Below are 100131 nucleotides of genomic sequence, written 5' to 3'. Positions count from 1 at the left end.
CTCCGCGAGCTCACACTCGACCCCACCCGCGACTACCAGCCCACCGGACGGCCGCCCGGCCCCACAAAGCAATAGCCGGACCTACAACTTCGTAGGTCCGGCTATTCCAATGTCCTGAGACATCACACAGTAGCGGGGGCAGGATTTGAACCTGCGACCTCTGGGAGAGATCGAGCGCCACTGAATGACTCGGATGATCGCGGATCTCCTCGGGTTTACGCGGGGAGAGCTCGCGGTTCACTACGGATTGTAGCGCCCTGTCATGGACGTGATCGGTCTGTAAGTGTCTAGTTTGTGGCAGTCGGTCCGAATGGCACGGGGGTCCGGGCGTCTGCTGGCCCCCGAGCTCGGGGCCGGCTGCGCCTGACGCTAGGCCTCCATCGGCTGGGAATCGAGGACCTCGGAGAGGTCTCCCTCTCCCTCGCGGGACGAGCGACCGACAGACGTGGAGGCCGTGACACCAGCAGCTCCAACCTGAAGTGAGCCAGATCACGATGAAGATGGAATGAATTGCCGCGGTCGAGCCTTAAGTTAGTTGAACTCTCAACCACATCCTTCACCTGGAGCAAACCGTGTCCTTCTTCCGTCGCAAGCCCACCACCGCCCCCGCCGACGCGACCCCGGTCGCCGTCGCCGAGGCCACCCCCGGGTCGGTGCTCACCGGTGACTACACCATCGACGCCAGCCACAGCCGCCTCGGCTTCTCCGCACGCCACGCGATGGTGACCACCGTCCGCGGCCAGTTCGGCGACTTCGACGGCGCCGCGCACGTCGACGCCGAGAACCCGGCAGCCTCGAGCGTGGCCCTGACGATCCGCGCCGCCAGCATCGCCACCGGCACCGCCGACCGCGACGGCCACCTCACCTCGGGCGACTTCTTCGACGTCGAGAACCACCCCGAGCTCACCTTCACCTCGACCTCGGTCGAGCGCGACGGCACCGAGTGGACCATCACCGGCGACCTCACCATCAAGGGCGTCACCAAGTCCGTCACGATCCCCTTCGAGGAGACCGGCACCGCCGTCGACCCGTTCGGCAACACCCGCGTCGGCTTCGAGGGCGCGACCACGATCAACCGCAAGGACTGGGACCTGACCTGGAATGCCGCGCTCGAGACCGGCGGCGTCCTCGTCTCCGAGAAGATCAAGCTCGAGTTCGACATCTCCGCGATCAAGAACGCCTGACGTACGGCGTCGACACCGACAAGGCCCCGGGCTCCCGTCAGGGACCCGGGGCCTCGGCATCCCTACCAGGGCAGCCCGCGCACACGATCGGTCGAGCGCGATGCGATCAAAGGTCAGTTGGCGTGTGTCAGTACTCGCGGACGCCCTCGAGGCAGTCCGGACATGCCTTCACCAGGATGGTCGAGAACGGCACCTCCCAGAACTTGACCCACGAGCTCGCGTTGCGGCCGCACACGGTCGTCCCGGTGCCCATGGCCTTGGCATGGATCCGCCCGGTCGTACCCGTCAGCCGGCCCTCGCCGTCGACGAACGCTCGGCGCTCGGGCGTCGTCGCGAAGAAGTCGGTCAGCGTGCTCGGGGACGGCGCGAGATCGGCGGATCCCAGGACCGGGAACTCACGACCGCGCCGTCGAACGCTGGGAGCTGCCTCTCTCATGACGGGACCTACCTCAGCTTCCGGACGAGCTTCTTGTTGGCGAACTCGTCGAGTCCGAACCGACCCAGCTCGCGCCCGACGCCGGAGGCCTTGACTCCGCCGAAGGGCAGGTCGGGGGCACTCTTGACCGTGGTGTTGATGCCCACCATTCCGACCTCGAGGCGGTCGGCCACCTCCCGTGCCCTCGCCTCGTCGCCGCCGAACACGGCTGCGCCGAGGCCGAAGGGCGAGTCGTTGGCGACAGCGATCGCCTGCTCTGCCGAGGCCACCCGGTAGAGGACCGCCACGGGGCCGAAGAGCTCTTCCCGGTAGGCACGCATGGTCGGCTCGACGCCGGAGAGCACCGTTGCCGGGTAGTAGGCGCCGGGGCCGTCCGGCACGGTGCCACCGAGGTGAACCTCGGCACCCTTTCCCACGGCGTCCTGCACCTGCTCCTCGAGGTCGGCTCTTCCGGCGACAGAGGCCATCGGGCCCAGCCTGGTGTCGGCCGAGGACGGGTCGCCGAGCGTCCACTGGCGCGCCTGGGCAACGAACTCCTCCAGGAACTCGTCCCACACTTCGTCCTCGATGAGGATGCGCTTCGAGGACGTGCACGCCTGGCCCGCGTTGGCGAACCGACCGGTCGCCGCTTCACGAGCAGCGCTCGGCACGTCTGCGTCCGCCAGGACGATGAACGGGTCGGAACCACCGAGCTCGAGCACGCACTTCTTCATGTGCGCCCCCGCGACACTGCCCACGGCCTGCCCGGCTCGCTCGGACCCGGTCAGCGAGACCCCCTGGACGGCAGGATGCGCGATCATCTGCGCGACCTGGTCGTTGGTGGCGAACACGTTCTGGTAGACGCCGACCGGCGCACCGGCGGCGGAGATGAGGTCAGCGATACGGAGGGCCTGCTGGGGACAGTTGCTCGCGTGCTTGAGGAGGATCGTGTTGCCGAGGAGCAGGTTCGGGGCCACGAACCGCGCGACCTGGTAGTGCGGGTAGTTCCACGGCATGATCCCGACGAGCGCGCCGATGGGCTCCGTCACGACGGTGGCGCTGCCTTGGCCGGCGATGTCGAGCTGCTCCTCGACGAGGAAGTCCGGGCCCGTGGTGGCGTAGTACTCGAAGATCGACGCGACCAGCGCGATCTCGCCCCTGGCCTGGGTGACGGGCTTGCCCATCTCGGCGGCCATCAGGGCTGCGAGATCGTCGGAGTGCTCGCGGTACTGGTCCGCGATCCTCTGGAGCAACGCGGTCCGTGCGCCGAGGTCGGCGTGCCGCCACGACAGGTAGGCGGAGTGGGCTGCCTCGACGGCAGCGTCCACCTCGGAGTCGGTCATGCTGTCGAACTCCTTGACCACGGCACCGGTGGCCGGGTCGACCGAGACGTACTTGCTCACTGTCCTGCTCCCTTCAGCACGATGCGACCCGTCACTCCACCGGCGGCGAGCCGGTCGAGGGACTCGGTCACTCCGACGAGGTCGAGCTGGGCGTCGTGGACCGGGATGCGGGGGATGTCGCCCCGCTTGGCGAGCTCGACCACCTCGTGCAGCTCGGGCAGGGTCCCGACGAAGCTGCCCTGGATGGTGATCATCTTCAGCGCCAGCAGCGCCGTGGGGATCGTCAGCTCTCCCCCGAAGAGGCCGACCTGCACCATCTGCCCTCCCTTGGCCAGGGCATCGAAGGCGACGGGAGCGGTGCGCTCGTTGTTGACGAAGTCGATGACGGCTGCGACGGGCCCACCAGTCGTGGCCTGCAGCTTGGCGGCCACGTCGTCGCCGACCGAGGTCAGGGTGTGCGACGCCCCGAGCTCCTGGGCCGCCGCGAGGTTGGTCGCCGAGGTGTCCACGGCGCAGATGGCACGGTGGCCGAGGGCGCTCAGGGTCGCGACGGCGGTCAGTCCGACTCCCCCGACCCCGATGACCACGATCGGCGCGTCTGCGGGGAGCGGCAGGACCTTGCGCGCAGCGCTGTAGGCGGTCAGCCCGGAGCAGGCCATCGTGGCCGCCCAGCTGAGGTCGAGCCCCTCGATGTCGACGAGGTAGCGCGGGTGCGGGACGAGGACCTGCTCGGCGTACCCGCCTGCTCGTGCGACGCCGATGTTGCGGCCCCGCGGACACGCGTTCTCACGTCCGTCCAGGCATGGCGGACACTCACCGCAGCCCACCCAGGGGTAGACCAGCCGGGTGCTGCCCACCTCCACGCCCTCGACGTCGGGTCCGACGGCGGTCACGACTCCCACGACCTCGTGTCCCATGACCAGGGGGTAGGGAACGCCCCGGTCTGTCAGGCGCATCTGGCCGCGTCGGCCGAGGTCGTAGTAGCCAGCTCGCAGGTGGGTGTCGGTGTGGCACACCCCGGAGCGGACGACCTCCAGCAGCACCTCAGTGCCCGAGGGCGTGGGCGTGGGGAGCTCGATCTCGGCGAGGTCGGTGGTGGTGGGCTCGGGTACGGCGAATGCGCGCATGGTTCCTCGCAATGTTCGTTGGATGGACGGGATCGACGACAGGTCGAGCCCAGAGGAGTGGCGGCCGCCACAGAGGCGGCCGCCACCCGAGTGGTCAGGCAAGTGCCGGCTGGGCGGCGGGAGCAAACTCGAATCCCTTGAAACCGGTTCCCTCGACCTCGTCGAGCTGGGCGCGGTAGTTGGCCAGTCCGCCGATGTAGAACATCACCGTCTTGGTCTTCCCGGGCACGTTGGCTCCGAAGATCCAGGAGTCGACCTGGGGGAACAGGGTCATGTCGGCGATCGTCTGGCAGGTCTCGGTCCAGGCCTGCTCGGCCTCGACCGACGGCTCGACTGCGGCGCCGCGCTCGCGGGCCTCAGCGACGAGCTTGCCGATCCACTCGACCTGGGTCTCGATGCTCGGGGGCAGGTTCGTGAAGGGGCCGTTCGGGCCGAGGATCATGAACATGTTGGGGAACCCGTTGGTGCTGACCCCGAGGTAGCTGGTCGGGGCGTCCGCCCAGGCCTCGTTGATCGTCTGCCCCCCGCGACCGCGCAGGTCCATGGCCATGTAGTTGCCGTCCACGGCGTCGAACCCGGTGGCCAGGATCAGCACGTCGAGCTCGTGGACCTTGCCGTCGGCCGTACGCACTCCCTCCGGCGTGATCTCGACGATCGGGTGCTGCTTGAGGTCGGCCACCGACACGTTGTCGCGGTTGAACGTCTCGTAGTAGTGGTTCGCGCACAACGGGCGGCGGGCGTAGAGGTCCGTCGGGGTGAGGATGCGCGCCTTCTCGGGGTCCTTGACGATCTGCTTGATCTTGGACCGGATGAAGGCCGCCGCCGCCTCGTTGGCCTCGGGGTCGGTCGCAATGTCGCAGAAAGTGCCGAACATGAACCGGAAACCGCCGCCGATGTCCCAGTTCTCCTGGAACACGCGCTGGCGCTCCTCCTCGGAGACGCTCATCGCCGGGACGGCGCTCTCCTCGAAGCCGAAGGCCACCACCGAGCTGCGGACCTGGTCCCAGATGGAGTCGAAGTCACCCTTGATGGACGACACCTCGTCGGCGGTCATGGGCCGGTCGCCCGCCGGCACGCTGTACTGCGGGGTCCGCATGAACACCGTCAGGTGCTCGACCTCCGGGGCCACCGCCGAGATGACCTGCTGACCGGTGGAGCCGTTGCCGATGACACCAACCCGCTTGCCCGCGAACTCGTGCTCGTCGGGCCAGGCGCCGGTGTGGATGATGTCGCCGGCGAAGGTCTCGATGCCCGGGATGTTCGGCATGTTGATCTTGGAGAGCAGACCCAGCGCGGTCACGACGTACGTCGCGGTGACGGTCTCGCCCTGCTCGGTGGTGACCGTCCAGCGGTTCGTGGCCTCGTCGAAGACGGCAGCCGCGATCCCGGTCTCGAGTTGGATGTCCTTCGCGAGGTCGAAGCGCTCCACGACGTGCTCGAGGTAGGCCAGGATGTCGGCCTGCTTGAGGTAGCGGGTGTTCCAGTCGTAGTCCTGGAGCAGGTCCTTGTCGAAGGAGTAGCGGTAGACGAAGCCCTCGGTGTCGGACAGCGCGCCGGGGTAGCGGTTCCAGTACCAGGTACCGCCCACGCCGCCGGCGCGGTCGTACGCACGCACCGAGAGGCCGAGCTCGTTGCGCAGCTTGTGCAGCATGTAGATCCCGCCGAAGCCGGCGCCGATGACGATGGCGTCGTAGTCGACGTGGGTGGTGGCGTCCGGGCGCGGCCCGGTCGTGGTCGTGGTGGTCATGGGTGTCTCCGTGTCTGTGGGTGGGGAGCGCAGGGGTGTCCGGCTGATCAGCCGGCGAACCACTTCGCGATGGCAGCGATCTGGTCGTCCGCGGCGGCGGTGTGGCCGGCGTTGAACGGGAACACGTGCTGCTGGCCGTCCACGACGGACAGGGTCACGTCGACGCCGGCGTCTGTGGCCAGGTCGTTGAGCCGGGTGGCGTTGTCGAGCAGGGACTCCGCGCCACCTGCGGTGATGTAGAGCCGCGGGAAGCCGGTGTAGTCGCCGTACAGCGGGTTGGCCAGGGGCGCAGAGGGGCTGGTCCGGTCGCCGAGGACGCCGGCGATCATGCCCTCGAGGAGCCCGACCGTGATGAGTGCGTCGGTGGCGTCGTTGGTGACCAGGGTCTCGCCCTTGTTCTCCATGTCGAGCCACGGGGACAACGCGATGACAGCGCCGGGGAGCGGCTTGCCCTGCTCCTTGAGGGACAGGGCCGCGGCGACGGCGAGGTTGCCGCCGGCCGAGTCGCCGATGGTGGTGACGTCCTCGGGCGCGATGCCGCTCTCGACCAACGCCTCGAACACGGAGACGGCGTCCTCGAGGCCGGCCGGGTGCGGGTGCTCGGGAGCGCGGCGGTAGTCGAGGACGAAGGAGGTCACGCCGAGCGCCTTGGCGAAGTGGCCGGCGAGCTTGCGGTGGCTGGAGGCCGAACCGACGGCGAACCCGCCACCGTGCGTGTAGAGGAGCACCTTGGAGCTGTCGGCGCCCTCGGGGTAGCACCAGATGCCCGGCACGCCGCCGACGGTGCCCTCGGCGTACGTCACGTCGGTGGGCTCGGCGGTGGGCTGGTGCCACTCGTCGAAGATGCTGCGGAACAGGCGGATGGTGAGGTTCTCGGTGGTCCCGAGGATCTCGGACCAGTCGGCGTACAGCTCCTTCAGGGGGTCCTGCTCGACTCCGACGACGGACTGCTGATCACTCATGTCACTTCTTCTTCCTAGGATGGGCTGGGTCTTGGCCACGTGCTGTCTGTCGCGGCCGGCGGGCTTCCCGCCATCCCCAGTGCTGGTGTGATCAGCGACACTAGGTTCGTCCGAAGGGCACAACCTGTTCCGATGTGGAACACCTCACTCGGACCCGTCGCGGGAGAGGCTCGCGGGACCACCGACCCGAGGAGCGACCCCATGACCGACCCCACGACCGACCAGGTGAAGCAGGTGACCGTCGGCGACGTCAAGATCGCCTACGAGTGCTTCGGCGACCGCGCCGACCCGCCCCTCCTGCTCGTGATGGGCCTGGCCACGCAGATGCTGGGCTGGGACGAACGGTTCTGTGCCCGGCTCGCGGACCACGGGTTCCACGTCATCCGGTTCGACAACCGGGACGTCGGGCTGTCCACCCATCTCGCCGACGCCGGCGTCCCCGACCTGGGCGCCCTGGTGAGCGGCGATCCGACCGCCGCTCCCCCGCCGTACACCCTGCTCGACATGGCCCGCGACGTCGACGGGCTCCTCGATGCCCTCGGCCTGGACTCTGCGCACGTCGTCGGCGCCTCCATGGGCGGGATGATCGCCCAGCAGCTCGCCATCGGGCACGCTCACCGTGTCCGCAGCCTGACCTCGATCATGTCCACCACGTCCCGCGACGTCGGCGCGGCCCGGCCCGAGGCGATGGCGGCACTCTTTCTCCCGCCGCCGACGGACGCGGACACTGCCGCGGAGCGGGCGCTCGACGTCTACCGGGTGATCGGCTCCCCCGGCTACCCACTGGACGAGGTTCGCCTCGCGGAGGTGGCGCGCCGGGCCTTCGCACGCGGCCACGACGCTGCTGGCGTGGCGCGGCAGTTCGCCGCGATCGTGGTGTCACCGGACCGTACGCCCGGCCTCCGCGCGCTCGACGTCCCGACCCTGGTCATCCACGGTGAGGACGACCCACTGGTCCAGGTGGACGGCGGACGGGCGACCGCGGACGCGGTCCCGGGTGCGCGGCTCGTCGTGGTCGCGGGGATGGGGCACAACCTGCCCGAGCCGCTGTGGGCGCAGCTCGTCGACGAGATCGTCGCCCACGCCAGGGCCGCCGAGGAGACCCGCGAGGGGGTCAGCCCGCCGACGCGGTGACGGCCTCCGGGGCGTGGATGTCCCGCTTGAGGATCTTCCCGGTGGGCCCCTTGGGCAGCGCCTCCATCACCCAGACGTGGCGCGGATACTTGTACGCCGCCACCCGGGCCTTCACGTGGTCGCGGAGCTCCTCGGCACTGACGACGTACGCCGGGCGCAGCGTGACGGTCGCGGCGACCTCCTCGCCGAGGGTGGGGTGCGGCACGCCGACGACCGCGGCCTCGAGGACTGCTGGATGGGCGTACAGGACCTCCTCGATCTCGCGCGGGTAGACGTTGAAGCCACCGCGGATGATCAGGTCCTTCTTGCGGTCGACGACGTAGTAGAAGCCGTCCTCGTCGCGGGTGGCCAGGTCGCCGCTGTGGAACCATCCGTCGACGACGGCGTCCGCAGTGGCGCGGGGCCTGCCCCAGTAGCCCTTCATCACGTTGTGGCCGCGGATCACGATCTCCCCGACCTCACCGGGGCCCACCTCGTCGCCGTTGCGGTCCACGAGCCTCACCTCGACGCCGTCGATCGGGATCCCGATCGAACCGACCTTCGCCCGGCCCGGGCGGTTGAACGTGGCGGTGGGCGAGGTCTCGGACAGGCCGTAGCCCTCCAGGATCGGCGCCCCGAACGTCTCCTCGACGCCGCGCAGCACCTCCACCGGCAACGAGGCGCCACCGGAGACGCAGACCCGGAGGCTGGACGTGTCCGCGCCCTCGGCGCCCGCCTGGAGCATGGTGACGTACATCGTCGGTACACCGGCGAAGACGGTCACCCGGTCGCGCTCGACGAGCCGCAGTGCCGCTTCGGCCTCGAAGCGTGGCACCAGGGTCAAGCAGGCCCCGACCGCGACGGACGCGTTGAGGCAGTTGCTCTGCCCGAACGCGTGGAACAGCGGCAGGCTGCCCATCACCACGTCCTGCTCGGTCAGGCCGATGAGTCCGCCGAACCCGAGCGCGTTGAGGCGCAGGTTGGCGTGCGTGAGCTGGGCGCCCTTGGGCGAGCCGGTGGTGCCGGAGGTGTAGAGGATCACCGCGGTGTCGTCGTCAGCCCGCGCCACCGGCGCGAGGTCGGCGTCGAGGTCACCCAGGCCGGCCACGAGGCCGTCGTCCGCCACCACGACCTCCGCGCCGGTCCCCCTCGCAGCGGCCTGCGCCTCGGGAGCGGCCTGGGTGGACACGAGCACCAGCCGGGCACCGGAGTCCCGCAGGTGGTGCTCGACCTCCCTCGCCTTGAGCAGCGGGTTCATCGGGACGACGATCGCTCCGGCACGCAGCACTGCGTAGTAGAGGACCGCGAACGGCACGATGTTGGGCAGCATGAGCCCGACGCGGTCGCCGGGCTCGACCCCACTCCCGCGCAGCCAGCCCGCGGCGCGGGCGCTGAGGTCGTCGAGCTCGGCGTGGCTGAGCACCACGTCGTCGAGCCGGATCGCCGGACGATGGCCGTGGCGATCCGCTGAAGTGGTGAGGATGCTGACGAGGTTGGTCATCTCCGACCACCTTTCTCGAGCAGGAACTCGATGATCGTGGGGATGGTGGTCCGGGCCGCGGTCCGTCCCACCAGCAGCCCGACGTGGCCGCCGTCCAGCCTTAGCTCGTGCTTGTCCGCCGAGCCGACCAGGTCGAGCAGCGGGGCGGCGGAGGCCTCCGGGACGATGTGGTCCTGGTTGGCGAGCACGGTGAGGAACGGCACGGTGATGTCGGAGAGGTGCACCCGGTCGCCGCCGATGACGAGCCGATCGTTGACGATCGCGTTGTCGTCGAGCATCCCCGCCAGCTGGCGCGCGACCCCGCCGGGCAGGGGCACGTGGTCCTGGGCCCAGCCGATCAGGGCCTGGTAGGACGCCACGTAGTCGTCGCTCCACAGTCCTTGCCACAGGTCGACGTACTGGGTGACCGCTGCCGTCGGCTTCAAGGACCGGAACCCCTGGTAGATGACCTGCGGGGGGACGTTGCCGTCGGCGTCGAGCAGCGAGTCCACGTCCAGGCGGCCCTGGGTGGTGAGGTTGCCGAAGGGGCCCAGGTGGTCGAGGTCGACGGGGGTGGTCATCACCGTCAGGCTGCGCAGCGGCGCGTCGCGGTGGTGCGCCGCGTACAGCAGTGCGAGCACGCTGCCGAAGCAGTAGCCGAGCAGGTTGACCCGGTCCGCGCCCGAGACCTCGCGCACGCGCTCGACCGCCGCGGGCAGGTAGTCGTCGACGTAGTCCTCGAGCCGGTTCGCGGCGTCGCGCTCGTCGGGGACGCCCCAGTCGAGCAGGTAGACGTCGAAGCCGGCCTCGAGCAGGCGCTCGACGAAGCTGTTGCCCGGCCGGAGGTCGAGGATGTAGCTGCGGGAGAACAGGCTGAACACCAGCAGCAGCGGCGGCCGGGGCTCCGGGCCGCCATCGCCGCCCTCGTCACTGCGGTAGCGCCACAGCTCGCTGCGACCGTGGCGCCAGACCACGTCCTTGGGGGTCTGTCCCACGGCAGGACGTGCGGCCCCGGTGGCCATTCGGGCCCCGTTGCGCGCTCGCAGGCCGGCGCGGACCACCTTCTGGCTCGCCCGTCCGGCGATGCCCGTGGCGTCGTGCGTCGTCACTGTCCGCCGCTCCGCTCACGTCCGGGGTTCGCCTGCTCGAGCTGCAACGAGAGACGCCGCACGTCCCGGTCCAGGGCTCCGATCTGCACCCGGAGTCGTTGGACGTCCGTCTGCGCCGGCAGGTTGACGAGGTGCCACGCCGCGGCTGTCACCCCGCTCAGCCTGCGCCCTACCGTGCGCCGGACACCGAGCGCCAGCGCCGTCGCCCTCGCGAACTCGCCGCTGCGCACCCACCTCTCGGCATGGGGGGCGACGACCCGTTCCGCGACGTCGTAGGTTCTGCGCCAGGTGGGCGTGTGGGTCATCGGTGCTTCCTCCGGGGTGCAGGCCACATCAGCGCACGCGGGCGCCACCGGCGGGTTGCCGTCGGTCTCCGGTGCTGGGTGGCAGCGACCCTAGGGCGACGCGGAGGCACCGTCGTGTTCCGATCTGGTACAGCGTCCGCGTCGCATGCGGTCGGCTTCTCGCGGCCGCTCGCGATACCTGAGGTGCAACAGTCCTTGGTGCATTGGTATCAGGAATGCAGCGTCAGCCCTCCCGCTGGTGTGACCGTCGTTACATACTGATGAGGTGAACCGCCGCAACGAGTCGTCCGCCGTGACACCCGTCGGTCATGCGCGGGTCGACGACGCGCTGGTCCGCTCCGCGAAGGAGACCCTGATCTCCTTGGGCCTGCTGCACAGCGTGGACTCGCAGCCGCTCAGGGTCCCCGACGAGATCGACCGCAGCTGGCGTCGATCCATCAGCGCCGGGGCCACCCGCACCACCGGGGCGTTCCAGTTCGTCAACGAGTTCGACGCGGACAGCGAGCTCTCGCGCGCAGCCCGGCCCGTCCTGGACCGGCTGGCAGAGACACTGCAGGACATGGGCACGGCCATCTTCCTGGCCGACCGGTCGGGACAGATCGTGGAGCGCCGCGTCGCCGGCGGTACCGAGCAGGACCGGTTCGACCGGGCGAACGCTGCGGAGGGTTTCGACTTCTCCGAGGAGACCATCGGGACCAACGGGCTCGGCACCCCCATCCACGACGGGACCGCCGTCTTCGTGCGCGGCGCCGAGCACTTCAACGAGGCACTGGAGACACTCGCGTGCGCGGGCGTCGGGATCCGCCACCCCGTCACCGGTCGGGTCATCGGGTCGCTGTCCCTGGCCGCGCCCGTCGACGCGGCCGAGATGATGATGCTCGCGATGACCCGTCAGGGCGCCCAGCAGATCGTCGACAACCTCAGCGCCACCGTCGGCAGGCGCGAGCTCATGCTCGGGCACAGCTACCAGCGCCTCCGGGCCAAGGGCCCGGTGATCGTGCTCAACAGCGACACTGTGATGACCAACGTCACCGGCCTGTCCTTCCTCAACGTCGAGATGCACGCGCGGCTGTGGGACTCCCTCCTGGCGCGTAACTGGGACCGGGGGCCACAGGAGCTGGAGCTCGACCTCCAGTCCCTCCACGCCCGGGTGCTCGCGCACCGCCTCGACGACACCGACGACGCCGCGTTCGCCGTGGAGATCCTCGACCGCAAGCAGGCCCGGCCGACTGGCAGGCCGGCGCGGTCGACACCGGTGCGCGACCCGTATGTGGTCAACCTGCAACGTACGGCGGCCCGTTCGTCGGGCGCGCTCGCGGTGACCGGGCCCAGCGGGTCCGGCAAGTGGTACGTCGTGCGGGAGTGGTTGCGCGCCGAGGGCCACGACGCGCTGCTCGTCCTCGACGCCGGCGCCCTCGGCGGCCATGACGGCCATGACGGCCATGACGGGTGGCGACGCCAGGCGAGCGCCGCTCTTGCCGAGGGCGGAACGGTCGTGCTTCGGCGACTCGAGGACATGGACGTCAGCCTGGTCGGCACGCTCAAGACGTTGGCCGACAGCGCGAGCCCCGGACGGCTCGTGCTCACCGCTGACCTCACCAGGTGCTCGGCGCCGGCCCTGCAGGTGCTGTCGCAGGTCGCGGTCGGTGTCGAGGTTCCGGCGCTGGCGAGCAGGGGTCAGGAGCTCTCGTCGATCGTCCAGGCCCTGCTGGCAGAGATCGAGCTCGCCCGGCGACCAGTGATCTCGGCGGCAACGATGCAGGTCCTGATGCGTTGGAGCTGGCCGGGCAACGTGGCCGAGCTGCGCCAGGCCCTGCTGGGCCTGGCCGCCGAGCTGCCGGGCAAGGTGGTCAGCCCTTACCACCTGCCCGAACGCATGTGGGACGCCGCGAACCGCCGGTCCCTGACCCGGATCGAGGCCGCCGAGAGGAGCGAGATCGTCGCCGCCCTGCGCCAGGCCGGGGGCAACCGGTCGAAGGCGGCGAGCATGCTGGGGATCGGTCGTACGACGCTCTACCGCAAGCTGACCGCCCTCGGGATCGACGACGAGGCGCTGCTCTCCTGACCTCGCCCCTGCGGGTCGGGACTTATCGGTCGCCGGCCTCGAGGAAGTCCGTCACCCTCCGTGCGGTCGACTCGGGCCGGGACAGCACGAACATGTGGCCGCCACGCGGGATCACCTCCAGGGTGGACCTGGGCGTCAGCGCATGCATCAGGCGCGCGTTGTGGACCGAGAAGACCGGGTCGTCGTCGCCGTGCATGATCAGGGTCGGTTGGCCCAGCAGCGGGAGGAAGGGCACGCTGGTCCAGCCGAGGAGCGCCAGGAGCTGTCGGCGGTAGGCGCCCGCGTCCACCTTGCGGACCAGGCCCAGTCGCGACAACAGCTCGGGACGTGCCACGAAGTCCCCGCCGTAGACGCGTCGGACGAGGGTGTCACGGTTCGCCTCGCTGCGGTCGGGGCGCCAGAAGCTCGCGACCGTCGCGGGAGCGACGGGGAGCGCGAGGAACCCCGGGCTGGTGCCCGCCAGCACGACCCGGCGCACGCGCCGGGGATGGGTCAGCGCCAGCTGCTGTGCGGTGATGCCGCCCCAGGACAGTCCGACCACGTCGAACCGTCGGACGCCCAGCTCGTCCATCACGCGGCTCACGAACCGGGCGTAGGTCGGTATCGACGGCCAACGTCCGAGGTGCTCGGGCTCGACGTCGAAGGCGATCGTGGTCCGAGGGATCAGCTCTCGAAACTCCCCCCATCGCGCCTGGTCCAGCCCGACCCCGTGGCACATGAGCACCGGCACCGATCCGCGGGCCGTCTGCACCGACACCTTCACCACCCGGCCGGAGACCGTGATCTCGCGTACCTCGTCTGCCCGACCGTTCACGTCCTGCACCCGCTTTCTCGCCCGGGCGTCCGCGAAGACCGCTCGGCACACTCGACGACGACATGGAACGGCCGAGGTGGCGCTCCTCTGCGGGCGCCACCTCGGCCGTGGGCTCGGTGCTACGCCTTCTTCTTGGCCGCCGGGGCAGCCTCGACGACCGGCTGCGCAGCAGCGAGCAGCTGGTGCCCGAACTCGCGCTGGTTGGCGATCACCTTCTCGAAGGCGTTGTAGACGTCGTCCACCAGCGCCGAGGGCTGCGGGAGCCGCTCCGACCAGGCGGCAACGCCCGGCCGCGAGGCCTTCGGGGTCAGCGACTGGGTCGCCTGCGCCCAGAAGCCGACGGTGCTGAGGGTCGCGGCCTGCGCGGTGCGCACGCCGTCGAGCACCTGGTCGGTGACCTTCTGGACGTACTCCTGTGCCTGTGTCATCTGCTTGCTCCTCTGTGAGATCGATGGGGACGACTTTGCAAACTATATGCAGCACTCGCTCAATGCGTCAACTAGTACGCACGTGCTCGGTATAGTTCACACATGGCAGATCGATGGACTCCGCAGCTCGAGGCACTGGGCCACTACATCAAGACCCAGAGGCAGCTGGCCGACCTGTCGCTGCGCCAGATGGCCGAGCTCGCAGAGGTCTCCAACCCCTACCTGAGCCAGATCGAGCGCGGCATGCACCAGCCGTCCGTGCGCGTGCTGCGATCGATCGCGCGAGCCCTGAACATCTCGGCGGAGTCGCTGCTCACCCAGGCCGGCCTGCTCGACGCGGTCGCCAGCGAGGACGGCGGTGCGGCGTCGGGGGTGGAGGCCGCCATCAAGGCGGATCCGCGCCTGTCCCAGCAGGCCAAGCAGACACTGCTGGCGGTCTACCGCACCTTGCTCCCGGACGACGGCGATGCCGGAGGCACAGAGGGCTCGTCCACCTGATCGACCTCCAGCAGGGCGTCGAGCACCGCGCGTACGGCGGGGCTGCGCTCGTCCGCCCGCCACGCGGCGCGGAGATGGACGTCGGGAAGTCCTCCCCCCTCGCTCGCCGCGACGGGGACGAACGTGACGTGCGGATCGCCCTGGTTCGCCGCCACGGACGACAGGGTGAGCGAGCAGCCCACCTCGGCACTGACCAGCGCGAGCGCGGTCTGCGTGTCCGGAGCCACCTGTACCACCTGGGGCACGAACCGCTGCGCCTCGGCCAGCCGACGTAGGCGATCCGTGAGCACGGATCCCTCGTCGGGAGGGAGCGTGACCAGGCGCTCGCCCCGCAGCTCGGCGAAGTGGACCTCCTCCTGGTCGGCGAGCCGGTGGGTGGCCGGGACGGCGAGCACCAGCCTGTCGCCCATCACCACCCGGGAGTCGATGCCGTCGGGGAGGACGTCCCAGCGGCCCAGCGCGATGTCCGTCTCCCGAGTGGCCAGCTTCTGGATGGCTGGCAGCGCAAAGTTCTGACTCGACAGCTCGAGCTCGATCCCCGGGCGTTCCGAGCGGACACGGCGGGCGAGGGTGGCGACCAGCGGGTGGGTCGACACCCCGGCGAACGCGACCCGGACGAGCCCGACCTCCCCGCGCTCGGCCGAGCGGGCGGCCTCGGTCGTTCGTCGGAGCGCCTCCAGCACCTCACGCGCGGGCTCGAGCATCGCCTGACCCGCTGGCGTCAGGGAGACCGACCGCGTGTTGCGGTCGAACAGCGTGGTGCCGAGCTCCCGCTCGAGCTGCTTGATGGTGCGGGTGAGGGGCGGCTGGGCCATGTGGAGCCGTTCGGCAGCCCTCCTGAAGTGCAACTCCTCGGCCACGGCGAGGAAGGCGCGGACCTGGGACGCATCCATAGCGTCACGGTATCACCGAAGTAGATATGAAGTATTGGACGAGCAACAATCAACCGTCCATAGTCGTGTCCATGTACACCGGAAACCCCGAGGTCCCCGACGACGTCTTCACTGACGTGCTCAAGCAGATCAGTGAGTTCGTCCGCGAGCGGGTTGTCCCGCGCGAGATCGAGATCATGTCGACCGACGCCATCCCCGACGACCTGCGTCACCAGGCCGCGGAGATGGGACTGTTCGGTTACGCGATCCCCGAGAAGTGGGGCGGACTCGGGCTCGACCTGGTCCAGGACGTCGAGGTTGCGATGGCGCTGGGCTACACCTCCCTGTCGTTCCGCTCCATGTTCGGCACCAACAACGGCATCGCCGGGCAGGTGCTCGTCGGGTTCGGCACGGAGGAGCAGCAGGACCGGTGGCTGCCCGGAATCGCATCCGGCGAGGTCGTCGCGTCCTTTGCGCTCACCGAGGTCGGCGCAGGCTCGAACCCCTCCGGCCTTCGCACGACCGCCACTCCGGACGGTGACGACTGGGTGATCGAGGGAACGAAGCAGTTCATCACCAATGCCACCGAGGCCGGCCTGTTCGTCGTGTTCGCCCGCACCGCACCGGCCACCGAGTCGAGCACCGGCATCGCGGTCTTCCTCGTCCCCGCGGACACTCCCGGTGTCGAGGTCGGTGTCAAGGACGCCAAGATGGGCCAGGAGGGATCACGCACGGCGGAGGTCACCTTCGACAGGGTGCGCGTCGGCAGCGACGCCCTCGTCGGCGGCGACGGTGACGTCGGCTACCGCGCGGCGATGACGTCCCTGGCCCGTGGACGCATCCACATCGCAGCGCTGTCCGTCGGCACCGCGCAGCGCGCCCTCGACGAGTCGGTGTCGTACGCCGCGACGGCGACGCAGGGAGGTAGGGCTATCGGTGACTTCCAGCTCATACAGGCGATGCTCGCCGACCAGCAGGCCGGCGTCCTGGCCGGTCGCGGGATGGTCCGAGAAGCCGCCCGGGCCTACGTGACGGGCGAGGACCGCCGCATCGGCCCGTCGGCCGCCAAGCTGTTCTGCACCGAGATGGTGGGCGAGGTGGCCGACCTGGCCGTGCAGGTGCACGGCGGCTCCGGCTACATGAGGGAAGTGCCGGTCGAGCGCATCTACCGCGACGTCCGCCTGTTGCGGCTGTACGAGGGCACCAGCGAGATCCAGCGCCTCATCGTCGGTGGCGGCCTGGTCCGGGCCGCCCGGAAGACGACGTGATGCTCCCGCTGGACGGGGTCACCGTCGTCGCGCTCGAGCAGGCCGTCGCCGCCCCGCTCGCCACCCGCAACCTTGCGGACCTCGGCGCCCGGGTCATCAAGGTCGAGCGCGTCGACGGCGGCGACCTCGCGCGCGGCTACGACCATGTCGTGCACGGCACGGGCGCCCACTTCGTCTGGCTCAACCGGGGCAAGGAGTCGATCGCGATCGACCTCAAGACCGACGAGGGCCGAGCGGTGGTCAAGCGGCTCGTGCTGGACGCCGACGTCTTCGTCCAGAACCTCGCGCCCGGTGCGGCTGTGCGACTCGGGCTCGGCGCCGCCGAGCTTCGCTCGGAGAAGCCCGAGCTGGTCGTGGCGAACCTGTCGGGCTACGGCGCCGGCGGCCCGTTGGAGCAGCGCAAGGCCTACGACATGCTCATCCAGGCCGAGGCCGGCCTGATCTCGATCACCGGCACGCCCGACGACCCGGTGAAGACTGGCATCCCCACCGCCGACATCGCGTCGGGGATGTACCTCAGCCAGGCGGTCGTCGCGGCACTCCTCCGCCGCTACCGGACCGGCGACGGCGCCACCATCGACGTCTCGATGCTGGAGGCCACCGTCGAGTGGATGGGCCACGCCCTCTACACGCAGCTCCACACGGGGACCGCGCCCGCGCGCATGGGCGTGGGGCACAGCGCGATCGCGCCGTACGACAGGTTCCCGACCACGGACGGCGAGATCCTCATCGGGGTGCAGAACGACAGCGGCTGGCGCGCGCTGGTCACCCGGGTGCTGGACGCGGCCGAGCTGGCCGACGACCCCCGCTTCGCCACCAACGTCGCACGGGTGGCCCATCGCACGGAGTGCGACGAGGAGGTCGCGGCGCGCACCCGAATCTGGACGACCCAGCAGCTGGACGAACGCCTGGCCACGGCCGGCATCCCGGCCGCCCAGATCAAGTCGATGGGGCACGTCGTCGCCCACGAGCAGCTGAGGGCGCGCGACCGTTGGCGCAGCATCGACATCGAGGGCGGGACGACGTCGGCGCTGCTGCCCCCCGCCACCTTCGAGGACGTGGAGGCCGCCATGGGTGCGGTCCCGGCCCTGGGCGAGCACACGCGTGCCCTGCTCCTCGAAGCCGGTCTCGACCGGTCTGAGGCGGAGGCGATCCTCCGCCGCGGCACCGCGTCCCAGCCCGACGGCAGCGCCGTCGGGGTCGCGTAAGGCGACCACCCCCACCCCGAGCCCTACCCGTCGAGGAGACATCCCCATGGAAGCATTCATCGTTGCCGGTGCCCGGACACCGATCGGACGGTACGGCGGCGCCCTGGCCGGCACGCGACCCGACGACCTCGCCGCCCTGGCGCTGGGCGAGGCCGTGACTCGTGCGGGGGTGGACCCTGCGCACGTCGACGAGGTCGTCCTCGGCGCGGCCAACCAGGCTGGCGAGGACAATCGCAACGTCGCTCGCATGGCCGCCCTCCTGGCAGGGCTCCCCGACTCCGTCCCCGGTCACACGGTCAACCGGCTGTGCGCCTCGGGGCTGACCGCGGTGGCCACCGCGCGGACGATGATCGCCGCCGGGGACGCAGACCTCGTCGTGGCCGGCGGGGTCGAGTCGATGACCCGGGCGCCGTGGGTGACGGAGAAGCCGGCCAAGGCCTGGGCGAAGCCCGGCGCGAGCTTCGACACCTCGATCGGGTGGCGCTTCCCGAACCCGCGCTTCGGACCCAGCACGACGTTGTCGATGCCCGAGACCGCCGAGCGGGTGGCCACGAAGTGGGGACTCACGAGGGACGAGCTCGACGAGTTCGCCCTCGAGTCCCACCGACGCGCGGTCCGGGCGATCGAGAGCGGTCACTTCGTCGACGAGATCGTCGCAGTGGGCGAGGTCGACACCGACGAGGGTCCCCGCAGCGACACCAGCCTCGAGCGCCTCGCGCGCCTTCGTCCCGTCAACGGCCCGGGCGGGGTCGTCACCGCCGGCAACTCGAGCTCGCTCAACGACGGAGCGGCGGCGCTGGTGATCGCGAGCGAGGCGTACGTCGAGAAGCACGGCCTCCAGCCTCGTGCCCGGGTCGTCGCGTCGGCATCTGCCGGGGTCGCCCCCGAGATCATGGGGATCGGCCCGGTCCCCGCCACCCGCAAGGTGCTGGAACGGGTCGGCTGGTCGACCTCCGACCTCGACGCGGTCGAGCTCAACGAGGCGTTCGCGTCGCAGGCGTTGGCGTGCATCCGGGACCTGGGGCTCGACCCCGAGGTCGTCAACGCCGACGGTGGAGCCATCGCTCTCGGCCATCCCCTGGGAGCCTCGGGCGCCCGCATCCTCCTCACCCTCCTCGGACGGATGGAGCGGACCGAGGCACGGCGCGGTGTCGCCACGATGTGCGTCGGCGTCGGGCAGGGCACTGCGCTGCTGGTGGAACGGCCGTGACCGCCACGCTCGAGGTGGAGGAGCAGACCGACCGCGTCGTCGTGCACCTCGCACGCCCAGAGGTTCGGAACGCGATCAACCACCAGATGGTGTCTGAACTCCATGCCGTGTGCGACCTGCTCGAGGCCAGGCCGCGCGTGCTGCTGCTCGCCGGCAAGGGCGGCCACTTCGCCGCCGGCGCGGACATCGCCCAGCTGCTCGAGCGCCGTCGGGACGATGCGCTCCGGGGCATCAACTCGTCGCTCTTCGACCGGATCCACCGGCTGCCGATGCCAGTCATCGGGCTGCTGGACGGCTACGCGCTGGGCGGCGGCGCCGAGCTCGCCTACGCGTGCGACTTCCGGGTCGCGACTCCGCGCGTACGCCTCGGCAACCCCGAGCCCGGACTGGGCATCCTCGCCGCTGCCGGCGCCACCTGGCGGCTGAAGGAGCTCGTCGGGGAAGCCGTGGCCAAGGAGGTCCTGCTCGCAGGCCGGGTGCTGACGGCGGAGGAGGCGCTGAACGTCCGACTGGTCAACGAGATCGCAGAGCCGGACGTCCTGCTCGACGCCGGCCATCGCTGGGCCGACCGCATCGTGAGTCAGGCCGGACTCGCCGTACGCCTCACCAAGGCCGCGTTCCACGCGCCGCGCGACGCCCATCCCTACATCGACGACCTCACCCAGGCCGTCCTGTTCGACACCGACGAGAAGCAGGCACGCATGACGGCGTTCCTGGAGAGGAACAAGAAATGACCGTCCCCACCCAGGTCGGCGTCTACGGCGGAGGCCGGATGGGCGCAGGCATCGCGCACTCCTTCCTCGTCGCAGGCGCCCACGTGAGCGTCATCGAGTCGTCCAGCGAGGCCGCCCAGGCCGCGCAGGAGCGGGTCGCGTCGTCCGTGACGCGCGCGGCCGAGCGTGGACACCTGCGCGAGGAAGCCGGTCCCACCCTGGCGCGGCTGACCGTCGCCACGGACCCGTCGGGCCTGGCGGGCTGCGGGCTCGTCGTGGAGGCGGTCCCTGAGCAGACGTCCCTGAAGAAGCAGGTGCTCGCCACGATCGAGGCCGCGGCCCCGGACGCCTGGATCGCCACCAACACCTCCAGCCTCTCCGTCGACGAGCTCGCCGCAGCCCTGGTCCGACCCGAGCGGTTCATCGGCCTGCACTTCTTCAACCCGGTGCCGGCGAGCCGGCTCGTCGAGATCGTCGTGGGTGCCGAGAGCGGCAGCGACCTCGTCGAGCTGGCCGGCACCTGGGTCGGCGACCTGGGCAAGACCGCGATCACGGTGACCGACTCCCCCGGCTTCGCCTCGTCCCGCCTCGGTGTCGCCATCGCGCTCGAGGCCATGCGGATGCTGGAGGAGGGCGTCGCGACGGCGGAGGACATCGACACCGCCATGGAGCTCGGCTACAAGCATCCGGTCGGTCCGCTGCGGACCACCGACCTCGTCGGCCTCGACGTACGGCTCGCGATCGCCGAGCATCTTGCCCAGGAGGTGGGCGAACGGTTCGACCCACCTGCCGTGCTGCGAGACCTGGTCGCGGCAGGTCACCTCGGTCGCAAGTCCGGGCAGGGGTTCTACAGCTGGTGACAGCGCCGACGACGAGGAGTGTCCACCCATGAGGATCACCGGTGCAGTTCTCGAGGAGGTCGGCCGAGCCGGACCGTGGGCCGAGACCCGTCCGTTGACGGTGGGTGAGCTCGACCTCGAGGAACCGGGTGCGGGCGAGGTCCTCGTCCGGATCACGGCTGCCGGGGTGTGCCACTCCGACCTGTCCGTGGTCAACGGCGACCGGGTCCGCCCCGTCCCGATGCTGCTGGGCCACGAGGCCAGCGGACGGGTCGTCGCCCACGGCCCCGGCGTGTCCGACCTCGCGGTGGACCAGCAGGTCGTCATGACCTTCCTCCCCCGCTGCGGGGAGTGCGCGGCCTGCGCAACCGGCGGCCGCCTGCCATGCCTCCCCGGCTCGGCCAGCAACATGGCCGGCGAGCTGCTCGGAGGAGGGCGCCGACTGAGCCGGGACGGCGCCCCGGTGTACCACCATCTCGGAGTGTCGGCCTTCGCCACCCACGCGGTGGTGGACACCCGCTCGGTCGTCGCCGTCGAGGACGACGTGCCGCCCGACGTCGCTGCCGTTCTCGGGTGCGCCGTGCTCACGGGTGGCGGCGCTTTGCTCAATGCCGCACCACCCGGTCCCGGGCAGAGCGTCATGGTCGTCGGGCTCGGCGGCGTGGGCATGGCGGCGCTGCTCACCGCCCTCGCGCTCGGCCGCGGCGACGTCGTCGCGGTGGACGGTGTCGCCGCCAAGCGCGACCACGCGAGGGAGCTGGGAGCGACCACCGTGCTCGATCCGGGCGAGCTCGCCTCGAGCGGAGTGAGGTGCGACGTCGTCGTCGAGGCGGCCGGCAACGCCCGGGCGTTCGAGTCGGCGGTCGCCGCCACCGCCCCGGGAGGCCGTACGGTCACCGTGGGCCTGCCACCCCCCGACGCTGTCGCAGGGGTCTCTCCCCTGCTCCTGGTGGCCGAGGCTCGCACGGTGATCGGCAGCTACCTCGGGTCCGCCGTGCCTGCCCGGGACATCCCGGTCTTCGCACAGTGGTGGCGGGAGGGTCGGCTCCCGGTCGAGGCACTGGTCTCGTCCCGCATAGGACTCGACGACATCAACCGTGCCATGGACGAGCTGGCTGCCGGCACGGCCCTGCGACAGATCATCGAGCTGTGAGGACCGGAGCGGCGTGCAGTGGCCGCCCGTCCAGGAGATCCACTAGGCGCCCGGGTCCTGCTCCCACGAGCTGAACAGCAGGGTGGAGGAGAGCGCGTTGAACGGCAGCGGGATCCCGTGCTCGAGACCCTTGAGGTGGGCGGCCTTGAGGTCCTTGAGCAGCACCGCCAGAGCGGTGTCGGCGGTCCACTGGGAGACCGAGTCCCAGTTGCGGGCCACCCAGCTGTCGCCGGTCGACACCTCGAAGAGGCTCAACAGCTCGGACCCCGGGAGGTTGTAGTGCGCTCCCAGCTTGAGGCCCTCGGCCACGGCGTTCATCGTGATGCCCAGCACGAGGTTGTTGACCAGCTTGGCGGCCTGGCTGTTGCCCGGCTTGTCGCCGTAGTAGAACGTCTGTGACCCGACGGCGTCGAAGTACGGACGCGCGGCGTCCACCCTGTCCCGGGGACCGGAGGCCATGATCGACAGCGTGCCCGCCTCGGCACCGGTGGCACCTCCGGACACGGCAGCGGCGATGAGCCGCACGTCTCCGGCATCCTCGACTCGCTGACCGAGCTCGTTCATCGAGTCGGGGTCGAGCGTGCTCATCACGATGATCGTCATGCCCTGAGGGTCGGCGGACAGGAGTCCGTCCTCCCCCAGGATGACGTCGACGTTCTGGGCGTGGTCGCGCACCATCGACACGATCGCCTCGTCCGCCTTCTCGGCCACTTCGGCGACCGTCGAGGCAATGGTGATGCCGGCGGCACGTGCCTTGTCGCGGCTGCCCTCGAAGGCGTCGTAGCCGATCACCTCGAAACCGGCCCTGTTGAGATTGACGGCCATGGGGAGCCCCATGGTTCCGAGTCCTACGAACCCGATGCGCTTGCTCATCGTCTGCTCTTTCGTGGTGGGGGGTCAGCTGGCGGAGGAGTCGCTCGCGGTCCGTTCGGCCATGACCTGCTGCAGCAGCGTCAGGCCGTTGAGGACGCGGGGGAACCCGATGTAGGGGATTCCGTGGATGAGCGCACCGACGATCTGCTGCTGGGTGAGTCCGACGTTGAAGCCGACGCTGATGTGCAGCTTCAGCTGTGGCTCGATGCCCAGGGCAGCGAGCATCGAGATCGTCACGAGGGTCTGCTCCTGCTGTGTCAGGGAGTCACGCGAGTAGATGTCGCCGAAGGCGAAGGAGACGATGTAGTCGGCGAGGTGCTCGTCGATGCTCTGGTAGGAGTCGACCAGCTTGGCGTGGTCGTACGACCCGGCGTGCTCGGGCGAAACGAGCTCCATCATGCGGTCCAGGCCGCGCTGGTACCGGTCGGTGGTGGGGTTGGTGTCGGTCATGGTTCTCTCCTGGTGGTTGCGGGGCGATCAGCGGTCGCTCGGTGCGCCGGCGAGAGCGCGACGTGGAGACGGCTCGGGGGCAGACGTACCGACGGGGGTGTCCGACGCGGAGTGCGCACGGGGCACCAGGACGCTCAGCACGGCGCCCACGAGGGCGAGGCCGGCGAGGACGTAGAAGACCGAGCTGACGCCGACGCCCGCGGCGAGGAAGAGCCCACCGAGGAGCGGCCCGCTCACCCCGCCCAGTCGGCCGAAACCAGCAGCCCAGGCAACGGCAGCCCCGCGCATGGGGGTGGGGAACTGGGTGGCGACCAGCCCGTAGATCAGGATGGACGTGCCGGTGGTCCCGAAGCCGACGACGGCGACGCATGCGAGGCGTACGCCGAGCGGCAGGTCGAGGGACATCAGCGCGATGAAGGCCGCCCCGATCACGAAGCACGTCGCGACCACGGGACGCGCCCCGAAGCGGTCGGCGAACCGAGCACCGGTCAGGGCTCCCACGATGGCGCCACCCGCCAGGACGAGCAGGAAGGACAGGGAGCCCCTGGTGTTGAAGCCCACCTGCTCCATCAGGACCGGCAGCCAGGTGTTGAGGTAGTAGTTGAGGAACTGGCCCAGCGCGCTCATCAGGCCGACCACCACGGTCGCCAGGACGAATCCGGGACTGAAGAGCCCGGCGAACCCGACGCGGGGGGCGTCTTCAGCTTCGGCTCGCGGAGCAGGCATCGGGATCCCGGTCCGTTCGGAGACCTCTCGAGCCTTCTCGAGCTCGCCACGGGCGACCAGCCACTGCACGGACTCCGGCATCTTGAGGATCGCCAGGGGCAGCAGGGTCACCAGCGGAAGCGCACCCACCATGAAGAGTGCCCGCCAGCCGATGGCCTCGAGGAACAGCATGGTCAGCAGCGCTCCGAGGAGGCTTCCCAGCGGCACGCCCGCATAGCTGATCGCACTGGCGAGGTTCTTCCTGCCGGGCGGCGCGATCTCGGTGACCAACGTGGCGGTGGTGCCGATAAGAGCGCCGATCCCGAGACCGGTGAGGAACCGGAGCACACCGAAGGACGTCGTCGTCGTCATCAGCGCCGTGACGAACATGCCGACCGAGAACCAGGCGTACGCGATGAGCATCACCTTGCGGCGACCGATGCGGTCGCCGACCGCGCCCGCCATCAGGGCGCCGGCCATCATGCCCAGCAGCGCATAGCTGCCGAGTGTCCCGGCGAGCGTGGGTGTCACCTCGCCGATGTGGCTGGAGTCTCCGAGGAAGGTGGACAGGACCGCGCCGTAGATGACGAGGTCGTAGCCGTCGAAGACCATGCCGACGGTCGCGAGGGAGATGACCCACCTCACCGTGCGTCGACGGCGGATGTCCTGGTCAAGGGTGGTGGTCGAACTCATGGGGACTCGTCTCCTGGGCTGATCCGTTTCGGATGGTGTGGTCGCATGACCCGGCGAGCCGTTGTCCCCGAGAGCAATGTGACGTGGACGACTAGGTGCGCGGGAGACCCCGCCTTACGTGTACCGATGTGGAACACCCCGAGCCGGAGGGCTCAGTGGCCATCGCAGCGGGCGCTATCGACTGCCCGACTCCATGTACGTCTTGAAGCCGACCCAGTTGCGACGCTCCCAGGTCGGCCCGACCAGGGCCAGCACCGGCGAGAGCAGCCGCATGGGTCCGACGAGACGCATGTCCCAGTCCCACCTGAGCCGCGTCCCGCCCTCGACCTACTCGAAGGTCAGCGTGCCGTCCACCCACATGTACGACGAGATGACGCGGTTGTGGAGACGGCGTGGTCGCTCGTACTCCCCGATTGTCAGCGTCATCTCGCCCTTGGCGCCCGTCCCCCTGGGCTCGGCCACGAACCGGGCGCCGGGGCCGACCGGTCCCGCGCTGACCTTCTCGGCACGGGTGATCCGAGGGTTGTACCTCGGTTCGTTCCGCTCGTCGGCGACCAGGTCGAAGACTTCATCGACGGGCGCATCGATGGTGACCTCTCCTGCGACGCGGGTCATCGCCGCACCTCGTGCCCACTCGTGACCTGGACCATGACACACATCCCGTCATCCGCAGGAGCGCCCGCGTGGCCACGAACTGCGACCCGGGGCACCGCGCTCCCTCCTGTCAACGGTACTTCCGCGCACTCCGGGCGGGCAGAGCCGAAGGTCCCGTCAGCGCCTCAGTCACTGACGACGGTCGGCGGTCGGACACATGAGGGCGGCCCGAGGGTCTCCCCCTCCGGGCTGGCCGATTGAGCAACGTATCCACGGCCGGCTCGCCGTCCCGACCACGCCTCTCACCCCACGTCCTGCATCTCCAGCAGAGTTTTTTGCCTTTTTGCGAAACGCCGCCGATCGCCGCGGACACCCCCGGTCATGCTTCTGTGCACCTAGTCGTACCGCCCGCCCGCCAACATCACCCGAATCGAGACGGCCACCAGCACACACCACCTGGCATGCAGGTGCACACCTCGGTCCGCAGTTTGTCCTCCGACTGATTGTCCACAAGGCCAATTCCACAGAACCCGCCTCGATCTGCAAGAGGTGTATGTCGGATTGGGGTGAGGACGGGCGGGAGGGCCTTGGACACCTACATGATGCGTGGAGATTCAAGACTCAAGGTGCGTGCAGAGGGCTGAGGGTGCAGTGCCATGCAGCGTGCATGCAGTCGTTGCGGTCACGGACAGGACGGTGATTCTCGACGCGCGGTCGCCCGGGATGAAGGCGAACTCTTGAACCCGGTCCACCGAGCGGCCTGTCCTCGCCAAGCCGGTCAACCGCCACATCGTCTCTGCCTCCAGGCAGTTCAGGACGAGTGCTCGCGCCGACCTCGCCTGGCCCGACGACCGCCAGCTCGAGGTTGCAGGACCGGTCTCGGGACTGCGCGCTTGACCATGCTGTGCGTAAGCCAGTCAGCGTTCAAGGCCCTCGTGCTCGGCGCTCAAGAATTCGCCTGCACGATCATCGGTTCGCGGGTCGAGCGTGAGCTGGAGTCCGACAACGTCTGGCCTGTCAAGGATCGCGGCATCCATCGGGTTGACATCGGCATGTTAGGACGGGCGCCCCTTCGGTCGACGCGAACGCCGCGCACCCTCCCCCGCCCGTCCTGGGACGGGCGAACCTCGGGCGGGCGCAAAATGGTGCCTTCCTCGTTCACAGTGGGGACATGAAGACGTCGCTTGGGCTAGGCACCGGACCTGTCGCCGACTCGAACTGGTAGAGCCCTCGAACGACAAGAACGCAGGTCAGACCGGTGATGCTGAATCAGCAGGACCGTGGGCAGCGATGGACGGCACGTCGACTCCCAACGCCCGTCGGATTGTGGCCCACCCGTCACGTCCACACCGGCTTCGTTGTGTGTGTCCTTCATCGCGCAGTTTGAGGTGACCTGGAGGCACTGCACAGCGCCCAGATAGACGCAGCCGGGGAAGCCGCCATCCGCAGTGACGAGTAATGCTTGTTCGTTCGACGCTCAACTAGACGTTCGCACTCCCGGTATCGGACGTTCCGTCGGCGGACCACTGGGCAAGGACGAACATGACGTGAAGCGCCAAAGCAGCCTCGTCCGGTGAGACATCCTGCATCAATCCATGTGCGGACCGGTTGCGCAGGTTGATGCCAGTGCGCTGGGTCAAGAGGACGGCGAAGTACCGTCGAAACTGTTCGGGGACCCGCCCCTCAAGGAGGCTCAGGAGTTCCCCGAGACCTTTGTACGCGCCCATCGATCTGCCGTCGAGGGACGGCTCTCGGTAGACGGAGAGGCCAACGGCGCGGGCCATGCTTCTGACGACGCGCTCAATCCGTACCAACAGACGCTGTAGACAGGCCTCGTAGTCGCTAGCCAGGAAGTCCTCGTAGGCCTTCCCCACGCCTTCTGAGGTCGGTTCATCAACGAATTGACCTTGGACCAGTTGTTGCACCTCAGCAGCCGTGAGCCGTCCCTGGGCTCCCAGGCGCTGCAGGATCTCGCGCAGAAAGCTCCCCCAGAGAGTGATCGACATGCTGTGGTGCCAGGTAAGCGCATGGTTGAACTTCTGTTCGTCGCTCGTGACGTGGGCGAGAGGCATTCCCTCGGTGTTAGTCACGACGGTGGTGAAGAGATGTACAAGCGGGTACGCGCGCATCTGTTCTCTGACTAGGTCCGCATCTGCGTCAACGTCCGTGATGGGACAGTGGGCGCCGAGCTTCACGAGTGACTCTTGTGCACTCGACGTTTCGACGAACGTGGCAAGGAACCCCTCTACGACGTCACTGGGGATCGATAGCTCGGTCGCCATCTTCTCCATGCCCAGTTCTTCCGGCGTCCTCGGCTGCTGCAATAGCTCGCGCAGGTCTTCGGCCGCCGCGGTGAGTCCTTCGTTCCGCGCGAGTTCTAGAGCCCGCTCAAGGTGAGAGAGGCCAACGAGTCCTCCCCGCTCGTCAGCTTGCTGCTTCCACATGTGAACGGCTTCTGCGGCGATGCGTCGTCTTTCGTCAGCATCCTTGGCCCGCTGCATTCGAAGCAGTTGCAGCGCCTCGACGATGAAGGGATCGTCGGCGTAGCGAACCCGCGCCTCCCCAATCAGCGCGTTCAGCTCTGCTGGTCGGTCAGGCTCCCGCAAACCAGCCAAGGCCTCGATCAGCGGAACCGCCACGCCAGGTGCCCATTCCTCGTCCGCCACTGTCTGGCGAACGGCATCGACCATCTCGCTCACGGTTTCTTGGACCAATGTCGCATCGCGAAGCTCAACGGCCAGTTCCAGGGCGCGGACGAGCGCATCTGACCGATGAAGCGATGCCAGCGCATTCTGGCCCCACATTCGCCGGAAGGCCGCGTTCGCTGTCCTCGCATAGAGGTCCGGTCGGGGTTGCGCCTTCACACACCAGAGGAGGTCATTTAGCCGTGCCACCACGACATCGCTTGTGGTAAAGAGCTGAGTCGCGTCAACCCATGCCGCGACAGTCTCTGGGGTCACGGCCGTCAGGGGCTCGGGATAGGCGTCGCCGTCTCCGCTAGAGAACATTGATCCGTAGATATCATCAATAGTCTCTGGGCGAGAGGCCGAGCGCCGCGCGTGGTAGTCGAGTGCCCGAATGAACGCCTGGAGATGGTCTTCCACCTCCTCCGGGAGCGCAGCCTTCACCCTGCCCGAGAGCTCGTAGATCTCGCAGGGCTCCCTCAGCGCCTCGGCGATGGCGGCTACCACGTCCGGCGACCAGTCAAAGTTCAGGCTTAGCCCGTCGCCATCCGGATCGGACGCCGCATCCTCGTCAGTCATTCTTGCTCCCTCCGCTAAAGGAGATTACGTCGAGCCAGCTCGCCCACCCATTGGGTTCGCAAGTGTCGCGAGGACTGTGGCCGATGTTGCAACCTAACCTTCGGCCGAGACCGAGGCAGCGTGGTCACTGGACAGCGGAGGCTTTGTCATGGCTGACCGCGGGGGCGTCAATCCGCCGCTTGCGCATCGCCCCAAACTCCCCTGTCTCGGTAGGGTCTGCCAGTCGGGTCCTGAGTAGGACCGAGGTCGATCCGAGGAGGCAACTACATCAAGTCCGCGGGTGGGATGTCGGTGCGGTTGTAGATGCTTGCTCCATGACTACCGAAGAACCCGCAGGTTTGATGGCGGCAGGGCCGGTCCGAACCTGCGCGTTCTGTGGCTCTGGTGCGACGCTCACACGCGAGCACGTTCTTCCGCAATGGCTGTGGCGAGACGCGGCTGGACGTCGACGGAACCCGGAAGCGGTCTCGTTGGAAGGCGCTTTTGGGCGTAAAGAGTTGCTCGTCCAGACTCCCGCAGGGATTGCCGGCAACTACTTCACGAAACGGGGTCATCCTTGGCAGACCCCAAACCGGCGGGTGGTACGGGCAGTCTGCGCGACGTGCAACAACGGCTGGATGTCCGTCCTCGAGACGGAGTTCAAGACGATCCTGACGACGAAACTGTGCCGCCCTCGTTGGCGCTTGTCTCGCGACGAGTTGTCGACCGTCCGACGCTGGGTCATGAAGACTGGTGTTCTGCATGAGTTCACAGACGGCGAGATGAAGCTTGTCGATCAGCCAATCTTGAATGCTCTGATGGCCAACAAGGAGCCTCCAGGCACTTGGTATGTCGGGCTCGCAGGGGCTGCAAACGACCTGAGCGAGGGCTTGGACTCGTGTCCCGTTTCGCTACACATAGAGCCGGTCCCCGACCAGAGCGGCCGAACTGTCGGGCACGCTCACCCAGCTTCGGGGGACCATGAGCTCGTGTATGCGATGCAGCATCTACTCACGTTCTGTGGCCTGATCTTTGTCCTGAGGTATACGCCGCTCCCACTTGTGCCGCCGGCTCGGCTCGATCACGACTTGCCGCATATGCCTGGCGGTGCTCCGCTGACGATTGCCAAGGAGCGGCCACTCCAACAGGTGCGGCGCGCTGACCTGCCCCGATGGAGCGACATCGACGCTCGGAACACCGATCTGTGGTTCCACGCAATGTCCGCGGACAAGGCGATGATTCTGATGTGTGGACAAGACCACCTGTTGAAGATCGGTTCTCACGCGACTTCTAAGGAGAGTGACTTTGCAGGGATGGAAGCGGTCCTACAGGGGTTGGTCCATGGCGCTATCTCCGTGGGGGACCTGCAGCGTCGTATCCGTGCGTCATAGCGCCGCTTGTCGGCACGGGTGAGTCACAGGATCGATGAATGTTTCGGGCGGGCAGCGATGCGGTCATGGCAGACGTGGGATCACTGCGAGATCACTGCGAGAGCTCTGCGAAAGCGATCCTGCGATTGCGGGTCGCTGACACCACGGCTGCCTCTCGGTCGCCGTATGCAACAACCACGGGCCGGTAGTCGTCCAACCCGACGTAGGTGATGTGCGTCGGGGGCCCCCAGGCTCCGCCACGCCCGCGGACCCGCGTCCGCATCTCGCCCTGCTTTCGAATCCACACCACACGCAGGGCCCCGTCCCGCTCGAAAGCGGCGGCGTTGAACCACATGCGCGACGACGCTCGCCCTATTCTTCTCGGAGGGCCCCAAGCCCGCCCGTCTTGCACCCGTGCCATCAACCATGAGTCGCCGTCTGACGAGGGCAAGGAACTCCACACGACTGCGGTTAGTCGACCGTTCGTGGTCAGGGTCTGCCAGAGTTCGTCCCGGTCGGGCTGCGCGGCGATACTTCCGGCCGGCGTCCAGCGCCCTGACGCCGTCCGTGACGAGGTGTACGCGTGATGCTCAAGCTCGTCCGTCTCGACCCAAATGGCAGTGACCCGGCCGGAACCGCGGTTAGCCACTTGAAGATCAGCAACGCCAGCCGACTGCATGACGAACTCGGTGGCCATCCACTCTCCGTGCGCGGAGAGCAACCGATGCTTCACACGGAAGGAACGCAACCCGTCCTCCCACATCACGTCCGTCCACAGCACCGCGACGGATCCGTCCCGCGCAGCACCCGTCGCGATGCTCAGCGGCCTCGCGTCCTTGCCGGTGAGGAACTTCGGTTTCGACCAGGCCGCACTTGAGCCGTCGCGGCGGACGGCCACGACTCGATTGCCTGCCCCGGGAAGTCGCTGAAGCCAGACCACGACCTGCCGACCGCTCTTGCTGACCACGAGCTTTGGACCGGAGAGGACCCGCCCTGGTAGCCCCGGAGCCAGGAGCATGCTTGGGCCAAAAGTCCCATCGGCCTCCTGCGTCCTGACGTGGGGACCAGCCCCGTCATCTGGCAGGTACGCGGCGACCAGGCGACTATCTACCGCGAGCTCGATGTCATAGCGGCTGACGTCGGCCTCTATCACCTGCTCGATGCTCCACGTCCCGCCAGCGGGCCTAGTTCGGATCACCAGTGCCCAATCTAGTGACGAAGCGCTGGTCGCGACCCACGCGGCCGTCAAAGCGCCGTCAGCCGCGGCGAACAGGCGCGGGGCGTTGCCGTTTACTCCTGGCCGAGTGAGGATCTCTCGCTGGCTCCAGTCTTCTTCACCGGCCACCGCTTCGGGCGCGGGCAGGAAACTGGCTAGAACGACACCGATGACAACCCACGCCCGACGCCTTGGGATCATCGCCCCAGCATCCTCGCGGCTGCTTCTGCTGGCAAGGAACAGATAGGATCGGCGTCGGCAACCGAGTTCCTCGCTCCACCCCACTTCTGGCGTCACGATTAGGCGTCAGCTCGAAGCCGCGCTGCGTCACTCCGCCGCCATTGGGCGTCAACACCTGTCATAAGTCATCGCTCGTCCTCGGACGGGCGTGGTGCGAGCAACTCGAGGATGTCAGCCGTCACGGGGTTCACCGCCTCGTCCGGTTCGATGTAGTGCTCCTTGGTGATCTTGGACGAGGTGTGGCCGAGCATCTCGGCCGCCAGGTCCGCTCCCCCGGCCCGGTCGAGGACAGTCGCGACGGTGCGTCGGAACGAGTGAGGGGTCACTCCTTCGATCCCGGCCTCCTCCAGCACCGCGCGCAGGCGGCGCCGGATGTTGTTGGTCGTCAGCGGCGTGCCGTTGCGGCTGTAGAAGATCAGGTGATCGGGGGCATCTGATGCGATGTTGACCAGCCGCGCGCGAAGCACTTCGGCAGCGAACGATGGCACGGAGACGGTCCTGGTCGACTTCATCGTCTTGGGGTGCGGCTGTCGATGCGTGGGCTTTCCCGTAGGCGACACGATCGTCCCGCAGAGCCGAACCGTCGCGGGCGACCTCGTCACGTCCACGTCGCACTTGCGGATGGCGAGCACCTCGCCGATGCGGGCGGACGTGCCGAGCATGACTTCGATGATCTGCTCGAGCTGTCCGTCGGGCGGAGGGCCAGGCAGGCCGGACCCTCGACGCCAGCCGCGTACGGCGCGACGAATCTCGTCGACCTGCTGGGTGGTGAGCGACATTGCTTGGGCGTGTGGCTTGCGGAGGCGCGCGGTGTCGCGGACCGGGTTCTCGCGCATCGCGTCGTAGCGGACAGCGAGCCCGAAGGCCAGGCTCAGTACCGTGCGCGCCTGCTTCGCCATGCTGTAGCTCCTGGTCTTGGCGAGCGTCTTGATGAACTGGTCGACCTTACGGACGCTGACCTCGCGCAGCGCGTAGTGCTCGAAGGCCGGCAGGACGAGCTGGCGCATGTTGCGCTCGTAGAGGGCACGGGTGCTGGGTGCGAGCGCGTCCTCGAGATCCAGGTCGGCGAGCCACACGTCGACGAGGTGCCGGAAGGAGCTGGCGGACGTGAGGTCGCCCTGTCCGACCTTCTGCTCGGTTCGTTCGGCGAGCATCTCCTTGAGCTTTCGCTCGGCTGCCTTCGGCGTGTCCGCTGTTGCTTGGACGCGGCGCAGCTGGCCGTCGTAGTCACGGAACCGGGTCAGCGCTCGGGCTCGACCGTCGTGGGTCTTGTCGACGTGGATCTCGCCGAAGGTGCCGATCGGGGTGCGAGGTCTAGCCACGATCTCTCACCCACCGCTGGGCCCACGCCCCGGCTCGGCCTCGCGCTGCCTGAGCAGCCAGGTCAGGACGTCGGAGGTGGCGAAGCGGACGCGACCGCCGACCTTGATCGCACACGGTCCCTTGCCGTCGGTGCGCCAGTCGCGGATCGTCGTGACAGGCACGTCGAGGTACTCGGCGAGCTCCTCGATGCTCAGCAGCGGCTCTAGGCCGCTCAGCGTGCTGTGGGTGGTCTCCATGCTCGTGAGGTGCGCCCAAGGTCCCGAGTGGTCCCGTGCGGGTCCGTGACAACCCATGCCGATGCTCGCGGATGCGGCTCGAGGAAGCGCAGCGACGGGGTTTATGGCCGGTTTGTGGCAGTCGGATCAAATCTCAAATGCTTTCAGGCTCGGAGATCCGTGATCTCCGAGCCTGAAACTTTGTAGCGGGGGCAGGATTTGAACCTGCGACCTCTGGGTTATGAGCCCAGCGAGCTACCGAGCTGCTCCACCCCGCGTCGGTGAACAGAACATTACATCCACCCTCGGCGAGGCCCAAATCGGGGGTCCCCCTGACGGGGAACCGGTCACTCGAGCAGGCGCACCGCCTGGTCAACGAGGTCGCGGCCCTCCTCCATCAGCTGCGCCCAGCGGACCGTGTCGCCGGCCTGCTGCGCCTCGTCGGCCTCGGCGAACTTGTCCTCGGCCTGCTGCAGCAGCTCGCCCACGCTGGCGTCACCACCGGGCGTCGGGTTCTCGCCCGGCGTCTCGGTCGGCTGCTCCGCAGGCTCCTCGGAGGGCTGTTCCGTCGGCTCCTCGGTCGGCTCCTCCTGCGTCTCCTCCGAGCCGTCGGACGGGCTTGAGGTCAGCGCGTCCTCGATCGCGCCCCGCAGGGTCTCGTCGATGCCGACGCGACCCTCGTAGGAGACGAGCACGAAGCGCAGGATCGGGAAGTTCGACTCGCCCTCGCGGCGGGTGTAGACCGGCTGGACGTAGATGAAGTCGTCTCCGATCGGCACGGTGAGCAGGTTGCCCGGCACCCGGTCGGCATCACCGGTCGTGTAGGGCAGCAGCGCCTGGCTGACATCCTCGTTGGTCGAGAACGTGTTGGCGATCTGCAGCGGCCCGCCCGTGGGTTCGTTGGGCAGCTCCAGCACGGATATCCTGCCGTAGTCGTCACTGGTGGCGTCGCTGTTGACCGCCATGTAGGCCGCGAGGTTGTTCTCCTTGTCGCGGGGCACGTAGACCGAGGTCAGGGACCACTCCTCGCCCTGACCGGTGTCGGTGAAGAGGCGGTAGGGCGGCTGCAGGCGGCTCGTGAGCTGCGGGTCGCTCGGCACCTCCCAGCGGCTCGATCCCTCGAACCACGCCGACGCGGAGGTCTCGTGGTAGCGCTGGAACTGGTAGCGCTGCGCCTTGAAGAGGTCCTCGGGATAGCGCAGGTGCTCTGCGAGCGCGTCGGGGATGGCGTCCTTGGGCTGCACGACGTCGGGGAAGACCGCCTCCCACGCCTTGAGGATCGGGTCCTCGGTGTCCCACTCGTAGAGCTCCACGGTGCCGTCGTAGGCATCGACGGTCGCCTTCACCGAGTTGCGGAGGTAGTTGATCTCGTCGGTCGGCAGCGTCTGGAAGCCGTTGTTCTCCTGCAGCGCGTCGTCGGTCATGGTCTCGAGCGACTCCCGCTGCGACAGCGGGTACTTGTCGGTGACCGTGTAGCCGTCGAGGATCCACTGGATGCGCCCGTCGATCACCGCGGGATAGGGGTCGGAGTCGACCGTGAGCCACGGCGCGACCTTCTCCACCATCTGGCGGGGGTTGCGGTCGTAGAGGATCTTGGAGTTCTCGTGGACCCGGCTCGAGAGCAGCAGGTTCGGCTCGCTGAACCGCACGGCGTAGAGCAGCTGGTTGAAGAGGTTGCCGATCGGCACGCCCGCCTCACCGTCGTACGTCGTCGCCACGTCCTCCTCGCTGCGGTCGCCGCGCGGCAGGTCGAACTCGACCGGTCCACCGTCGGGGTCGAGGCCCACGATGCTGTACGACGGGCTCTGCTCGCCGAAGTAGACGCGGGTCTCGTAGCCGTCGTCCCCGGAGAGGCTGGACAGGGTGTCCTGGCCCACCTCGGCGCCCTCGGCCCACTGGATGCCGGTCTCCTGCGACGAGTCGTCCTCGGGCCGCTGGTTGGCGAAGGCAGCGATCACGCCGTTGCCGTGGGTGTAGGCGGTGTGGAGGTTCGACCAGTTCTGGTCGTTCTCCGCCAGGCCGCTCTGGTCGAGCTCGCGCACGCCGAGCACCACCGCGCGGTCCGTGCCGTCGACCTCGTAGCGGTCGACGTCGAGCACGTTGGGCACCGAGTAGTAGGCGCGGACCTGCTGCTGCTGCTCGAAGATCTCGCTGACGATCTGCGGGTCGACCAGCGGGATGCCGGCGGTCATGCCGTCGAGCGCCTCGAGCCGGCCGTCGCCGGCGACGGCCGTGCCGCCCACGTTGCGCACGTCGATCTGGTCGAGCTGGTAGGCCGCGCGCGTCGCGTCGATGTTGGCCTTGATGTAGGGACCCTCGCGGTCCGGGACGTTGGGGTTCACCCGGATCGCCTGGACCACGGTCGGCACGATGAGGCCGAGGATGATCGCCGACAGCGCGAACAGCGCGACGCCGACCGAGGGCAGCAGCCAGGTGCGGCGCCAGATGTTGGCCAGGAACAGCAGGGCGCACACGATGGCGATGCCCGCGAGGATCTCCTTGGCCGGCAGCACCGCCTTCTCGTCGGTGTAGCCCATGCCGGTGAAGATCGAGCCCGAGTTGGTGACCAGGTCGAAGCGGTCGAGCCAGTAGTCGACCGCCTTGGCGATCACGAACATCGCCAGGAGCGCTGACACCTGGATCTGCGCGGCGCTGGTCAGCCGCTCACCCGGACGGGCCGAGAGGCGGATGCCACCGAAGAGGTAGTTCATCAGGATCGTCGCCATCAGGCCCACGACCGCGAGGGCCATCACGTAGTCGACGATGTAGTGCCAGAACGGTAGCTCGAAGACGTAGAACCCGACGTCCTTGTTGAAGTAGGGGTCCTCGGTGCCGAAGGACTGGCTGTGGCGCCACAGCGAGTAGGTGCGCCACTGACCGGTGGCGGAGGCTCCGGCGAACAGGCCCAGGACGGCCGCGGCGCCACCGATGACCCACCCCATGCGGGGCGCCAGCAGCTCGCGGTAGCGGTCCATGCCGTCGTCGGGCATGCCGGGCATGCCCGGCCACAGCACGGGGCGGAAGCGGTAGGCCATCGCCATCGTGATCGCGACGGTCGCGGCCATCAGGCCGGCGAAGACCAGGAAGAGGCCGATGCGCGTCAGCAGCAGGGTGGTGAACACCTCGCGGTAGCCGACCGACCCGAACCACAGCCGCTCGGTCCAGAAGGAGGCGAAGCCGCTGAGCAGCATGAAGCCCACGACCAGCACGATCGAGGTGATGACCAGGGCGCCGGGGCGGCGCGACGCCGTGGCGGCGGGGCGCTGGGCGCCGGGACCGCCCGGTCCCCCGGGTCGCTGCGGTCCGTCGGGACCGCTCGGTCCGGACGGTCGGTCGAAGGGATTGCTCATGCCTGCCCCTGCTCGGGTGAGTCGTGCGGTGAGTCGTGCGGGTCGTGGAGGGTCGCGTGGAGGAGCTCGAGGAGGCCGGGCACCAGCTCGGTGCCGTCGACGACGGACTGCTCGTCGTCGTGGGCGCGGAGCCGCAGCGCGCAGTACGACGCCCCCGCGCGGGTCACGCCGGCCACCATCCGGACCTCCTGACGGTCGGGGTGCTCGCGGGCGAAGAGCTCGGCAGCGGTCGGGTCGTCGGGCAGCTCGTCGTCGGCGCCGGGCGGCAGGACCAGCCGCTCGATGACGGCGGCGCAGCCGGAGACGCTGTCGGGCCACGCGATCGTCTGCAGCGCCTCCTCCAGGGCCTGGCCCGGCGGCAGGCCGTCCTGCTCGATCGGGGTGAAGGACCCGTCGTCACCGGGGCCGTCGATGGACATCGCGGCCGCGAGCGCCGGCTCCTGGGCGACGAGCTCGGCGGTGTCGACCAGGGCGTAGAGCCTGGCCGGCTGGTCCCAACCCGCCTGCGCGACGTGGGACTCGATCTCCAGCACGGCGGCGGCGAGCGCGGGGTCCTCGGGCAGCGGCTGCGGCTGCGGCTCGAGGTCGGGGGTGGTCATGACGCGGTGTCCTCACAGCTCGGGAGCGGGGCGTTGGGGTCCTCGACCCAGGTGGCGAGGGTCTGGACGGCGCGGTTCATCGTGGTCGCCCTGGCGAGCTGCATGTCACCGGGGTCCACTCCCCCGATGCCGTCGCAGTTGTCGGCCGGGACCAGGAAGAGGTCGGCACCGGCGTCGCGCGCGGCGGCGATCTTCTGCTGGATGCCGCCGATGGGTCCCACCTCGCCGGCGGGCGTGATGGTGCCGGTGCCGGCGACGTCGAAGCCGTCGGTCAGCGACCCCGGCGTGAGGGTGTCGTAGATCGCCAGCGACATCATCAGCCCGGCACTCGGGCCGCCGATGTTGTCGGAGATGTCGACGCTCACGCGGTAGGGGAAGTCGAAGCTCACGCCCGGCGTGATGCCGACCCGCAGGTCGTCCTCGACCTGCTCGGGGGTGACCTCGACGCTCAGCTCGCGCTCGCCGCGGCGTACGAGGAAGCGGATCGGCTCCCCGGCACGCGCCCGGTCGACCGCGTCGACGACGTCCTGGGCGTCGGTGACCTCGGCCCCGTCGACCTCGAGCAGCACGTCACGCACCTCGAGCCGGCCCTCGGCGGGCAGGCCGGGCGTCACGTCGAGGACCTCCACGATCGGGTCGACCTCCTCGCCGAGCTGGGTGAGCGCGGCGGCGATCGCGGTGTCCTGGGAGGAGACCATCGCCACCGCGGACTGCCGGTCGTTGGACTCGTCGGTCTCGTCGGGGGCGTAGATCGACGAGCGCGGCCAGACCGCTGCGTCGGGGTCGAAGTAGGCCCGCAGCAGCTCGGGGAGGGTGACGTCCTCCTGCGGCGTGCTGACGTAGACGGTGGTCATCCGGAGCTCGCCGTCGTCGTAGTAGGCCTCGTGCCCGTCGACCTGCACGGTCTCCTCGCCGTCGCGGGACGCGAGGATGTCGACGGTCGGGCCGGGGTAGTAGGTCACGTAGGGCAGCGGCACGAAGGCGGCGGTCCCCCACAGCACGGCGAGCAGGCACAGCGCGAGCAATCCCGCCCTGGTCCGGTGACTCATGGGCGCAACTCTCTCAAACGACCGCAACCGCGCGACAACTAGGACGCGCGGCGAGTGGTGCCGGCAGCGCCGGGACCGTGGCTCGGCCGCACCGCGATGCCCGTGCTGCGGTCGCGCGCAGGTGCGGCCGTACGCCGGGTGCCGGCGGGCAGGTCCTTGGCGAGGGCCTTGCCGAGGCGCTCGACGGCGACGTCGCGGTCGACCTCGCCGCGGCCGTCGCGGCTGACCCACGAGACCCACAGCATCGCCGCGCCCGTCAGCACGACGGTCGGCACGAGCCACAGCAGGATCTCCACGAGCCGAGCCTAGGCGCCCGCGCGGCCGCGGCGGGGCAGGCGCTACGGCGTGCCGACCCACTCCTCGCTCGCGTCGTCGAAGACCTGGTGCTTCCAGATCGGCACCTCGGCCTTGAGGGTGTCGATCAGGTCGCGCGACGCGGCGAAGGCGTCGCCGCGGTGGGCGGCCGTGGTGGCGACGACCACCGCGAGGTCGCCGATGCGCAGCTGGCCGACGCGGTGGACCGCCGCCACACCGCGTACGTCGTGGGCGGCGGCGACACGGCGGCACACGTCCTCGAGGCGGGCCAGGGCCGTCGGGTGGGCCGAGTAGTCGAGGGCCGTCACCCCCTTGCCACCGTCGTGGTCGCGGACCTGGCCGACGAAGAGCGTCAGCCCGCCGGCGCCGTCGTCGCCCAGGGCGTCGAGGACCTCGGTCACGTCGAGCGGGGTGTCGCGGATGTCGACGAGGCGCAGGAGGTCGGTCACGGGCCCGAGTGTAGGACGAGGGACGCGCTGCGGGGGGCCGCGCGGGTCTGGGCGAGGTGGGTAACGTGGGAGGCATGAGTGACACCCCCGGCGGCCCCGGTTCCGGTCAGGGCCCCGACGACAACAACCCCTTCAAGGGCACCCCCTTCGAGCAGATCTTCTCGCAGATGGGCGGCTTCGGCGCGGGTGGCGGCATGCCCGACCTCAACGCGCTGATGTCGCAGATGCAGTCGCTGTTCGCGCCGCACGACGGCCCGGTCAACTGGGAGACCGTGACCGACCTGGCGCGCCGCGCAGCCGCACAGGAGCCCGACCCGGCCGTCAGCGCCGCCCAGTCCGCAGCCGTCGCCGACGCCGTACGCCTGGCCGACCACTGGCTCGACACCACCACCGAGTTCCCATCCGGCGTCAGCACCACCGCCGCGTGGTCGCGCGCGGAGTGGATCGTGGAGACCATCGACGTGTGGAAGGTGCTGGTCGAGCCGATCGCCGGCTCCGCCACGACCGCCCTCGGCGACGCGATGCCCGAGGAGATGCGCCAGCTCGCCGGACCGCTGATGGCGATGCTTGGCAAGGCCAGCGGGGCCATGGTGGCCTCGCAGGTCGGCAGCGGCCTCGGCGCGCTCGCCGGCGACGTGCTGAGCGCCTCCGACATCGGCCTCCCGCTCGGCCCGATCGGCAAGGCGGCCCTGCTGCCCACCAACGTCAAGGCGTTCGCCGACGAGGTGCCCGACGTCACCGACGACGATGTCCTGCTCTACCTCGCGCTGCGCGAGGCGGCCCACCAGCGGCTCTTCGCCGGCGTGCCGTGGCTGCGCGACCACCTCATCGGCGCGGTCGCCGAGTACGGCGCGGGCATGGACTTCGACACCTCCGGCATGGAGGAGAAGCTGCGCGAGGTCGACCTGGCCAACCCCGCGGCGATGCAGGACGCGCTCGCCGGCGGGCTGTTCGACCCCGAGCCCTCCGCCGCCCAGAAGGCCGCCCTGCAGAAGCTCGAGGTCACCCTCGCGCTCGTCGAGGGCTGGGTCGACGAGGTCGTCAGCCAGGCCACCGCCGAGCGGATGCCCGCTGCGGCCAAGCTCCAGGAGACCGTACGCCGCCGGCGCGCGGCCGGCGGCCCGGCCGAGCAGACCTTCGCCACCCTCGTCGGCCTCGAGCTGCGTCCCCGCCGGCTGCGCGACGCCTCCACGCTGTGGGGCTCGCTGCGCACCCGCCAGGGCGCCGAGGCCCGCGACGGAGTGTGGATGTCGCCGCACCTGCTCCCCACCGCCGCGGACCTCGACGACCCGCTGGGCTTCCGCGAGGACTCGGTCGCGCCCGGCACGCTGTCGGACGAGGAGTTCGACGCCGGCCTGCGCGACCTGCTCGACGGCCCCGACACCCGCGAGTGAGCCTCCACGACGACGCCCGGACCGTGCTGTCCGGGTGGACGCCGCCGTCCGCGCGCGACCGCGAGCTGCGCGACCGCTTCGTGGGGCACCTCGACGCCCGCCCGGACGGGATGGAGCGCGGCTGCCTGCCCGACCACCTCACCGCCGGCACCATCGTGCTCGCCCCGGACGCGAGCGCGGTCCTGCTCAACCACCACCGCAAGGCCGGTGGCTGGTTCGCCTTCGGTGGCCACTGCGAGCCCGGCGACACGACGCTGGCCGGGGTCGCGCTGCGCGAGGCCCACGAGGAGTCCGGGCTGGCCGCGCTCGACTTCGACCCGGTGCCGCTGGACCTCGACGAGCACGCGGTGGAGTTCTGCGCCCCGGGGACGGTCGTGCACCACCTCGACGTGCGGTTCCTCGCCACGGCTCCGCGCGATGCCGGGCACGCCGTGAGCGAGGAGTCGCTGGACGTGCGCTGGTGGGCGGTCGACGACCTGCCGGACCTCTACCCCGACATGCGGCGCCTCATCGGCGACGCGGTAGCGCGGCTGCGCGGCTGAGGCTCTACTCCTCGTCGTCCGAGCCGGGCGGCGGCTCGAGGCGGGCGCCGGCGCTGTAGCCCTCGAGGTAGCCCTTGGCCTTCTCGGCCTTGGGATAGCGGTCGACCCACGCCCAGAACTGCGGGGTGTGGCCCGACTCCAGCAGGTGGGCGAGCTCGTGGACCAGCACGTAGTCGACCACCCAGCCGGGCATCTTCTGCAGCCGGTCGCTGAGCCGGATCGAGCGGTCGCTGGGGGTGCACGAGCCCCAGCGGGCGTTCTGGTTGGTCACCCACCGCACCGACGCCGGGACGGCCAGGCCGCCGAAGTAGTGGTCGTTGAGCTTGGCCGCGCGGGCGACGAGGTCGTCGTCGGAGCGCACCTTGCGCCGCTCCTGGCGCTCGATGCGCGCCACCATGTCGGCCACCCACGTGGCCTCGTCGCGCTTGCTCATCGTCGCCGGGATCAGCACCACGATCCGCTCGCCGTCGCGGTAGGCCGAGACCGTACGCCGACGGCGGCGCGAGCGGCGCACCTCCACCTCGGGGGTGCTGGGCGGCGTGCTCATGGGCCGAACCTAGCCTCCCGCACCCACAGCGCGGCGGCGAAACGCTCCGGTCACAGCCGTGCGGCCGCCCAGTCCAGGAGCCGGCCGCGCTCCCAGGTGGTGACGATGCGGTCCGGGTCGATGCCGACCTCGGTGGCACGCGCCGCACCGAAGTCGAGCATGTCGAGCTGCCCGGGAGCGTGCGCGTCGGAGTCGATCGAGAACAGGCAGCCGAGGTCGCGGGCGAGCTCGAGCAACGCCGTCGGCGGGTCGCGTCGCTCGGGTCGAGAGTTGATCTCCACCGCGACCCCCTCCTCCGCGCAGGCGGAGAAGACGGCGCGCGCGTCGAACTGGCTCTGTGGGCGGGTCCCGCGGTTGCCGGTGACCAGGCGCCCCGTGCAGTGGCCCAGGACGTTGGTGTGGGGGTTGCGCACCGCGGCGACCATGCGGCGCGTCATGGCGTCGCGCTCCATCTTGAGCTTGGAGTGCACCGACGCCACCCGGACGTCGAGGCGCCCGAGCATCTCCGGGGTCTGGTCGAGCGCACCGTCGTCGAGGATGTCGACCTCGATCCCCTTGAGCAGCGTGAAGCTGCCCCCGAGGTGGTCGTTGACGGCGTCGACCACGTCGAGCTGGCGTCCGAGCCGTTCGGCGCTCAGGCCGTTGGCCACCCGCAGCCGCGGACTGTGGTCGGTGAGGACGAGGTAGTCGTGGCCGAGCTCCATCGCGGTCATGGCCATCTCCTCCAGCGGAGAGCCGCCGTCGGACCAGTCGGAGTGGGAGTGCAGGTCACCTCGCAGCAGCGCGCGCAGCTCCTCCCCGCCCGGGGCCAGCGGGCCGGCGGTCCGCTCGAGGGCGACCAGGCGCTCGGGGACCACGCCGTTGCATGCGTCCGTGATGACGGCTGCGGTGCTCGGTCCGATGCCGGGCAGCTCGGTGAGCGTGCCCGCGGCCGCGCGACGGCGTACGTCCTCCTCGGGAAGCGGGAGGATGGTGCGGGCGGCCTTGCGGAACGCCTCGATCCGCCGCGTCTCCTCGCGCTGGCGCTCCATGAGGAAGGCGATGCGGCGCAGCGTCGCGACGGGTCCGAGGTCGTTCGTGGTCATGTCAGCCCTCCGTCAGCGGCCGCGAAACTGCGGGGCGCGCTTCTCCTTCGCGGCGGCGATGCCCTCCTGGAGGTCGGCGGTCGCCAGCGTCATCGGCTGGGCGAGCGCCTCCCACTGCAGCGCCGACTCGAAGTCCGCATGACCGCCGTCGGCCAGGGCGACCTTGGTCAGGCGGGCCGCGATCGGGGCGGTGGCGGCGATCCCGGCGGCGGTCTCGAGCACCTCGTCGAGGAACGCCCCGGGGTCGATGACACGCGAGACCAGGCCCAGGCGCAGCGCCTCGTCGGCCTCGACCACGCGACCGGTGAGCAGCAGGTCGCGCGCGTGCGCCGGGCCGACGACGTTCGGCAGCAGCCACGTGCCGGCCATGCCGGCGTGCATGCCGAGCTTGTTGAAGGGCAGGCCCAACTTCGCGCCGCTTGCGGCGTAGCGGATGTCGCAGGCCAGCGCGAGGCAGAGGCCGGCGCCGATCGCGTGCCCGTTGACCGCGGCGATGGTCGGCACCTCCAGCTTCCTGATCGACAGCCAGGCCCGGTAGAACGGCATCATCCGCGCACGCAGCTCGTCGACGCTGGCGTCCGGCTCGCTGGCGATCCACGAGGTGTTGCCCCCGGAGCAGAAGGCGCTGCCCTCGCCGGTCACGACGACGGCGCGCACCGAGGTGTCGGAGGCCAGCGAATCGATCGCGGCGACCCACGACGAGGTCATCTCGTCGCTCATCGCGTTGCGCATCCCGGGGTTGTCGAGGGTCAGCACGACGACCCCCTCGGACGGGCGTTCGAGGCGCAGGTGGACGAGGTCTTCAAGGGCGTCGGACATGGGTCGAGGGTACTGATCGCGGCCGTCGGCGCGAGAGGGGGTTTCACGCTCAGCGCGTGGGGTGCGTGAGCGTGGGCCACGCGTGGCGTAGGGTCGGCGACGGAGCCCTGGCAACCGCCGGGTTCCCCGGCGGGCTTCCCCCTCGACCACCCCGCCGCGACGACCAAGAAGTAACGAGCAAGGAGGCCGTCATGGCGGAGACCTGGAGCGGTGAGTTCTACTGCGTCAAGTGCAAGGAGAAGCGCGAGGCGGAGGGCGAGATCAAGGTCAACGACAAGGGCACCAAGATGGCCAAGGGCGTCTGCCCGGTCTGCGGCACCAACCTGAACCGGATCCTCGGCAAGGCCTGAGCCTCGGCCCAGCGCTGACAGCGGCGGCGACCACCCATCCGGTGGCGCCGCCGCTTCGCATTTCGATCGCACGCGTCCTGTGGAGGACGCCCCTGGCGGCACCCGCAGGTGCGAGCGTGGAGCCATGCACGACGTGCTCCTCCACGACCGGCCGTACGCCCTCACCCTGCGCGCGCAGCTCGACTGTCCGCCCGCGTGGACCGCACCCGTGACCGCCGCTCTCGCGGCCGCCGGCGTCCACGTCGACCCGGAGGCCGCGGTGGGCGTCGGCGTGGGCCCGGGCCGCACGGTGTCGGCCACGGTCGACGACTGGACCGTGGCCTCGCTCCCCCACCTGCTCGTCGGCGCGACGACGTACGCCGTCGAGGTGGGGCCGTGGGCCGCGCCCGGGCTGGGGCCCTGTGCGCGGTGCGTGGCCGCCTCGGTGCTCGACGAGGGCGACCCGACCCGGCTCCCCCCGCTGCCACGCCCGCTTCTGGCGCTCGCTGCCGGGGCGGTGGCCCGCGACCTCCAGGCATGGTCCCGCGGCGAGCTGCCCCACACGTGGCTGACCTCGTGGCGCTTCGACCACGAGCCGCTGCCAGCCGGACGGCGCTGGACCCGCCACCCCTACTGCGGGTGCGACTGGTTCGACACCGCCTGAGCGGCGCTCCGCCTGCTCACCACCACTCGCTGTCGAGCTTTCCCTCCATCGCGCGCAGGTGCGTGCGCGAGCAGGTGTCGCAGAAGGACCGGCGCCTGCCGTTCTCGACCGCGGTGGTCCACGTCAGGGTCTCGGCCTCCGGCGCCTGCGTGCCGCAGAACGCGCAGGTGACGGTGTCGCTCACGAGGGCGAGGCTACTCCGGAACGCCCCGTGACGACCACGAGCCGGTACGTCGTCACGGTGACGACGTACCGGCTCGTGCTGTGCGTGCTCACCCGCGATCAGGGCGAGAGCGGTCCCGACGACGGGGACCGGTCCGATCAGATCGCGCGAGCGAGGGCGAGGCGTGCCTGCTGCGCGGCCAGCTCGGCCTTGCGGCTCATCCGGCGAGCCAGGGCGAGGTGGTGGCCCCGCCGCAGTTCGTGCGCCTCTCCCAGGCGCGCGGACATTTGTGCGCGCGCGAGTTCTTCATGCATGAGATTCATGTCGTTGCGTCCATTTCGGTAGGTCTTCATGAGATGTGTGGTTCCTGTACTTCCTCGGTCGGAGCTGGGATGAGAGCTGCGGTGGCGCCTACGCGGCGGCCCCGTCCTTGTGCGTCGCGGCTGCGACCTGCTCGGACTTGCGGGGCCGGCCTCGGGGCCGCTTGCGCGGGATCACCACGCCCTGGAGGAAGAGCTCGCCTCCCCAGACGCCCCACGGCTCGCGCCGCTCGAGCGCTCCGTCGAGGCAGAGCGCCTGCACGGGGCAGTCCGTGCACAGGGCCTTGGCGTGCTCGACGTCCGCGGGGGACTCGGCAAACCACAGCTCTGCGTTGTTGACGCGGCAGGGCAGCAACTCTTCATCCACTCCGGTGGCGGCGTCGTGCAGGGCTCCGAGCGGGGCCTGGGGCTCCGTCTGGGTCCTGACGTCGACAGCGCGGTCGCGGACGAGTTCGCTGATGGTCATGTGTTCACCTCCTTCTCGTTGACCTGATCGCGGGTGGAAAAACTCGGTGCTGGACAAACAGAAAGGCCGCGGATCCCGGTGTCGGGTTCCGCGGCCTGGAGGCTGCCGATGCGAGGTGTGACCTAGCTCGACGGACTCCAGGCAGGAGAACCCGGGAAATCGCCCTTGATGCGAACGATGGCGGCGGCGTCCTGGACAGCCACCACACCAGCGCCGAGGGCGCGCGTGTGCGCGCAGGGGCGGCCGAGGGTGGACATGCCGAAGGACGGCGTCCAAGCCGTCATCGTCTTCGTGAAGTTCTCCATCAGGGCCACCTCCTTCGGGGCATCAGGCGCAGATCGTTGTCAGCGATCCCATGCGCGGGTTGTTGTGAGCAGAACGCTAAACCCTCGACAACGTCAGGGGCAAACGATTTTGTGGGTATTACATGGAAAAGTTTCCGGATTCATCCTTCAGGACGATCCGGCGTCGCCGTCGGCCTTACCGGACACCAGCGCGAGCACCTCGTCGCCGTACTTCGCGATCTTTCCCGGACCGACGCCGCTGATGGCCCGCAGGCCACGCTCGTCGGAGGGGACGTGCTCGGCGATCAGCTGCAAGGTGGCGTCGGTGAAGACGACGAACGCCGGCACGCTGTCCTGCGCAGCGCGGGCCAGTCGCCACTCGCGAAGCCGCTCGAAGAGCGCCTCGTCGTAGGACGCCGGACAGTCGGCGCAGCGACCGGTCTTCTTCTCGCGGGCGTTGGACAGCGCTCCCCCGCACTCGCGGCAGTGCAGGGCGGCGCGGTTGCGCTTGCTGCGCTCGCGCCGCTGGGCAGCAACGCCGGGCGTGCCGTCGAGCAGCGGCGACAGGAACGGCGAGCTCCCGCGGTTGGCGCGACCGCCCGGTTCGCGCGCGCTCGCCCACGACACGCACAGCTCGTCGCGGGCGCGGGTCATGGCGACGTAGAGCAGGCGCCGCTCCTCCTCGACCTCGGCGGGGGTCTTGGCCTGCGAGATCGGCATCATCTTCTCGTGCATGCCGGCGACGAAGACGGCGTCCCACTCCAGGCCCTTGGCGGAGTGGATGGTGGCCAGGGTGACGGCGTCGGCCACGGGGGCGTGCTGCTCGCCGGCTCGGCGGTCCAGGTCGTCGACGAGGTCACCGAGGCCGGCGTCGGGGCGCTCGCGCCCGAAGTCGGCGGCGAGGTCGACCAGCGCCTGCAGCGACTCCCAGCGGTTGCGGACCTCTCCCCTGCCCTCGGGTGGCTCGGTGGAGTGGCCCATCTGCGACAGGACGGCGACGACCGCGTCGGCGACCGGACCCGACGCCTCGCCGCTGCGAGCGGCGCCGCGAACGAGGGTGATGGCCTGGCGCACCTCGGGGCGGTCGAAGAAGCGAGCCCCGCCGCGTACGACGTAGGGGATGCCGCGGGCGGCCAGCGCCTCCTCGAAGCGCTCGGACTGCGCGTTGATGCGCAGCAGCACCGCCATCCGGCTCGCAGGCGTGCCACTGGCGCGCAGCGCGGCCGCGCGGTCGGCGACGGCGTCGGCCTCGGCGACCTCGTCGCTGGCCTCGCGGTAGGTGATGGCCGCGCCGGAGGGGCGCTGCGCCACCAGGTCGACGCCCTTGCTGCTCGTGCCGGCGAGGAGCGCGTTGGCGGCGGCCACGACCTGGGGGGTGGAACGGTAGTTGCGGACCAGCTCGACGCTGGTGGCCTTCGGGAACCGCTGGGTGAACTCGCGGAGGTAGCGCGCGTCGGCACCGGCGAAGGAGTAGATCGTCTGGGCGGGATCACCGACCACGCAGAGCTCGTCGCGCCCGCCGAGCCAGAGGTCGAGCAGCGCGTTCTGGAGCGGCGAGACGTCCTGGAACTCGTCGACGACGAACCACTTGTACTGCCGGCGCACCTGTGCGGCGACCGCCTCGTTGTCGGCCAGGAGGCCCGCACCGAAGAGGAGCACGTCCTCCATGTCCATCCGGCCCTGGCCGCGCTTGACCTCCTCGTAGGCGTCGAAGGCGCGGGCCACGACCTCGGGTTCGAGGCCCGAGACGGCCCGCCCCCGGGCGCACGCCAGCGCGGCGTAGGAGTCGGGGGCGACGTTGGAGACCTTCGCCCACTCGATCTCGCTGGCCAGGTCGCGCAGCGTCGCCTGGTCGACGCTCAGCCGCTGGCGCCGGGCGGCGAGCGCCACCATGCCGAGCTTGGACTCGGTGAGCTCGGGGAGGTCGCGCCCGTGCACCCGCGGCCAGAAGAACCGCAGCTGACGCAGCGCCGCCGAGTGGAACGTACGCGCCTGGACCCCGGGCGCACCCAGCGAGCGGAGCCGCTCGCGCATCTCCCCCGCGGCGCGGGTGGTGAACGACAGCGCCAGCACCTCGGTGGGCGCGTAGACGCCCTGCGCGACCCCGTGGGCGATGCGGTGGGTGATGGCACGGGTCTTGCCGGTGCCGGCACCCGCGAGGACCCGCACGGGCCCGCGCAGCGCCTCGGCGACCTGTCGCTGCTCGGGGTCGAGCGCTTCGAGCACGATTCAGCTCCTGGACGGGTCGGTGGACGGCGTCGCCACCCTAGACGCCGGGACCGACACCGGACGACGGCGGGAATGCGCGCGCACAGGCGGTGGTTGGACCGGACATGTCCGAGAGCCAGTTCACCATGTTCACCACGCCCTGGTGTGGCTACTGCCACCGCCTCAAGAGCCAGCTCGACCGCGAGGGCATCGCGTTCTCGATCGTCGACATCGAGCAGCAGCCCGACGCGGCGTTCACCGTCGAGCAGGCCAACGGCGGCAACCAGACCGTGCCCACGCTCCTGTTCTCCGACGGCAGCACGCTGACGAACCCGTCGGTGGCGCAGGTCAAGGAGAGACTGGCCGCGCTGGCGTGAGCCCTCGGCTCGAGCAGCGGTGTGCGGGCGGGTTAGCCTGATCCCGTGTCCTTGCTGAACTCGATCGATCGCGACCACGTCCTCACCGCGATGGAGACCTGGGACGCAGCCGGTGGCGCCAACTACATGCTGGTGCGCGGCGGCGTGTCCACCCACGTGCTGATGCACATGGGCCGCGAGTACGACGCCGCGGCGATCGCCGGCATCGCCCACGGCCTGGCCACGGGCCGCACCCTGACCCCCGCCGACATCCCCGGCGGTTCGGCGGGCGCGAGCAAGGCGCTGACCCGGCTCGGCTTCAAGATCCGCGACGACTCGCCGCCCAGCGAGCGCGTCCCGGGCTCGGCCACGCGCACTCGCACCGCGACGTCGAGCGGCACCCCGCGGGCCGCTGCGCGCAGCACCGGCACCGCCCGGCCCCGCGTCGCCGCGAGCGACCGCCCGGACAAGCTGTGCCCGCGCTGCTACATCGCGATGCCGGCCACCGGCATCTGCGACACCTGCGACTGACCGACCTCAGTCCCAGCCGGGACCTTCGAGCGGACGTCCGAACCACGCCTCGATGAGCGAGGACGAGATCGAGATCCCGCGCGGGACGGCGATCTCTCCCGACCGCACCGCCGCCTCGAACTCCGCTCGGGTCCACCAGCGGGCCTCCTCGATCTCAGCGCCGTCGACGTCGATGTCGGTGCTCAGCGCGCGACCGGTGAAGCCCAGCATCAGGCTCGCCGGCAACGGCCACGGCTGGCTGCCGAAGTAGGTGACCTGACCCACGCGGACCCCGACCTCCTCGTCCACCTCACGGCGTACGGCGTCCTCGAGGGTCTCTCCCGGCTCGCAGAACCCGGCGAGGGTGGACCAGCGGCCGGCCGGCCAGGCGCGGTTGCGGCCCAGCAGCAGCGCCTCGTCGTCGCCGTCGCCGTGGGTGATGGCCATGATCACCGCCGGGTCGGTGCGGGGGAACTGCGCCCGGTCGCACTGGTTGCAGCGCAGCTCGTGGCCGGCGGCCCGGCTGCGCAGGGAACCGCCGCAGCGCGGGCAGAAGCGGGTCGCGTGGTGCCACTCGGCCAGGCCGATGGCGTGCATCAGCAGCGGGGCCTGGCCGGGCGACTGCTCGGCGACGAGGGGCAGCACGTCGCGCAGCGGCACCCACTCCCCCGCGTCGCCGGGAGCGGCGTCCGGCGCGACGATGACCGCGAGGTGCACGACCTCGTCGTGGTCACCGAGGAGCACGAGGGTGCCCTCGGGCGCGTCCGCCGGGGAGATCCACTGAATCGCGCCGTCCACCGGACGCAGCCGGTTGCCCGCCACCACCAGGACCCGGGCGGCCGGGTCCGTCAGCTGGCGGCGCAGCCACTCGTCGTCGGTGCGGCGCAGGCCCATCCGGTTGTGCGCGTGGGCGGAGAGTGCGACGTGCGGCAGGGGGCGCTCGGAGCTCACCGCGTCAGGCTAGCGACGGGCCCTAGGCTGGGCGCCGTGAGCACCCATATCGGCGCCCAGCGCGGCGACATCGCCCCCACCGTCCTGCTGCCCGGCGACCCGCTGCGGGCGAGGTGGATCGCGGAGACCTTCCTCGACGACGCGCGCTGCTACAGCGAGGTGCGCGGGATGTACGGCTTCACCGGCACGTGGCGCGGCCAGCCGGTGTCCGTCCAGGGTTCCGGGATGGGGCAGCCGTCGATGGCGATCTACGTCAACGAGCTCTTCACCGACTACGACGTGCAGTCGGTCGTGCGCGTCGGGTCGTGCGGCGCGGTCACCGAGGACGTCGGCATCCGTGACGTCATCATCGCCTCGGGCGCCTGCACCGACTCCTCGATGAACCGCATCGCCTTCCACGGCATCGACTACGCGCCGGTCGCCGACTTCGGCCTGCTCCGCGGGGCGGTGGAGGCCGCCGAGGCGCGCAAGGGTGGCTCGCCCTTCCACGTCGGGCTGATCTTCTCCAGCGACTCCTTCTACGCCGCGCGCCCCGAGCTGCTGGGCGAGATGGTGAAGTACGGCGTGCTGGCGGTCGAGATGGAGGCCAGCGCGCTCTACACCCTCGCCGCGAAGCACCGCCGCAGGGCGCTGGCCATCTGCACCGTCTCCGACCACATCGTCACCGGCGAGGAGACCACCTCGCAGGAGCGCGAGCAGACCTTCGGCGAGATGGTCGAGATCGCGCTCACCGCTGCGCTGGGCTGACCTCAGAGCTCGACCAGGCGCTCCAGCTCGTCGCGGCCGGGCAGGTCCGGCGGCTCGACGGTGCGCCCCGACCGGACGTAGTGGAAGGCCGCGCGCACCCGCTCGAGCGGCGTACCGGTGAGCTCGGCCCAGGCCAGGCGGTAGAGGGCGAGCTGGAGCGGGTCGGCCGTCTCGTGACGGCCGGTCTTCCAGTCGACGACGAGGAAGCCGCCGCCCGTGGACTCCGGCTCGGCGTAGACCGCGTCGATGCGACCGCGCACGACCTGCCCGCCCAGCACGATCGCGAAGGGGGCCTCGACGGCGTGGGGAGCACGGTCGCCGAAGGGTCCGTCCTCGAATCGCTTCACCACCTCGCCGAGGTCGGCCTCGTCGTCGATGCCGGCGTCGGCGCGACCCGGCAGCTCGTCGGGCTCGATCAGCGCCTGCTGGCCGAAGCGCTCCTCCACCCAGGCGTGGAACGCGGTGCCGAAGCGGGCCGCGGGCGCGGGTGGCCGCGGCATCGGCCGGGCCAGCTCGCGCGCGAAGGCGTCGGGGTCGTCGCGCAGGCGCGCCACCGAGGTCGCTGACAGGCTGCTGGGCAACGGCAGGTCGACCGTGGTGGCCCGCTCGGCGCGCGCCTCGTCGAGTAGCTGGGCGAGGTCGTCGTCCCACTCCGCGACCTGCGCCGCCTCGACCATGTCGAGACCCTCGTCGGGCGCAGTCCGGTCGACGGAGCGGACCAGCTCGGCCGCGACCAGCCGGCGGCGCGCCTCCTCGCCGGGCCCCGGCACCGGCCAGGGGCGGGAGGTGTCGACGTCGTCGTTGGGATTGGGCGACTTCGGGGGCGGCTTCTCCAGCCAGCGCTCCACCGGCTGGCCCCACTCCTCGAGCTGGTCGCGCACGACGCACTGGTAGGCCGACGGGCCGAAGGCGCTCGCCCGCTGGCCCCAGACGTAGGAGGTGACGGCGAGGTGGTGGGCGGCACGGGTGAAGGCGACGTAGCCCAGCCGCAGCTCCTCCTCCGCGTCGTGGGCCTTGGTCGCTGCGCGGTAGGCCTCGAGGGCGGTCTTGTCGTGGCCCACGAGCTGCGGCTGGTCGGCGCGGTCGCCGCGCAGCGGCGCGGGCAGCACGGCCGGCGACGACGTCCAGAGGGTGCGCGAGCGGTTGCTGGGGAAGCGCGTCTCCCCCACGCCGACGCAGAAGACCGACGACCACTCCAGCCCCTTCGCGCGGTGCACGGTGAGGAGCTTCACCGAGTCGGCCGCGGTGGGGGTCGCGACGTCGAGGCCGTTGCCCTGGTCGTCCTCGGCGGTGAGGTAGGCCAGCAGCGCGGGCAGCGTGACGTCGCCGTCGACGGACTGGAACTCCGCGACGGCCTTGACGAAGAGGTCGAGGTTGTCGCGGCGCGCGGCAGCCGCGGGGGAGGTCGCCGACGCCAGCTCGACGTCGACGCCGGTCGTGTCGATGATGCGGCGGACCACGTCGAGCAGCGGGTCGCCGACGTGGGAGCGCAGCCGGCGCAGCTCGCCGGCGAGGAGGGCGAACCGGTCGAGCGCCTCGGGAGAGTACGCCGCATCGCCGGGCGACTCGACGGCGTCGCTGAGGGCGGGCAGCTCGGAGGAGTCGATGCCGTCGGCGATCTGGAGCAGCTGGTCGGCGATCGACGCCGCCTCCGCGCGGCCGCGTACGCCGGCGATCTCCGCCGCACGCACCGCGAGCAGGCGCAGGTCGCGCGGGCCGATCGCCCACCGCGGGCCGGTGAGGAGGGTGAGCATCGCGGAGTTGGCGGTGACGTCGTGCAGGAGGGTCAGCGTGGCGACGACCTCGGCCACCTCCGGCAGCCGGATCAGGCCCGACAACCCCACGATCTCGACCGGGATGCCCGCGGTGGTCAGCGCGTCGTAGACGTCCTCGGCCTGCGCGTTGTCGCGGCTCAGCACGCCCACCTCGGCCCACGGGGTGCCGGCCTCGTGCACGCGACGGACCTCGTCGGTGAGCCACGTGAGCTCGTCGACGGCACGCTCGAAGACGTGGGCCTCGACGTGGCCCTCCCCCGCGATCTCGGCCGCGCGCAGCCGCGCGACCTTGTCGCCGTAGGCCTCGAGCAGCGGCTCGGCGAGCCGGTTGGCGACGTCGAGGATCCGCCGGTCGGAGCGCCGGTTCACCGTCAACGGCAGTCGTCCGGGCTCACCGTCGGCGGCCGGGAAGGTCTCGGCGAAGTTGAGGATGTTGGAGACCGAGGCGCCGCGCCAGCCGTAGATCGCCTGGTTGGGGTCGCCCACCGCCATCACCGGGTGGCCGAGCCCGTGCTCGGAGTCGGGGCCGGAGAACAGCCGGGACAGCATCGTGGCCTGCGCGACGGAGGTGTCCTGGTATTCATCCAGCAGCACGACCTTGAACCGCGCCCGCTCCAGCTCCCCCACCTCGGGCTGGTCCTCGACCAGTCGGGCCGCGAGGGCGATCTGGTCGCCGAAGTCCATCAGGCCGAGGTCGGCCTTGAGGCGCCGGTAGCCGGTGACGAGCTGCAGCAGCTCCGCGCGTCGGTCGATCGCGTTGATCGCCTTGGCGGGCGGCTCGAACCAGGTCTTGCGGGCCTTGCCGGCCTGCTCCTCGGCGACCGCCCGCTCGAAACCGCGGCGCGCCTCGGCATCCACCCGGCGTACGTCGTCGGCGTCCACGAGGTGCTCGCTCATCGCGCCGTCGAGGGCGAGGAGGTTCTGGATGGCGGTGGCCGGGTGGTCGGTCAGCAGCTCGATGCGACCGGTGAAGCGCTCGATCACGCGGGCACCGAGCTGGTAGCGGGACGCGTCGGACACCACCCTGGTGTCGGGCTCGTGGCCGATGCGCAGGCCGTGGTCGGTCAGGAGCGTGGCGGCGTAGGCGTGGTAGGTCGCGACAGTCGGCTCGAGCACGTCCTCGCCGTCGACGACCACGGAGCGGTCGAGCAGCCCCGCGGCCCCGAGCGCCGCGGACACCCGCTGGCGCAGCTCCGCCGCGGCCTTGGTCGTGAAGGTGAGGCCCAGCACCTCCTCGGGACGCACCCGGCCCGTCGCCACCAGCCACACCACGCGCTGGGCCATCAAGGTCGTCTTGCCACTGCCGGCTCCGGCCACCACGACGGTGGGCCGCAGCGGCGCCGTGATGGCGGCCCACTGCTCGTCGCTGGCGGCGTGCTGGGCTCCCATGAGGGCCTGCAGGTCCTGGGGCGTGTCGAGCCGCAGGGGCTCGCGGGTCGGCTCGGTCACTGGACGGTCACGCTCCCGGCGCCCTTGGCGGGGCAGATGGCGGTGAAGGGGCAGTCGCGGCAGTGCGGGCCAGCCGTGGCGGGGAAGGTCTCGCTGCGGACCAGGTCGGCCGCGCGCGCCAGCCCCGCACGCAGCACCGCACGCTCCGGTCCGCCGTCGTCGTGGGCGGGCTGGCCCTGCACCTTGGCGACGGCGGAGTCGTCGTCGATGCCGAGCTGCACCAGCTCGGCGCCTCCCGACGCGACCGACCGGCCGGCGACCTCGTCGAGCGCGCCGGCGTCGACGGCGTACTGGTAGAGGGCGAGCTGGAGGTTGCCGGCGACCGCAGGCCCGGTCGGGGCGGCGCGGGCGCTCTTGAAGTCGACGACGACCACCCGCCCGACGTCATCGATCTCGAGCCGGTCGGCGAAGCCGGTGAGCATCACCGTGCGGCCCTCGACGTCGACGGTGCTCTGGAAGCGCTGCTCGGCAGCGAGCACCTCCCGGGGGTTGTCGAGGTGCCACCGCACGAACCGCGCCACCGCCTTGCGGATGCGGGCGAGCTCGCGCTGGCGCGACCACGGCGTGCGGAAGGCGAGCCGGTCCCAGATCGCCTCGACCTCGGCCATCAGCGGCGCCTCCTCGGGCGGCAGGTCCCCGGTCGCCACCCGCTCGGCGAGCGCGTGGAGCACCTGCCCGAGGTTGGCCGACTGGTGCACCGCCGAGACGCCACCGGCCTCGCGCTCGAAGAACCACTGGGCCGGACAGAGCAGGATCGAGTCGAGCATGCTGGCCGAGACCGGCACCGGTCGCTCCGGGTCGCGGATCGGCTGCACGGCCCGGGTGGCGCTGCGGGTGCCCCACCACGTCGAGGGGTCGGCGGACGGGACCAGCTGGCGTCCGTCGACCTCCTCGGCCGCGAGGGCGGCCAGACGACGTGCGGCCGCGGCCTGCAGCGCAGGGCTGGTGGCCGGGTCCGCGGCAGTGCGCCGCAGCTCGGCGACGAGACCGCCGAGGGACAGCGGCCGCGGCGGGCGGCCGTCCTGGTGCTCGATGCTCACGCCGAGCTCCTCGAGGAAGCGCGAGGGCTGCTCGCCGTCGTCGTCGGGCGAGCGCACCGCGCTCACCACCAGCCGGCGCCGAGCCCGGGTGCAGGCGACGTAGAAGAGTCGTCGCTCCTCCATCAGCAGGGCCCGCGTGGTCACCGGCGGGACCAGGTCGGGGTGGCCGGAGTCGTCGACACCGATGCGGTCGGCGCCGAGCAGGGTGGCGCGGCGACGCAGGTCGGGCCAGCCCTCCTGCTGGACGTGGGCGACGACGACGAGGTCCCACTCCAGGCCCTTGGACCGGTGGGCGGTGAGGAGACGGACCGAGGAGCCACGAACGCCCCGCTCGGCGAGGGTGTCGGCCGGGAGCTGCTGGGCCACGAGGCTGGCGAAGAACGCGCCGACGCCGACGTGGTCGCGCTGGTCGACCGCGCGCGAGGCGAGCTCGAAGAGCGCCACCACCGCGTCGAGGTCACGGTGGGCGCGACGGGCGCTCGCACCTCCGAGGTCGACCTGGCGCCGCAGCCGCTGCGGCCAGGCGGTGCTGGACCACAGGTGCCAGAGCACGTCCTCGACGCCCGCGCGCTCGGACAGCATGCGGGCGCCCTCGCGCAGCAGGGCCGCGAGGGCACCGGCGCGCTCGACGTCCGGTCCCTCCAGGCCGTCGAGGAAGCCCGGGCCGACCACGGCGAGCCGGAGCAGCTCGCGCGAGGTGCGGCGCGCGTCGGGATCGGCCTGCTCCTTCTCGCGGGTGCGCAGGCGGCGTACGAGGGCGCGCAGGTCGGAGGCGTCGAGGCCGGCCAGCGGCGAGAGCAGCAGCGACTCGATCCGGCCGGGGTCGAGGAAGTCGGGCGAGTCCGGGTCGTCGTTGTCGAGGTTGACCACCGCGCGCAGGCCGTCGAGCAGCGGCAGCACCGCCGGGTCGTGGACGAGGGGCAGGTCGTCGGAGGCCACCTCGACGGGAACGCCGGCCGCGGCGAGCGAGCGCCGCAGCGGGGGGATGCTGGTCCGCCCCGAGCGCACCAGGACGGCCATCCGGTCCCAGGCGATGCCGTCCTCGAGATGGGCGCGGCGCAGCAGGTCGGCCAGCCGCTCGGCCTCGGCCCGCTCGGTGTCGTAGGTGTGGACCTCGACGCGACCGTCGCCGTGCGGTCCCGGGACCGCCTCCGGGGAGAGGAAGGCCTCGCGCGCGGCGGCGTCGATGCTGCCGCTGAGGGTCAGGCGGTGCGCGACGCGGCCGGCCGCCAGCAGCAGCCGCGGTCCGAACCGCCGGGTGCGCTGGAGCACCACGACAGGTGCCGGACCGCCGCTCGCAGTCGGGAAGCTGGCCGGGAAGTCGAGGATGCCGCGCACGTCGGCGCCGCGGAAGCCGTAGATGGACTGGTGGGGGTCACCCACCACGGTGAGGTTGCGACCGTCGCCGGCCAGCGCCCGCAGCAGGGCCACCTGACCGGGGTCGGTGTCCTGGTATTCGTCCACGAACACGTGCGTCCAGCGCGCCCGCAGCTCGTCGCGGTGGGCCTCGGCCTCGATCACGGCGCGGCGGATGAGGTCGGAGTAGTCGGTGGCGCCGAGGTTGTCGAGGATCGTGAGGTACTGCTCCATGAACAGCCCGGCCGACACCAGCTCGGGCAGGTCGTGCTCCTCGCCCAGGCTGCGGAGGCCACCGGGGTCGAGGCCCTTCTCGCGGGCGCGGGCGAGCACCGCCTGCACCTCGCGGACGAAGCCGAAGGTGCCGACCGCCCGGCGCAGCGCGTCGGGCCACTCGACCGACTCGGGGTTGTCGCGCAGCAGCTCGCGCAGCACGACGTCGGCCTCCGGGGCCGACAGCAGCCGGATGGCCCCCTCGTAGAGCTCGGCGGGGGCGTACTTCCTCACCAGCGCGTAGGCGAAGGAGTGGAACGTGGAGCACGACGCTGCCGACGTGGTCCGGGCGACCCGCGCGGTCACCCGGTCGCGCAGCTGCTCGGCGGCCTTGCGGGAGAAGGTCAGAGCGAGCACCGAGTCGGGCGAGGCGCCGCGGTGCTCGATGCGGTCGACGATCGCCTCGACCAGGGTCGTGGTCTTGCCGGTGCCGGGACCGGCCAGCACAAGCAGCGGACCGCCGGGGTGGTCGACCACGCGCTGCTGGTGCTCGTCGAGCTCGGGCACCACGACCTCGCGGTCGGGGCTGACGAGCCGGTAGCGGGTGGTCGGTGTGCTCACGCAGGACACCCCATCACGCGGGACCGACATCGCGCTGCCGGCCCCGCGGACGGGGTGTCGTGGGGGTGGATCAGGAGACGTCGACGATCGCGGCGACCGGGCCGCCACCCTCGGGGCCCTGGTGGGCGGCCGAGACCGAGACGAACACCGCCGGGTCGCCGGTGACGGAGGCGGTGACGCCGCCGACGCAGGCCTTGATCTGGCGGTGCCAGTGGACGTCGGAGTCGTCGAGCATCGCGTTGCGGCGCCCGCGGACCATGCCGTCCTGGCTGGCCTCGCACTTGAGGAAGACGTTGACCAGCTTGCCGTCGAGGTCGCTGGTGCGCGGGCGCTCGGGCAGGTCGAGGCCGGCGGTGCGGATGGCGTCCCAGATGCCGTCGGCGTCGAGCGCGTCCTTCATCACCGAGTGGCCGATGCGGTACTTGCCGCCGACACCCTTGGCATTGCCGACCACGACGATCTGGGCCTGGTCGAGCTCGACGCCCGAGGAGCAGGACGCGACCGAGGAGAAGAGCTCGCGGTTGTGCATCACGTCGGCGTCGGTGGGCATGTCGATCTCGCCCAGCGCGACGGCGATGCCGAGACCGGTGACGCCGTTGGAGAGGTCCATCGACTCGTGGGTGTGCTCGGTCCAGACCTTCTTGCCGCGCGCCTTGGCGTCGCGGATGGTGTGGATGGTCAGCAGCGGGGTCTTGGTCTGCACGTAGTGGACGTCGGCGGGGTCGGTGATGCCGGCGCGCTCCATGGCGACCTTCACACCGGCGGCGACCTTCTCGATCATCGCGGTGTAGCCGATCTCCTCGGGCAGGATCGGCTCGCTCATCGCGAAGCCGGCGGTGAGCCGCATCTCCTCGCGCGACGGGTCGTCCTCGGGGACGTCGGTGGTGGCGAAGATCGTGGCGTGGGGGCTGATGACGCCGTCGGTGCCGCCCGACCAGACGATCGGGACGCCCTTGACCTGCTCGGGGTCCGCACCGCTGGCGACCAGGGCCTCGCGGAAGGCGCGGTCGGCGATGATGCGGGTGTAGTCGTTGACACCGCCGTTGCCCTCGGTCTTGCCGATGATCGCGAAGACGCGGTCGGCGGCGATGACGCCCTCGTCGATGAGCTTGGTGAGCTCGGAGGCGTCGGCGACGGAGTGGATCGGGACCTTGCGGACCTCAATGGCGCTGGGCATGGGTTTCCTTTCGGTGGGGAGTCAGGTTCAGGCGGGTACGACGACGGTGCCGGCGTCGCCGGCGACAGCCGCGGTGATCTGGTCGAGGCTGGTGATGACGCCGCGCTTGCCGGTGGTCTCGACGAAGCGGCAGACCGCGTCGACCTTCGGGCCCATCGAGCCCGAGGCGAAGTGGCCCTCGGCGGCGATCGCGCGCAGGTCGGCGACGGTGAGGGTGCCGAGCGGCTCGGCGTCCGGCTGGCCCCAGCGGATCACCGCGTTGGGCACGTCGGTGGCGATCACGAGGACGTCGGCGTCGGTGGTCTCGGCGAGCAGCGCCGCACCGAGGTCCTTGTCGATGACGGCCTCGACGCCGGCCAGCGAGCCGTCGGGACGGCGTACGTGCGGGATGCCGCCACCACCGTTGGCGACCACCACGAAGCCGGCCTCGATCAGCGCGAGGACCGCCGGGGCGTCGAGGATCTCGAGCGGCTCGGGCGAGGCGACCACGCGCCGCCATCCCTTCTCGCCGCGGTCCTGCCAGGTCTCGCCGTGGCCCATCAGCACTCGGGCCTCGGCTTCGGGCAGGTGGCGGCCGATCGGCTTGGTGGGAGTGGTGAAGCCCTCGTCGTCGGCGTCGACGAGGGTGCGGGTGACGACGGCTGCGCTGCGCCGGGCGACCCCGCGCGCGGCGAGCTCGCCGTCGAGGGCGTCCATCAGCACGAAGCCGAGCGTCGCCTGCGTCTGCGCGCCGCACCAGTCCAGCGGGACGGGAGGTACGACGGACGCGGCCAGCTCGTTCTTGACCAGGAGGTTGCCGACCTGGGGACCGTTGCCGTGGGTGATGACGACGTCGTGGTCGTGCTCCAGCAGGCCGGCGACCGCGGCCATCGCCACCTGGGCGGCGGCGATCTGGTCGTCGGGACGTGCTCGCCCGTCGGCGTTGGTCATGGCGTTTCCGCCGAGTGCGAGCAGGACCCTCATGGGCTCGACCCTAGTGATCGGCGCCACGCCTCCCACCGTCAAGAGTTGTCAGCGCCCAGCGGACTCCTGGGCACGAGTTGCCAGCACGGCGTCGTACCAGCCGGCGAGACGGCCTGCCCTGCTCACCGCGCGGAGACGCTCCTCCACCGGCTCGCGCCCCGCACGCGTGGTGACCACGAGTGCGTGGTCGCCCGCCCGCAGCACGGTGGCGGTCCCGGGCACGAACACCTCACCTCCCCGGAGCACGAGCGAGACCACCGATCCCGGCGGGAGGCGCAGCTCGGCGACCTCGACCCCCGCGATCCGGGAGCCGGCGCCGACGGAGAACTGCACGAGCGTGGCGCCCAGGTCGTCGAGCGGTGCGGACTCGATCGCGACGTCACGGGGGGACGCCGGCTCGGCGACCCCGAGGCGGCGGGCGACCCACGGGAGCGTCGGGCCCTGCACGAGCGTGAAGACGACCACCAGCACGAAGACCACGTCGAAGACACGCTCCGCGCCCGGCAGCCCCACGGCCATCGGGATCGTGGCCAGCACGATGGGGACGGCTCCCCGCAGGCCGGCCCAGCTGACGAAGGCCTGCTCGCGCCAGGGCATGCGGAAGGGTGTCGCACTCACGAGCACCGACAGGGGGCGGGCGAGGAAGGTGAGGACCCCGCCGACGACGAGTGCGGTCGGCAGCGCGTCGGGGAGCCGGGACGGGCTCGCCAGCAGCCCGAGCAGCACGAAGAGGCCGATCTGGGCGAGCCAGGCGAGCGACTCGACGAAGCCGGTGGTGGCCCCCCGGTGCGGCAGGCGGGCGTTGCCGAGGGTCAGCCCGGCCACGTAGACCGCCAGGAACGGGCTCGCCCCCGCGACACCCGCCACCGCGAAGGCGAGCAGGGTCAGGGCCACGGTGGCGAGCGGGTAGAGCCCTGCGGACGGCAGCGCGCTGCGGCCGAGGAGCCACTGCCCGGCCCACGCCACTGCGACGCCCACCAGCGCGCCCACCACGAGCTGGTAGACGATCTGGCCGCCCACGCCCACGACCCCCGCATCGGTCCACGCGCTGGAGGTGACCACCGTGACGAGGATGATGACGGGCGGGTCGTTGAACCCGGACTCCGCCTCGAGGACGGCCCGCAGCCGTCCCTTCACAGGCATCCTCCGCAGCACCGCGAAGACCGCGGCCGCGTCCGTCGACGACACGACGGCGCCGAGCAGGACGGCCGTGCGCACGTCGACGTCGAGCACGAGGTAGACCACGCCGGACGTCACCGCCACGGACACGAAGACCCCGACCGTGGCCATGACCGCGGCCAGCCAGCCGACGGGCCGCACCACGCGCAGGTCGGTGGTGAACCCGCCCTCGGCGAGGATCACCGCCAGCGCCACCGACCCGAGCACCTGGGTCAGCCCCGCGTCCTCGAAGTCGAGCCCGAGGCCGGACTCGCCGATGGCCAGGCCGACGCAGAGGAAGACCAGCAGGCTGGGCAGCCCGGCGCCCGACAGCAGTCGTACGGCTGCCAGGCACCCCAGCAGGACTGCGGTGGTGACGAGCAGGACCACGTTCAGCTCGTCGGCGCTCATGCCATCCTCCGGGGCGAGAGCAGAGCCTCGACCCGCGTCACCTCCACTGCGCTGGCACTAGTGCCGTCGGGCAGCGTGCGACCCACCTGCGCCAGCACCCCGGGCGCCGCGGCCTCCAGCTCCTCGACGAGCGACGGCAGCTCGAGGTCCTCGATCACGGCGCCGTACGCCTCCTCGACGGTGCGGGCGACGACTGTCACCGGCACGTACGCCGTCCCCGGCGCGACGTCGCGCACCTCCAGGACGAGGTCGGCCAGCGCGACCACGTCGACCCCCTCACTGGTGCGCGAGCGGACCACGAGTGGCAGCACCTGCGACCCGGTCGGCACGGGCTCGAACTGCTCCACCACGGGCCAGCGGGCCACGAACCCGCTCCGCCGCGAGCGGATCACCCTGTCGTGCCGCACGACCAGCACGAGCTCGCCAGGACGGGCATGGCGTACGCACGTGAGGGTCGCGAACAGGAGTCCCGGCAGGGCGATCACGAGCCACGCCACCCACGCGACCCCGCTCGGGTCGACTGCGGAGTTCTCGTCCGGGAGCGGCACGTCTCGAGTCTTCGTCGGCCGGGCGCCGGATCACATGGGGTGCTGACCCCATCTGGGAAGGTGGGGCATGCGCCTGCCCAGCCACCTCCCGCTGTTCTGGACGATCTGCCTGATCAACGGTGCGGTGTTCCTCGTGGGCGCGCTGGTGCTGGTCCTCTCCCCTGCCAGCGTGTCGTCAGACCCGGTGCGGTCGGAGGTCCTCGTGGTGGGGATCGGCCTGGCTGTCGTGCTGGTGACCAACGCGCTCCTGATCCGCTGGGCGCTCGCTCCCCTCAACCGGCTGATCGCCCTGCTGGAGGACATCGCGCGCCTGGAGCCCACCGAGCTTCCCGAGGAGGGGTCGGGACCGGTGCTCGGCATCGCCCGCAGCGTCAACGGGCTGCTCGCCCGGCTGGCCGAGGAGCGCCGCGCCGGTGACGCCCGCGCGCTCGCCGCCCAGGAGGCCGAGCGGCACCGGATCGCCCAGGAGCTGCACGACGAGGTCGGCCAGAGCCTGACGGTTGTGCTGCTCGGCCTCAAACAGCTGGAGGCACAGGCACCCGCGGCGCTGGTGCCCGAGCTCGCGGCTGTCCGCGAGAGCGCCCGCGCCGGCCTGGACGACGTACGCCGGGTGGCGCGCAGGCTGCGCCCGGGCGTGCTCGAGGACCTCGGCCTGACGAGCGCGCTGGCCGCCCTGGCCACGGACTTCGCCAACCACAGCGCGGCGTCGGTGCGCAGGTCGTTCGCCCCCGGGCTCCCCGCTCTCAGCCCCGAGGCGGAGGTCGTGATCTACCGCGTCGCGCAGGAGGCGCTCACGAATGCCGCGCGGCACGCCGCAGCCCGGGAGGTCGAGCTCTCGCTCCAACGGCTCGGTGCCTGCGTGGTGCTCGACGTCCGCGACGACGGCCGCGGCTTCGAGGGTCTCGCCGACGGGTCCGGGCTGATGGGCATGCGCGAGCGGGCCGCGCTCGTGCGGGCCGAGCTGTCGGTCGTCAGCCGGCGTCGGCACGGCACGACCGTGCGGCTCGCCGTGCCCGTGGAGGCAGGCGCATGATTCGGATCCTGCTCGCCGACGACCACACGCTGGTGCGCCGCGGCGTACGCCTCATCCTCGAGCAGGAGACGGACCTCTCGGTCGTCGCTGAGGCGGCCGACGGCGTCAAGGCGGTCGAGCGCGTCCGCGACACCGAGGTCGACCTCGTCGTGCTCGACATCGCGATGCCGCGCATGACCGGGCTGCAAGCCGCGGCGGAGATCGCCCGGCGCCGCGAGCCGCCCCGGATCCTGATGCTGTCGATGCACGACAACGAGCAGTACTTCTTCGGTGCCCTCAAGGCCGGCGCCAGCGGCTACGTCCTCAAGTCCGTGGCCGACGAGGACCTCGTCGGCGCGTGCCGGGCAGCAATGCGGGGCGAGACCTTCCTCTACCCGGGCGCGGAGAGCACGCTGGTGCGCGACTACCTCGACCGGCTGCGCCGCGGCGAGCGGGTGCCGAACTCGGTGCTGACCGCCCGCGAGGACCAGGTGATCAAGCTGATCGCCGAGGGGCGCTCGTCGCGCGAGATCGCCCGGGAGCTCCACATTGCGCCCAAGACCGTCGAGGGCCACCGCGCCAACATCCTCGGCAAGCTGGGGATGCGCGACCGGGTGGAGCTCACCCGTTACGCCATCCGGGCCGGCCTCATCGAGCCGTGACGGCGGCGGTGTCGCACCGTCGGCGAGCCGCTGGGGAAGGTCCGCGTGACATGTCGTGAGCGATCCTCCCCGTTGACGTCAGGAGGAGCCCGGCGTGTGTCCGATCAGCGCCGCGAGCACCCGCGTCCCCACCGGCAATCCGTGGGCGTCGTAGTAGGCGAACATCGCCGACAGCCACGGGTGCGTCCCCGGGTCGGGCACCCGTCGGACCTCGACGCCCGCCTCCTCCGCGAGCTCGCGGACCGTCGCGACGCGGGTCGCGAGCTCGTACGTCGCCCCGGCGTGCCCGTCCTCGGTCAGCACGAGTGCGGCCGCCCGGCCGAGGTCGTCGAGGTCGAGGAAGCCGAACGGCACGTCGGGCGAGTAGGGCAGGTCGACCGGACCGGTGAGGTCGAGGTTCTGGAGGTAGGCACCGGGCTGGAGGGTCGTCCACTCCAGCCCGCTGCGGCGGACCAGGTCCTCGGAAGCGGCCTTGCCCAGGTGGTGCGGCATCGCGGGCACGTAGGGCGAGGCCACCGAGTGGTAGCCGACCCTCCCCACGCCCGCGGCGGTCAGGGCGGCCAGGGCGGAGGCGACGTACGCCGGCTCGTCGGGGTGCAGGTTGGGCGCGATGACGTACGCCGCCCCGCACCCGTCCACGGCTGCCGCGAGGTCCGGCCAGTCCGCACGCCCCAGGGGGACGGCCTCGACGTCACGGTCGGCAAGTGCGTCGCAGACCGCACGCCCGGTCTTGCCGTGGCCGCCGAGCACCGCGACGCGCTGCACCGACGCCGACATCAGGATCAGATCCTGTCGACCTCGGCGAAGGGGGCGCCGTCGGCCAGCTCGGCGTAGCCCGGACCGCGGTCGAAGAACGCGTCGTCGTCGCGGCTCCACGAGGCGCGGCCCGCGCGCTCCGCCCCGGTGGCCGCGGCGTCGAAGCCGAGGTCGCCGCCGTCACGAGAACCGGTGAGCACGACGCCGTAGTCGCGCAGCGCGGCCTCGGCCGACACCTTGCCCCAGACCACGTCGCGCACGACGAGCTCGGGGTCGCGGGCGAGCGGGTCGCCCCAGCCGCCGCCACCCGTCGTACGGATCCGCACGACCTGGCCGGCACGGATCACCTCGGCGTCGGCGAGGGCGTCGACCTCGCGCTCCTCGGGGCCACCCGGGTCGATGACGACCTGGAAGGGCGCACCGGCCTTGCCGCCGCGCACGCCCCAGCAGGCCAGGATCGAGCGGTCGGCGATGGACATGAAGTGCGCGTCCTTGAGCATCCGGATCTGCTTCTCGTAGCCCAGGCCCCCACGGAACTCCCCCGCACCGCCGGAGTCGACCGCGAGGCCGAGGCGCTCGACGATGAACGGGAATCGCGACTCGGTGAACTCGGTCGGCAGGTTGCGGGAGTCGGGCACCACGTGGATGGTGTCCTCGCCGTCGGCGTAGTAGCGACCGCCGGAGCCGCCGCCGAGCACCTCGCGCATGAGGTAGTCGTTGCCCTCGAGGTCCTTGCCGTAGACGCCGGTGTAGCGGATCGTCTCCTGGTCGGCCGGCATCTTGCCGTCCACCGCCTTGGCCACGACGCCGGCGAGCACGCCGAGCAGACGCAGGATCACGAAGGTGCGGGCGTTGGTCGGGCCGGGGTGGATGGGGGTGAGCAGCGTGCCCTTCTCGGGGAAGCGCATCTCGATCAGCGGCACGATGCCCTCGTTGACGTCGAGCTCGGCCATCCGCTCGGGGGTGTCGGCGAGGTTGCGCAGGATCGGCGCGAGCCACTTCTTGAGGAAGTTGCCGCCGACGTAGTCGCCGCAGTGGTTGATCGGGCCCTTGGCCTGCGCGCTGGTGCCGGTGAAGTCGATGATCAGCCGCGGTCCGGCGGGCCGGCCGTTCTCGAGGTCGGCCGGGGCGTCGCTGACCTTGGTCAGGGTGATCCGCTGCGTGTGCAGCTGCGGCTCGTCGACGCCGTCGTGCTCGGCGTAGTCCTCCCAGACGTAGGTGCCGTCGGGGATCTTGGACAGGATCTCGCGGCGGTAGGTCTCGGTGGTCGCGTCGAGGATCGCGTCGAAGGACGTCTCGATCGCCTCGCGGCCGTAGCGCTCGAACAGCTCGCTGAGGCGGCGGGCGCCCATCAGGCAGGCCGAGCACTCGGCGTCGAGGTCGGCGGCCAGGCTGTCGGGCATGCGCGAGTTGCGCGTCATGATCCGCAGCGCGGCCTTGTTGGGCACGCCTGCGTCCCACAGCTTGATCGGCGGGACCGCGAGGCCCTCCTCGTAGACGCTCGTCGCACCGCTCGGCATCGAGCCGGGGCACGCACCGCCGATGTCGTCGTGGTGGCCGAAGGCCTGCACGAACGCGACGACCTCGCCCTCGTGGAAGACCGGCACGGTGACGCACAGGTCGGGCAGGTGGCCGATGCCGCCCTCGGACTCGTAGACGTCGTTGTGGAAGAACACGTCGCCCTCGCGCATCTCCTCCAGCGGGAAGTCGCGCACGATCGGGTGCACGAGCGCGCTGTAGGACCTGCCGGTGAGCTTGCGCAGCTGGCGGTCGTGGATGCCGGCGCGGAAGTCGTGGGCGTCGCGGATCATCGGCGAGCGGCTGGTGCGACCGATGGCGGTCTCGACCTCCATCTCGACGCTGGCCAGGGTGCCCTGGACGATCTCGACGAGGATCGGGTCCACGCTCGAGCCCTCGGGCGTGAGGCGCCCGCCGTGGGCGTACGCCGTGGGCAGGCCGGCCGGGTTGACCGGCTTCGCGGTGACGTAGGCCGGGTCCACGGGGCGGGTGCTGACGTCGGTGCTCATCGGCCCGACTCCTTCCGGATCACGAGGTTGGCCCAGTCGTCGACCACGACCTCGAAGCCGGGGTGGACGGGGATGGTGGAGCCGAACTCCTCCACGATGGCGGGGCCGGTGAAGGCGTCGCCGGCGCCGAGGTCGGTGCGCCAGATGACCGGGGTGTCGACGTAGCCCTGCTCGGGGTCGAAGCACACCGGGCGTCGTCCGCGCACCGCGCGGTCCTCGACGGTGCCGTCGGCCTTGTCGAGGGTCGGGATCTCCGGACGCGTGATCGGCCCGATGCCGGTGACGCGCAGGTTGACCCACTCGACCTGCTGGGTGGCGTCGCCGCGGAAGTCGTAGCCGTAGAGCTGGCGGTGCTCGGCGTGGAAGGTGTCGGCCACCTGGGCGACGTACGCGTCGTCGATCACGCCCTCGGGTGCAGCGACACGCACCTCGTAGGCCTGGCCGACGTAGCGCACGTCGATGGTGCGGAGGAACTGGTGCTGGTCCTCGGTGAAGCCCTCCTTCGCGAGCGCCTCGCGGGCCCGGTCGGTGAGGGTGTCGAGGACCGTCTGGACGGCCGCGTGGTCGAGCGCGGACTCCTTGGCGACGTGGGTCTGGACGTAGTCGTTCTTCACGTCGACGGTCAGTAGGCCGAATGCGCTCACGTTGCCCGGGTTGGGCGGCACCACGACGCCCGCGAGGTCGAGGATGTCGACGAGGCGGCAGGCCAGCAGCGAGCCGGAGCCGCCGAAGGTCGTGAGCATGAAGTCGCGCACGTCGAGGCCGCGCTTGACGCTCACCTGGCGCAGGGCGTTGGCCTGGTTCCAGGCGGAGATCTCAAGGATGCCGGTGGCGCAACGCTCGAAGTCGAGGCCGAGGCGGTCGGCGAGGTCGGCGATGCCGGCGCGCGCGGCGTCGACGTCCAGCGGGATCTCGCCACCGAGCAGGTGGGGAGGGATCCGGCCGAGGGTGACGTGGGCGTCGGTGATGGTCGGGCTGGTGCCGCCCTTGGCGTAGCAGAGCGGGCCGGGGTCGGCGCCGGCCGAGTGGGGGCCGACCTTGAGCGTGCCCTCGGGCGAGAGCCAGGCGATGGAGCCGCCGCCCGCGCCGACGGTGACGACGTCGATCATCGGGATCTTGCTCGGGTAGGCACCCACCGTGCCCTCGGTGGTCAGGGTCGGCTCGCCGTCGAGGACGACCGAGACGTCGGTGGAGGTGCCACCGCCGTCGCAGGTGAGGATCCGCGGGAAGCCGGCGACCTTGGCGATGAGCGCGGCGCCGAGGGCGCCGGCGGCCGGGCCGGACAGCACGGTCGTGATCGGCTGGTGGACGACCTCGTCGGCCGAGAGCACGCCGCCGTTGGACTTCATGACGTAGAACGGGATCTCGTTGCCGGTGAAGCCGACCAGACGCTCGGAGATGTTGGTGACGTAGCGGCTGACGTTGGGCTTCACGGCCGCGTCGACCAGCGTGGTCATCGCGCGCTCGTACTCGCGGTACTCGCGCAGCACCTCGCTGGAGATCGACACGACCGCCTCGGGGTGCTCACGGCGCAGGATCTCGCGCATGCGCAGCTCGTGCTCGTCGTTGGCGTACGCGTGGAGCAGGCAGACACCGAGGGTGGTGATCCCCTGGTCGCGGAACCACCGGGCCGCGGCGACCGCGGACTCCTCGTCGAAGGGACGCACCTCGGCGCCGGTGAAGTCGAGGCGGCCACCGATCGTGCGGACCCGGTCGGCCGGCACGATGCGGTCGGGCTTGACCCAGAAGTAGGAGTTGCCGTAGCCGTCGGGCACCGACTGGCGCGCGATCTCCAGCATGAACTCGTAGCCCTCGGTGGTGATGAAGCCGAGCGCCTCCACCTTGCCCTCGAGGAGCTTGTTGGTCGCCACGGTCGTGCCGTGCGACACCGCCGCGATGTCGGCACCCTCGGCACCCACGATCCCGAGGATCTTCTCGATGCCGGCGATGAAGCCGTCCGCCGGGTTGCCGGGGGTGCTCGGGGTCTTGGTCGTGACCAGCTCGCCCGAGTCCTCGTCGAAGGCGACCACGTCGGTGAACGTGCCACCGGTGTCGATGCCGATCCTGATCCGCCGTTTGCTCATGGGAGGATTCAACCGAGGTGGACGTGGCGAGGGCCACGGCAAGGATTGCTCACGAACGAGCGATTCATCGGCAATCTCTGCACCGCTAGCCGGAGGCCGGCACGCGGGGACCCGCCCGCACGACCCGCCACCGGGCGACCGCCGGCGTGGTCTCACGCACGCCCGCCGCGCTGGTCGCACGCACGCGGATCACGTGGCGACCGACCGACAGCCGGCGCACGGTCCGGGGCGAGGCGCACGGCCCGGAGGTAGGGGTCTCCGTCGGGGTCGGGGTCGGGGTGGGGGTCTCCGTCGGAGTGGGGGTCGGCGTCGGGGTGGGCGTCGTCGTCGCGGGGACCGGCACGTCCGCGACCCGCACCGCCCAGAGCTCCCGGCCGGACGCGCTGTCGTCGAGGACGAGCACCACCCGGTCACCGAGGAGCACGGCCTCGCCCGCACGGCTTCCCGCCGCCCCGGCAGCGACGTCCGCGAGGCGCTGGGCCGCGCCCGACGGGGCGAGGACCCACGGCTCGTCCCCCTCGCCGGCGGTCGTCGCGCGCAGCAGCATCCGGTCGCCGAGGTCGACGAGCGGGCGCGGGTTGCTGTCGGCGGGGCCGGGAGCGAGGTCGGCGACCTGCCGGGTCCCCGCGGCCGTCCCGTCGCTCGTCCACGGCTCGCGACCGGCGACGAGGGTCCGCGCGCTGAGGAACCATCCCGCACCCCAGGCGCGGATGTCCGCCGGGGCGCCCGAGGCGGTCACGAAGCCGATGGGGGTCTGCTGCGAGCCGTCGTCGAGGTCCTTGACGAGGGTGGCTTCCTGCCGGGAGAGCTCGAGGCCGCGACTGCCGACGCTGGAGGCGAGCAGCGCCTCCGGACCCCGCGGCGCGGGGTCGCCCATGTGGAGGTCGGTGTGCTCGGGCCACTGGCGCGCGGTGGTGCCCGAGGTCGTGCCGTCCGTGCGGACCAGCCGCTGGTCGATGCGGTACCAGCTGTGTCCGTCGCCAGCCTCGGTCACGCCACCGTGCACGAGCAGCTCCGAAGCACCAGCCGACAGGTCGGCGGGCACGAGCCGCTGCGTGCCGACCTTCGTGCCGTCTGAGCCGAAGAGGGAGACGAAGGTCTGTCCGTCGGGGGCGTCGCTGTCGCGGGCCAGCCAGGTGACGCGGTCGCCGGCCGCAGCGATCCAGCGCACGTGCGAGCTGTCGAACGGCAGTCCGTAGCCTGCGGTGGTGGTGTCGACCGCGAGGCGGGTCCCGGCCTGGTCGCTGGTCCAGAGCTCGCGGCCGGCCGCAGTGCTCGCAGAGAAGAAGAGCCGCGATCCGACGGAGGTCAGCTCCTGCGGCCGCGAGCTCGCGGCTCCGGGCACGATGTCCGACTCGAGCCGCGTGCCCGCCGTCGTGCCGTCGGTGGACCACAGCTCGCGTCCGGCCACGCCGTCGTCGGCGGTGAACCAGACCCGGCCCCCGGCCACCTCCAGCTCCTGCGGCGTCGACGACGCCTGCCCGGGGCGTACGTCGTCGAGCAGGCGCGTGCCACCGGCGGTCCCGTCGCTCACCCAGAGCTCGCGCCCGGCCTGCTCCGTGCGGGCGGTGTAGACGACCTGGTCGCCGAGCACGACGAGGTCGCGGGGGTCGCTGCCGGTCGTGCCGGCCCAGGCGTCCGCGAGCCGGCTGAACGGACCGGGATCGCCTGCGGCGCCGGTCCGCGCGGCGGGCAGCAGCGCCTGCCGGGGCACGCCCTGACGGCGCGGCCCACCGGCGTACTGCCCCCAGTCGGCGGGTGCGGCACTGCCCGTGGGGTACTCGAAGGCGAAGATCCCGGGCGAGTAGCCGCCGAAGTTGTCGGGGTGGTGGCCGACCACGACGAGGTCCGAGCGACCGTTGCCGTCGAGGTCGGCGATCGCCGGCGTCCAGCCGGTGGAGGTGTCGAGACGGAGCGGGAAGCCCGGCAGCGCGGCGCCGGTGCGGTCCCACGCCCAGACGAAGTGGTAGCGCTTGCCGTCGGTGTCGTACGCCCATCCGGAGGCCACCACGTCCTGGCGGCCGTCGTTGTCGAGGTCGCCGATCACCGGCGACGTGTCGTGGACGACACCCGGCTCGAGCTCGCGGATCGGTCGCGGCCACCCGGGGAGCTCGGTCCCGTCGCCCTGGTAGGCGTGGACGAGGAGCGGAGAGCCCACCACGACCTCGAAGTCACCGTCCCCGTCGAGGTCGCCGAGCGCCGGGTGCTGAGTGCTGGTGAGCTGACCTGCGGGGCCCGTGACGTCCCAGCGCGCCACCCGGCTCCCGTCACCCCGGAGCACCTCGATCGACCCGCTGGCCTCGACGACCACCTCGGGCCGGCTGTCGCCGACCACGTCGGCCACGGAGAGGCGGTCGCGCGCGCTGAAGCCCTCCACGTGCACCGGCCAGCCCTCGACGGCCGTGCCGTCGGCGTGCCAGGCGCCGGCGTTGGCCTCGCCGCTGTAGGAGTGTCCCCCGCCCAGCACCTCCGGGCGGCCGTCCCCGTCGAGATCGGCGACCGTGGACTGTGCCTGGCGCTGGAACGCCCCGGGGCCGCGCAGCGGCCACCCACCGCCCCGGACGACGTCGCCCTGCGCGTCGAGCGTCCAGTAGTAGTGGTCGTCGCGGTTGAGCACGAGGTCGTCGGTGCCGTCGCCGTCGCGGTCCAGCGCCGCCGCCGGGTGGGATCCGCCGATGTAGTTCGACCGGGGTCAGCCGGGCAACGCGCGTCCCGCGCCGTCGCGGGCAGTGATCCGGTCGTGGACGTTGTTGCTCACCACCTCGAAGCCCGGCGTCGCGGGGTCGAGCTCGGCCATCGAGAGGTACTCGTGCGACCGCGTGCCGACGGGCCAGCCGGGGAGCACGCTGCCGTCCGGGTCAACTGCCGTCGTGGTGCCCCGCGCGATGCCGCTGGCGAGGATCTCGAGGTCCGGGTCGCCGTCGACGTCCCCGACGAGGACCCCGGAGGCGCAGCACTGGTAGCTGCCACCGGTGAACAGCACGTCGACCGGGAAGCCCGGCTTGAGGGCCGGGGCACCGACCTGTGCCTGCACCAGCCCGGCGCCCGCACCACGTCGTACGACGTCCCCGTCGGGCCGGGCAACTGCCAGCACCGTGCGCGTCCCTGGTCCGGCCGCGTCGCCGCGTTGCGGGTCGTGGCCGGCCGAGCCCGCTGCGGGCGCGAGCGTGGCGAGGAGCAGGACTGCTGCGGATGTGGCGGCTGCACGCACGGCTGGATCCCCCCGGAGTGGTGCGGGCAGCGTAGGACGGGCCGCGCCCGGACGTCATCACCCGCAGGAGGCTCCGTCCACCGCCGGGCAACCCGCGCGTGGAACGGAAAGAAGGGCCCTCGGCGGTATGAGCGCCAAGGGCCCTTCTCCTGATGCCCCGGCCGCCGAAGCGTCCTGGTCATCGGGTGACCGGTCGTGGTGATGTCCCGGTCGACCACTCCGTGCCGTCAGGTCCCAGCCACCGCATCACCCGGTGCCTGCGACGGGCCCCGGGCGAACCGGTGCTCGTCGTACGGACCCTCCTCCCGGAGCTGTCCCGCCTCCCCTTGCGGGGCTGCGTAGGGAGAGTTCTACGCCCCTGCGACCGGCCCCCACAAGGGCCGGAGGCGCCTATTTCCCACATACTTCGGGTTCCGGCGCGTCGTGCACAGCCAGGGCCGGGTCATCCCCAGCGAACGCACTCTCGTCCACACCCCTGTCCACAGGTCGTGGATCAGGAGAGGAGCTCCTCCACGGCCGCGGCGACCTCGAGGAGCTGCCGGTCGGCGCCGTGGCGCGCGACGAGCTGGACGCCCACGGGCAGGCCGTCGGGGGTGGTGCCGGCGGGCACCGAGATCGCGGGGCAGCCGGTGACGGTGATGAAGTAGGCCGACCGCATCCACGCGAGGTAGTCGGGCATCTCCTCGCCGTTGATCGCCTCGGGGAACTCCTGCTCCACCGGGAACGGCGGGACCTGCGAGGTCGGCAGCAGGAGCACGTCGTGCTCGCCGAAGAAGAGCCGCATCGTCTCCGACAGCGAGGTGCGCTGGGAGTAGGCCCGGGCGACGTCGGCACCGGTCAGCGACTCCCCCGCCCGGATGTTGGCCTCGAGGGACGGCTTGAACGACGTCGGGTGCTCGGCGAGGAGCGCGCCGAACTTGGCCTGGAAGTGCCAGGCCCGCAGGGTGCGGAAGGTGTCGTCGGCCAGCGCGAGGTCGGGGGCGGCGTCGGTGACGGCCGCGCCGGCGTCGGAGAGCCGCGTCGCGGTGGCGCGTACGACGTCCGCGACCGCGTGGTCCACCACGAGTGCGCCGCCGAGGTCCACGGAGCAGGCCACCCGCAGGCCGGCCAGTGAGGCGGGCCGCAGCTCGGACGCGAAGAGGGCGCCGGGGTCGCCGAGGGCGTGCGGGGCACGCGGGTCGGGGCCGGCGAGCACGGAGAGCAGCAGGGCGAGGTCGCCCACGTTGCGGGCCATCGGCCCGCCCACCGACGTGGTCTCCCACTGGTTGTAGAGCGGCCACTCGGGCACCCGTCCGAGCGAGGGCCGCATGCCCACGACGCCGCAGAACGACGCCGGGTTGCGCAGCGAGCCACCCATGTCCGAGCCGTCGGCCAGGGGCACCATGCCAGACGCCAGCGCGCACGCCGCTCCCCCGCTCGACCCGCCGGCGGAGCGGGTCGGGTCGACCGGGTTGCGGGTGACGCCGAAGACGGTGTTGAAGGTGTGGGACCCGGCAGCGAACTCCGGCACGTTGGTCTTGCCGACGAAGACCGCGCCCGCCGCGCGCACGCGCTCGACGTGCAGGACGTCGTGGTCGGCGACGGAGTCGGCGAAGATCGGCGAGCCGTAGGTCGTGCGCCAGCCCTTGAGCGCGTGGGTGTCCTTCACCGCGAAGGGCAGCCCGTGCAGCGGGCCGACGACCTCGCCGGAGGCCTGCGCCTGGTCGGCGACCGCCGCCCAGGCCCGCGCGCGCTCGGCGTCGAGGGAGACGATCGCGTTGAGCTCGGGGTTGCGCTCCTCGATGCGGTCGAGGTGCAGCTCGAGCAGCTCGGTGGCCGAGACCTCGCCGGAGCGTACGGCGGCCGCCTGCGCGCGGGCGGTGGAGTCGACCGTGAGGTCGGTCATCGACGGCGACCGAGCAGGCCGCCGACCACGGCGCCGAGCAGGACCAGACCTGCCCCGACGGCGACGCCGGTCAGGAAGTCCTGCTGGGAGCCGACCGGCGACGACGCCTTGGCCGGGGCGGTGAAGACCGCGCCGGCCGGCGCGGGCGCGCCGGGCTCGACGGTGGCACCCGCGGGGGCGGTGACGGCCGCAGCGACCGGCCCGCCCGCCAGCACGCCGTCGACGTTGCCGAAGAACTCCCCGGCCATGCGGCGCGAGACGCTGGTGAGCATGCGCTGCCCGACACCGCCGATCATCCCGCCGACGACCGCGTCGGCGTCGTACGAGATCCGCGTCGAGGAGCCCTCGGGGGTGAAGCGCACGTTGACCGTGGCACCGATCGTGCCCGGTGCCCCGGCGCCGTCGAGCTTCATCACCAGCGACTCGTGCTCCACGAGGTCGCGCAGCTCGCACGAGCCGGCGTAGGTGCCCTTGATCGAGGCGACGCCGGCGGTGACGGTCATCGCGTAGGCGTTCTCCCCCGTCGCCTCGAGCTTCTCGCAGCCCGGGATGGTGCGCACGAGCACCGCCGGGTCGAGCAGCGCGTCCCACGCCTGCTCCACAGGTGCGGCCAGGACGTTCTCTCCGGTGAACTTCACGGGGTCTCCTCAGGGTCGGCGTGCGTCAGGCGCAGCGCGTACAGCTCGGACGGCGAGATGGGCATCGCCGTGATGGGGAAGCCCTCGGCGTCCTCGATCGCCGCGGCGAACACGGCGGCGGACGGGATGACGCCGGCCTCGCCCGCGCCCTTGATGCCGAGCGGGTTGAGGGGCGAGGGGGTCTCGAGGTGGTCGATGTCGATGCTGGTCGGCACCTCGGAGGCGTAGGGCATCAGGAAGTCCATGAAGGACGCGTTGAGCAGCTGCCCGGACTCGTCGTAGGCCATCCGCTCGTAGAGCGCACCGCCCACGCCCTGCGCGACGCCGCCGTGGATCTGCCCCTCGACGATCATCGGGTTGATCAGGTGCCCGCAGTCGTGGACGACGGCGTACTTCAGGATCGTGATCTCGGCCGTGTCGGGATCGGTCTCCACGATCACGGCGTGCATGCCGTTGGCGAAGGTCGAGCGCGGCGGGGAGTAGAAGTCCTTGCCCTCCAGGCCTGGCTCGTCGTCCTCGGCCACCGGCGGCTTGCCCGGGTCGCCGACGCTGAACTGCGTGGCGGCCTTGGACGCCTCGTCGAAGGCGTAGCGCAGCGGGTTGGACAGGACCGCGACGGTGCCGAGGTCGATGCTGGTGTCGGTACCCCTGACGCTCACGACGCCGTCGACGATCTCGAGGTCCTCCTCGGCCGCCTCGAGCGCCTCGGCGGCGATCCGCAGCGCCTTCTCCTTCGCGCGCAGCGCGGCGAGGTGGATCGCGGAGCCGCTCATCACCGCGGCGCGCGAGGCGAAGGTGCCCACGGCGTAGGGCATCTTGCGGGTGTCGCCGGTGGTGATCTCGACGTCCTCGAAGCGCACCCCGAGGGTGTCGGCGACGATCTGCGCGAACGCGGTCTGGTGCCCCTGGCCCTGCGTGGTGAGGCCGGTGGCGACCTTGACCTTGCCGGACGTCTCGACGTGCACGTGGGCGCCCTCGTAGGGGCCGACGCCGGTGCCCTCGACGTAGCAGGCCAGACCGATGCCGACGCGACGCCCCTGGGCGGCCATCTCGGCGCGGAAGTCCTCGAACTCGTCCCAGCCGACCAGCGCCTTGAGCTTCTCCAGCGAGGCCGGGTAGTCGCCCGAGTCGTAGGTCAGCTCGCGGCCGTCCTGGAAGATCAGGCCGTGCTCGTAGGGGAACTCGTCGGGCTGGATGAAGTTGGTGCTGCGCACCTCGGTGCGGTCCTTGCCGAGGTAGGCCGCGATCGCGTCCATGGTCCGCTCCATCACGAAGCAGCCCTGCGGGCGACCGGCGCCGCGGTAGGGCGTGACGATGACGGTGTTGGTGTAGAGCGACTCGAAGACCACGCGGTAGTTGAGCGGCTTGTAGGGGCCGAGCAGCTGGGTCGAGGTGATGATCGGGACGATGAGGCCGTACGGCGTGTAGGCGCCGTGGTCGTGCCAGAACTCGACGTTGAGCCCGAGCACGCGCCCGTCGTCGTCGAAGCCGACCTCGACGTGGTGCTGCTGGGCGCGCTCGTGCGCGGAGGAGATGAAGTGCTCGCGGCGGTCCTCGGTGAACTTCACCGGCCGGCCGAGCGTCTTCGCCGCCAGCGGGACGAGGAGCTCCTCGGGCCACGGGTGCACGACCTTCACGCCGAAGCCACCGCCGACGTCAGGGGTGATGACGTCGACCTTGGCCAGGTCGAGGCCGAGCTTGGCGGCCACGCAGCCGCGTACGCCGGTGGAGGTCTGCGTCGACGACCAGACCGTCAGCCGGCTGGTGTCGGGGTCCCAGCGCGCGACGGTGCCGCGACCCTCCATCGGCGTGCAGGCGGACCGCTCGATGTCGAGGTCGAGCACCAGGGTGTGGGGCGCGTCGGCGATGGCCGCGCGGGCGTCGCCGTTCTCCTGCTCCATCCGGGCACCGACGTTGCCGGGCACGTCGTCGTGCACCAGCCGCTTCGCCGCGCGGGCGGCGTCGATGCCGACGACGGGCTCGAGGTGCTCGTAGGACACCCGGATCCGCGCGACCGCGTCCTCGGCGACGTAGCGGTCGACGGCGACCACGAAGGCGATCGCCTCGCCGACGTAGTTCACCTCGTCCTTCGCCAGGGCGTACTGGGTGCGCCCGTGGGTCAGCGTCGGGTGCGGGATGAGCAGCGGCAGCGGCTCCGCCATCGCGTCGGTGAGGTCGTCGTGGGTCCACACCGCCACGACGCCCTCGACGTCGAGCACGTCGGCGACGTCGATGTCGGTGATCCGCGCGTGGGCGTGCGGCGAGCGCAGCACCGCGGCGTGCAGCAGCCGGGGGTCGTCGTGGAGGAGGTCGTCGACGTAGCGGCCCTGGCCGCGCAGGAAGCGCTGGTCCTCGACGCGGGCGACCTTGGTGCCGAACAGCTTGGTGGTCATGCGCGCTCCTGCTTGATCTCGGCAGCGCGGAGCACCGACTTCACGATGTTCTGGTAGCCGGTGCAGCGGCACAGGTTGCCCGCGATCATCTCCCGCGCCTCGTCCTCGGTCGGGTCGGGGTTCTCCTCGAGCCCGGCCGTGATGGTGGTCAGGAAGCCGGGGGTGCAGAAGCCGCACTGCAGACCGTGGCAGTCGGAGAACGCCTGCTGCACCGGGCTGAGCCGGCCCTGCGGCGTCCCGTCGACCTCGGTCAGGCCCTCGACGGTGGTGATCTCGGCGTCGACCGCCGAGACCGCCAGCATCAGGCACGAGCGCATCGGCGCGCCGTCGACCAGCACGGTGCACGCGCCGCACACGCCGTGCTCGCAGCCGACGTGGGTGCCGGTGAGGCCGCAGTCGTGGCGCAGCGCGTCGGACAGCAGGCGGCGCGCGGGGACGCGTACCTCGTGGACGGAGCCGTTGACGTGCAGGCGGACGTCGTGGATCTGCTCGCTCATGCGTTCATCCTCTGCCGGGCGTGGTCGGTCGCGGCGGCCAGCACGCGGGGGGTCAGCACGCGCACCAGGTGCGCGCGGTAGTCGGCGGTGGCGTGGATGTCGTCGACCGGCTCGAGCTCGGCGAGGGCTGCGCCCGCGGGGTCGGCCAGCGAGTCGCTGACGTCGACGACGACGGGCACGTCGCTCACCGAGAGGTAACCGAGCCGGGCCCGGACGACCTCGTCGCCCTCGAGCTCGACGTGGGCGGCGACACCGACGAGGGCGTAGTCGCCGTGGCGGCGCGAGATCTCCTGGAAGGCCACGCCCGCACCGGGCGCGAGCGCCGGGAAGAACGCCTCGACGGCGATCTCGTCGTGGGCCAGCGTGGACTCCAGCGGGCCGGCGAAGAGCTCCGCGGCCGGGATCGTACGCCGACCGCGCACCGACGCGACGTCGACCGATCCCTCGAGCAGCCGCAGCACCATGGGCATCTCGGCCGCGGCGTCGGCGTGCACGATCGAGCCGACAGTGGTGCCGCGGTTGCGGATCGTGGGGTGGGCCACGTTGGCCAGCGCCATCGCGACGAGCGGCTGGGTGGTGGCCGCCTCGGGCGAGGCGAGCACGTGGGCGTGGCGGGCGAGGGCCCCGACCCGGACCCCGGCCTCGTCGCAGGTGACGTGGCCGAGGTCCGGCAGGGCGTTGATGTCGATGAGCATCGACGGTGCGGCCAGCCGCATGGACAGCAGCGGGACCAGGGACTGGCCGCCGGCCAGCACCTTCGCCCCCTGCTCCCCCGCGAGCGCCGCGAGGGCTTCCTCGAGGGTGGACGGACGCAGGTAGGCGAAGGGTGCAGGCTTCATCGGGGTGCGGTGCCTCCGGAGGCTGCGTCGTCGACGCCGCCGTCGTAGTCGGGGTGGCTGAGGTTGCGGGTCACGTTGCCGGCGCCGTCGCCGCCGCGGCCCTTGACCATGTGGAAGAACACGATGACCAGGATCGTGCCGAGGGCGATGCCGCCGAGCTCGAAGTCGTCACCGAACGTGAGGGTCACGCCGCCGATGCCGGCGATCAGGCCGGCGGAGAGGCCGACCATGTTGACGGGGTTGCCGAAGTCGATGTTGTTCTCGACCCAGATCTTGGCTCCCACCAGTCCGATCATTCCGTAGAGCACAACCGTGATGCCGCCCAGGACGCCTCCGGGGGTGGCGTTGACGACCGCGCCGAACTTCGGGCAGAGGCCCAGGAGGATGGCGACGGCTGCGGCGACGTAGTAGGCGGCGGAGGAGTAGACCCGCGTGGCGCCCATGACGCCGATGTTCTCGGCGTACGTCGTGGTGGGCGAGCCGCCGAATGCGCTGGCGAAGGCGGTGGCGATGCCGTCGGCGCCGATGGCGCGGCCCATGTAGGGGTCGAGGTCCTCGCCGGTCATCTCCGCGACGGCCTTGACGTGCCCGGTGTTCTCCGCGACCAGGGCGATGACGCCGGGCAGGACCAGCAGGATGGCGGTGAGCGAGAAGGACGGGCCGTGGACGACGGACACGCCGTCGGCGAGGGTGCCCGACGGGAGGCCGAACCAGGCGGCGTCACCGACGCCGCTGATCGCGAAGAGCCGGTCGTGCTCGGTCGCCTCGGTGGCGCCACCGAGGACGGACGTGATGGGCCCGAAGACGAGGTCGAAGATCCACGACAGCACGTAGCCGAAGACGAGCGCGAGGAAGACCGCGATGCGCGACCAGAAGCCCGGCAGCGCAACGGCTGCGAAGACCATGAACGCGGCCGTCAGCAGCGCGATCCACTGGTCCTGGGGCCAGTAGATGCCGGCCACGACGGGCGCGAGGTTGAAGCCGATGAGCATCACGACGGCGCCGGTGACGGCGGGCGGCAGGATCCGGTGGATCAGATCCGCCCCCGCGAAGTGCACCAGGACGCCGACCGCGGCGAGCACGAGGCCGCCGACGAGGATCGCGCCGGTGACGTAGGAGGAGTCGTTGCCCTCGTCGAGCGCGCGGATCGCAGCGACCGAGGCCACGAACGAGGCGCTCGTGCCGAGGTAGCTCGGCACCCGGTTCTGCACGATGAGCAGGAACAGGATCGTGCAGAGGCCCGAGAACATGATCGCGAGGTTGGCGTCGAGCCCCATGACGAGCGGGAAGACGAAGGTGGCGCCGAACATGGCGACCACGTGCTGGGCGCCCAGGCCGATCGTCTTGCCCCACGGCAGCCGCTGGTGCGGGAGCACCGTTTCGCCCGGTGCGGGATCGACCACGTCCCACTTGAACATCGACATGTGAGGCCTCCAGTTTTCGCAGGGGTGGATACCCGAGAAGCCTCAAACTAGTGCGCCACATCACACGGCCTCACTGGCGAGAACTGCCGAAGGAACGCCCGATGTGATGACAAGTTCTTGCGCGGTTCAGCGCTACGCTCCCCGCATGGTCCAGCCCCTCGTCCTCGATGACTGGCCGCTTGCCCCGATCCGCACCGAGCGCCTCCTGCTGCGCCCGCCCGAGGCCCGCGACCGCGAGGTGTTCCTGGACATGGGGTCCGACCCGACGGTGAACCACCACCTCGGCGGCGGGCGCGACCGCGCGACGCTCGAGGCCGAGCTGCCGGAGGTGCCGGCCGACCGCCCGGCGCAGTTCGTCCTCGAGCACGACGGGCGGTTCGTCGGCTGGATGGGCCTGGGCCGTCGCGACCCGTCGCGCCCCGGCGGCGCTGCGCTCGAGGGTCCGTTCCTCGAGCTCAGCTACGTGATGCCCGTGGCCGCCTGGGGGCACGGGTACGCCGCCGAGGCGGGCGCGGCGATCCTCGTGTGGTCCGACGAGAGGCTCGGCGAGCCGGTGGTCGTGTGCACCCAGGCCGCCAACGACCGCTCGCTCGCCCTGGCCGCGCGACTGGGGTTCACCGAGCTCGCACGCTTCGAGGAGTTCGACGCCGAGCAGTGGTTCGGCGTACGGATGCCGGGCTGATGGCCGTCCTCCGCCGCGCGACCGCCGAGGACGTGGCGGCGATCGAGCGCGTGGCGCTGGCGGCGTACTCCCCCTACCTTTCCCGCATGGGCGGTCAGCGCCCCCGGCCGCTGGATGCGGACTACGCCGCCGCCGTTGCCGCCGACGAGGTCTGGGTGGCCGACGAGGACGGCGAGGTGGTCGGCTACCTGGTCGTGGTCGCCGAGCCCGATGCCCTGCTGCTCGACAACGTCGCCGTGCTGCCGAGGTGCCACGGCCACGGCGTCGGCCGCGCCCTGCTCGAGCTGGCCGAGGAGCGTGCGCTGGCCCTCGGCCGGACCCGCATCCGCCTCTTCACGCACGTGTCGATGGTGGAGAACCAGCGGCTCTACGAACGGATCGGGTACGACGAGACGCACCGGGCGACCGAGCACGGACTGACGCGGATCTTCTACGAGAAGGCGCTGGCTCGTCCGTAGCCCGTCACGGGGTCCCGGTGAAGTCGGCGACCAGCGCCTCGAAGCCGGCGTGGTCCTGGGGGCGGTGTCGATGACCCGTCAGGTGGACGTGCGAGGCACCTGCTTCCGCGAGGCACTCGGCGATCGCCTCGTACTCCTCGTTCCAGTCTCCTGTCACGACGAGCGTCGGCACGGCGCCGAAGACGGTCGCGTCGACGCCGTGACCCCACGGTGGTTCGACGGCGGCGAAGCGCGCCGCCAGGGGCTCGTCCTCCTCCCACGCCGCGTCGGTCGCCGGGCGCCCGAACATCAGCGGCGCGACGACCTGCCAGTAGCCGAAGAGGTCACGTGCGTCGGCCGACTCACGCGCGGTGGTGATCGCCGAGATGTGAGCCTCCACGGCGACGTCGCCGCGAGCGGCGTCGTAGAGCGCCGGCTCGACGAGGATCACGTGCGACAGCGACGTCACGTCCAGCCCGAGCGCGGCCGGCACCGCGCCGAGCGAGTGGGCAACCAGTACGACGTCCCGCGACGGGCACTGCTCGCGCAGGAGCGCTGCCTTGTCCGACGCCCCGGTCGCGGCCGAGTGGTCGGCGAAGACGGCGCCGTCGTCCGCCTGCGCCGGCCAGGCTTCACGGCCGGCGCGTCCGGCTCCGTGGACGTAGAACCTCATGGCGTCGACCGTACCGACGTCGAGTGCAGCACCCAGCGCTCTGATGTCATGCACAGGTGAGCGAACACTTCTACCGCCCTGCGGACGGCCACCGGCTGCCGCACGACCCCTTCAACTCCATCGTCGCGCCGCGCCCGATCGGCTGGATCGCGACGCTGGACGCGCAGGGCCGACGCAACCTCGCGCCGTACAGCTTCTTCAACGCGCTGAACTACAGCCCGCCGCTGGTCGGATTCTCCAGCAACGGCTGGAAGGGAACGGTTGCCAACGCAGAAGCGACGCGCGAGTTCACCTGGAACCTCGCCACCCGCCCGCTGGCCGAGCAGATGAACGCCACCTCGACCACCAAGGACGTCGACGAGTTCGAGGCGGCCGGGCTCGAGGCCGTCGCCTCGCTGGAGGTCGAGGCGCCTCGAGTCGCTGCGGCGCCGGTCAGCTTCGAGTGCCGAGTCACCCAGATCGTCGAGCTGCAGACCGCGTCGGGTGCGGCCAGCGGCTCGTGGTTCACCGTCGGCGAGGTGGTCGGCGTGCACATCGACGAGAACCTGCTGGTGGACGGCATCTACGACACCGCCCGGGCGCAGCCGATCCTGCGCGCTGGCGGACCGACGGCCTACTTCGGCATCGACACCAGCAACCGGTTCGACTTGCGCCGTCCGCAGTGACACGCGCGTGATTGGATCCGTCGTGGAGCACGACGAGCGTCCAGAGCCGTACCTCGGGGACTACCCCCACGGGGCCTACTGGTCGGCCACTCGGCCCGAAGGCGCGCAAGCGCGTGCCGTCTCCACTGAGGAGTACTTCTCCTACGAGGGAACAAGCCTGCGAATCATGTGGGACGAAGGTGCCGGACCACTGTGGGCCGATGGCGGACTGCTCGGCGGCGACGCTGAGTGGATGCGACGGGCGCTTGCGCTGGGCGATGCGCTCATCGACGACCTCTTGACCTGGATGCAGGACGTGTCTGCGCTGCATGACGGGCCCGTCGTAGATGACTGGCAAGAGCAGAGTCATCGGCTCGACAGCCGCGGCGAAGCATTGGCGGAGCGGCTGAAGGCAGAGGTTGGGGCGCGTTACCGCGTCTGGTACCACTCCTGACGAAGGGGCGTGAGCGCGGATCTGGCGATGAGCGGGCTCAACTGTCCCGCACCAGCGTCACCCGTCCCCGGGTCCTAGGCTCGCGTCGTGGACGACTGGACATGGGTGCGCCAGGCGCGCGGCTCCCGGGATTGGCGCGACGCGCAGCAGCGCATGGCCCGGGCCATCCGAGGGACGCCGACCGCCGCCCTCGACATAGCCCAGGCGCTCGACGACGACCTCTACCGACACGGGTTCGACATCGCCCTCGACGCCCTCAGGAGAGACGCATTCGTGCTGTCGTGCCAGGATCGGGGTGCCGAGGCGACCCGCGTCGCCGTCGAGCTCGGAGCACGTCCACCGGTGCAGCCCACCCCGTCCCCGCGCCCCGACTACGTCCGTCTCAGGAACGCGCGGGAGATCGTCGGCCGCCGTCCTCCCGAAGAGGTCGGGGACCTCCTCCGTGCGGACCTGCTGCGGCACGACGATCCCGAGTTCGGGCTCCTGCTGAGCCACGAGCTGGTGCTTCGTGGGAGCGGTGCCGGACCGGTCGCCAGCTGGTACGCAAGGTGGGCGGAACGCGCCGCTCACCCCCTCGCGCAGCTTCCCCTGCGCCTGCTCGACATCGAGGCCGGACTGGGCGGCTGCCTGCCGCAGTACGGTGCGGGTAACGGCTCGTCCTGGACGGGCCTGCCTGACCTGCCCGCCGGGCGCGGCCCGCTCGGCGACCTGATCCCCGGCGTCGGCATTCCCGCCCCGGTGCTCACCGACCTCGTGGCTGCGCCCTTCCAGGACTGGTTGGACTACTCAAACGGGAGCGTGCAGGTCGCGAGGTACGCCCTCGGTGACACCTTCCCGGCCGACCTGCCGGAGTTGCGTCCCGACCGCGAGGCGGTGCTCGTCCCGCCGGCGCGCGTGGTGCAGTCACTCTTCAGCGCTGCCTCGAACGGCGGCGCCTACTCCCCCAGCCCGGGCGGCGCCCTGGCACGACTGAGGGTCTGGACCAGCCTCCGGGCGCTGCTCAGCCTCCCCACGGACCTCCCCGTGGACGAGGTGGCGCACGCGGCAGCAGACGCCACGTGGATCCAGCTCGCGACCGACGACGACTGGTTCGACGACGTGGCGTGGGACGTCTGGCTGGTCGTGACGGACGGCGCGAGCGTCACGACGGTCGCCGCGACCGACACCGACTGAGGCGGAGCCCCTGGCCCTGAGGTGGCGAAGTGGCGGTGCCTGTGCGGCTGCACGTGGTCGCCAATGCGACGCGACCTGCTACGGGATGAGCACTGGGTTCCATCCGCCAGGAGCCGGAGGTCTGACCATCTGGATCTGCCGCGATCAGCTCATCCGCACATGCCGATGTGCGGTCGAGTTAATGGCCGACGAACACGACGTCGAGGTCGTCGTGATGGAAGGTCCACGTCTCCCAACCAGACCGGTCGGAGGTGATATCGAGAGACCCGGTTGTCAGCCTGAAGGAACAGTCCCCGTCGAAGGCGGGATCGGGAAAGTAGATTCCGATCACCTTGGAGCCGCACAAGTCCCAGACGGCATCTTCCGCGCTGGGATGGCCCCAACTGGTCACGACGCCGCTATCGCGACGCCAGGTCCAGTTACCGTTGAGCGCGAGCGACCAACGGTCGCCGATCTCGACCAACGTCGGGTCGTTCTCGACTGCGCGTATCTGCAACGGGAGGAGAGGCCGGAGGGCGACAACGAGGGACGCGGCACCGGGCATGGCGGCATCATGCCCCGAACGCACTCATCTGACGCGCTGAGGGCAGCTGCGCTCGCCGTCGAGATCTGCCGCGCTGAACGCGTTCGACGACCACCACCTTGAGAGCAGCTCGCAGAACGAGATTGGCCTGCAGAGGATGAGCGGCCATTCCCCTGAGCAGCTGCGACCGCTCGTTGGCGCGTGCCACAGATGCAAGGTCGTCACCGACCACATTCGAATCTGACCAGAACTTGATCGAACATGTGTTCTATATGTGGTCCGAATGGGGTAATGTCGGTGTCACGTTCCACAGTCACCGGGTAGTCGAGATGCCGAGCTGGTGGGGCGAGTTGCGAGGGTGAGTAATAGTCCGGTGATCCGGGCCTCCAGGAGCGACGACCGTTGGTTCTCACGCATGTGCGTGAGCCGAGTCGTCGTCGAGAGGAGGCAGTCCGTGAACCACCCGATCTTGGCTGCTGCCTCCGACATCCGGAGTCTGCTGAAGGGCGTGGCGGGTGCGAACCCGACGTTCATGTCCACGACCGACAAGGCAGCAGCACTGCGTGAGCTGGTCGCAGCGGAGGCGCAGCTGGTGGAGCTGCGGTTGCGGGTCCTGGCCGACGCGGGCGACCTGGCCGACGCCACCGGTGCGAAGGACGCCGCGGGTTGGTTGGCGCACCAGACGCGTACGCGGTTCGCTGACGCGCGCGCCGATCTCGCGCTCGCGTGTGCGCTGGATCGGGAGCGGCCGGTGCTCGCGTCGGGGATGCGCGACGGCTCCGTGACCCTGGCCCAGGCGCACGTCATCCGCCGAGCGCTCGACGCCCTACCGCAGGCGGTGGACGCGGACACCGTGACCCGTGCCGAAGCCCACCTGGTCGCGTGCGCGGGCGAGTTCGGGCCGAAGGAGCTCGGGCGCATCGGGCGTCGGGTCCTCGACGTGGTCGCCCCAGAGATCGCCGAGGCCGCGGAGGCCGCCCGGCTGGCCGACCTCGAAACCGCCGCGGCGGAGCGGACGCGGATGACGATGCGCCGTCAGGGCGACGGCACCACCCGCATCAGCGCCCTTGTCCCGGACGCGGTCGCGACCCGGCTGGCGACCTACCTCCAAGCGTTCGCCAACCCCCGCGCCCAATGTTCCGACGCTCCCAAGGACGAGGCGGAGCAGACGGCTGACCCGTTCACCCGGCTGCCCCACCCGCGGCGCATGGGCGAGGCGTTCGCCCGCTTCCTCGAGACCGCCGACCCCACCCGGATCCCGATCCACGGCGGGGATGCCACCACGGTCATCGTCACCATCCCCCTGGCCTCCCTGCGCGCTGAGCTCGCGACCGCCGACCTCATCGGCGCCGGCCTCGTGCCCGGTGATGACCTCACCGGCGACCGCATCACCGCCAGCGAGGCGCGCCGGCTCGCGTGCACCGCGAAGATCCTGCCCGCGGTCCTCGGCGGCACCGGCCTCCCGGTCGACCTCGGACGTGCGAAGCGGCTGTTCACCCCGACCCAGCGCAAGGCGCTGCTGATCCGCGACCGCACCTGCCGAGCCGAGGGCTGCGACACACCCGGCACGTGGTGCGACGCCCACCACCTCGATCCCTGGCACAACAACGGACCCACCGACCTCGACAACGGGATCCTGCTCTGCCCGCACCACCACCACCGGGCCCACGACACCGGCTACCGCACCGACCGCCTCCCCAGCGGCGACCTCAGGTTCCACAGAAGGACGTAGGCCCAACGACACAGGTCAGGAAGCCAGCCGCAATTGCGCATGCGGGCGACGAACAGATCCTCGTAGGATCCGCCCATGAGCAACGCCGGATGCCTGATCATCGTCTCCGGCCTTCCGGGCAGCGGCAAGACGACCGCAGCACGGAAGCTGCAGTCAGAGCGACCGGGGATCCGCTTCTGTCCGGACGAGTGGATGGCTGCGCTCGACGCCAACCTGTGGGACAGCGAGCTGCGCGCTCGCATCGAGACGTTGCAGTGGACCGTGGCGCTGGACGTTCTCCGAGCAGGCGGCACCGCCATCATCGAGTGGGGCACGTGGGCACGAGACGAGCGCGAACGGCTGCGTGCCGGAGCATCCGCGGTCGGTGCGCGCACGGAGCTGCTCCACCTGGACGTGACTGTCGACACGCTGTGGGCCCGCATCGAGCAGCGCGGTGCCGAGGATCCCCCGATGAAGAGGTCGGACGTGGTCGCGATGGTCGAGTTCATGCAGGCGCAGTCCCCCGACGAGAACGAGCGACGAGCCTTCGACGCGGTCCTGCAGGGCTGACGTCAGTCCGCTTCGCAGACGTAGATCTGGAGCGACGCATCCGCCGTGAGTGGCGTACGGGACCAGTCGCCGAAGCGGTCCACGACGCGGAGGCCGCCGAGCTCGAGCAGCAGCGGCAGCTCCTGCGGGAAGATGCTCCGCATCTCGAGCGGTACGACGACGAAGTCGGCCTCGGAATCGGTGGAGAAGAACCACGTCCCGCGCGTCACCTGCGCCACCGCGTCGTACGTCTCCGCAACGTCGACGTGGATCGCCCCGCGGTCGGGGTCCACGTACGACAGCGCCTCGCGCCGACGACGTACGCCGTCGGCGTGAGCGAGCACGCGCACGTCGGGATTGAACACGTCGAAGACCAGCCGACCTCCGGGAGCGAGGTGGCTCCGCACCGCCCGGAAGCAGCTCACCAGGTCCTCGGCATCGTGCAGGTGCAGCAACGAGTTGGCCGCGATGACCACCAGGTCGAACCTGCGTCCCAGCGCGAAGTCACGCATGTCCCCCTCCACCCACTGCACCTCGACGCCGCGTTCGTCCGCCTTGTGCCGAGCGCGGGCGAGCATGGCCGGCGACAGCTCCAGTCCGGTGCACCGATGCCCGTCGGCCGCGATCGGTATCAGCTTCTGCCCTGTGCCGCACCCGAGCTCCAGGACGTCGCCGCCCTGCTCACCTGCTCGGGACCGGTAGAACTCGACGGCCTCCGCGCCTCCCGGGAACAGCCGGTCGTAGAGCAGGGCGTCGGAGTAGAACGGATCGGTCCCACCTCGCGCGCTCACTGCACGACCACCTCGAGGTCCTCCCCCACCACGACGACGTCGCCGGAGCAGACCTCGACGCGCTCGCGCGAGACGGCCCGGTCCGGCACGCCGCGCAGCTCGACCACCACCTCGGTGGTGGCGCAGCTCCCCCAGTCCGCCCCGATGCGTGCATCGACGGCCAGCGGGTGACGCGCGCCTCCGGTCGCGCCCACCTGCGTCGTCGTCACCACGACCGCCTCACCGGACCGGTTGTCGATCGAGATGCCGGGCGAACCCTCGGCGAAGAAGCCCGCCACGCGCACGAAGGCCCAGGACGCGCCGTACGCCCACAGTGCGGCACCGCCCACGAAGACCGCGAGCAGCGCCAGCCACGTGCGCAGCCGCACCCCCGTCCCCCGGCCCACGGTCAGTCCACGATCTCCAGCGCCCTCAGCGCCACGGCCACGTCGAGGCGCAGGTGCGGGTCGCTGGCGACGGGGCCGAGGATCCGCTGCAGCTTGCCGACGCGGTAGCGCATCGTGTTGTAGTGGAAGAACTGCGCGCGTGCTGCCTCCGCGACGTTGAAGTTGGTGTCGAGCAGCACCTGCAGGGTCTCGCGGAGGTCGGCCGCCTCTGCCGTGCGCTCGGCGAGCGGGCCGAGGACGTCCGCGGCGAACGCCGTCAGCTCCGCGCCGTCGGGCACCAGCGCGAGCAGCCGGTGCAGGCCGAGCTGGTCGAACCGCGTGACCGACCCACCACCGTGCACCCGGCGACCGATCTCGACGGCGCGCTGCGCCTGGCGGAAGGCCTCGGGGAGGTCGCCCAGGTCGTGGGCCACCCGGCTGATGCCGGCCGAGAAGGCGATCCGCCCGCCGCCCCGGTCGCCGCGGACCGCCTCGATGATCCGGTCGACCGCGGCGTGCTGGGCCACGAGGTCACCCTCGAGGTCGACCGGGATGAGGGTGACGACCTCCCGGCTGAAGGCGACCGACGCGATGCTCCCGTCGACGGTCGCGGTGACCTGGCGCCAGGCGTGGGCGAAGCGGTCCTGCCACGCGCGCCGGTCCTCCGGCGAGGCCGAGAGCGCGGCGATCGCGTCGGGGTCGAGCACCCCGACCACGACCACCACCGGGCGGCCGAGGTGCCAGCCGAAGGCCTGGGCGTGCTCGGCGACGTAGTCCTCCTCGCCGGCGCGCCCCAGGAACACGTCGCGCAGGAAGTCGCCGCGGTACTTGTTCTCCACGGCCGTGATCGCCTCGACGCGCGTCACCAGCAGCGCAGCCACGATCGCCGCACGCTCGAGTGCGTGCACGTCGGAGGAGTGGATGTGGCCCTCGGGGCGCAGCGCCACGAGGCGGGCCAGGTCGACGCCGGCCGCCACCACGCGGCGTACGAGCGCCTCCCCGCCGCCCACGGAGGTGCCGTCGGGATCGATGCGTTCGACGCGCACCCGCCCGGTGGGGTCGAGCAGGTCGGCCCCGGCGAGGGCCTCTCGCTGCGCCTCGTCGAGGTGGGCGGCCCGCTCACGGCCGTCGGTGGAGGTGAAGACCACCCCGCACCCGAGCGCGACACCGACAGCCTCGGCGATGGCGGCGAGGTCGCCGCCCTCCAGGACGATGTGCGACAGCGCCGTGTGGAGCGCGTCCGCCCGCTCCAGTGCGGCGACCGCCTCGCGGTCGCTTATCAAGTCTTGGCCCACTTCCGCCCCTTGCTTGTCAGGAACTCACATTCGCGAGTGTGCCACGGGCCGCTAGCGTCTGTCCGGTGATGTCCAGCCCGACCCCCTCCGCGATCCCGGTCGCGGCACCGATCCGGGTCCGCGAGCGGCTCGCCGCCGCCCCGGACGGACCACGTCGAGTGCTCCACGCCAGCAGCACCGCGGTCTACCTCGACCTCGACGGCTGGTGCGTGGGACTGGTCTCCGCCGGCGCGACCCGGGTGCCGTGCGCACTCTGGTCGACCCTGCCCGACCTCGGCGCGCTGCGCCCGACGGCGCACGTGAGCGCGGGCGAGCTCGTCGTCGGCGGCCGCGCGCTGCGCATCACCCGGCTCGTCGACCCCCGCGCCACCCGCGTCGGTCACCACGCCCACCACGGTCCAGCACCGGAGACCGTCGTGGCCTCCTGGCTCGACCTGCCCGCCCACGGCCGGCTCACCGCCGCGCACCTCGACCACCTGCTCGGCCGCGGACCCGGCCTGACGCCGCTCGGCGACGACGTCCTCGCCGGGTGGCTCGCCACCCGCGCCGCGCTCGGCCGCCCCGACCCGGTCCTCGCAGCAGCCGTACGCCGCCGCCTCGGCGTCACCACGCTCCTCTCCGCCACGCTCCTCGAGTGCGCGCTGCACGGCGAGGCGCTCCCCCAGCTCGCGGACTGGCTCGCCGTCCCCGACGACACGACGACCGCGGCCCTGCTGGCCGTCGGCGCCACCTCCGGCGCCGGACTCCTCGCCGGTGCCCGGCTCGCCCTCACCTCGCTCAGCACCGACCACTCCACCGACCGCCCCGGGAGGGCTGCATGACCACACCCCACGACCTTCTTCTCCTCCGCTGCGCTCCCCCGAACAACGCCGGGGGGACCCCGTGACAACGGACCACGTCGAGCTCCGGAGCGGCGCGTACGCCGACTCGGTGACCCTGCTCCAGGTCAGCCGGGCGGTGCAGGCCGCCCCCGGCGTGGTCGCCGCGCAGGTGGCCATGGCCACCGGCCTCAACCTCGAGGTGCTCATCGGCATGGGCTTCGAGGTCCCGGCCTCCTCGCCCAACGACATGGTGGTCGCGCTCCGGCTCGAGGACGACGCCGACGTCGCCACCGCGCTCGCGGCCGTCGACGCCGCCCTGGTCCCCACCCGCCCGTCGTCGGGCGACACCACGCAGGCGCCGCCGCGCACGACCGGCTCGGCCCTGCGGCACGGAGGACCCGGAGCCGTCGTGCTCGTCTCGGTGCCGGGCGCGAGCGCCACGGTCGAGGCGATGGACGCCCTCGAGGCCGGCCACGACGTGATGGTCTTCAGCGACAACGTCCCGGTGGCCGAGGAGGTCGCGCTCAAGACGTACGCCGCCACCCGCGGCGCGCTCGTCATGGGTCCCGACTGCGGCACCGCACTGCTCGACGGCGTCGGTCTCGGCTTCGCGAACGCCGTGCGCCCGGGCCGCATCGGGCTGGTCGCCGCGTCCGGCACCGGCTGCCAGCAGCTGCTCACCCTGCTGCACCACGCCGGCGCGACGCTGGACGGAGTGGGCGTACGCCACGCGCTGGGCGTCGGCGGTCGTGACCTGTCCTCCGCGGTCGGCGGCCTCGCCACGCGCGAGGCCCTGCGCCGGCTCGACGCGGACGCCGACGTGGACCTGGTCGTGGTGGTGTCGAAGCCGCCCGCACCCGAGGTCGCCGAGGCCCTGGCACGCGAGGCCGAGGCACTGAGCACGCTCGTCGAGCTCGGCCTGCTCGGGCGCGGCCAGCGCGACCTCACCGCCGTCGCCGAGGCCGTGCTGGCGCGGCTCGGCCACGAAGCACCGCAGTGGCCGGTCCACGGCGCCGACAACACCGGCCCCGCCACCGGTCCGCTGCTGCGCGGCCTCTTCGTCGGCGGCACGTTGTGCGACGAGTCGATGCTGATGGCCGCCGAGGCCCTCGGCCCGATCCGCAGCAACATCCCGCTCTCCGACGACCTCGCGCTCGGTGAGGAGCTCATCGTCGACGACCACGTCATGGTCGACTTCGGCGACGACGCGCTCACCCAGGGCCGGGCCCACCCGATGATCGACCCGACGCTGCGCAACGAGCAGATCGCCCGCGCGGCCGCTGACCCCGCGACCGGCGTGATCCTGCTCGACCTGGTGCTCGGCCACGGCGCCGAGCCCGACCCTGCGGCCCACCTCGCGCCGGCCATCACCGCCGCGCGCAGCGAGCGGGCGATCCCCGTGATCGTCAGCCTCGTCGGCACCGACCTCGACCCGCAGGGCCTCGACGCCCAGCGCGACGCCCTCGTCGCAGCGGGCGCGGAGGTCCACCTCTCCAACGCCGCGGCCACCCGCCGCGCCCTCGACCTGCTGAGCCGAACCTCCGGCCGAACCGAAGGAGCCCACCAGTGAGCACCAGTGTCGTCACCGTCGGCGCAGGCATGTTCGCCGACGCCGTCGCCGGCCAGGCCGTGGACGTCGAGCGGGTCGACTGGCGCCCGCCGATGCCGGGCACGCAGGACGACCTCGCCGCCGTCGCCACCGACCGGCGGCGCCCCGAGGCCAACCGCCGGGCGGTCGAGGCGATGCTCGGCGTCACCGCCCACCTCGTCGACGTCGCTCCGGCGAGCGAGGTCCTCGGCCTCGAGAAGGGCCAGTTCCTGCACGCCGGCCCGCCGATCGAGTGGGAGCGCACCTCAGGACCGCTGCGCGGCGCCCTCATGGGCGGCGCAGCGCTGGAGGGCCTCGTCGAGGACCCCGAGGACGCCGTCGCGCTCTTCGAGTCCGGCAGCTCGGTCAGCCTCGAGCCCTGCCACCACCGCAGCGCGGTGGGCCCGATGGCGGGCGTGGTCACGCCGTCGATGTGGATGTGGGTCCTGGAGGACCGCGCCACCGGCAAGCGGACCTACTGCTCGCTCAACGAGGGGCTCGGCAAGGTGCTGCGCTACGGCGCCTACGGTCCCGACGTGCTCACCCGGCTGCGCTGGATGGGCGACGTGCTCGGCCCGCTGCTCCAGGCGGCCGTCCGCGGCACCGAGGAGGCGACCGACGTCACCGGCATCCTGACCCAGATGCTGCAGATGGGCGACGAGGCGCACAACCGCAACCGTGCCGGCACGCTGATGCTGCTGCGTGACCTCTCCCCCGCGATGGTCGGCAGCATCGAGGGAGGTGGCTTCGCGAGCAAGGACGTCGCCGACGTGCTCCGCTTCGTCGGCGGCAACGACCACTTCTTCCTCAACCTCGCGATGCCGGCCTGCAAGCTCGCCCTCGACGCCGGGCGCGACGTGCCCGGCTCGACGATGGTGGTGGCGATGGCGCGCAACGGCACCGACTTCGGCATCCAGGTCTCCGGCACCGGCGACCAATGGTTCACCGGCCCGGCCCAGGTCGCCGAGGGCCTCTTCCTCGGCGACTACGGCCCCGACGACGCCAACCCCGACATCGGCGACTCGGCGATCACGGAGACCGCCGGGATCGGCGGCTTCGCGATGGCGACCGCTCCTGCGATCGTGCGGCTCGTCGGCGGCTCGGTCCCCGACGCGCTCGCCACCACCCGCCGCATGCACGAGATCACCCTCGCGGAGAACCCGCGCTGGTCCGTCCCGGTGCTGGAGTTCCAGGGCACCCCGACCGGCATCGACGTGAGCAAGGTGTGCCGCACCGGGATCCTGCCGCAGATCAACACCGGCATGGCCGGTGCGGTCGCCGGCGTGGGCCAGGTCGGCGCCGGCCTCGTCACGCCGCCGGCCGAGATCTTCCCGCAGGCGCTGGCCGCGCTGGCTCAGGCAGTGCCCGGGCGCTCGTTGTAGACGCCCGCGGGCTCCTGGCCGGTCAGGTCGCCGATGGCGGCCATGATCCGGTCGGTGAGCTCGCGGCGCGCGCGGCCGCTCGGCACGCCGTCGTACTCCCCCGCGACCTGGATCGGCGCACCGAAGCGCACCGTCACGTCGACCCCGCGCAGCCGCGGCCGGCTGGTGCCGACGGGCTGGATGTCCTCGGTCCCCTGGAGCCCCACCGGCACGACCGGGCAGCCGGCGGTCAGCGCGAGGTGGGCGACGCCGGTGCGGCCGCGGTAGAGCCGGCCGTCGCGCGAGCGCGTGCCCTCGGGGTAGATCCCGAAGGCCTCCCCGCGGCGCAGCACCTCCAGCGCGGTGTCGAGGCTGGCGATCGCGGCCTTGGTGTCGTCGCGGTCGACGGGCAGCATGCCGAGCCCCTCGAACCAGGTGCGGGTCAGCGCGCCCTTCACGCCGGTGCCGGTGAAGTAGTCGGACTTGGCGAGGAAGACCACCTTGCGCGGCACGACCACAGGGATGACGACGGAGTCGAAGAACGACAGGTGGTTGCTCGCCACGATCACCGGGCCGGTCGACGGCAGGTGGTGCAGCCCCTCGACCGTGGGACGCCACACGGCTCGGGCCAGCGGTGGGATGACTCCGTGCGCGACCGTGTAGAGCATGGCGCTCATTGTGCCTGCAGGGTCGGGGCGACGAACGCACGTCCCAGATCGACCGCGCCGCTCGCGCGCAGGGGCGTGCCCTCCTCGAGGTAGGCCTGACGGGCCTCCTCGTCGTGCGACGGCGGCAGCGAGCCGTCGGCCCGCACCACGCGCCACCACGCGACCGCGGCGCCGTGCCGGGCCATCACGTTGCCCACGAGGCGGGGGCCGCCGCGCCCCAGCCGCTGACCGACCACGTCGGCGATGGCGCCGTACGTCGTGACCCGACCGCGCGGGACCGACTCGGCGCACTGCAGCACCAGCTCGGCGTAGAGCTCGCGCTCCTCACCGGTGCTCGATCGACCGGTGCTCACTCGACCTCCGGCGCCAGGAGCCGTGAGGTCAGCACGAGCAGCGCGCCGAGGACCAGCGCGACGACGAGCCACAACCACGAGGGGGCGAGGTCGGCGTCGAGGCCGCGCACCGCCAGCCAGGCGACGGGCACCGGCACGAGCGCCAGCAGCGCGCGTCGCAGCCACAGCCCGGCCAGGCGCGGGTCCACGGGGAGCGTCGCCGGCCCGTGGGCGAGGAGCGTCGCGACCACGTGGGCGGTGAGGAGCAGCACCGCGACGACGAGCACCCGCCAGTCGACGACGTCGTGCACGGCCCACCACCCTCCGACCAGCAGCAGGGCGGCCGCGCCGGCCGGGTGGTCGGGCGTCACTGCCCACCGCAGCGAGCAGGCCACCACCAGGGCCGTCACGATCAGGTGGGGCACCTCCGGCAGCGCGAGCGCCAACGCCGCGCACGGGAGCAGCGCCAGGACCACCCGCAGCACCAGCCCACCGGTGGTGAGCCCGGGCGTCAGGACGCGGTCGAGCGCGCTCACCGGGCTCGCACCTTCGGCACCCGGGCCCTGCGGGCCAGCTGCTGCAGCACCGTGTCGAGGGTGCCCGGTCCGTGCCACGGGACGACCGGGCAGCCGAGGGCGGCGAGCCGCTCGAGCCGGTCGTCGCGCTCGATCTTCTGCATCCGCGCGGCGAGGCTCGGCAGCGCCAGCCGGTCGGAGCCGGCGTCGCGCTCGCCCCACGTGTCGATGACCACGACCGAGGCTCCGCTGCGCTGCAGGCTCGCGGTCGCGGTCACGAGCGGGGTGAAGAGCATGGGCGACAGCACGTGGACGACGCTGCCGGCGCCGGCCCCGAGGTCGAGGCGCTCCGGCGCGACGCTGCGGCCCTCGGTGCGGATCCGCGCCAGGACCGCCTGGATCCGCTGGAGGTGCCGCGGCCCCGACCCGAGGGGCACGCGCGAGGGGTCGGCGGCGACGACCAGCAGCCCGACGCGGTCACCGGTGCGGACGTGGTGCTCGGCGAGCGCGGCCGCCGCGCGGACGGTGAGGTCGAGGGTGCTCGCCGCGCCGTCGATGCCCCCCGAACGGCCGATGTCGCGCAGGCCGTCGACCACGAGCCACACCCCGGCGTCCTGCTCGGCACGGGTGGTGATGACGTGGAGCTCACCGGTGCGCAGCGACACCGGCCAGGTGATCCGCTTGAGCCGGTCGCCGGCGGCGAAGTGGCGGATGCCCTCGAACTCGGTGCCGCTGCCGATGCGGCGCGAGCGGTGTCGTCCGACCAGGCCGTCGGGCTGCGGCACCTCGGCGCGGCTGTCGTACGGCGCGGTCTGCGGCAGCACGCTGAGCCCGTGCTCGGGCATGTCGACCGGCCCCCACTGCCAGCCGGCCCAGGAGCTCGTCAGTCCCACCCGCTCGGCGCCGATCGCGCGGCGGCCCCAGCGGCGCGGGCTGAACTCGACGACGGGAAGGCCGGCATCGACGAGCGACCCCGCGGCGCCGTACGTCGGACGGGTGGCGACGTGCGGCGCGGGACCGGCCACCCGGGTGGCGTGCTCGATCCCCGTGAGGTCGTCGACCACGAGCCGCGACGTCGTGCCCTGGCCCTCGTGCAGCCGGTGGTGGTCGATGCGCGTCGAGACCGTCGGCACGCGCCGCGGGCGGCCGGCCAGCCCCATGGCGGCCAGGACCACGAAGGGGGCGGCCAGCATCACCAGCACGTCGAGGCCACCCACCACGCCGCCGGCGAGGCCGCCGAGCGCGAAGAGGCAGGCGCGGACGAGCGACGGCGTCGGTCGCCAGGTGCTCACCGTCGCGACTCCACGGGGCGCGACTCCAGGGTGTGCGGTGTCTCCACGCTGGTCAGCACGGACTCGACCACGCGGGCGCCCGAGGCCTGGGTCATCCAGAGGTCGGGCTTCACCGTGACCCGGTGCGCCAGCACGGCGCGCGCCACCACCTTCACGTCCTCGGGCACCACGAAGTCGCGGCCCCGGATCGCCGCCAAGGCGCGCGCGGTCAGCACCAGGCCGAGGCTGCCGCGGGGCGAGGCACCGGTGAGCACGTCGGAGTGGCGACGGGTGGCGTCCACGAGGTCGACGCAGTAGCGCGCGACGGACTCGTCGACGGCGACCTGCTCCACAGCCGCCTGCATCGCGGCGAGACCTGCGGCGTCGGTGACCTGCTCGATGGCGACCTCCTCGCGCCGACGGTCCAGGCGCCGGCGCAGCACGTCGACCTCCTCCGCCGCCGTGGGGTAGCCGAAGGCCACCCGCAGCAGGAACCGGTCGAGCTGCGCCTCGGGCAGCGGGTAGGTGCCCTCGTACTCGACGGGGTTGGCGGTGGCCAGCACGTGGAAGGGGGTCGGGAGACGGTGGGTCTGGCCCTCCACGGTCACCTGCCCCTCCTGCATGGCCTCGAGGAGCGCCGACTGGGTCTTGGGCGGCGTGCGGTTGATCTCGTCGGCCAGCAGCAGCCCGGCGAAGACCGGACCGGGCCGGAAGTCGAACTCGCCGCGGCGCTGGTCGTAGACGTACGACCCCGTCAGGTCGGCGGGCAGGAGGTCGGGGGTGAACTGGGCACGGGAGAAGTCCAGGCCGAGCGCGCCGGCGAAGGACCGCGCCGCGAGCGTCTTGCCCAGGCCCGGGAAGTCCTCGAGCAGCACGTGGCCCTTGGCCAGGATTCCGGCCAGCACCAGGCTGAGCGCGTCGCGCTTCCCGACGACGGCGCGGCCGACCTCGTCGAGGACTCGCTCGGCGAACGGCGCCACCTCGGACGGAGCGGCAGAGGGGGTGGGGGCGTCAGTCACGGACTTCCTCGATTCGGGTCAGGATGCGGTCGATCTCGCCGGGCGAGAGGCGGCGCAGGGGGTCGAGCTCGCGGTGGAGGTCGTCGGCCAGCACCGGGTCGCGGGCGCGGGCCAGGGCGACGAGGCGATCGCGCAGCGCCTCCGACGGCTCACTGGCCTGCTGGTGGCTGGACAGGACCCGCAGGTCGGAGGTCACCTCGTCCACCCGGTCACCGGTGGGCTGGATGCGGGGCACCCACTCGGCGGCGGGCGCGTCGACGGTGTCGAGCACGAGCCAGCCGAGGGCGAGCACGACGGCGGACATGACGGCGTACGGCCCTGGCTGGGGGTCGAAGCGCAGCAGCACGGCGGCTCCGTAGCCGACCACCGCGGCGAGCGTGCCGAGGAGGATCCGGCTGCGCCAGCCCTGCGGGACGTCCTTCCAGGGTGCCCTCACGGCCGCACCCCGAGGCTGCGGCGGATCGCGGTCAGCGCCTCGAGCGCGTCGGTGCGGTGCTGCTCGGTGATCGGGTGCTCGCTGAACCTGGCCTCGCGGTAGAGGCCCGCCAGCCGGTTGACCGCTCCGGTGTCCGCGGAGACGAGGTCGAGCACGCGCAGGGCGTACTCCGACGAGGTCTCCCACGACCGGCGCCCGACACCCGCGGCCTCCCCCTGCACCTCGAAGCGCAGCCACGCCGCGACGATGGCGTTGCGCGGGTCGCCGTCGTGCAGCGCGGCGTCCTGCTGCGCGGCGTCGGCGGTGATCGCCTCGACCAGCCGGGCCGGCTCGCCGAGGGTGGTGAACCCGACCTCCTCACGCCGCTCGCGCGCGCGGGTCTGCCGACGCCCCACCAGGTTCGCCACCACCCACACGACGAGGGCGATGACCGCGACGAGCACGGCGATCAGGAAGGCCCAGACCAGCAGCTTGAGCCACAGTGGCGGGTCGGCCTGCTCGACGAGGTCGATCGCGTCCTGGCGCGAGGTGTCCGGCTCCTCGCACAGCGGGAGGCCCTGCGGGTTGTCCGGGACCGTGGTCCCGACCGTGCCGTCGGGAGCCGTCGTCACCACGAGCGGGAGGCAGGTGCGGGTCGTGGTCGTCGGGGTCCGCTCGACCACGCCGGGGCCGGTGAACACCTGGTCGGGACCGATGAGGGTCGCCCAGGCGACCACGACCATCAGCAGGCTGGTGGCGGCCACCGCCAGGACGGCACGCAGTCCCGCCGGCAGCCCCCCGAACGCACGCATGGCGCGACCCTAGGTGACCGGGGCGCGCCACGCGAGGACGTGTCGAGGAGGTGCGTCAGAGCACCGGGCTGAAGGGCTCCGTGCCCGGCACCAGGCGCAGGCCGGCGATCGGGCCGTGCGCCTGGGCGTACGACAGCTCGCGGGACAGGTCACCGACACCGTTGGAGCCCGCCAGCGGCGCGAGGGCGAGCGTCGACAGGGTGCCGAGCGCGTTGCCGTCGGCGTCGAGGAAGGCGCTGCCGGAGTCACCGGGCACGCCGGGCGTCACGGTGTAGACCGGGTGCGACCAGCCGCTCGGGTCGGTCCCGAGGCTGGTGCCCTGCTTGGGCGAGAGCAGCTCGATGCCGGCGCGCAGGCTGGAGTTGCCGTAGGAGTAGACGGACTCGCCCGCGGACGTGCCGTCGGTGTCGATGCCGACCGGGCCGCCCCAGAAGGGCACCGACGGATTGACCTTCGCGACGTCGGCGGCGTCGACCTTCACCAGGGCCAGGTCGTTGTAGGCACAGGCGTCCGCGTCGGTCTCGCCGCGCTGCTGCATCGTGAGCCACGACGAGTACGCCAGCGTGCCGGAGCCGACCTTCGTGCCCTCGCCGAGCAGCGAGCCGCCCTCGACGAAGTCGACGCGGGTGCCGAGCGGGAGGGAGCCGGCGTCGCACCCGTTGGTGTCGGTCGCCTCACCGGTGCCGGCGCAGTGCGCGGCGTAGCCGACGTACGTCGCACCGGAGCCGTCGGTGTAGACGAAGTTGGCGGTGCACTGGGCACCCTCGGTGTACATCTGCACCCCGGGATGGATCGAGGCGCTGGCAGCCGGCGCCCACGCGGCACGGGCCTGCTTCTTCGGCGCCGCGGAGGCCGGGGCGCTGGTGGCGGCAGCGGCGAGCAGGCCGGACGCCGCGGCGAGGGACAGGAGCTTCGTCGGAGTGCGCATGCACGGTCCAACGAAGCCCCCGCGGGGCGGTTACGCCCCGTCCCTCGCCGTCAGCAGGTGGTCAGGTCCCGGTCAGTACGCCGGCTGGCTGGGGTCGATCTGGCTCACCCAGGCCACCACGCCGCCGCCGACGTGGACGGCGTCGGCGTAGCCCGCGCCCTTGACGATCGCGAGCACCTCGGCCGAGCGCACGCCCGACTTGCAGTGCAGCACGATCGGCTTGTCGGCGGGCAGGTCGCCCAAGGCGTTGCCGTTGAGGAACTCGCCCTTCGGCACCAGCACCGCGCCCGGGATCTTGTTGATCTCGAACTCGTTGGGCTCGCGCACGTCGATGAGGGTGAAGTCGCGCTCGCCGGCCTCGCGCTCCTTGAGCATCTGCTCGAGCTGGACGACCGAGATCGTCGAGCCGGCAGCGGCCTCGGCGGCCTCGTCGGACACCGCGCCGCAGAAGGCGTCGTAGTCGATGAGGCCCGTGACGGTGGCGTTCTCGCCGCACAGCGCGCAGTTCGGGTCCTTGCGGACCTTGAGCTTGCGCCACTCGAGCTCGAGTGCGTCGTAGATGACGAGCTTGCCGATGGCCGGGTCGCCGATGCCGGTCAGCAGCTTGATCGCCTCGTTGACCTGGATCGAGCCGATGCTGGCGCACAGCACGCCGAGCACGCCGCCCTCGGCGCAGCTGGGCACCATGCCCGGCGGCGGGGGCTCGGGGTAGAGGCAGCGGTAGCACGGCGCCTCGTCGGACATGGACGGCGCGAACACCGAGGCCTGGCCGTCGAAGCGGTAGATCGAGCCCCAGACGTAGGGGATCTTCAGGAAGTAGGCCGCGTCGTTGACCATGTAGCGCGTGGCGAAGTTGTCGGTGCCGTCGACGATCAGGTCGTAGCCCTCGAAGATCTGCAGCACGTTGTCGTTGTCGAGGCGCTCGTTGTGCACCACGACCTCGACGTAGGGGTTGACCTCGGAGATCGACTCCTGGGCCGACACCGCCTTCGGGCGTCCGATGTCCGACATCCCGTGGATGATCTGGCGCTGGAGGTTCGACTCGTCGACCTCGTCGAACTCGGCGATGCCGATGGTGCCCACGCCCGCGGCGGCGAGGTAGAGCAGCGCCGGCGAGCCGAGGCCTCCCGCGCCGATGACGAGCACCTTGGCGTTCTTCAGGCGCTTCTGCCCGCTCATGCCGACGTCCGGGATGATCAGGTGGCGGCTGTAGCGGCGCACCTCGTCGGTGGTGAGCTCGGCAGCCGGCTCGACGAGCGCGGGGTACGACACGGTGACTCCTTCGTCAGACGACCAGGTCCCGGCACAACCATCGGGAACCCGTCCATGTTCCCCCCGGCCCCGCGACCCGCCGTACGACGTCCCGGCATCCGGACCGGTGCGGGGCGGATAGGCTCGCCCCGCACTACCCAGGAGTATCCGCCAGTCAGCACCAGGAGCACGACGTGACCGCAGGCAGCCCCGACACCACGCCCGACGGCGCGCTCCCGCGACCGCGCGGCGGGCGGATGCCGCGTCGGGAGCGACGCGTGCAGCTGCTCGAGTCGGCCCTCGAGGTCTTCGTCGCCCAGGGCTACCACGCGGCTGCGATGGACGACATCGCCGAGCGCGCCGGCGTCTCCAAGCCCGTGCTCTACCAGCACTTCCCGGGCAAGCTCGACCTCTACCTCGCGCTGCTCGACGCCTCCTGCGACACCATCATCGACGGCTGCCGCGAGGCGCTCGCCTCGACCACGGACAACAAGGACCGCGTCGCGGCGACGATGAAGGTGTTCTACAGCTACGTCGCCTCCGAGGAGGGCGCCTTCCGCCTCGTCTTCGAGTCCGACCTCACCAGCGAGCCCGACGTGCGCGAGCGCGTCGACCGGGTCACCATCGAGTGCGCCTCGATGATCGCCGACGTGATCCGCACCGACACCGGCCTGCCCGACGAGGCCTCCGAGCTGCTCGCCGTGTCCCTGGTGGGAATGGCGCAGGTCTCGGCGCGGTTCTGGCTCGCGGGCGGCGGAGGCATCACCCAGGACGACGCTGCGGCCCTCATCGCCGGCCTCGCCTGGCGCGGGATCCGGGGCTACCCGATGACCGACGACCACTGACCGGACAGACTCGCACCACACACCCCTGACGAACTGAGCAAGGAGCAACATCGTGGAGGTCAAGATCGGCGTGCAGCACGCCCAGCGCGAGCTGGTGCTCGACACCGACAGCACGCCCGAGGACATCGAGGCCCGCCTCGCCGAGGCGCTCGCCGGCAACGGCGTTCTGCGCCTGGCCGACGTGAAGGGCCGCGCGGTCGTCGTGCCCGCGGACAAGATCGCCTACGTCGAGCTGGGCTCGCCGACATCCAGCACCGTCGGCTTCCGCTGAGCCGGGAGGCCGGCCCGTGGGACTGATCTGGACCGTCCTGGTCACCCTCGCCCTGGGCCTGGTCATCGGCTTCCTCGGCAAGGCGGTCGCGCCCGGCGACCGCGACAACATCCCGCTGTGGCTGACCGTCCTGTGCGGCGTCGGCGGCGCGTTCGTCGGCACCTACCTCTACTACGGCGTCTTCGGCGTGGCCGACGGCTACGCGCGCGGCGACATGTACGACACCAACCCCGGGCTCGACTGGTGGCGTCACCTGTGGCAGGTCGGCACCGCCGCCGTGCTCGTGGTGATCGCTGCCACCGTCACCGGCCGCGCCGTCCGGCGGTCCTGACCAGTCCGCTCAGGCGTCGAGGCCGAGCTGCGCCATCCGCGCCGCGTGCAGCTCGGTCAGCCGGGTGAACATCCGTCCGAGGGCGGCGAGGTCGAGCCCGGGTCGGTCCACTCCCCCGGCCAGCAGGGCGGTGAGCGACTCGCGGTCGCCCGCGACCCGCTGCGCCTGGGTGAGCGCCTCGCCCATCAGCCGGCGTCCCCACAGCGCCAGGCGACCGCCGAGGCGGTGGTCCTCGGCGATGCCGGCGCGCACCCGCTCGACGATGAAGGCGGTCTGCCCGGCGTCCTCGAGCGAGGCGATGATGACCTCGCGGGTCTCGGCGTCGAGGTAGGCCGCGATCTCGCGG

General features: G+C 71.4%; 97 protein-coding genes, 1 tRNA gene and 1 pseudogene (1 of these 99 only partly in view). 33 read left to right on the top strand and 66 right to left on the bottom strand.

Annotation, left to right across the window (positions count from 1 at the left end; translation table 11 throughout):
- Positions 1–572: 572 nt before the first annotated feature.
- Positions 573–1184, top strand: coding sequence for a YceI family protein (locus IRX98_RS08325; protein ID WP_191279956.1), 612 nt, complete (start codon positions 573–575; stop codon positions 1182–1184).
- A gap of 127 nt (positions 1185–1311) precedes the next feature.
- Here IRX98_RS08325 and IRX98_RS08320 read toward each other — a convergent pair whose 3' ends face one another.
- From IRX98_RS08320 to IRX98_RS08300, 5 genes are all read right to left on the bottom strand, one after another.
- Entirely contained in the window at positions 1312–1620 is a 309-nt protein-coding gene (locus IRX98_RS08320) for a hypothetical protein (protein ID WP_191279955.1), read from the bottom strand.
- Positions 1621–1628: 8 nt separating this feature from the next.
- Entirely contained in the window at positions 1629–3002 is a 1374-nt protein-coding gene (locus tag IRX98_RS08315; protein ID WP_191279954.1) for an NAD-dependent succinate-semialdehyde dehydrogenase, read from the bottom strand.
- A complete protein-coding gene (locus IRX98_RS08310) occupies positions 2999–4069 on the bottom strand; it encodes an alcohol dehydrogenase (RefSeq protein WP_191279953.1) in 1071 nt (356 codons plus the stop codon). The genes IRX98_RS08315 and IRX98_RS08310 overlap by 4 nt, the downstream gene beginning before the upstream one ends.
- Positions 4070–4163: 94 nt before the next feature.
- Positions 4164–5816: a flavin-containing monooxygenase gene (locus IRX98_RS08305; protein WP_191279952.1), complete on the bottom strand. Its 1653-nt coding sequence runs from the start codon at positions 5814–5816 to the stop codon at positions 4164–4166.
- Between the two features lie 47 nt (positions 5817–5863).
- Positions 5864–6778 (bottom strand): alpha/beta hydrolase, encoded by a 915-nt coding sequence (locus IRX98_RS08300; protein ID WP_224275736.1) that lies wholly within the window; start codon positions 6776–6778, stop codon positions 5864–5866.
- A 201-nt stretch (positions 6779–6979) separates the two neighbouring features.
- Between IRX98_RS08300 and IRX98_RS08295 the strand changes: the two genes are divergently transcribed.
- On the top strand, positions 6980–7912 hold the full coding sequence (locus tag IRX98_RS08295) for an alpha/beta fold hydrolase (RefSeq protein ID WP_191279950.1): 933 nt from the start codon (positions 6980–6982) through the stop codon (positions 7910–7912).
- On the opposite strand, the gene IRX98_RS08290 is transcribed toward IRX98_RS08295, so the two are convergent.
- The 3 genes from IRX98_RS08290 to IRX98_RS08280 are packed head-to-tail and all read right to left on the bottom strand — an operon-like array spanning position 7893 to position 10785.
- Positions 7893–9392 (bottom strand): long-chain-fatty-acid--CoA ligase, encoded by a 1500-nt coding sequence (locus IRX98_RS08290; protein WP_224275732.1) that lies wholly within the window; start codon positions 9390–9392, stop codon positions 7893–7895. The genes IRX98_RS08295 and IRX98_RS08290 overlap by 20 nt on opposite strands.
- Positions 9389–10480, bottom strand: coding sequence for an alpha/beta fold hydrolase (locus IRX98_RS08285; RefSeq protein ID WP_224275729.1), 1092 nt, complete (start codon positions 10478–10480; stop codon positions 9389–9391). The genes IRX98_RS08290 and IRX98_RS08285 overlap by 4 nt, the downstream gene beginning before the upstream one ends.
- A complete protein-coding gene (locus tag IRX98_RS08280) occupies positions 10477–10785 on the bottom strand; it encodes a hypothetical protein (protein ID WP_191279948.1) in 309 nt (102 codons plus the stop codon). Before IRX98_RS08280 ends, IRX98_RS08285 begins: the two co-directional genes overlap by 4 nt.
- Positions 10786–11050: 265 nt before the next feature.
- Here IRX98_RS08280 and IRX98_RS23400 point away from each other — a divergent pair, with 265 nt between their 5' ends.
- A complete protein-coding gene (locus tag IRX98_RS23400) occupies positions 11051–12850 on the top strand; it encodes a sigma-54-dependent Fis family transcriptional regulator (protein WP_191279947.1) in 1800 nt (599 codons plus the stop codon).
- 22 nt (positions 12851–12872) lie between these two features.
- On the opposite strand, the gene IRX98_RS08270 is transcribed toward IRX98_RS23400, so the two are convergent.
- Both IRX98_RS08270 and IRX98_RS08265 read right to left on the bottom strand, forming a co-directional pair.
- Positions 12873–13664: an alpha/beta fold hydrolase gene (locus IRX98_RS08270; RefSeq protein WP_191279946.1), complete on the bottom strand. Its 792-nt coding sequence runs from the start codon at positions 13662–13664 to the stop codon at positions 12873–12875.
- A gap of 119 nt (positions 13665–13783) precedes the next feature.
- The gene (locus IRX98_RS08265; protein ID WP_191279945.1) at positions 13784–14092 is read right to left on the bottom strand and encodes a hypothetical protein; all 309 of its coding nucleotides are present in this window, start codon (positions 14090–14092) and stop codon (positions 13784–13786) included.
- Positions 14093–14194: 102 nt separating this feature from the next.
- On the opposite strand from IRX98_RS08265, the gene IRX98_RS08260 reads away from it, so the two are divergent.
- Positions 14195–14590: a helix-turn-helix domain-containing protein gene (locus IRX98_RS08260; protein ID WP_191279944.1), complete on the top strand. Its 396-nt coding sequence runs from the start codon at positions 14195–14197 to the stop codon at positions 14588–14590.
- Here the strand turns inward: IRX98_RS08260 and IRX98_RS08255 are convergent.
- On the bottom strand, positions 14530–15483 hold the full coding sequence (locus IRX98_RS08255; protein ID WP_191279943.1) for a LysR substrate-binding domain-containing protein: 954 nt from the start codon (positions 15481–15483) through the stop codon (positions 14530–14532). The genes IRX98_RS08260 and IRX98_RS08255 overlap by 61 nt on opposite strands.
- A gap of 71 nt (positions 15484–15554) precedes the next feature.
- Between IRX98_RS08255 and IRX98_RS08250 the strand changes: the two genes are divergently transcribed.
- Genes IRX98_RS08250 through IRX98_RS08225 form a run of 6 tightly spaced genes read left to right on the top strand, consistent with a single transcriptional unit; the run spans position 15555 to position 21853 of the window.
- On the top strand, positions 15555–16730 hold the full coding sequence (locus tag IRX98_RS08250; protein ID WP_191279942.1) for an acyl-CoA dehydrogenase family protein: 1176 nt from the start codon (positions 15555–15557) through the stop codon (positions 16728–16730).
- The gene (locus IRX98_RS08245; protein ID WP_191280010.1) at positions 16730–17938 is read left to right on the top strand and encodes a CaiB/BaiF CoA transferase family protein; all 1209 of its coding nucleotides are present in this window, start codon (positions 16730–16732) and stop codon (positions 17936–17938) included. The genes IRX98_RS08250 and IRX98_RS08245 overlap by 1 nt, the downstream gene beginning before the upstream one ends.
- Positions 17939–17984: 46 nt before the next feature.
- The gene (locus tag IRX98_RS08240) at positions 17985–19148 is read left to right on the top strand and encodes a thiolase family protein (protein ID WP_191279941.1); all 1164 of its coding nucleotides are present in this window, start codon (positions 17985–17987) and stop codon (positions 19146–19148) included.
- The gene (locus tag IRX98_RS08235; protein WP_224275727.1) at positions 19145–19882 is read left to right on the top strand and encodes an enoyl-CoA hydratase/isomerase family protein; all 738 of its coding nucleotides are present in this window, start codon (positions 19145–19147) and stop codon (positions 19880–19882) included. The genes IRX98_RS08240 and IRX98_RS08235 overlap by 4 nt, the downstream gene beginning before the upstream one ends.
- Positions 19879–20721 (top strand): 3-hydroxyacyl-CoA dehydrogenase family protein, encoded by an 843-nt coding sequence (locus tag IRX98_RS08230; protein ID WP_191279939.1) that lies wholly within the window; start codon positions 19879–19881, stop codon positions 20719–20721. The genes IRX98_RS08235 and IRX98_RS08230 overlap by 4 nt, the downstream gene beginning before the upstream one ends.
- A 28-nt stretch (positions 20722–20749) precedes the next feature.
- On the top strand, positions 20750–21853 hold the full coding sequence (locus tag IRX98_RS08225; protein WP_191279938.1) for an alcohol dehydrogenase catalytic domain-containing protein: 1104 nt from the start codon (positions 20750–20752) through the stop codon (positions 21851–21853).
- Positions 21854–21895: 42 nt separating this feature from the next.
- Here IRX98_RS08225 and IRX98_RS08220 read toward each other — a convergent pair whose 3' ends face one another.
- From IRX98_RS08220 to IRX98_RS08200, 5 genes are all read right to left on the bottom strand, one after another.
- Positions 21896–22726, bottom strand: coding sequence for an NAD(P)-dependent oxidoreductase (locus tag IRX98_RS08220; RefSeq protein WP_191279937.1), 831 nt, complete (start codon positions 22724–22726; stop codon positions 21896–21898).
- Positions 22727–22750: 24 nt separating this feature from the next.
- On the bottom strand, positions 22751–23176 hold the full coding sequence (locus tag IRX98_RS08215) for a carboxymuconolactone decarboxylase family protein (RefSeq protein WP_191279936.1): 426 nt from the start codon (positions 23174–23176) through the stop codon (positions 22751–22753).
- A gap of 27 nt (positions 23177–23203) precedes the next feature.
- A complete protein-coding gene (locus IRX98_RS08210; protein WP_191279935.1) occupies positions 23204–24574 on the bottom strand; it encodes an MFS transporter in 1371 nt (456 codons plus the stop codon).
- Positions 24575–24901: 327 nt separating this feature from the next.
- Positions 24902–25189, bottom strand: coding sequence for an SRPBCC family protein (locus IRX98_RS08205; protein ID WP_191279934.1), 288 nt, complete (start codon positions 25187–25189; stop codon positions 24902–24904).
- Positions 25190–26649: 1460 nt separating this feature from the next.
- Positions 26650–28431 (bottom strand): DUF4209 domain-containing protein, encoded by a 1782-nt coding sequence (locus IRX98_RS08200; protein ID WP_191279933.1) that lies wholly within the window; start codon positions 28429–28431, stop codon positions 26650–26652.
- 314 nt (positions 28432–28745) lie between these two features.
- On the opposite strand from IRX98_RS08200, the gene IRX98_RS08195 reads away from it, so the two are divergent.
- Positions 28746–29801: a hypothetical protein gene (locus IRX98_RS08195; protein ID WP_224275723.1), complete on the top strand. Its 1056-nt coding sequence runs from the start codon at positions 28746–28748 to the stop codon at positions 29799–29801.
- A 91-nt stretch (positions 29802–29892) separates the two neighbouring features.
- Here IRX98_RS08195 and IRX98_RS08190 read toward each other — a convergent pair whose 3' ends face one another.
- From IRX98_RS08190 to IRX98_RS08150, 9 genes are all read right to left on the bottom strand, one after another.
- Entirely contained in the window at positions 29893–31197 is a 1305-nt protein-coding gene (locus tag IRX98_RS08190) for a hypothetical protein (protein ID WP_191279932.1), read from the bottom strand.
- A 164-nt stretch (positions 31198–31361) separates the two neighbouring features.
- On the bottom strand, positions 31362–32558 hold the full coding sequence (locus IRX98_RS23395; protein WP_191279931.1) for a tyrosine-type recombinase/integrase: 1197 nt from the start codon (positions 32556–32558) through the stop codon (positions 31362–31364).
- Between the two features lie 6 nt (positions 32559–32564).
- On the bottom strand, positions 32565–32795 hold the full coding sequence (locus IRX98_RS08180; RefSeq protein ID WP_191279930.1) for a helix-turn-helix domain-containing protein: 231 nt from the start codon (positions 32793–32795) through the stop codon (positions 32565–32567).
- A gap of 183 nt (positions 32796–32978) precedes the next feature.
- Positions 32979–33052 (bottom strand) — tRNA-Met (locus IRX98_RS08175).
- 69 nt (positions 33053–33121) lie between these two features.
- The gene (locus tag IRX98_RS08170) at positions 33122–36124 is read right to left on the bottom strand and encodes a UPF0182 family membrane protein (protein ID WP_224275719.1); all 3003 of its coding nucleotides are present in this window, start codon (positions 36122–36124) and stop codon (positions 33122–33124) included.
- Positions 36121–36723, bottom strand: coding sequence for a PPA1309 family protein (locus IRX98_RS08165; protein WP_224275717.1), 603 nt, complete (start codon positions 36721–36723; stop codon positions 36121–36123). The genes IRX98_RS08170 and IRX98_RS08165 overlap by 4 nt, the downstream gene beginning before the upstream one ends.
- The gene (locus tag IRX98_RS08160) at positions 36720–37772 is read right to left on the bottom strand and encodes a YlbL family protein (RefSeq protein ID WP_224275714.1); all 1053 of its coding nucleotides are present in this window, start codon (positions 37770–37772) and stop codon (positions 36720–36722) included. Before IRX98_RS08160 ends, IRX98_RS08165 begins: the two co-directional genes overlap by 4 nt.
- 38 nt (positions 37773–37810) lie before the next feature.
- Positions 37811–38068 carry a hypothetical protein gene (locus IRX98_RS08155; RefSeq protein ID WP_224275711.1) on the bottom strand — a complete coding sequence of 86 codons (258 nt, stop codon included), beginning with the start codon at positions 38066–38068 and terminating at the stop codon, positions 37811–37813.
- 42 nt (positions 38069–38110) lie between these two features.
- Positions 38111–38536, bottom strand: a complete 426-nt coding sequence (locus IRX98_RS08150; RefSeq protein WP_224275708.1) for a molybdenum cofactor biosynthesis protein MoaE — start codon at positions 38534–38536, stop codon at positions 38111–38113.
- A 74-nt stretch (positions 38537–38610) separates the two neighbouring features.
- On the opposite strand from IRX98_RS08150, the gene IRX98_RS08145 reads away from it, so the two are divergent.
- Both IRX98_RS08145 and IRX98_RS08140 read left to right on the top strand, forming a co-directional pair.
- Entirely contained in the window at positions 38611–39930 is a 1320-nt protein-coding gene (locus tag IRX98_RS08145; RefSeq protein WP_224275706.1) for a zinc-dependent metalloprotease, read from the top strand.
- On the top strand, positions 39927–40472 hold the full coding sequence (locus tag IRX98_RS08140) for an NUDIX hydrolase (RefSeq protein ID WP_224275703.1): 546 nt from the start codon (positions 39927–39929) through the stop codon (positions 40470–40472). Before IRX98_RS08145 ends, IRX98_RS08140 begins: the two co-directional genes overlap by 4 nt.
- Before the next feature lie 4 nt (positions 40473–40476).
- On the opposite strand, the gene IRX98_RS08135 is transcribed toward IRX98_RS08140, so the two are convergent.
- From IRX98_RS08135 to IRX98_RS08125, 3 genes are read right to left on the bottom strand one after another with little or no spacing between them, the layout of a single operon-like run.
- On the bottom strand, positions 40477–41019 hold the full coding sequence (locus tag IRX98_RS08135) for a M48 metallopeptidase family protein (RefSeq protein ID WP_224275700.1): 543 nt from the start codon (positions 41017–41019) through the stop codon (positions 40477–40479).
- A 50-nt stretch (positions 41020–41069) separates the two neighbouring features.
- The gene (locus tag IRX98_RS08130) at positions 41070–42104 is read right to left on the bottom strand and encodes a PHP domain-containing protein (RefSeq protein WP_224275697.1); all 1035 of its coding nucleotides are present in this window, start codon (positions 42102–42104) and stop codon (positions 41070–41072) included.
- Between the two features lie 12 nt (positions 42105–42116).
- A complete protein-coding gene (locus IRX98_RS08125; protein WP_224275694.1) occupies positions 42117–42923 on the bottom strand; it encodes an enoyl-CoA hydratase/isomerase family protein in 807 nt (268 codons plus the stop codon).
- 191 nt (positions 42924–43114) lie between these two features.
- Between IRX98_RS08125 and IRX98_RS08120 the strand changes: the two genes are divergently transcribed.
- The gene (locus tag IRX98_RS08120; RefSeq protein WP_090969683.1) at positions 43115–43273 is read left to right on the top strand and encodes a DUF5679 domain-containing protein; all 159 of its coding nucleotides are present in this window, start codon (positions 43115–43117) and stop codon (positions 43271–43273) included.
- 124 nt (positions 43274–43397) lie between these two features.
- On the top strand, positions 43398–43916 hold the full coding sequence (locus IRX98_RS08115) for a hypothetical protein (RefSeq protein ID WP_224275692.1): 519 nt from the start codon (positions 43398–43400) through the stop codon (positions 43914–43916).
- Between the two features lie 16 nt (positions 43917–43932).
- Here the strand turns inward: IRX98_RS08115 and IRX98_RS08110 are convergent, their stop codons facing one another.
- From IRX98_RS08110 to IRX98_RS08090, 5 genes and pseudogenes are all read right to left on the bottom strand, one after another.
- Positions 43933–44100, bottom strand: coding sequence for a hypothetical protein (locus IRX98_RS08110; protein ID WP_224275689.1), 168 nt, complete (start codon positions 44098–44100; stop codon positions 43933–43935).
- Between the two features lie 137 nt (positions 44101–44237).
- Positions 44238–44474 (bottom strand): annotated as a pseudogene (locus tag IRX98_RS08105) (putative WhiB-interacting protein); the annotation flags it as partial.
- A gap of 16 nt (positions 44475–44490) precedes the next feature.
- Positions 44491–44865: a WhiB family transcriptional regulator gene (locus tag IRX98_RS08100; RefSeq protein ID WP_224275684.1), complete on the bottom strand. Its 375-nt coding sequence runs from the start codon at positions 44863–44865 to the stop codon at positions 44491–44493.
- Between the two features lie 122 nt (positions 44866–44987).
- On the bottom strand, positions 44988–45170 hold the full coding sequence (locus IRX98_RS08095; RefSeq protein ID WP_224275682.1) for a hypothetical protein: 183 nt from the start codon (positions 45168–45170) through the stop codon (positions 44988–44990).
- Between the two features lie 147 nt (positions 45171–45317).
- On the bottom strand, positions 45318–47375 hold the full coding sequence (locus tag IRX98_RS08090) for an ATP-dependent DNA helicase UvrD2 (protein ID WP_224275680.1): 2058 nt from the start codon (positions 47373–47375) through the stop codon (positions 45318–45320).
- Positions 47376–47482: 107 nt separating this feature from the next.
- Here IRX98_RS08090 and IRX98_RS08085 point away from each other — a divergent pair, with 107 nt between their 5' ends.
- Both IRX98_RS08085 and IRX98_RS08080 read left to right on the top strand, forming a co-directional pair.
- Entirely contained in the window at positions 47483–47734 is a 252-nt protein-coding gene (locus IRX98_RS08085) for a mycoredoxin (protein ID WP_224275678.1), read from the top strand.
- Between the two features lie 45 nt (positions 47735–47779).
- Complete coding sequence (locus IRX98_RS08080) at positions 47780–48244, top strand: ScoMcrA-related endonuclease (RefSeq protein WP_224275676.1); 465 nt, start codon at positions 47780–47782, stop codon at positions 48242–48244.
- A gap of 6 nt (positions 48245–48250) precedes the next feature.
- Here IRX98_RS08080 and nudC read toward each other — a convergent pair whose 3' ends face one another.
- Positions 48251–49174 carry an NAD(+) diphosphatase gene (nudC, locus tag IRX98_RS08075; RefSeq protein ID WP_224275674.1) on the bottom strand — a complete coding sequence of 308 codons (924 nt, stop codon included), beginning with the start codon at positions 49172–49174 and terminating at the stop codon, positions 48251–48253.
- A gap of 36 nt (positions 49175–49210) precedes the next feature.
- On the opposite strand from nudC, the gene deoD reads away from it, so the two are divergent.
- The gene (gene deoD / locus IRX98_RS08070) at positions 49211–49921 is read left to right on the top strand and encodes a purine-nucleoside phosphorylase (RefSeq protein ID WP_224275672.1); all 711 of its coding nucleotides are present in this window, start codon (positions 49211–49213) and stop codon (positions 49919–49921) included.
- 2 nt (positions 49922–49923) lie between these two features.
- On the opposite strand, the gene IRX98_RS08065 is transcribed toward deoD, so the two are convergent.
- The 6 genes from IRX98_RS08065 to IRX98_RS08040 all read right to left on the bottom strand — a co-directional run bounded on the left by IRX98_RS08065 (position 49924) and on the right by IRX98_RS08040 (position 60632).
- On the bottom strand, positions 49924–53145 hold the full coding sequence (locus IRX98_RS08065; RefSeq protein ID WP_224275671.1) for an ATP-dependent helicase: 3222 nt from the start codon (positions 53143–53145) through the stop codon (positions 49924–49926).
- Complete coding sequence (locus IRX98_RS08060) at positions 53142–56375, bottom strand: ATP-dependent helicase (RefSeq protein WP_224275669.1); 3234 nt, start codon at positions 56373–56375, stop codon at positions 53142–53144. The genes IRX98_RS08065 and IRX98_RS08060 overlap by 4 nt, the downstream gene beginning before the upstream one ends.
- 70 nt (positions 56376–56445) lie before the next feature.
- Positions 56446–57552: a barbiturase gene (gene bar, locus IRX98_RS08055; protein ID WP_224275667.1), complete on the bottom strand. Its 1107-nt coding sequence runs from the start codon at positions 57550–57552 to the stop codon at positions 56446–56448.
- Between the two features lie 27 nt (positions 57553–57579).
- A complete protein-coding gene (locus IRX98_RS08050; protein WP_224275664.1) occupies positions 57580–58515 on the bottom strand; it encodes a carbamate kinase in 936 nt (311 codons plus the stop codon).
- A 48-nt stretch (positions 58516–58563) separates the two neighbouring features.
- Positions 58564–60084, bottom strand: coding sequence for a potassium/proton antiporter (locus IRX98_RS08045; RefSeq protein WP_224275662.1), 1521 nt, complete (start codon positions 60082–60084; stop codon positions 58564–58566).
- Positions 60081–60632 carry an SPFH domain-containing protein gene (locus IRX98_RS08040; RefSeq protein ID WP_224275660.1) on the bottom strand — a complete coding sequence of 184 codons (552 nt, stop codon included), beginning with the start codon at positions 60630–60632 and terminating at the stop codon, positions 60081–60083. The genes IRX98_RS08045 and IRX98_RS08040 overlap by 4 nt, the downstream gene beginning before the upstream one ends.
- Positions 60633–60699: 67 nt before the next feature.
- Between IRX98_RS08040 and IRX98_RS08035 the strand changes: the two genes are divergently transcribed.
- Both IRX98_RS08035 and IRX98_RS08030 read left to right on the top strand, forming a co-directional pair.
- Positions 60700–61665 (top strand): sensor histidine kinase, encoded by a 966-nt coding sequence (locus IRX98_RS08035; RefSeq protein ID WP_224275657.1) that lies wholly within the window; start codon positions 60700–60702, stop codon positions 61663–61665.
- Positions 61662–62306 (top strand): response regulator, encoded by a 645-nt coding sequence (locus IRX98_RS08030; RefSeq protein ID WP_224275656.1) that lies wholly within the window; start codon positions 61662–61664, stop codon positions 62304–62306. The genes IRX98_RS08035 and IRX98_RS08030 overlap by 4 nt, the downstream gene beginning before the upstream one ends.
- A gap of 78 nt (positions 62307–62384) precedes the next feature.
- Here the strand turns inward: IRX98_RS08030 and IRX98_RS08025 are convergent, their stop codons facing one another.
- The 11 genes from IRX98_RS08025 to IRX98_RS07975 form a co-directional block, all read right to left on the bottom strand.
- On the bottom strand, positions 62385–63083 hold the full coding sequence (locus IRX98_RS08025) for an SDR family oxidoreductase (protein ID WP_224275653.1): 699 nt from the start codon (positions 63081–63083) through the stop codon (positions 62385–62387).
- A 5-nt stretch (positions 63084–63088) separates the two neighbouring features.
- On the bottom strand, positions 63089–65089 hold the full coding sequence (locus IRX98_RS08020; protein WP_224275650.1) for a hydantoinase B/oxoprolinase family protein: 2001 nt from the start codon (positions 65087–65089) through the stop codon (positions 63089–63091).
- Complete coding sequence (locus tag IRX98_RS08015; protein ID WP_224275647.1) at positions 65086–67173, bottom strand: hydantoinase/oxoprolinase family protein; 2088 nt, start codon at positions 67171–67173, stop codon at positions 65086–65088. Before IRX98_RS08015 ends, IRX98_RS08020 begins: the two co-directional genes overlap by 4 nt.
- Before the next feature lie 85 nt (positions 67174–67258).
- Positions 67259–69790: an ELWxxDGT repeat protein gene (locus IRX98_RS08010; protein ID WP_224275644.1), complete on the bottom strand. Its 2532-nt coding sequence runs from the start codon at positions 69788–69790 to the stop codon at positions 67259–67261.
- 75 nt (positions 69791–69865) lie between these two features.
- Positions 69866–70384, bottom strand: a complete 519-nt coding sequence (locus IRX98_RS08005; protein ID WP_224275642.1) for a hypothetical protein — start codon at positions 70382–70384, stop codon at positions 69866–69868.
- Positions 70385–70877: 493 nt separating this feature from the next.
- The gene (locus tag IRX98_RS08000) at positions 70878–72269 is read right to left on the bottom strand and encodes an amidase (protein WP_224275639.1); all 1392 of its coding nucleotides are present in this window, start codon (positions 72267–72269) and stop codon (positions 70878–70880) included.
- Entirely contained in the window at positions 72266–72907 is a 642-nt protein-coding gene (locus IRX98_RS07995; RefSeq protein WP_224275636.1) for an SRPBCC family protein, read from the bottom strand. Before IRX98_RS07995 ends, IRX98_RS08000 begins: the two co-directional genes overlap by 4 nt.
- Positions 72904–75300, bottom strand: coding sequence for an aerobic carbon-monoxide dehydrogenase large subunit (gene cutA, locus IRX98_RS07990; protein WP_224275634.1), 2397 nt, complete (start codon positions 75298–75300; stop codon positions 72904–72906). Before cutA ends, IRX98_RS07995 begins: the two co-directional genes overlap by 4 nt.
- Entirely contained in the window at positions 75297–75797 is a 501-nt protein-coding gene (locus IRX98_RS07985; protein WP_224275631.1) for a (2Fe-2S)-binding protein, read from the bottom strand. The genes cutA and IRX98_RS07985 overlap by 4 nt, the downstream gene beginning before the upstream one ends.
- Positions 75794–76636, bottom strand: a complete 843-nt coding sequence (locus tag IRX98_RS07980) for an FAD binding domain-containing protein (RefSeq protein WP_224275629.1) — start codon at positions 76634–76636, stop codon at positions 75794–75796. Before IRX98_RS07980 ends, IRX98_RS07985 begins: the two co-directional genes overlap by 4 nt.
- Positions 76633–78060 carry a uracil-xanthine permease family protein gene (locus IRX98_RS07975; RefSeq protein ID WP_224275627.1) on the bottom strand — a complete coding sequence of 476 codons (1428 nt, stop codon included), beginning with the start codon at positions 78058–78060 and terminating at the stop codon, positions 76633–76635. Before IRX98_RS07975 ends, IRX98_RS07980 begins: the two co-directional genes overlap by 4 nt.
- A 145-nt stretch (positions 78061–78205) precedes the next feature.
- Here IRX98_RS07975 and IRX98_RS07970 point away from each other — a divergent pair, with 145 nt between their 5' ends.
- Positions 78206–78742: a GNAT family N-acetyltransferase gene (locus IRX98_RS07970; protein WP_224275624.1), complete on the top strand. Its 537-nt coding sequence runs from the start codon at positions 78206–78208 to the stop codon at positions 78740–78742.
- Complete coding sequence (locus IRX98_RS07965; RefSeq protein WP_224275622.1) at positions 78742–79200, top strand: GNAT family N-acetyltransferase; 459 nt, start codon at positions 78742–78744, stop codon at positions 79198–79200. Before IRX98_RS07970 ends, IRX98_RS07965 begins: the two co-directional genes overlap by 1 nt.
- A 4-nt stretch (positions 79201–79204) precedes the next feature.
- Here IRX98_RS07965 and IRX98_RS07960 read toward each other — a convergent pair whose 3' ends face one another.
- Entirely contained in the window at positions 79205–79852 is a 648-nt protein-coding gene (locus tag IRX98_RS07960) for an alpha/beta hydrolase (RefSeq protein ID WP_224275619.1), read from the bottom strand.
- A gap of 56 nt (positions 79853–79908) precedes the next feature.
- Between IRX98_RS07960 and IRX98_RS07955 the strand changes: the two genes are divergently transcribed.
- The 3 genes from IRX98_RS07955 to IRX98_RS07945 all read left to right on the top strand — a co-directional run bounded on the left by IRX98_RS07955 (position 79909) and on the right by IRX98_RS07945 (position 82123).
- Positions 79909–80517, top strand: a complete 609-nt coding sequence (locus tag IRX98_RS07955) for a flavin reductase family protein (RefSeq protein WP_224275617.1) — start codon at positions 79909–79911, stop codon at positions 80515–80517.
- A gap of 22 nt (positions 80518–80539) precedes the next feature.
- Positions 80540–80950 carry an immunity protein CdiI family protein gene (locus IRX98_RS07950; protein ID WP_224275615.1) on the top strand — a complete coding sequence of 137 codons (411 nt, stop codon included), beginning with the start codon at positions 80540–80542 and terminating at the stop codon, positions 80948–80950.
- Between the two features lie 87 nt (positions 80951–81037).
- Positions 81038–82123 carry a DUF6183 family protein gene (locus tag IRX98_RS07945; protein WP_224275613.1) on the top strand — a complete coding sequence of 362 codons (1086 nt, stop codon included), beginning with the start codon at positions 81038–81040 and terminating at the stop codon, positions 82121–82123.
- A 178-nt stretch (positions 82124–82301) separates the two neighbouring features.
- Here the strand turns inward: IRX98_RS07945 and IRX98_RS07940 are convergent, their stop codons facing one another.
- Positions 82302–82667, bottom strand: coding sequence for a hypothetical protein (locus IRX98_RS07940; RefSeq protein ID WP_224275610.1), 366 nt, complete (start codon positions 82665–82667; stop codon positions 82302–82304).
- Between the two features lie 433 nt (positions 82668–83100).
- On the opposite strand from IRX98_RS07940, the gene IRX98_RS07935 reads away from it, so the two are divergent.
- Together IRX98_RS07935 and IRX98_RS07930 are read left to right on the top strand one after the other, a co-directional pair.
- Positions 83101–84378, top strand: a complete 1278-nt coding sequence (locus IRX98_RS07935; RefSeq protein ID WP_224275608.1) for an HNH endonuclease signature motif containing protein — start codon at positions 83101–83103, stop codon at positions 84376–84378.
- Positions 84379–84453: 75 nt separating this feature from the next.
- Complete coding sequence (locus IRX98_RS07930; protein WP_224275606.1) at positions 84454–84927, top strand: P-loop nucleotide/nucleoside kinase family protein; 474 nt, start codon at positions 84454–84456, stop codon at positions 84925–84927.
- A 2-nt stretch (positions 84928–84929) separates the two neighbouring features.
- Here IRX98_RS07930 and IRX98_RS07925 read toward each other — a convergent pair whose 3' ends face one another.
- The 3 genes from IRX98_RS07925 to IRX98_RS07915 are packed head-to-tail and all read right to left on the bottom strand — an operon-like array spanning position 84930 to position 87345.
- On the bottom strand, positions 84930–85697 hold the full coding sequence (locus IRX98_RS07925; RefSeq protein WP_224275603.1) for a class I SAM-dependent methyltransferase: 768 nt from the start codon (positions 85695–85697) through the stop codon (positions 84930–84932).
- Positions 85694–86083: a hypothetical protein gene (locus IRX98_RS07920; RefSeq protein WP_224275600.1), complete on the bottom strand. Its 390-nt coding sequence runs from the start codon at positions 86081–86083 to the stop codon at positions 85694–85696. The genes IRX98_RS07925 and IRX98_RS07920 overlap by 4 nt, the downstream gene beginning before the upstream one ends.
- 2 nt (positions 86084–86085) lie before the next feature.
- Complete coding sequence (locus IRX98_RS07915) at positions 86086–87345, bottom strand: PucR family transcriptional regulator (RefSeq protein WP_224275597.1); 1260 nt, start codon at positions 87343–87345, stop codon at positions 86086–86088.
- Positions 87346–87425: 80 nt separating this feature from the next.
- Between IRX98_RS07915 and IRX98_RS07910 the strand changes: the two genes are divergently transcribed.
- The 3 genes from IRX98_RS07910 to IRX98_RS07900 all read left to right on the top strand — a co-directional run bounded on the left by IRX98_RS07910 (position 87426) and on the right by IRX98_RS07900 (position 91148).
- Positions 87426–88178: an oxamate carbamoyltransferase subunit AllH family protein gene (locus tag IRX98_RS07910; protein WP_224275595.1), complete on the top strand. Its 753-nt coding sequence runs from the start codon at positions 87426–87428 to the stop codon at positions 88176–88178.
- Positions 88179–88239: 61 nt separating this feature from the next.
- On the top strand, positions 88240–89748 hold the full coding sequence (locus IRX98_RS07905; RefSeq protein ID WP_224275592.1) for an AllF/FdrA family protein: 1509 nt from the start codon (positions 88240–88242) through the stop codon (positions 89746–89748).
- Positions 89745–91148, top strand: coding sequence for a YlbE family protein (locus IRX98_RS07900; protein ID WP_224275590.1), 1404 nt, complete (start codon positions 89745–89747; stop codon positions 91146–91148). Before IRX98_RS07905 ends, IRX98_RS07900 begins: the two co-directional genes overlap by 4 nt.
- Here the strand turns inward: IRX98_RS07900 and IRX98_RS07895 are convergent.
- The 9 genes from IRX98_RS07895 to moeZ all read right to left on the bottom strand — a co-directional run bounded on the left by IRX98_RS07895 (position 91121) and on the right by moeZ (position 98359).
- Positions 91121–91795 carry a lysophospholipid acyltransferase family protein gene (locus tag IRX98_RS07895; protein WP_224275588.1) on the bottom strand — a complete coding sequence of 225 codons (675 nt, stop codon included), beginning with the start codon at positions 91793–91795 and terminating at the stop codon, positions 91121–91123. The two genes, IRX98_RS07900 and IRX98_RS07895, sit on opposite strands and share 28 nt — an antisense overlap.
- 5 nt (positions 91796–91800) lie before the next feature.
- On the bottom strand, positions 91801–92148 hold the full coding sequence (locus tag IRX98_RS07890; RefSeq protein WP_224275587.1) for an MGMT family protein: 348 nt from the start codon (positions 92146–92148) through the stop codon (positions 91801–91803).
- Positions 92145–92663, bottom strand: a complete 519-nt coding sequence (locus tag IRX98_RS07885; protein WP_224275586.1) for a hypothetical protein — start codon at positions 92661–92663, stop codon at positions 92145–92147. Before IRX98_RS07885 ends, IRX98_RS07890 begins: the two co-directional genes overlap by 4 nt.
- Complete coding sequence (locus tag IRX98_RS23390; RefSeq protein WP_224275584.1) at positions 92660–93934, bottom strand: DUF58 domain-containing protein; 1275 nt, start codon at positions 93932–93934, stop codon at positions 92660–92662. The genes IRX98_RS07885 and IRX98_RS23390 overlap by 4 nt, the downstream gene beginning before the upstream one ends.
- Positions 93931–94932, bottom strand: a complete 1002-nt coding sequence (locus IRX98_RS07875) for an AAA family ATPase (RefSeq protein WP_224275583.1) — start codon at positions 94930–94932, stop codon at positions 93931–93933. Before IRX98_RS07875 ends, IRX98_RS23390 begins: the two co-directional genes overlap by 4 nt.
- Positions 94925–95368 carry a hypothetical protein gene (locus tag IRX98_RS07870; RefSeq protein ID WP_224275581.1) on the bottom strand — a complete coding sequence of 148 codons (444 nt, stop codon included), beginning with the start codon at positions 95366–95368 and terminating at the stop codon, positions 94925–94927. Before IRX98_RS07870 ends, IRX98_RS07875 begins: the two co-directional genes overlap by 8 nt.
- Entirely contained in the window at positions 95365–96159 is a 795-nt protein-coding gene (locus IRX98_RS07865; RefSeq protein WP_224275578.1) for a DUF4129 domain-containing protein, read from the bottom strand. The genes IRX98_RS07870 and IRX98_RS07865 overlap by 4 nt, the downstream gene beginning before the upstream one ends.
- A gap of 55 nt (positions 96160–96214) precedes the next feature.
- Entirely contained in the window at positions 96215–97087 is an 873-nt protein-coding gene (locus IRX98_RS07860; protein ID WP_224275574.1) for a serine protease family protein, read from the bottom strand.
- 72 nt (positions 97088–97159) lie between these two features.
- On the bottom strand, positions 97160–98359 hold the full coding sequence (moeZ, locus tag IRX98_RS07855) for an adenylyltransferase/sulfurtransferase MoeZ (protein WP_224275571.1): 1200 nt from the start codon (positions 98357–98359) through the stop codon (positions 97160–97162).
- A gap of 236 nt (positions 98360–98595) precedes the next feature.
- Here moeZ and IRX98_RS07850 point away from each other — a divergent pair, with 236 nt between their 5' ends.
- The 3 genes from IRX98_RS07850 to IRX98_RS07840 are packed head-to-tail and all read left to right on the top strand — an operon-like array spanning position 98596 to position 99785.
- Entirely contained in the window at positions 98596–99183 is a 588-nt protein-coding gene (locus IRX98_RS07850) for a TetR/AcrR family transcriptional regulator (RefSeq protein ID WP_224275758.1), read from the top strand.
- 52 nt (positions 99184–99235) lie between these two features.
- Entirely contained in the window at positions 99236–99454 is a 219-nt protein-coding gene (locus IRX98_RS07845; protein WP_207084358.1) for a DUF3107 domain-containing protein, read from the top strand.
- A 16-nt stretch (positions 99455–99470) separates the two neighbouring features.
- Complete coding sequence (locus tag IRX98_RS07840) at positions 99471–99785, top strand: GlsB/YeaQ/YmgE family stress response membrane protein (RefSeq protein ID WP_224275568.1); 315 nt, start codon at positions 99471–99473, stop codon at positions 99783–99785.
- A 9-nt stretch (positions 99786–99794) separates the two neighbouring features.
- Here the strand turns inward: IRX98_RS07840 and IRX98_RS07835 are convergent, their stop codons facing one another.
- Positions 99795–100131, bottom strand: the final stretch of a protein-coding gene (locus IRX98_RS07835) for a ferritin-like fold-containing protein (RefSeq protein ID WP_224275564.1). 338 nt of this gene lie beyond the right edge of the window; 337 of the gene's 675 nt are visible here — the last part of the coding sequence; its start codon lies off the right edge, out of view; it ends in the stop codon at positions 99795–99797.

Source organism: Nocardioides lacusdianchii (assembly GCF_020102855.1).
GTDB classification, from domain to species: domain Bacteria; phylum Actinomycetota; class Actinomycetes; order Propionibacteriales; family Nocardioidaceae; genus Nocardioides; species Nocardioides lacusdianchii.
The sequence above is the reverse complement of the archived record's forward strand: the minus strand, read 5'-3'. Positions and strand labels throughout refer to the sequence as shown.

What these genes read in the sequence shown, in the direction of transcription:
- IRX98_RS08320 (WP_191279955.1), bottom strand. Translation starts at nt 1,620, where the DNA reads ATGAGAGAGGCAGCTCCCAGCGTTCGACGGCGCGGTCGTGAGTTCCCG.
- IRX98_RS08310 (WP_191279953.1), bottom strand. Translation starts at nt 4,069, where the DNA reads ATGCGCGCATTCGCCGTACCCGAGCCCACCACCACCGACCTCGCCGAG.
- IRX98_RS08305 (WP_191279952.1), bottom strand. Translation starts at nt 5,816, where the DNA reads ATGACCACCACGACCACGACCGGGCCGCGCCCGGACGCCACCACCCAC.
- IRX98_RS08300 (WP_224275736.1), bottom strand. Translation starts at nt 6,778, where the DNA reads ATGAGTGATCAGCAGTCCGTCGTCGGAGTCGAGCAGGACCCCCTGAAG.
- IRX98_RS08295 (WP_191279950.1), top strand. Translation starts at nt 6,980, where the DNA reads ATGACCGACCCCACGACCGACCAGGTGAAGCAGGTGACCGTCGGCGAC.
- IRX98_RS08290 (WP_224275732.1), bottom strand. Translation starts at nt 9,392, where the DNA reads ATGACCAACCTCGTCAGCATCCTCACCACTTCAGCGGATCGCCACGGC.
- IRX98_RS08280 (WP_191279948.1), bottom strand. Translation starts at nt 10,785, where the DNA reads ATGACCCACACGCCCACCTGGCGCAGAACCTACGACGTCGCGGAACGG.
- IRX98_RS08265 (WP_191279945.1), bottom strand. Translation starts at nt 14,092, where the DNA reads ATGACACAGGCACAGGAGTACGTCCAGAAGGTCACCGACCAGGTGCTC.
- IRX98_RS08260 (WP_191279944.1), top strand. Translation starts at nt 14,195, where the DNA reads ATGGCAGATCGATGGACTCCGCAGCTCGAGGCACTGGGCCACTACATC.
- IRX98_RS08255 (WP_191279943.1), bottom strand. Translation starts at nt 15,483, where the DNA reads ATGGATGCGTCCCAGGTCCGCGCCTTCCTCGCCGTGGCCGAGGAGTTG.
- IRX98_RS08250 (WP_191279942.1), top strand. Translation starts at nt 15,555, where the DNA reads ATGTACACCGGAAACCCCGAGGTCCCCGACGACGTCTTCACTGACGTG.
- IRX98_RS08245 (WP_191280010.1), top strand. Translation starts at nt 16,730, where the DNA reads ATGCTCCCGCTGGACGGGGTCACCGTCGTCGCGCTCGAGCAGGCCGTC.
- IRX98_RS08240 (WP_191279941.1), top strand. Translation starts at nt 17,985, where the DNA reads ATGGAAGCATTCATCGTTGCCGGTGCCCGGACACCGATCGGACGGTAC.
- IRX98_RS08230 (WP_191279939.1), top strand. Translation starts at nt 19,879, where the DNA reads ATGACCGTCCCCACCCAGGTCGGCGTCTACGGCGGAGGCCGGATGGGC.
- IRX98_RS08225 (WP_191279938.1), top strand. Translation starts at nt 20,750, where the DNA reads ATGAGGATCACCGGTGCAGTTCTCGAGGAGGTCGGCCGAGCCGGACCG.
- IRX98_RS08220 (WP_191279937.1), bottom strand. Translation starts at nt 22,726, where the DNA reads ATGAGCAAGCGCATCGGGTTCGTAGGACTCGGAACCATGGGGCTCCCC.
- IRX98_RS08215 (WP_191279936.1), bottom strand. Translation starts at nt 23,176, where the DNA reads ATGACCGACACCAACCCCACCACCGACCGGTACCAGCGCGGCCTGGAC.
- IRX98_RS08210 (WP_191279935.1), bottom strand. Translation starts at nt 24,574, where the DNA reads ATGAGTTCGACCACCACCCTTGACCAGGACATCCGCCGTCGACGCACG.
- IRX98_RS08205 (WP_191279934.1), bottom strand. Translation starts at nt 25,189, where the DNA reads ATGACCCGCGTCGCAGGAGAGGTCACCATCGATGCGCCCGTCGATGAA.
- IRX98_RS08200 (WP_191279933.1), bottom strand. Translation starts at nt 28,431, where the DNA reads ATGACTGACGAGGATGCGGCGTCCGATCCGGATGGCGACGGGCTAAGC.
- IRX98_RS08195 (WP_224275723.1), top strand. Translation starts at nt 28,746, where the DNA reads ATGACTACCGAAGAACCCGCAGGTTTGATGGCGGCAGGGCCGGTCCGA.
- IRX98_RS08190 (WP_191279932.1), bottom strand. Translation starts at nt 31,197, where the DNA reads ATGATCCCAAGGCGTCGGGCGTGGGTTGTCATCGGTGTCGTTCTAGCC.
- IRX98_RS08180 (WP_191279930.1), bottom strand. Translation starts at nt 32,795, where the DNA reads ATGGAGACCACCCACAGCACGCTGAGCGGCCTAGAGCCGCTGCTGAGC.
- IRX98_RS08170 (WP_224275719.1), bottom strand. Translation starts at nt 36,124, where the DNA reads ATGAGCAATCCCTTCGACCGACCGTCCGGACCGAGCGGTCCCGACGGA.
- IRX98_RS08165 (WP_224275717.1), bottom strand. Translation starts at nt 36,723, where the DNA reads ATGACCACCCCCGACCTCGAGCCGCAGCCGCAGCCGCTGCCCGAGGAC.
- IRX98_RS08160 (WP_224275714.1), bottom strand. Translation starts at nt 37,772, where the DNA reads ATGAGTCACCGGACCAGGGCGGGATTGCTCGCGCTGTGCCTGCTCGCC.
- IRX98_RS08145 (WP_224275706.1), top strand. Translation starts at nt 38,611, where the DNA reads ATGAGTGACACCCCCGGCGGCCCCGGTTCCGGTCAGGGCCCCGACGAC.
- IRX98_RS08135 (WP_224275700.1), bottom strand. Translation starts at nt 41,019, where the DNA reads ATGAGCACGCCGCCCAGCACCCCCGAGGTGGAGGTGCGCCGCTCGCGC.
- IRX98_RS08130 (WP_224275697.1), bottom strand. Translation starts at nt 42,104, where the DNA reads ATGACCACGAACGACCTCGGACCCGTCGCGACGCTGCGCCGCATCGCC.
- IRX98_RS08125 (WP_224275694.1), bottom strand. Translation starts at nt 42,923, where the DNA reads ATGTCCGACGCCCTTGAAGACCTCGTCCACCTGCGCCTCGAACGCCCG.
- IRX98_RS08120 (WP_090969683.1), top strand. Translation starts at nt 43,115, where the DNA reads ATGGCGGAGACCTGGAGCGGTGAGTTCTACTGCGTCAAGTGCAAGGAG.
- IRX98_RS08115 (WP_224275692.1), top strand. Translation starts at nt 43,398, where the DNA reads ATGCACGACGTGCTCCTCCACGACCGGCCGTACGCCCTCACCCTGCGC.
- IRX98_RS08100 (WP_224275684.1), bottom strand. Translation starts at nt 44,865, where the DNA reads ATGACCATCAGCGAACTCGTCCGCGACCGCGCTGTCGACGTCAGGACC.
- IRX98_RS08095 (WP_224275682.1), bottom strand. Translation starts at nt 45,170, where the DNA reads ATGGAGAACTTCACGAAGACGATGACGGCTTGGACGCCGTCCTTCGGC.
- IRX98_RS08085 (WP_224275678.1), top strand. Translation starts at nt 47,483, where the DNA reads ATGTCCGAGAGCCAGTTCACCATGTTCACCACGCCCTGGTGTGGCTAC.
- bar (WP_224275667.1), bottom strand. Translation starts at nt 57,552, where the DNA reads ATGCCCAGCGCCATTGAGGTCCGCAAGGTCCCGATCCACTCCGTCGCC.
- IRX98_RS08050 (WP_224275664.1), bottom strand. Translation starts at nt 58,515, where the DNA reads ATGAGGGTCCTGCTCGCACTCGGCGGAAACGCCATGACCAACGCCGAC.
- IRX98_RS08045 (WP_224275662.1), bottom strand. Translation starts at nt 60,084, where the DNA reads ATGAGCGCCGACGAGCTGAACGTGGTCCTGCTCGTCACCACCGCAGTC.
- IRX98_RS08035 (WP_224275657.1), top strand. Translation starts at nt 60,700, where the DNA reads ATGCGCCTGCCCAGCCACCTCCCGCTGTTCTGGACGATCTGCCTGATC.
- IRX98_RS08030 (WP_224275656.1), top strand. Translation starts at nt 61,662, where the DNA reads ATGATTCGGATCCTGCTCGCCGACGACCACACGCTGGTGCGCCGCGGC.
- IRX98_RS08025 (WP_224275653.1), bottom strand. Translation starts at nt 63,083, where the DNA reads ATGTCGGCGTCGGTGCAGCGCGTCGCGGTGCTCGGCGGCCACGGCAAG.
- IRX98_RS08020 (WP_224275650.1), bottom strand. Translation starts at nt 65,089, where the DNA reads ATGAGCACCGACGTCAGCACCCGCCCCGTGGACCCGGCCTACGTCACC.
- IRX98_RS08015 (WP_224275647.1), bottom strand. Translation starts at nt 67,173, where the DNA reads ATGAGCAAACGGCGGATCAGGATCGGCATCGACACCGGTGGCACGTTC.
- IRX98_RS08000 (WP_224275639.1), bottom strand. Translation starts at nt 72,269, where the DNA reads ATGACCGACCTCACGGTCGACTCCACCGCCCGCGCGCAGGCGGCCGCC.
- cutA (WP_224275634.1), bottom strand. Translation starts at nt 75,300, where the DNA reads ATGACCACCAAGCTGTTCGGCACCAAGGTCGCCCGCGTCGAGGACCAG.
- IRX98_RS07985 (WP_224275631.1), bottom strand. Translation starts at nt 75,797, where the DNA reads ATGAGCGAGCAGATCCACGACGTCCGCCTGCACGTCAACGGCTCCGTC.
- IRX98_RS07980 (WP_224275629.1), bottom strand. Translation starts at nt 76,636, where the DNA reads ATGAAGCCTGCACCCTTCGCCTACCTGCGTCCGTCCACCCTCGAGGAA.
- IRX98_RS07975 (WP_224275627.1), bottom strand. Translation starts at nt 78,060, where the DNA reads ATGTCGATGTTCAAGTGGGACGTGGTCGATCCCGCACCGGGCGAAACG.
- IRX98_RS07970 (WP_224275624.1), top strand. Translation starts at nt 78,206, where the DNA reads ATGGTCCAGCCCCTCGTCCTCGATGACTGGCCGCTTGCCCCGATCCGC.
- IRX98_RS07965 (WP_224275622.1), top strand. Translation starts at nt 78,742, where the DNA reads ATGGCCGTCCTCCGCCGCGCGACCGCCGAGGACGTGGCGGCGATCGAG.
- IRX98_RS07960 (WP_224275619.1), bottom strand. Translation starts at nt 79,852, where the DNA reads ATGAGGTTCTACGTCCACGGAGCCGGACGCGCCGGCCGTGAAGCCTGG.
- IRX98_RS07940 (WP_224275610.1), bottom strand. Translation starts at nt 82,667, where the DNA reads ATGCCCGGTGCCGCGTCCCTCGTTGTCGCCCTCCGGCCTCTCCTCCCG.
- IRX98_RS07930 (WP_224275606.1), top strand. Translation starts at nt 84,454, where the DNA reads ATGAGCAACGCCGGATGCCTGATCATCGTCTCCGGCCTTCCGGGCAGC.
- IRX98_RS07910 (WP_224275595.1), top strand. Translation starts at nt 87,426, where the DNA reads ATGTCCAGCCCGACCCCCTCCGCGATCCCGGTCGCGGCACCGATCCGG.
- IRX98_RS07895 (WP_224275588.1), bottom strand. Translation starts at nt 91,795, where the DNA reads ATGCTCTACACGGTCGCGCACGGAGTCATCCCACCGCTGGCCCGAGCC.
- IRX98_RS07865 (WP_224275578.1), bottom strand. Translation starts at nt 96,159, where the DNA reads ATGCGTGCGTTCGGGGGGCTGCCGGCGGGACTGCGTGCCGTCCTGGCG.
- IRX98_RS07860 (WP_224275574.1), bottom strand. Translation starts at nt 97,087, where the DNA reads ATGCGCACTCCGACGAAGCTCCTGTCCCTCGCCGCGGCGTCCGGCCTG.
- IRX98_RS07850 (WP_224275758.1), top strand. Translation starts at nt 98,596, where the DNA reads ATGCCGCGTCGGGAGCGACGCGTGCAGCTGCTCGAGTCGGCCCTCGAG.